This is a genomic window from Curtobacterium sp. Leaf154 (assembly GCF_001424595.1).
Taxonomy (GTDB): domain Bacteria; phylum Actinomycetota; class Actinomycetes; order Actinomycetales; family Microbacteriaceae; genus Curtobacterium; species Curtobacterium poinsettiae.
Map to the genome: position 1 here is coordinate 54,928 of NZ_LMOS01000007.1, position 114,323 is coordinate 169,250.

107 protein-coding genes and 2 pseudogenes (2 of these 109 only partly in view) are annotated in these 114,323 nt (G+C 70.5%); 46 read left to right on the forward strand and 63 right to left on the reverse strand.

Going from position 1 to position 114,323, the window contains the following annotated elements; translation table 11 throughout:
- On the forward strand, window positions 1–312 hold the 3' portion of the coding sequence (locus ASF75_RS14360) for a dihydrofolate reductase family protein (protein WP_056072716.1). It extends 231 nt beyond the left edge of the window; 312 of the gene's 543 nt are visible here — the last part of the coding sequence; its start codon lies beyond the left edge, outside the window; it ends in the stop codon at window positions 310–312.
- A 10-nt stretch (window positions 313–322) separates the two neighbouring features.
- On the forward strand, window positions 323–520 hold the full coding sequence (locus tag ASF75_RS14365; protein WP_042537971.1) for a hypothetical protein: 198 nt from the start codon (window positions 323–325) through the stop codon (window positions 518–520).
- Between the two features lie 109 nt (window positions 521–629).
- On the opposite strand, the gene ASF75_RS14370 is transcribed toward ASF75_RS14365, so the two are convergent.
- Window positions 630–4,199 (reverse strand): bifunctional proline dehydrogenase/L-glutamate gamma-semialdehyde dehydrogenase, encoded by a 3,570-nt coding sequence (locus ASF75_RS14370; RefSeq protein WP_056072470.1) that lies wholly within the window; start codon window positions 4,197–4,199, stop codon window positions 630–632.
- A gap of 128 nt (window positions 4,200–4,327) precedes the next feature.
- Here ASF75_RS14370 and ASF75_RS14375 point away from each other — a divergent pair, with 128 nt between their 5' ends.
- Entirely contained in the window at window positions 4,328–4,807 is a 480-nt protein-coding gene (locus tag ASF75_RS14375) for a MarR family winged helix-turn-helix transcriptional regulator (RefSeq protein WP_056072473.1), read from the forward strand.
- Here the strand turns inward: ASF75_RS14375 and ASF75_RS14380 are convergent.
- Genes ASF75_RS14380 through ASF75_RS14395 form a run of 4 tightly spaced genes read right to left on the reverse strand, consistent with a single transcriptional unit; the run spans window position 4,804 to window position 7,793 of the window.
- Window positions 4,804–5,511: a zf-HC2 domain-containing protein gene (locus ASF75_RS14380; RefSeq protein WP_017887704.1), complete on the reverse strand. Its 708-nt coding sequence runs from the start codon at window positions 5,509–5,511 to the stop codon at window positions 4,804–4,806. The two genes, ASF75_RS14375 and ASF75_RS14380, sit on opposite strands and share 4 nt — an antisense overlap.
- Complete coding sequence (locus ASF75_RS14385; RefSeq protein ID WP_017887705.1) at window positions 5,508–6,023, reverse strand: sigma-70 family RNA polymerase sigma factor; 516 nt, start codon at window positions 6,021–6,023, stop codon at window positions 5,508–5,510. The genes ASF75_RS14380 and ASF75_RS14385 overlap by 4 nt, the downstream gene beginning before the upstream one ends.
- Window positions 6,020–6,709 carry a YceI family protein gene (locus ASF75_RS14390; RefSeq protein WP_017887706.1) on the reverse strand — a complete coding sequence of 230 codons (690 nt, stop codon included), beginning with the start codon at window positions 6,707–6,709 and terminating at the stop codon, window positions 6,020–6,022. The genes ASF75_RS14385 and ASF75_RS14390 overlap by 4 nt, the downstream gene beginning before the upstream one ends.
- A gap of 43 nt (window positions 6,710–6,752) precedes the next feature.
- Window positions 6,753–7,793, reverse strand: a complete 1,041-nt coding sequence (locus ASF75_RS14395) for a TerC family protein (RefSeq protein WP_017887707.1) — start codon at window positions 7,791–7,793, stop codon at window positions 6,753–6,755.
- Between the two features lie 188 nt (window positions 7,794–7,981).
- On the opposite strand from ASF75_RS14395, the gene ASF75_RS14400 reads away from it, so the two are divergent.
- Window positions 7,982–8,653 carry an HAD family hydrolase gene (locus ASF75_RS14400; RefSeq protein WP_056072476.1) on the forward strand — a complete coding sequence of 224 codons (672 nt, stop codon included), beginning with the start codon at window positions 7,982–7,984 and terminating at the stop codon, window positions 8,651–8,653.
- On the opposite strand, the gene ASF75_RS14405 is transcribed toward ASF75_RS14400, so the two are convergent.
- The 3 genes from ASF75_RS14405 to ASF75_RS14415 form a co-directional block, all read right to left on the reverse strand.
- The gene (locus tag ASF75_RS14405; RefSeq protein WP_056072479.1) at window positions 8,642–9,169 is read right to left on the reverse strand and encodes an AAA family ATPase; all 528 of its coding nucleotides are present in this window, start codon (window positions 9,167–9,169) and stop codon (window positions 8,642–8,644) included. The two genes, ASF75_RS14400 and ASF75_RS14405, sit on opposite strands and share 12 nt — an antisense overlap.
- A gap of 65 nt (window positions 9,170–9,234) precedes the next feature.
- Complete coding sequence (locus tag ASF75_RS14410; RefSeq protein ID WP_017887710.1) at window positions 9,235–10,599, reverse strand: hypothetical protein; 1,365 nt, start codon at window positions 10,597–10,599, stop codon at window positions 9,235–9,237.
- Window positions 10,600–10,649: 50 nt separating this feature from the next.
- Entirely contained in the window at window positions 10,650–10,982 is a 333-nt protein-coding gene (locus ASF75_RS14415; RefSeq protein ID WP_020381114.1) for a hypothetical protein, read from the reverse strand.
- A gap of 72 nt (window positions 10,983–11,054) precedes the next feature.
- Between ASF75_RS14415 and ASF75_RS14420 the strand changes: the two genes are divergently transcribed.
- Window positions 11,055–11,912: an NAD-dependent epimerase/dehydratase family protein gene (locus ASF75_RS14420; protein WP_056072482.1), complete on the forward strand. Its 858-nt coding sequence runs from the start codon at window positions 11,055–11,057 to the stop codon at window positions 11,910–11,912.
- 86 nt (window positions 11,913–11,998) lie between these two features.
- Here ASF75_RS14420 and ASF75_RS14425 read toward each other — a convergent pair whose 3' ends face one another.
- Window positions 11,999–12,970 (reverse strand): DNA-3-methyladenine glycosylase family protein, encoded by a 972-nt coding sequence (locus ASF75_RS14425; protein ID WP_200942697.1) that lies wholly within the window; start codon window positions 12,968–12,970, stop codon window positions 11,999–12,001.
- 74 nt (window positions 12,971–13,044) lie between these two features.
- Here ASF75_RS14425 and ASF75_RS14430 point away from each other — a divergent pair, with 74 nt between their 5' ends.
- From ASF75_RS14430 to ASF75_RS14455, 6 genes are all read left to right on the forward strand, one after another.
- Entirely contained in the window at window positions 13,045–14,073 is a 1,029-nt protein-coding gene (locus ASF75_RS14430; RefSeq protein WP_056072721.1) for a 6-phosphofructokinase, read from the forward strand.
- A 263-nt stretch (window positions 14,074–14,336) separates the two neighbouring features.
- Window positions 14,337–15,314: an MDR family oxidoreductase gene (locus ASF75_RS14435; RefSeq protein WP_056072485.1), complete on the forward strand. Its 978-nt coding sequence runs from the start codon at window positions 14,337–14,339 to the stop codon at window positions 15,312–15,314.
- 79 nt (window positions 15,315–15,393) lie between these two features.
- A complete protein-coding gene (locus tag ASF75_RS14440) occupies window positions 15,394–16,062 on the forward strand; it encodes a GntR family transcriptional regulator (RefSeq protein WP_017887715.1) in 669 nt (222 codons plus the stop codon).
- A 3-nt stretch (window positions 16,063–16,065) separates the two neighbouring features.
- On the forward strand, window positions 16,066–17,388 hold the full coding sequence (locus tag ASF75_RS14445; protein ID WP_056072488.1) for a hypothetical protein: 1,323 nt from the start codon (window positions 16,066–16,068) through the stop codon (window positions 17,386–17,388).
- Window positions 17,385–18,182 (forward strand): ABC transporter ATP-binding protein, encoded by a 798-nt coding sequence (locus tag ASF75_RS14450; RefSeq protein ID WP_056072492.1) that lies wholly within the window; start codon window positions 17,385–17,387, stop codon window positions 18,180–18,182. The genes ASF75_RS14445 and ASF75_RS14450 overlap by 4 nt, the downstream gene beginning before the upstream one ends.
- 99 nt (window positions 18,183–18,281) lie before the next feature.
- Window positions 18,282–18,968 carry a hypothetical protein gene (locus ASF75_RS14455; protein WP_056072493.1) on the forward strand — a complete coding sequence of 229 codons (687 nt, stop codon included), beginning with the start codon at window positions 18,282–18,284 and terminating at the stop codon, window positions 18,966–18,968.
- 83 nt (window positions 18,969–19,051) lie between these two features.
- On the opposite strand, the gene hemL is transcribed toward ASF75_RS14455, so the two are convergent.
- The 11 genes from hemL to hemE all read right to left on the reverse strand — a co-directional run bounded on the left by hemL (window position 19,052) and on the right by hemE (window position 28,872).
- Complete coding sequence (gene hemL / locus ASF75_RS14460; RefSeq protein WP_017887719.1) at window positions 19,052–20,383, reverse strand: glutamate-1-semialdehyde 2,1-aminomutase; 1,332 nt, start codon at window positions 20,381–20,383, stop codon at window positions 19,052–19,054.
- Window positions 20,380–21,435 (reverse strand): porphobilinogen synthase, encoded by a 1,056-nt coding sequence (hemB, locus tag ASF75_RS14465; RefSeq protein ID WP_268750876.1) that lies wholly within the window; start codon window positions 21,433–21,435, stop codon window positions 20,380–20,382. Before hemB ends, hemL begins: the two co-directional genes overlap by 4 nt.
- Entirely contained in the window at window positions 21,432–22,013 is a 582-nt protein-coding gene (locus ASF75_RS14470; protein ID WP_235517691.1) for a uroporphyrinogen-III synthase, read from the reverse strand. Before ASF75_RS14470 ends, hemB begins: the two co-directional genes overlap by 4 nt.
- A 258-nt stretch (window positions 22,014–22,271) precedes the next feature.
- Window positions 22,272–23,324, reverse strand: a complete 1,053-nt coding sequence (gene hemC, locus ASF75_RS14475; RefSeq protein ID WP_235517694.1) for a hydroxymethylbilane synthase — start codon at window positions 23,322–23,324, stop codon at window positions 22,272–22,274.
- Entirely contained in the window at window positions 23,321–24,553 is a 1,233-nt protein-coding gene (locus ASF75_RS14480) for a ferrochelatase (protein WP_017887723.1), read from the reverse strand. Before ASF75_RS14480 ends, hemC begins: the two co-directional genes overlap by 4 nt.
- Window positions 24,550–25,302, reverse strand: coding sequence for a hydrogen peroxide-dependent heme synthase (gene hemQ / locus ASF75_RS14485; protein WP_056072514.1), 753 nt, complete (start codon window positions 25,300–25,302; stop codon window positions 24,550–24,552). Before hemQ ends, ASF75_RS14480 begins: the two co-directional genes overlap by 4 nt.
- A gap of 68 nt (window positions 25,303–25,370) precedes the next feature.
- The gene (locus ASF75_RS14490) at window positions 25,371–25,601 is read right to left on the reverse strand and encodes a DUF3618 domain-containing protein (RefSeq protein WP_017887725.1); all 231 of its coding nucleotides are present in this window, start codon (window positions 25,599–25,601) and stop codon (window positions 25,371–25,373) included.
- A 41-nt stretch (window positions 25,602–25,642) separates the two neighbouring features.
- On the reverse strand, window positions 25,643–26,101 hold the full coding sequence (locus tag ASF75_RS14495; protein ID WP_017887726.1) for a phage holin family protein: 459 nt from the start codon (window positions 26,099–26,101) through the stop codon (window positions 25,643–25,645).
- On the reverse strand, window positions 26,098–26,352 hold the full coding sequence (locus ASF75_RS14500) for a hypothetical protein (RefSeq protein WP_017887727.1): 255 nt from the start codon (window positions 26,350–26,352) through the stop codon (window positions 26,098–26,100). Before ASF75_RS14500 ends, ASF75_RS14495 begins: the two co-directional genes overlap by 4 nt.
- Before the next feature lie 100 nt (window positions 26,353–26,452).
- The gene (locus ASF75_RS14505) at window positions 26,453–27,769 is read right to left on the reverse strand and encodes a protoporphyrinogen/coproporphyrinogen oxidase (RefSeq protein WP_082509775.1); all 1,317 of its coding nucleotides are present in this window, start codon (window positions 27,767–27,769) and stop codon (window positions 26,453–26,455) included.
- Window positions 27,766–28,872, reverse strand: a complete 1,107-nt coding sequence (gene hemE / locus ASF75_RS14510) for a uroporphyrinogen decarboxylase (protein ID WP_056072517.1) — start codon at window positions 28,870–28,872, stop codon at window positions 27,766–27,768. The genes ASF75_RS14505 and hemE overlap by 4 nt, the downstream gene beginning before the upstream one ends.
- Window positions 28,873–28,910: 38 nt before the next feature.
- Between hemE and ASF75_RS14515 the strand changes: the two genes are divergently transcribed.
- Both ASF75_RS14515 and ASF75_RS14520 read left to right on the forward strand, forming a co-directional pair.
- Window positions 28,911–30,233 (forward strand): glutamyl-tRNA reductase, encoded by a 1,323-nt coding sequence (locus ASF75_RS14515; protein WP_017887730.1) that lies wholly within the window; start codon window positions 28,911–28,913, stop codon window positions 30,231–30,233.
- 35 nt (window positions 30,234–30,268) lie between these two features.
- Window positions 30,269–30,667, forward strand: coding sequence for an NUDIX hydrolase (locus ASF75_RS14520; RefSeq protein WP_082509777.1), 399 nt, complete (start codon window positions 30,269–30,271; stop codon window positions 30,665–30,667).
- 3 nt (window positions 30,668–30,670) lie between these two features.
- Here the strand turns inward: ASF75_RS14520 and ASF75_RS14525 are convergent, their stop codons facing one another.
- Entirely contained in the window at window positions 30,671–30,946 is a 276-nt protein-coding gene (locus ASF75_RS14525; RefSeq protein WP_017887732.1) for a hypothetical protein, read from the reverse strand.
- A 99-nt stretch (window positions 30,947–31,045) separates the two neighbouring features.
- Here ASF75_RS14525 and ASF75_RS14530 point away from each other — a divergent pair, with 99 nt between their 5' ends.
- The 4 genes from ASF75_RS14530 to ASF75_RS18260 all read left to right on the forward strand — a co-directional run bounded on the left by ASF75_RS14530 (window position 31,046) and on the right by ASF75_RS18260 (window position 35,304).
- A complete protein-coding gene (locus ASF75_RS14530) occupies window positions 31,046–31,723 on the forward strand; it encodes a DUF4232 domain-containing protein (protein ID WP_056072520.1) in 678 nt (225 codons plus the stop codon).
- Between the two features lie 191 nt (window positions 31,724–31,914).
- The gene (locus ASF75_RS14535) at window positions 31,915–33,192 is read left to right on the forward strand and encodes an SGNH/GDSL hydrolase family protein (RefSeq protein ID WP_056072523.1); all 1,278 of its coding nucleotides are present in this window, start codon (window positions 31,915–31,917) and stop codon (window positions 33,190–33,192) included.
- A 291-nt stretch (window positions 33,193–33,483) separates the two neighbouring features.
- Complete coding sequence (locus ASF75_RS14540) at window positions 33,484–33,903, forward strand: GNAT family N-acetyltransferase (protein ID WP_156463902.1); 420 nt, start codon at window positions 33,484–33,486, stop codon at window positions 33,901–33,903.
- Window positions 33,904–33,963: 60 nt separating this feature from the next.
- Window positions 33,964–35,304, forward strand: coding sequence for a hypothetical protein (locus ASF75_RS18260; protein WP_056072526.1), 1,341 nt, complete (start codon window positions 33,964–33,966; stop codon window positions 35,302–35,304).
- Between the two features lie 167 nt (window positions 35,305–35,471).
- Here the strand turns inward: ASF75_RS18260 and ASF75_RS14550 are convergent, their stop codons facing one another.
- Window positions 35,472–36,410, reverse strand: a complete 939-nt coding sequence (locus ASF75_RS14550; RefSeq protein ID WP_017887737.1) for a serine hydrolase — start codon at window positions 36,408–36,410, stop codon at window positions 35,472–35,474.
- Entirely contained in the window at window positions 36,410–38,374 is a 1,965-nt protein-coding gene (locus ASF75_RS14555; RefSeq protein ID WP_042538058.1) for a M13 family metallopeptidase, read from the reverse strand. Before ASF75_RS14555 ends, ASF75_RS14550 begins: the two co-directional genes overlap by 1 nt.
- Window positions 38,375–38,455: 81 nt before the next feature.
- On the opposite strand from ASF75_RS14555, the gene ASF75_RS14560 reads away from it, so the two are divergent.
- A complete protein-coding gene (locus ASF75_RS14560; RefSeq protein ID WP_056072529.1) occupies window positions 38,456–39,793 on the forward strand; it encodes a uracil-xanthine permease family protein in 1,338 nt (445 codons plus the stop codon).
- A 166-nt stretch (window positions 39,794–39,959) separates the two neighbouring features.
- On the opposite strand, the gene ASF75_RS14565 is transcribed toward ASF75_RS14560, so the two are convergent.
- Both ASF75_RS14565 and ASF75_RS14570 read right to left on the reverse strand, forming a co-directional pair.
- The gene (locus ASF75_RS14565) at window positions 39,960–40,724 is read right to left on the reverse strand and encodes a hypothetical protein (protein ID WP_056072532.1); all 765 of its coding nucleotides are present in this window, start codon (window positions 40,722–40,724) and stop codon (window positions 39,960–39,962) included.
- Entirely contained in the window at window positions 40,724–41,299 is a 576-nt protein-coding gene (locus ASF75_RS14570) for an RNA polymerase sigma factor (protein ID WP_056072533.1), read from the reverse strand. The genes ASF75_RS14565 and ASF75_RS14570 overlap by 1 nt, the downstream gene beginning before the upstream one ends.
- Window positions 41,300–41,536: 237 nt before the next feature.
- Here ASF75_RS14570 and ASF75_RS14575 point away from each other — a divergent pair, with 237 nt between their 5' ends.
- The 4 genes from ASF75_RS14575 to ASF75_RS18265 all read left to right on the forward strand — a co-directional run bounded on the left by ASF75_RS14575 (window position 41,537) and on the right by ASF75_RS18265 (window position 44,558).
- On the forward strand, window positions 41,537–42,847 hold the full coding sequence (locus ASF75_RS14575; RefSeq protein ID WP_056072536.1) for an MATE family efflux transporter: 1,311 nt from the start codon (window positions 41,537–41,539) through the stop codon (window positions 42,845–42,847).
- A gap of 68 nt (window positions 42,848–42,915) precedes the next feature.
- Window positions 42,916–44,136, forward strand: a complete 1,221-nt coding sequence (locus ASF75_RS14580) for a lipopolysaccharide biosynthesis protein (protein ID WP_056072539.1) — start codon at window positions 42,916–42,918, stop codon at window positions 44,134–44,136.
- On the forward strand, window positions 44,133–44,375 hold the full coding sequence (locus ASF75_RS14585; RefSeq protein ID WP_056072542.1) for a hypothetical protein: 243 nt from the start codon (window positions 44,133–44,135) through the stop codon (window positions 44,373–44,375). The genes ASF75_RS14580 and ASF75_RS14585 overlap by 4 nt, the downstream gene beginning before the upstream one ends.
- Window positions 44,376–44,429: 54 nt before the next feature.
- Window positions 44,430–44,558, forward strand: a complete 129-nt coding sequence (locus ASF75_RS18265; protein WP_268750877.1) for a hypothetical protein — start codon at window positions 44,430–44,432, stop codon at window positions 44,556–44,558.
- A 93-nt stretch (window positions 44,559–44,651) separates the two neighbouring features.
- Here ASF75_RS18265 and ASF75_RS14590 read toward each other — a convergent pair whose 3' ends face one another.
- Window positions 44,652–46,160 (reverse strand): phospholipid carrier-dependent glycosyltransferase, encoded by a 1,509-nt coding sequence (locus ASF75_RS14590; RefSeq protein ID WP_156463903.1) that lies wholly within the window; start codon window positions 46,158–46,160, stop codon window positions 44,652–44,654.
- A gap of 336 nt (window positions 46,161–46,496) precedes the next feature.
- Between ASF75_RS14590 and ASF75_RS14595 the strand changes: the two genes are divergently transcribed.
- Window positions 46,497–48,143: a hypothetical protein gene (locus tag ASF75_RS14595; protein WP_162243026.1), complete on the forward strand. Its 1,647-nt coding sequence runs from the start codon at window positions 46,497–46,499 to the stop codon at window positions 48,141–48,143.
- Window positions 48,144–48,404: 261 nt separating this feature from the next.
- Here ASF75_RS14595 and ASF75_RS14600 read toward each other — a convergent pair whose 3' ends face one another.
- From ASF75_RS14600 to ASF75_RS14610, 3 genes are all read right to left on the reverse strand, one after another.
- Complete coding sequence (locus ASF75_RS14600) at window positions 48,405–48,788, reverse strand: hypothetical protein (protein WP_235517696.1); 384 nt, start codon at window positions 48,786–48,788, stop codon at window positions 48,405–48,407.
- A gap of 891 nt (window positions 48,789–49,679) precedes the next feature.
- Window positions 49,680–50,555 (reverse strand): hypothetical protein, encoded by an 876-nt coding sequence (locus tag ASF75_RS17770; protein WP_156463906.1) that lies wholly within the window; start codon window positions 50,553–50,555, stop codon window positions 49,680–49,682.
- A gap of 293 nt (window positions 50,556–50,848) precedes the next feature.
- Window positions 50,849–51,982, reverse strand: a complete 1,134-nt coding sequence (locus ASF75_RS14610; protein ID WP_056072559.1) for a substrate-binding domain-containing protein — start codon at window positions 51,980–51,982, stop codon at window positions 50,849–50,851.
- Window positions 51,983–52,087: 105 nt separating this feature from the next.
- Between ASF75_RS14610 and ASF75_RS14615 the strand changes: the two genes are divergently transcribed.
- Window positions 52,088–53,371: an MFS transporter gene (locus tag ASF75_RS14615; protein WP_056072561.1), complete on the forward strand. Its 1,284-nt coding sequence runs from the start codon at window positions 52,088–52,090 to the stop codon at window positions 53,369–53,371.
- Window position 53,372: 1 nt separating this feature from the next.
- Here ASF75_RS14615 and ASF75_RS14620 read toward each other — a convergent pair whose 3' ends face one another.
- The 6 genes from ASF75_RS14620 to ASF75_RS14645 form a co-directional block, all read right to left on the reverse strand.
- Window positions 53,373–54,896, reverse strand: coding sequence for a helix-turn-helix domain-containing protein (locus tag ASF75_RS14620; protein ID WP_056072564.1), 1,524 nt, complete (start codon window positions 54,894–54,896; stop codon window positions 53,373–53,375).
- Complete coding sequence (locus ASF75_RS14625; protein ID WP_056072567.1) at window positions 54,893–55,987, reverse strand: DUF917 domain-containing protein; 1,095 nt, start codon at window positions 55,985–55,987, stop codon at window positions 54,893–54,895. The genes ASF75_RS14620 and ASF75_RS14625 overlap by 4 nt, the downstream gene beginning before the upstream one ends.
- Before the next feature lie 65 nt (window positions 55,988–56,052).
- Window positions 56,053–57,177 (reverse strand): DUF917 domain-containing protein, encoded by a 1,125-nt coding sequence (locus ASF75_RS14630; RefSeq protein WP_056072570.1) that lies wholly within the window; start codon window positions 57,175–57,177, stop codon window positions 56,053–56,055.
- A complete protein-coding gene (locus ASF75_RS14635) occupies window positions 57,174–58,358 on the reverse strand; it encodes a DUF917 domain-containing protein (RefSeq protein WP_235517698.1) in 1,185 nt (394 codons plus the stop codon). The genes ASF75_RS14630 and ASF75_RS14635 overlap by 4 nt, the downstream gene beginning before the upstream one ends.
- On the reverse strand, window positions 58,355–59,911 hold the full coding sequence (locus tag ASF75_RS14640; protein WP_056072573.1) for a hydantoinase/oxoprolinase N-terminal domain-containing protein: 1,557 nt from the start codon (window positions 59,909–59,911) through the stop codon (window positions 58,355–58,357). The genes ASF75_RS14635 and ASF75_RS14640 overlap by 4 nt, the downstream gene beginning before the upstream one ends.
- Window positions 59,912–60,048: 137 nt before the next feature.
- Window positions 60,049–61,413 (reverse strand): purine-cytosine permease family protein, encoded by a 1,365-nt coding sequence (locus ASF75_RS14645; RefSeq protein WP_042538008.1) that lies wholly within the window; start codon window positions 61,411–61,413, stop codon window positions 60,049–60,051.
- 175 nt (window positions 61,414–61,588) lie between these two features.
- Between ASF75_RS14645 and nucS the strand changes: the two genes are divergently transcribed.
- The 4 genes and pseudogenes from nucS to ASF75_RS18170 form a co-directional block, all read left to right on the forward strand.
- Window positions 61,589–62,284, forward strand: coding sequence for an endonuclease NucS (gene nucS / locus ASF75_RS14650; RefSeq protein WP_017887754.1), 696 nt, complete (start codon window positions 61,589–61,591; stop codon window positions 62,282–62,284).
- A gap of 101 nt (window positions 62,285–62,385) precedes the next feature.
- Complete coding sequence (locus tag ASF75_RS14655) at window positions 62,386–63,060, forward strand: HAD hydrolase-like protein (RefSeq protein WP_042538010.1); 675 nt, start codon at window positions 62,386–62,388, stop codon at window positions 63,058–63,060.
- Window positions 63,057–64,334: a CynX/NimT family MFS transporter gene (locus ASF75_RS14660; RefSeq protein WP_056072575.1), complete on the forward strand. Its 1,278-nt coding sequence runs from the start codon at window positions 63,057–63,059 to the stop codon at window positions 64,332–64,334. Before ASF75_RS14655 ends, ASF75_RS14660 begins: the two co-directional genes overlap by 4 nt.
- Window positions 64,335–64,695: 361 nt before the next feature.
- Window positions 64,696–65,241 (forward strand): annotated as a pseudogene (locus ASF75_RS18170) (ArnT family glycosyltransferase); the annotation flags it as partial.
- Between the two features lie 1,401 nt (window positions 65,242–66,642).
- Here the strand turns inward: ASF75_RS18170 and ASF75_RS17440 are convergent.
- Together ASF75_RS17440 and ASF75_RS14675 are read right to left on the reverse strand one after the other, a co-directional pair.
- Window positions 66,643–67,476: an SDR family oxidoreductase gene (locus ASF75_RS17440; protein WP_082046845.1), complete on the reverse strand. Its 834-nt coding sequence runs from the start codon at window positions 67,474–67,476 to the stop codon at window positions 66,643–66,645.
- A gap of 94 nt (window positions 67,477–67,570) precedes the next feature.
- A complete protein-coding gene (locus ASF75_RS14675; RefSeq protein WP_056072584.1) occupies window positions 67,571–68,212 on the reverse strand; it encodes a nucleoside/nucleotide kinase family protein in 642 nt (213 codons plus the stop codon).
- Window positions 68,213–68,266: 54 nt separating this feature from the next.
- Between ASF75_RS14675 and ASF75_RS14680 the strand changes: the two genes are divergently transcribed.
- From ASF75_RS14680 to ASF75_RS14690, 3 genes are all read left to right on the forward strand, one after another.
- Window positions 68,267–68,635: a VOC family protein gene (locus tag ASF75_RS14680; RefSeq protein ID WP_056072734.1), complete on the forward strand. Its 369-nt coding sequence runs from the start codon at window positions 68,267–68,269 to the stop codon at window positions 68,633–68,635.
- A 74-nt stretch (window positions 68,636–68,709) separates the two neighbouring features.
- Window positions 68,710–68,898 (forward strand): hypothetical protein, encoded by a 189-nt coding sequence (locus tag ASF75_RS14685; RefSeq protein WP_017887761.1) that lies wholly within the window; start codon window positions 68,710–68,712, stop codon window positions 68,896–68,898.
- Window positions 68,895–69,611: a hypothetical protein gene (locus tag ASF75_RS14690; RefSeq protein WP_056072586.1), complete on the forward strand. Its 717-nt coding sequence runs from the start codon at window positions 68,895–68,897 to the stop codon at window positions 69,609–69,611. Before ASF75_RS14685 ends, ASF75_RS14690 begins: the two co-directional genes overlap by 4 nt.
- A gap of 9 nt (window positions 69,612–69,620) precedes the next feature.
- Here the strand turns inward: ASF75_RS14690 and ASF75_RS14695 are convergent, their stop codons facing one another.
- From ASF75_RS14695 to ASF75_RS14705, 3 genes are all read right to left on the reverse strand, one after another.
- Window positions 69,621–70,061, reverse strand: a complete 441-nt coding sequence (locus ASF75_RS14695; RefSeq protein WP_056072589.1) for an NUDIX hydrolase — start codon at window positions 70,059–70,061, stop codon at window positions 69,621–69,623.
- Window positions 70,062–70,325: 264 nt separating this feature from the next.
- A complete protein-coding gene (locus ASF75_RS14700; protein ID WP_056072592.1) occupies window positions 70,326–71,648 on the reverse strand; it encodes a carboxylesterase family protein in 1,323 nt (440 codons plus the stop codon).
- Between the two features lie 110 nt (window positions 71,649–71,758).
- On the reverse strand, window positions 71,759–73,057 hold the full coding sequence (locus tag ASF75_RS14705) for an MFS transporter (protein ID WP_017887765.1): 1,299 nt from the start codon (window positions 73,055–73,057) through the stop codon (window positions 71,759–71,761).
- A 250-nt stretch (window positions 73,058–73,307) separates the two neighbouring features.
- Here ASF75_RS14705 and ASF75_RS14710 point away from each other — a divergent pair, with 250 nt between their 5' ends.
- Window positions 73,308–74,108, forward strand: coding sequence for a sugar phosphate isomerase/epimerase family protein (locus tag ASF75_RS14710; RefSeq protein WP_200942698.1), 801 nt, complete (start codon window positions 73,308–73,310; stop codon window positions 74,106–74,108).
- Window positions 74,105–75,220: a Gfo/Idh/MocA family protein gene (locus ASF75_RS14715; protein WP_056072597.1), complete on the forward strand. Its 1,116-nt coding sequence runs from the start codon at window positions 74,105–74,107 to the stop codon at window positions 75,218–75,220. Before ASF75_RS14710 ends, ASF75_RS14715 begins: the two co-directional genes overlap by 4 nt.
- Before the next feature lie 144 nt (window positions 75,221–75,364).
- Here ASF75_RS14715 and glgX read toward each other — a convergent pair whose 3' ends face one another.
- The 4 genes from glgX to ASF75_RS14735 all read right to left on the reverse strand — a co-directional run bounded on the left by glgX (window position 75,365) and on the right by ASF75_RS14735 (window position 78,928).
- A complete protein-coding gene (glgX, locus tag ASF75_RS14720) occupies window positions 75,365–77,383 on the reverse strand; it encodes a glycogen debranching protein GlgX (RefSeq protein WP_056072600.1) in 2,019 nt (672 codons plus the stop codon).
- Between the two features lie 59 nt (window positions 77,384–77,442).
- Entirely contained in the window at window positions 77,443–78,057 is a 615-nt protein-coding gene (locus ASF75_RS14725; protein WP_017887769.1) for a TetR/AcrR family transcriptional regulator, read from the reverse strand.
- Window positions 78,058–78,190: 133 nt separating this feature from the next.
- Window positions 78,191–78,727, reverse strand: coding sequence for a MarR family winged helix-turn-helix transcriptional regulator (locus tag ASF75_RS14730; RefSeq protein WP_056072603.1), 537 nt, complete (start codon window positions 78,725–78,727; stop codon window positions 78,191–78,193).
- Window positions 78,728–78,745: 18 nt separating this feature from the next.
- The gene (locus ASF75_RS14735; protein ID WP_017887771.1) at window positions 78,746–78,928 is read right to left on the reverse strand and encodes a hypothetical protein; all 183 of its coding nucleotides are present in this window, start codon (window positions 78,926–78,928) and stop codon (window positions 78,746–78,748) included.
- Window positions 78,929–79,154: 226 nt separating this feature from the next.
- Between ASF75_RS14735 and ASF75_RS14740 the strand changes: the two genes are divergently transcribed.
- A complete protein-coding gene (locus ASF75_RS14740) occupies window positions 79,155–79,613 on the forward strand; it encodes an Hsp20/alpha crystallin family protein (RefSeq protein WP_056072606.1) in 459 nt (152 codons plus the stop codon).
- A gap of 11 nt (window positions 79,614–79,624) precedes the next feature.
- Window positions 79,625–79,951 carry a hypothetical protein gene (locus ASF75_RS14745; RefSeq protein WP_056072609.1) on the forward strand — a complete coding sequence of 109 codons (327 nt, stop codon included), beginning with the start codon at window positions 79,625–79,627 and terminating at the stop codon, window positions 79,949–79,951.
- Between the two features lie 69 nt (window positions 79,952–80,020).
- Here the strand turns inward: ASF75_RS14745 and ASF75_RS17445 are convergent.
- Window positions 80,021–80,903: pseudogene (locus ASF75_RS17445) on the reverse strand (manganese catalase family protein).
- Window positions 80,904–81,400: 497 nt separating this feature from the next.
- Between ASF75_RS17445 and ASF75_RS14755 the strand changes: the two are divergent.
- From ASF75_RS14755 to ASF75_RS14765, 3 genes are all read left to right on the forward strand, one after another.
- Entirely contained in the window at window positions 81,401–82,087 is a 687-nt protein-coding gene (locus ASF75_RS14755; protein WP_017887776.1) for an SDR family NAD(P)-dependent oxidoreductase, read from the forward strand.
- A gap of 250 nt (window positions 82,088–82,337) precedes the next feature.
- On the forward strand, window positions 82,338–83,549 hold the full coding sequence (locus ASF75_RS14760; protein ID WP_056072616.1) for a sensor histidine kinase: 1,212 nt from the start codon (window positions 82,338–82,340) through the stop codon (window positions 83,547–83,549).
- Complete coding sequence (locus tag ASF75_RS14765; RefSeq protein WP_056072621.1) at window positions 83,546–84,217, forward strand: response regulator; 672 nt, start codon at window positions 83,546–83,548, stop codon at window positions 84,215–84,217. Before ASF75_RS14760 ends, ASF75_RS14765 begins: the two co-directional genes overlap by 4 nt.
- Here the strand turns inward: ASF75_RS14765 and ASF75_RS14770 are convergent.
- The 10 genes from ASF75_RS14770 to ASF75_RS14815 all read right to left on the reverse strand — a co-directional run bounded on the left by ASF75_RS14770 (window position 84,214) and on the right by ASF75_RS14815 (window position 97,549).
- Window positions 84,214–84,972 (reverse strand): triose-phosphate isomerase family protein, encoded by a 759-nt coding sequence (locus ASF75_RS14770; protein ID WP_042538028.1) that lies wholly within the window; start codon window positions 84,970–84,972, stop codon window positions 84,214–84,216. The genes ASF75_RS14765 and ASF75_RS14770 overlap by 4 nt on opposite strands.
- Window positions 84,969–86,675 (reverse strand): dihydroxyacetone kinase family protein, encoded by a 1,707-nt coding sequence (locus ASF75_RS14775; protein WP_056072624.1) that lies wholly within the window; start codon window positions 86,673–86,675, stop codon window positions 84,969–84,971. The genes ASF75_RS14770 and ASF75_RS14775 overlap by 4 nt, the downstream gene beginning before the upstream one ends.
- Window positions 86,672–88,063 (reverse strand): MFS transporter, encoded by a 1,392-nt coding sequence (locus ASF75_RS14780; protein ID WP_017887782.1) that lies wholly within the window; start codon window positions 88,061–88,063, stop codon window positions 86,672–86,674. Before ASF75_RS14780 ends, ASF75_RS14775 begins: the two co-directional genes overlap by 4 nt.
- 156 nt (window positions 88,064–88,219) lie before the next feature.
- Entirely contained in the window at window positions 88,220–88,999 is a 780-nt protein-coding gene (locus ASF75_RS14785) for an SDR family NAD(P)-dependent oxidoreductase (protein ID WP_017887783.1), read from the reverse strand.
- 16 nt (window positions 89,000–89,015) lie between these two features.
- Window positions 89,016–89,969, reverse strand: coding sequence for a 3-hydroxyacyl-CoA dehydrogenase family protein (locus ASF75_RS14790; protein ID WP_056072625.1), 954 nt, complete (start codon window positions 89,967–89,969; stop codon window positions 89,016–89,018).
- The gene (locus ASF75_RS14795; protein WP_056072629.1) at window positions 89,966–90,988 is read right to left on the reverse strand and encodes a sugar phosphate isomerase/epimerase family protein; all 1,023 of its coding nucleotides are present in this window, start codon (window positions 90,986–90,988) and stop codon (window positions 89,966–89,968) included. Before ASF75_RS14795 ends, ASF75_RS14790 begins: the two co-directional genes overlap by 4 nt.
- 93 nt (window positions 90,989–91,081) lie before the next feature.
- Window positions 91,082–91,798, reverse strand: coding sequence for a GntR family transcriptional regulator (locus tag ASF75_RS14800; protein WP_042538033.1), 717 nt, complete (start codon window positions 91,796–91,798; stop codon window positions 91,082–91,084).
- A 350-nt stretch (window positions 91,799–92,148) separates the two neighbouring features.
- On the reverse strand, window positions 92,149–95,628 hold the full coding sequence (locus tag ASF75_RS14805; protein WP_156463907.1) for a hypothetical protein: 3,480 nt from the start codon (window positions 95,626–95,628) through the stop codon (window positions 92,149–92,151).
- A gap of 219 nt (window positions 95,629–95,847) precedes the next feature.
- A complete protein-coding gene (locus ASF75_RS14810) occupies window positions 95,848–96,720 on the reverse strand; it encodes a hypothetical protein (RefSeq protein ID WP_156463908.1) in 873 nt (290 codons plus the stop codon).
- A 205-nt stretch (window positions 96,721–96,925) separates the two neighbouring features.
- Entirely contained in the window at window positions 96,926–97,549 is a 624-nt protein-coding gene (locus tag ASF75_RS14815) for a hypothetical protein (protein ID WP_056072639.1), read from the reverse strand.
- Window positions 97,550–98,068: 519 nt separating this feature from the next.
- Here ASF75_RS14815 and ASF75_RS14820 point away from each other — a divergent pair.
- The 4 genes from ASF75_RS14820 to ASF75_RS14835 all read left to right on the forward strand — a co-directional run bounded on the left by ASF75_RS14820 (window position 98,069) and on the right by ASF75_RS14835 (window position 100,799).
- Window positions 98,069–98,323, forward strand: a complete 255-nt coding sequence (locus ASF75_RS14820) for a hypothetical protein (protein ID WP_056072643.1) — start codon at window positions 98,069–98,071, stop codon at window positions 98,321–98,323.
- An 82-nt stretch (window positions 98,324–98,405) separates the two neighbouring features.
- Entirely contained in the window at window positions 98,406–98,636 is a 231-nt protein-coding gene (locus ASF75_RS14825; RefSeq protein WP_056072646.1) for a DUF2188 domain-containing protein, read from the forward strand.
- Between the two features lie 580 nt (window positions 98,637–99,216).
- The gene (locus ASF75_RS14830) at window positions 99,217–99,441 is read left to right on the forward strand and encodes a hypothetical protein (RefSeq protein ID WP_156463910.1); all 225 of its coding nucleotides are present in this window, start codon (window positions 99,217–99,219) and stop codon (window positions 99,439–99,441) included.
- A gap of 455 nt (window positions 99,442–99,896) precedes the next feature.
- On the forward strand, window positions 99,897–100,799 hold the full coding sequence (locus tag ASF75_RS14835; protein WP_156463911.1) for a hypothetical protein: 903 nt from the start codon (window positions 99,897–99,899) through the stop codon (window positions 100,797–100,799).
- Between the two features lie 285 nt (window positions 100,800–101,084).
- On the opposite strand, the gene ASF75_RS17775 is transcribed toward ASF75_RS14835, so the two are convergent.
- From ASF75_RS17775 to ASF75_RS14845, 3 genes are all read right to left on the reverse strand, one after another.
- Window positions 101,085–101,300, reverse strand: coding sequence for a hypothetical protein (locus ASF75_RS17775; protein WP_140448619.1), 216 nt, complete (start codon window positions 101,298–101,300; stop codon window positions 101,085–101,087).
- Window positions 101,301–101,367: 67 nt separating this feature from the next.
- Entirely contained in the window at window positions 101,368–101,685 is a 318-nt protein-coding gene (locus ASF75_RS14840; protein WP_056072655.1) for a hypothetical protein, read from the reverse strand.
- Between the two features lie 140 nt (window positions 101,686–101,825).
- A complete protein-coding gene (locus tag ASF75_RS14845; RefSeq protein ID WP_056072658.1) occupies window positions 101,826–102,044 on the reverse strand; it encodes a hypothetical protein in 219 nt (72 codons plus the stop codon).
- Between the two features lie 218 nt (window positions 102,045–102,262).
- On the opposite strand from ASF75_RS14845, the gene ASF75_RS17780 reads away from it, so the two are divergent.
- The 3 genes from ASF75_RS17780 to ASF75_RS14855 all read left to right on the forward strand — a co-directional run bounded on the left by ASF75_RS17780 (window position 102,263) and on the right by ASF75_RS14855 (window position 103,189).
- A complete protein-coding gene (locus ASF75_RS17780; RefSeq protein WP_156463912.1) occupies window positions 102,263–102,424 on the forward strand; it encodes a hypothetical protein in 162 nt (53 codons plus the stop codon).
- A gap of 98 nt (window positions 102,425–102,522) precedes the next feature.
- The gene (locus ASF75_RS14850) at window positions 102,523–102,936 is read left to right on the forward strand and encodes a hypothetical protein (protein ID WP_056072661.1); all 414 of its coding nucleotides are present in this window, start codon (window positions 102,523–102,525) and stop codon (window positions 102,934–102,936) included.
- Window positions 102,937–102,961: 25 nt separating this feature from the next.
- Window positions 102,962–103,189, forward strand: coding sequence for a hypothetical protein (locus ASF75_RS14855; protein WP_200942699.1), 228 nt, complete (start codon window positions 102,962–102,964; stop codon window positions 103,187–103,189).
- A 661-nt stretch (window positions 103,190–103,850) separates the two neighbouring features.
- Here the strand turns inward: ASF75_RS14855 and ASF75_RS14860 are convergent.
- Window positions 103,851–108,080, reverse strand: coding sequence for an RHS repeat-associated core domain-containing protein (locus ASF75_RS14860; RefSeq protein WP_162243028.1), 4,230 nt, complete (start codon window positions 108,078–108,080; stop codon window positions 103,851–103,853).
- Window positions 108,081–108,579: 499 nt separating this feature from the next.
- Here ASF75_RS14860 and ASF75_RS14865 point away from each other — a divergent pair, with 499 nt between their 5' ends.
- Complete coding sequence (locus ASF75_RS14865; protein WP_056072670.1) at window positions 108,580–109,434, forward strand: aminoglycoside phosphotransferase family protein; 855 nt, start codon at window positions 108,580–108,582, stop codon at window positions 109,432–109,434.
- A 21-nt stretch (window positions 109,435–109,455) separates the two neighbouring features.
- On the opposite strand, the gene ASF75_RS14870 is transcribed toward ASF75_RS14865, so the two are convergent.
- The 4 genes from ASF75_RS14870 to ASF75_RS14885 form a co-directional block, all read right to left on the reverse strand.
- On the reverse strand, window positions 109,456–110,358 hold the full coding sequence (locus tag ASF75_RS14870) for a GNAT family N-acetyltransferase (RefSeq protein ID WP_071249947.1): 903 nt from the start codon (window positions 110,356–110,358) through the stop codon (window positions 109,456–109,458).
- 177 nt (window positions 110,359–110,535) lie between these two features.
- Window positions 110,536–112,509, reverse strand: coding sequence for a S9 family peptidase (locus ASF75_RS14875; RefSeq protein ID WP_235517700.1), 1,974 nt, complete (start codon window positions 112,507–112,509; stop codon window positions 110,536–110,538).
- A complete protein-coding gene (locus ASF75_RS14880) occupies window positions 112,482–114,287 on the reverse strand; it encodes an N-acetylglutaminylglutamine amidotransferase (protein WP_056072677.1) in 1,806 nt (601 codons plus the stop codon). Before ASF75_RS14880 ends, ASF75_RS14875 begins: the two co-directional genes overlap by 28 nt.
- A protein-coding gene (locus ASF75_RS14885) for a carboxylate--amine ligase/circularly permuted type 2 ATP-grasp protein (RefSeq protein WP_056072679.1) crosses the window boundary here: on the reverse strand, window positions 114,287–114,323 show its final stretch. 2,549 nt of this gene lie beyond the right edge of the window; only the last 37 of its 2,586 coding nucleotides appear in the window; its start codon lies beyond the right edge, outside the window — the gene reads right to left on this strand; it ends in the stop codon at window positions 114,287–114,289. The genes ASF75_RS14880 and ASF75_RS14885 overlap by 1 nt, the downstream gene beginning before the upstream one ends.

The window sequence follows — 114,323 nt, forward strand, 5'->3', positions numbered from 1 at the left end:
GACCTTCCGGTGCCCGACGGCGCCGACGTGCGCTTCGTCTCGGGCGAGGTCGGCGACCACCAGGCCGACCTCGAGCGCGTGGCCGCCGGCCGTGACGTCTGGGTCGTCGGCGGCGGACTGCTCGCGGCGCAGTACCAGCAGGCGGGCATCCTCGACGAGCTGCGGGTCACCGTGATGCCGATCGCACTCGGTGCCGGAGCCCCACTGCTGCCGGTCTCCGCACCGACGCCGGTGTACGAACTCGTCGGCACCACGCAGTTCGACGGCGGGGCGGTCGAGCTCCACTACCGTTCCGCAGCAACCGCGGCGTAGCGTCCGGAGCATGAGCGACAACGAGCAGACCGAGCCCGTCATGGACGGTGCCACCGATGCCACGAACCACGAGAAGCTGCAGGGTCTGATCGAGCAGGTCGACCACGACCACGCCGGTGAAGGCGCCGGCGCGATGGCAGACCACCTGCGGGACCGCATGGCCGAGACCGGCGTCGAGGACGAAGAAGCGGGTGACGCCGAGGACTGATCCCCGGGGCACTTCGTGAGCAGAAGAGGTCGGGTCCCGTCTGGGGATCCGACCTCTTCTGCTCACGAAGTGGAACGTACGAAGCGCAACGCGCGCGAAGCGGAAGTGCCTACACGCGCAGCTCGGAGAAATCGCTGTCGACGTCGCCGAACCGGTGCGCGGTGATCGACACCGACTGCTCGCGCAGGTACGGCAGCATCTCGATCACGCCGGCCTCGACCACGGGGGCGTCGTGGATCGCGACGTCGATGCTCGCGCCCAGTGCTTCTTCGAGAGCCTGGGAGTCGCCGCCGAGCAGCCGGATGCGGGCCCCGGGACCGCCGAACGCCGTGTGTGCCGGGCGGTCCTGCCCCTGTGACAGCACGGCCTCGAGCGCGTCGACGGGCTCGTCGTCCTGACCGCTGGACCAGTCCGCCTGGAACACCGCCCCCGACGACGCGCGGGCGTGGAACTCCTGGTCGGACTCCACCAGGTGGTCGACGACGTCGAGCGGCGACCGGTTCCCCGCCAGCAGCTGGGTGAGGGGGCCGGGCAGCGGCCGAGCCGTGCTCAGCAGGACGTGCGCCCGTGCCGAGGTCGCGGCGACGAGCGTCCGGACGAGGTCCACGGTCGAGGCGTCCTCGGCCTGGCGCACGATGACGGACTGGGGACGGTGACGCAGCACGTTCCGCTGCACCACGAGTCCCGCCAGGTCCTGCGAGCGGAACAGGGTCTCGCGTGCACGGACGTCGCTCAGGGCACCGGCGCGCACACGGTCGAACTCCTCGAACGACAGCCCGCTGCGTGCGGCCTCGATCACCGCGGTCACGCGCGGGGGCAGGCCGTGCAGCTGGATGCTCCGGTGCACCGTGCGGGGCGTGGGCAGCCACCGGCCGAGCGTCGCGACGTACATCGGACCGCCGGCCTTGGTGCCGGTACCGACCGACGAACCCTTCCAGCCGCCGAACGGCTGGCGCCCGACGACGGCACCGGTGGTGCCGCGGTTGACGGAGAGGTTGCCGGCGCGGACACGGGCGAGCCACTCGGACACCTCGTCGACGTCGAGCGAGTGGATGCCCGCCGTCAGCCCGAAGTCGGTGCCGTTCTGGATCGCGATGGCCTGCTCGAGGGTCTCGGCCCGCATGATGCCGAGCACCGGGCCCGAGTACACGGTCTGGTGGAAGTCGCTGCCGGGGCGGACACCGTCGCGGATGCCCGGCGACCAGAGCCGACCGGAGTCGTCGACCGCCTCGGGCTGCACGAGCCAGGACTCCCCCGGGCCGAGCTCGGTCAGACCCTGACGGAGGGCGCCCTGCGGCTCCGTGATGAGCGGGCCGACCTGCGCCGTGGGGTCGTCGGGCCACGCCACCCGGAGCGTGCGGGTGGCGTCGACGAGCTGCCGCTGGAAGCGCTCGCTCTCGCCCACCGACCCGACCAGGATCACCAGCGACGCCGCCGAGCACTGCTGTCCGGCGTGCCCGAAGGCGGACCGCACGATGTCCTGCACCGCCAGGTCCAGGTCGGCGCTCGGCGTGACGACGATGGCGTTCTTGCCGCTCGTCTCGGCGTTGAGCGGCAGCCCGGCGCGCCACCAGCGGAACGAGCGGGCGGTGTCGGACGAGCCGGTCAGGATGATGCGGTCGACCGTGGGGTGGCCGACGAGGTCGCGGCCGAGTTCGTCCTCGGCCAGGTCGACGAGCTGCAGCAGCGAGTGCGGCACCCCGGCGTCCCAGAGCACGTCGGCGAGCACGGCCCCCGAGCGCTTCGCTTCGGGTGCGGACTTGAACACGACACCGCTGCCCGCGGCGAGCGCAGCCAGCACGCCCCCGGCGGGGACCGCGACGGGGGAGCTCCACGGTGACACGACGACGGTCAACCGTGGCGGCACGTACTGCGCGCCCTCGACGTCCCCGAGGCGCCGAGCGCGCTCGGCGTAGTAGTGGGCGGCGTCGACGGCGTCGGTCACCTCGGTGTCGGCCTCGGTGAAGGTCTTGCCGGTCTCGGCGGCCATCACCTCGATCAGGTCGGCGCGGCGGGTCTCGAGTTCGTGTCCGATGAGGTCGAGGAGCTCGGCGCGGTCGGACGGGTCCTGTCGGCCCCAGTTCACGCCGGCCTGGGCGGTCCGGGCCATGATCCGCTCGAGCTTGGAGCGGTCGGCGACCTTCGCCCCACGGATCGTCTGCGCACCGAGCTGCGAGCGCGGCACCCGGCGCAGGACGTCGAGTGCCCAGGCCCGGTTCGCGGCGACGGACGGGTCGGTGTCGGGGGCGTTCCGGAACGCGTCCCGCAGGACCGGTTCACCGAGCGCGCGGTGGCGGTCCTGGGTGCGGTGGCTGGCGGGGACGGGTTCGTCGAGTGCGGCGACGGATGCCAGGAACCGGCTGTGCTCCCGCTCGAACACGCTGGCGTCGTGGTCGATGTCGGACGCGGCGGCGAGGAAGTTCTCGGGGCTGGCGCTCTCCTGCAGGCGGCGCGCCAGGTACGCGATGGCGGAGTCGAACTCGTCGGGCTGGACGACGGGCGTGTAGAGCAGGATCTGCCCGACGTCGGCGCGGACGGCCTGTGCGTGGGTGGACGCCATGCCGAGCAGCATCTCGACGTCGACGGCGTCGGTCACCCCGCGCCGCTGGGCGAGCACCCACGCGGTGGCGAGGTCGAACAGGTTGTGCCCGGCGACCCCGATCCGCACGGCGTCGGTGCGTTCCGGCGTCAGCGCGGCGTCGAGCATCCGGAGGTAGGCGGTGTCGGTCTCGCGCTTGCTGCCCCAGGTGGCGAGGGGCCACCCGTGCACGATCGCGTCGACGTGTTCCATCGCGAGGTTCGCGCCCTTGACGAGCCGCACCGTGATCGGGGCTCCGCCGCGCGACCGGCGTTCCTGCGCCCACTCGGTCAGCGCGTCGAGCGCTCCGGCGGCGTCGGGCAGGTAGGCCTGCAGCACGATGCCGGCCTGCAGGTCGGCGAACTCGTCACGGTCGAGCAGCGTCCGGAACACGGCGAGGGTGACGTCGAGGTCGCGGTACTCCTCGATGTCGAGGTTGATGAACTTGGCGGGGCGTCCGGCGGCCGTCGGCGCCGCGGCCAGGCGGTACAGCGGGACGAGCCGGTCGACGACGCGCTCGACGGTCTGGTCGAAGGCCCACGGCGAGGTCTGCGGCACGACGGCGCTCACCTTGATCGACACGTGGTCGACGTCGTCGCGGGCGAGCAGGTCCATCGTGCCCTGCAGGCGTCGGTCGCTCTCGGCGCTGCCGAGGACGGCTTCGCCGAGCAGGTTCACGTTGAGGCGGGTGCCCGGTCCGCGGAGCTTGGCGAGCGCGGGACCGAGCTTGCTCGTGCTCGCGTCGATCACCAGGTGCCCGGTCATCCGGCGCAGGATCCGGCGCGCGGTGGGGATCACGGCCCACGGCGCCATGGTGGCGAACCCGCCACCCAGCGTCACCGCACCGCGCAGGTACCAGGCGAGGAAGTCGGGGACGTCACGGCTCAGCTGCTCGAGGTTGCGCGCGGCGACCCGGGGGTCTTCGGGGCGGACGACCTTGTCGACGAAACCACGGGTGAAGTCGAGGCCCTGCTCGTCGCGCAGGACCTGGGCCAGACGGGCCGCACCCGGGTCGGGCTTCACCCCGGCGGACGCCGCCAGCCACCGGCGCACGAGCGCGACGGCGTCATCGGTCGTGTCCTGGAGGCGAGCACTCGGCATCCCCCGATCGTATGCCGCACGTCCGACGCGACCTCGGAGCACGCCGTACGTCGGCCAGGAGTCATCCGAGCGGATGAAAGCACCCGTGGCGCGGTCCGATGCCCCGCCCGGTGGATACGCTGGTCGGCATGTCGACGGAGGGCAACGGTGGCCACGACTGGGTCACCTGGGACGCGTACCACGACGCCTGGCGACAGCTCGACCGGGCGCTCGACCGGGCCGTCCAGGCGGGAGCCGGCATCTCGGTCCCCGAGTTCGAGATCCTGATCGGCCTGCACCGCGACCCCGACCACCGTCTGCGCGTCCGGGACATCGCCACGGGGATCGGCTGGGAGAAGTCGCGCGTCAGCCACCAGGTCACGCGGATGGTGGCCCGCGGCCTGGTCGAGCGCGCCGACTGCCCGAGCGACGCGCGCGGCAGCTGGGTGGTCATGACCGCGGACGGTCGGCGAGCGGTGCTCGCCGGCATCCGCGCGCACACCGGTGCGCTGGAGGACCTGTTCTGGAGGCCCGTGGGGACCGACGCCGAGACGCTGCGGTCCGTCAGCGCGCGCGTCCAGGACGCCGTCGGCCCCGACGACGCTGCGGACGAGGCCGACGCCGGCTAGAGCGTGACGACGGCGAGCGCGCCGCGCTCACCGCGCAGCCGCACCTGGACGCTCCTGATGTCGTCGCGCGGGATGTCCGTCGAGGCCGACAGCCCGCGCGCATCCGCACCGGCAGCCGTCCACGAGCCGACGGTCTGCGTCGTGCCGTCGTTCCGGACGACGACGAGGTCGTAGAGGATCGACCCGTCGGGGGACCACGCCTTGCCGCCGTACGAGCACCCCCAGTCGAAGCGGGTGCCCCACTGCTCGCCGCTGACGGCCAGCTTGACGTCGAGGCCCTGCACGCCGCTCATGTCGTACCGGTCGGCTGTGGCCGCAGCGGTCGGCGCGGAGCCGGCCTGCACCGTGGTGCGCTCCCCCGCTGCCCCGACCGCGAGCCCGCCCAGGACGGCGGCGACCACCGCGAGCCCGGCGGTGGCGGCGACCCAGACCCGGCGACGGCGGCGACGGTGTCGGACGCGGTGCGCGACGGAGGCGAGGTCGCTCTCGGAACGGGTGTCGGGCCTCCCGTCCGGTTCCGCGATCTCGATCGCCTGGTCGGCCGGCAGCTTGCCGAGCAGACCCGGCAGACCGACCAGCTCGGCGACGGCGGCCGCACAGCGGTCGCAGTTCTCGATGTGTCGTTCGTACTCCAGGCGCTCGCTCGCCGGGAGCGACCCGAGGACGTACGCCGCATCCCACTCTGCGTACTTGTCGTCGCTCATCGGGTCACTCCTCGTTCCTGCAGTGCGAGCCGGAGGGCTCGCAGCCCGTAGTGCAGCCGCGACTTGGCGGTGCCCTCCGGGATGTCGTGTCGTCGTGCGATCTCCGGCACCGTGTGCCCGAGCCAGTACGCGTCGACCACCACGCGGCGGTGGTCCGGGGTCAACGACGCGAGTGCGTCGGCGACCACGATCCGGTCCAGCACGGCGTCCGTGCTGTCCGACTCGATCCGTTCCACCTGGTGTTCGGTGCCGTGCTCGCGCCGGTTGTGTGCGGAGCGCGCCTCGTCCACGACCAGGTTGCGCGCCACCGTGAACAACCACGCCCGTGCGCTGTCGGGTGCCCGTTCGAGCACGGCCGGGCGCTGCCAGGCGCGGACCATCGCCTCCTGCACGACGTCCTCGACCGTCGAGCCGTCCCGCGTGAGGTGCCGGACGTACCGCGTGAGCGCGTCACCGTGCTCGCGGTACAGCGTCGCGAGCAACTCGTCCGCGGAACGGCTCGTCACGGTCACTTCCCGAGGTCGAGGGAGAACTCGACGGAGCCCTTCCCGTCCACGGTGACGAAGCCGAGCGAGGGGGCCTTCACGCCGTAGTCGGCGAAGGTGATCGGCACGGTGCCGGCGACCTGGACGGTGCCGCCCTTGCCGACCGCGACCTGCGCGTCGGCCGTGACCGGCTTCTCGACGCCGTGCAGCTCCATCGTGCCGGTCAGGGTGACGTCCTGCGTGGAGCCGTCGAGCGCCTTCGTGACGTCGACGGGCTTGGTGAGCTCGAACGTCGCCGTCGGGTACTTGTCGGTCTGCAGTGCGGTGGAGCGGAAGTACTCGTCGCGTGCGGCTTCGGGGGTGCTGATCTTGCCGACCTGCACGGTGACGGACGCCTTGGTGAGCGAGCCGCCGTCGACGACGGCGGTGCCCTTGACGTCCTTCGTGCGACCGACCACGTTCACATCATTCCCCTGCAGGACCTCGTGCACCCGGTACCCGGCGTACGAGCTGCTCTTGCTGGTCCAGGTGCCGTCGGCGTCCTTCGCGTCGAGGGTGCCGGACGAGGACGCCGACAGCGAGGGTGCTGCCGCGGCCTGGCCGTTGACGGTGTTCGCGTAGATGACCGGGCCGGCGATGACGGCTGCTGCCGCCACGACGACGACGCCGGCGGAGATCCCGATGATGACCTTGGTGCGTTTGCGGAGTGCCATACCCAGACAACGAGGGAGCGGAGCGGATCGTTCAAACGGGTTTTCAGTCCGAGGTCCGGGCGGGGTCCTGGTCGGCTCGGTCCTGGTCGATCTCGGCTGCGCCGTCGTCGGTCGCGGGGGTCTCGCCGCGCATGCGCACGAGGCTCGCCAGCGTGGACACGGCCATCGCGGCGACGATCACGAGCAGGGACACCCACGTGTTGATCTCCGGTGCCCACTCGATGTGGTGGCCGCCGTTCAGGAACGGCAGCTCGTTGTCGTGCAGCGCGTGCAGGACGAGCTTCACACCGATGAAGGCCAGGATCACGGCGATGCCGTACTTCAGGTAGACCAGGCGCTCGAGCAGGCCGCCGAGCAGGAAGTAGAGCTGGCGCAGGCCCATCAGGGCGAAGACGTTCGCGGTGAACACGATGAAAGGACTCTCGGTGATGCCGAAGATCGCCGGGATCGAGTCGAGCGCGAACAGCAGGTCGGTGGTGCCGATCGCGATGAGCACGACGAGCAGCGGCGTGAAGTGCCGGACGCCGTCGTGGTGGGTGCGGAACTTCATGCCGTCGAACGTGTCGGTGAGGCGGACCCGGCGGCGCAGCAGCCGGACGATGAAGCTGTCCTTCTGGTCGTCCTCGTCCTCGCCGCGGAGCTGCTGGATCGCCGTCCAGATCAGCCAGGCACCGAAGATGTAGAAGATCCACGAGAAGTTCTCGATGAGCTGCGCGCCGACCAGGATGAAGATCCCGCGGAGCACGAGCGCGATGATGATGCCGAGCAGCAGCACCTCTTGCTGGATCTTCTTCGGCACCGAGAAGCGCGCCATGATGATGACGAACACGAACAGGTTGTCGATGCTCAGGCTGTACTCGGTCAGCCAGCCCGCCAGGAACTGCCCGGCCGAGTCGCCGCCGGCGAAGACCAGCATCAGCACCGCGAAGACCAGCGCCAGCCCGACGTAGACGCCCACCCAGATGCCGGATTCGCGCAGCGTCGGCACGTGCGGACGACGCGCGACGATGAGCAGGTCGGCGAGCAGGATCGCGACCAGGGCGATCATCGAGCCGACTTCGAACACGACGGGGAGCTCGGGCATGCGGAGCCTTCCTTGCTGGTGGTGGGGCGGGCCGCTTCGTGAGTGGCCCGGACCAGTCTCCGGCATGATCCGGGCGGTGGCGAACCCCGGGGCTGCGTGCGGCGGACAGTGCTGTTCACCTCGCGGGGGTCCGCAGCTGTTCACCTCGCAGGGTCCGCACGGACCGGGAGCAGCCCTAGCCTGGGCACGTGGGGACTCCGCGAGCGATCGGCTTCGACCTGGACGGCACGCTGTTCGACCACCACGGGTCGGCTCGGGCAGGCGTGACCCGGTTCCTGCAGGGCTTCGGCGTCGAGGCCACGGAGGCGGTCCTCCGCGACTGGTTCACGGCCGAGGACGAGCAGTTCGAGCGTTGGCGGTCCGGGGCGATCAGCTTCCAGGAACAGCGACGCGCACGGCTCCGCACGGTCCTGCCGCCGCTGGGTGTCGTGGTCCCCGAGGACGACGCCGGCCTGGACGCGGTGTTCGACGACTACTCGGGTGCGTACCGGGAGGCGTGGCGGCTCTTCCCCGAGAGCCTGCCGCTGCTGCACGAGCTGCGCGAGCACGGACACCGCCTCGGGCTCCTGACGAACGGCACGGAGACCCAGCAACGCGACAAGCTCGCACGGACCGGCCTGGCCGACGCGTTCGACGTCGTCTGCACCTCGGAACGCATCGGGTTCCAGAAGCCGGACGTCCGCGCGTTCGGAACCCTGGCGCGGGAGCTCGGCGTGAACCCGGCGGACTGTCTCTTCGTGGGCGACGACCCCGAGCGCGACGTGGTCGGTGCCAGGGCGGCCGGGATGCGGGCGGTGCTGGTCGACCACGGGCAGCCGGAGCGCCCCGGCATCCGGGAGCTCGTGCTGTCAGCGCTCTGACGTCACCGCGTCCGCGACGGCGCGGGCGACCTCGCTGGCCGGGGTGTCGGTCGCGTCGATGACCTCGGCCTCGACGTGCAGCCAGCCGCGCGCCGCATCTGCGTAGGCGTCGACGTACGCGAACCGGAACGTCGACGGGCCCACGATCGGGTCGTGCTGGATCCGGTCGCGGAGCGTCGGCTCGTCGACGTGCAGCACGAAGTGCCGGACCGGGATGCCGTGGGCGGCGAGTCCCGCGGCGATCTCGCGCCAGTAGGCCTCGACCAGGACCGTCATCGGCATGATGAGCGGTCCGCCCACGTAGTCGTGCACCCGGCGGGCGGTCTCGACCACGAGCGGCCGCCACGGGTCCCAGTGCTGGAAGTTGTCACTGGCCGGCAGCCCCGGCGTGACGTCCATCAGCACCTCGCCGACCTTCTCGGCATCGAGGACCCGCGAGCCGGGCAGCAGCGGCTGGAGCAGTCGGCTCGTCGTCGTCTTGCCCGCCCCGTGTGTTCCGTTCAACCAGACGATCACACCAGGACCCTAGCCGCCGACCACCCCGTGGGGCGGTCGGCGGCCGGTTGTCGATCGACGAACGATCAGCGACCGCTGAGGTCGTACGGGCTCATCGTCGAGTCGACCGTCGTCATGTACCCACCCCCGGCGAGAGCCGTGGGCAGCGTGATGGTGCGGAGCACGGACGGCGTCGCGCCGGCGGTGTCGATCTGGGTGATCTTCCCCTCGTCGCCCCGCGTCACGAACACACTGCGGCCGTCGTCGGTCGCCGCGGTGAACCGCACCGACGCCCCGGTGGCCGGCTGTCCGGCGACGGGCCCCTTGCGCAGCGGCGTGAGCGCGACCGAGGTCGTCCGGCCGGAGTAGACGCCGTCGGCCTGCTTGCGCACCAGGACGAGCGAGTCGCCGGTGCCCGACGTCAGCGCGACGGCGGCGAACCGCGCGGTCACGGCGACCCGGGTGAAGGAACCGGTGCCGAGGTCGACGCTGCTGATCCTGCTCGACGACGTCGACGAGGTGGTCAGGTAGGCGGGGACGGCGTTCCACGGGGTCCCCGCGGCCGTGGTGCCGGCCTGGGTGCCGACCACGGTCGTGCCGTCCGGTGCCATGCGGGGCCGGTAGCTCTGCACGCTCGGCTTCGGGTAGGCGACGGACCGGGAGCCCGTGAAGCCGGTCCGTGTCACCCGGACGGTCTGCACGCCGGCGGCCAGGTCGGAGCCGATCACCGTCCCGGTGGCGTTGACGATCGGGCCGTGCGGGTAGGCGCCGAGGGGCGTGGTCGCGACGGGGCGCGGGTGGGTCGCACCCTGCATGATCGCGGACACGGAGTAGGCGTCGAGTCGTCCGCCCGCGGTGACTACCAGGCGCAGGGGGCTGCCGACCAGGAACGTCTCGACCTCTTCGGTGCCGCGCTTGCCCGTCGTGGCGAGCTGCACGGCCGAGGTGTCGATCCGAGCAGTGTGCTCCGTCTTCCGCCGCAGGTCGATCACCGTGACCCGCTGGCGCTCGGAGCCGTCGAAGTCGGACCCGACCGCCAGGTGACGCCGCGCCGTGTCGGTGGACAGCCAGCCGGCGCGCTCCCACCGGCCGTCGCCGTTCGGGATCGCGTAGTGCTGCGCGATGCGGGCCGTACCGCGGGGGCCGATGGCCAGGACGTCGAGCTGCGGCTTCGACTCGTCCATGAACGCGATCTGCCCGTGGCCGAGCTGCACCGAGCCCGCGTGGGTGCCGAACTCGATCCCGCTCAGGGTGGCGGTCCGCCTGCCGGTCACGGCGTCGTTGACGTACACGCGCTTCGCGGTCGGGTCGGCCGTGACGAGCCAGCTGTGGTGGGCGGTCCGGGTCACGGTGGGTGCAGCCGAGGCGGGGACGGCGATCGCGGTGGCGACGAGTGGGACGAGCCCCGCGATGACGAGTGCCGGGAGGAGACGTGGAGGTCGAGCGGACATGGAGCTCCTGAGTGCAGTGCGGATGAGGGTCATCTAGACGATAACCGTTCTCATCTAGGCGAGACGCTCCAGAACTGTACGAAGACGCTCAGCATCCCGACGAAGGGGATGGCACCCACGGCCACCGACAGGGCAGCGAAGCAGATCGCCGGCGTCCTGGCTTCGAGTCCGCGGAGCCGCACCGCAGCGACGAGCGCGCCGACCGCGAACGGGAACGTCCCGAGCACGGCGTACAGCGGCCACGACAACGGCGCCCACGACGCAGCGCTCTCCCCCACGGCTCCGACGGAGACGATCGAGCCGGCGACGACGAGCGCGATCTCGACGAACGGGGGCACGGCGATCGCCACGTCACGCACCACCCGTCGCCGCTGCCGCCCCATGCGCTGACCCTAGTGATCCGTGATGTGCGCGCCTCCCCGCCTTCCACCAACCGGCCGTGCCAGTGTCGAGCCGTGCAGAACTCCACGACAGTCGTCATCGCCGGATGCGGCGACCTCGGGACCGAAGCCGGCCTGCGCTTCGCCGACCAGGGCCACCGCGTGATCGGACTCCGCCGCCGCGCCGAGCTGATCCCCGCTCCTATCACCGGCCGGAGCGTCGACCTGCGCCACGAGGTCCCCGCGATCCCGGCCGACACGAGCGTCGTCGTCGTGGCCTTCGCCGCCGGCAGCCGCGACGTCGACGAGTACCGCGCCACCTACGTCGACGGTCTGCGCAACGTGCTCGACGGCATCGACGCCTCGGACGCCGACCCCCGGGTGCTCGTCGTGTCCTCGACCGCGGTCTACGACGTCGCCGACGGCAGCGAGGTCACCGAGGAGACCCCGGCGCGTGGTGCGACCCCGACCGCCGAGGTCCTGGTCGAGGCCGAGGTCCTGCTGCGCGAACGGGCTCCCGGCGCCGTGCTGGTCCGGCTGTCGGGCGTCTACGGCCCCGGCCGCGAGCGACTCATCGACCAGGTCCGGTCCGGGTCCGCGCGACTGGCGCCGGGCACCTCACCGCACACGAACCGCATCCACCGCGACGACGCTGCCGCCGCACTCGTGCACCTGGCGGCGCTGCCCGACCCGGCACCGCTCTACCTGGGTACCGACGACGAGCCGAGCCGACTGGACGACGTGCTGCGGTTCCTGGCCGACGAGCTCCACGTCGCCGAGCCGTCCACCGGCGAGGGCGACGCACGGCAGGCCGGCGGCGACAAGCGCCTGTCCAACACGCTGCTCCGGTCGACGGGGTGGACACCGCAGTACCCGACGTTCCGCGAGGGCTACCGCGCCGTCCTGGCCGGCGAGGGCACCCGCCACCCCTGACACCCTGCGAGACACCGGTGTTCACGCTCCGAACACGCGCGTGCCGGTGTGCGACGCGCGAACACCGGTGTTCTGCGGACGACCGCTCAGTGGCCGCGGTGGTCCTGGATCGTGATCCGCGGCCCGAACGACGGCTTCCGGAACCCCGAGCCGGCGATCAGGCGCACGATGCGCTCCCGGTGCCCGCGCCAGGGCTCGAGCAGCTCGAGCATCCCGTCGTCGTCGACCGGCGAACCGGTCAGCGCCCACCCGACGAGCGCCGGCACGTGGAAGTCCCCCACGCTCGGTGCGTCCGGGTCGCCGTGGGATCGCTGCGCGGTCTCGGCGGCGGTCCACCGGCCGACCCCGGGGATGGACTGCAGCTTCGTGGACACGGCCTCGCCGCCGCGGCCGTGCGCCAGGGTCCGCTCGAGTGCCGGCGCGAGCTGCACGGCGCGCATCACGGTCGCCGAGCGCCCCGGTTCGATGCCGGCCCGGTGCCACTCCCAGCTCGGGATCCGAGCCCACGTCCGGGCGTCGGGCGGCACCATCATGCCCGCGGGTGCCGGGCCGGGCGCCGGGGTGCCGTGCCGACGGAGCAGGTACCGCCACGCGCCCCACGCCTGACGCGAGGTCACCTTCTGCTCCATGATCGCCGGCACGAGCATCGCGACGACGGTGTTCGTGCGGAGCAGCCGGAGCCCGGGCTGCCGGTGTCGTGCCGCGGCCAGGAACTCGTTGCCGGAGACGTCGAACGACGACCAGTCGTCGCCGCGACCGAGCAGCTCAGGAGCGTGGGAAACGGCCCAGGGCGCTCCGCTCCCCCACGCCGAGACCGCGATGGTGTCGCCGGCCCGCCGGATCGCGACGGAAGCGGGGCCGGAGGGCGTCTGCAGCGCGAGCCACACGACACCGCCGGCCACCTGGAAGGCCGGGTCGCCGGAGCCGCGCTGCAGGGGCCGCAGGGTCGACGCGACGTCCACCGCGCCTCCAGGCCGGTACACCGTGTCGACGCGCGACGCGTCACCGGACGCACCAGCGTCGTCGACGGCAGCGGCGGCGGAAGCGAGCAGGGACACACGGGGATGGTAATGCTGAACCACCGTCAGTCATGATGGGCAGTGATCCCCACCACCCGACGACGGAGTTCACCATGCGCATCGGCATCCTCACCTCCGGAGGCGACTGCCCCGGCCTGAACGCGGTCATCCGCGCGATCGTCCTCAAGGGCATCGCCATCTACGGCCACGACTTCATCGGCTTCCGCGACGGGTGGCGCGGCGTGGTCGACGGCGACATCGTCCCGCTCGGCCGCAAGGACATCCAGGGCATCGCGAAGCAGGGCGGCACCATCCTCGGCACCAGCCGCACGAACCCGTTCGAGGGCCCCAACGGCGGGGTCGAGAACATCGAGCGGATGCTCGAGAAGCACGGCATCGACGCCATCGTCGCGATCGGCGGCGAGGGCACCCTCGCCGCCGCGAAGCGCCTCACCGACGCCGGGCTGAAGATCGTGGGCGTGCCGAAGACCGTCGACAACGACCTGGGTGCGACCGACTACACGTTCGGCTTCGACACCGCCGTCGCCATCGCGACCGAGGCCATGGACCGCCTGCGCACCACGGGCGAGTCGCACTCGCGCTGCATGGTCGCCGAGGTGATGGGCCGGCACGTGGGCTGGATCGCGCTGCACTCCGGCATGGCCGCGGGCGCGCACGCGATCCTCATCCCCGAGCAGAAGACGAGCATGGAACAGATCGCGAAGTGGGTGCGGGCCGCCTACGACCGCGGTCGTGCCCCGCTCGTGGTGGTGGCCGAGGGCTTCGTCCCCGACCACGAGGACACCGCGCACACCGAGCGTGGCCTCGACGCCTTCGGGCGCCCGCGGCTCGGTGGCATCGGCGAGCGCCTCGCGCCGCTCATCGAGGAGATGACGGGCATCGAGACGCGGGCCACGACCCTGGGGCACATCCAGCGCGGCGGCACGCCGACGGCGTACGACCGGGTGCTGTCGACCAGGCTCGGCCTGGCGGCGATCGACTCCGTGGTCGAGGAGCGCTGGGGCCGGATGGTGGCGCTCCGGGGCACCGAGATCGAGCACGTCTCGTTCGAGGAGGCGCTCGGCGAGCTCAAGACGGTGCCGCAGGCGCGCTTCGACGAGGCCGCCATCATGTTCGGCTGAGTGGGCTGGGCTGGGCTGGGCTGGGCTGGGCTGGGCTGGGCTGGGGCTGGGGTTGGGGCTGGGGGCTGTTTCGGGCGCACCTGGTCGAATCGGGCGTACCCCGTCGGTTGTTCCGCCCCGGTACGCCCGATCCCACCAGCCATCGCGCACGTTCTGGGAAAGAGCGGGCAGACCGCCGGGCGCGACCGGCTCGGCGATGACGCGCCAGCGGCATGCCGGGCGCGCCGACCGAGCCTGCGAGGGAGGGGGGTAGCGTCCGGCGCATGACCCGCGCCGTCCTCGTGTCCAGTGCAACCCCGCCCACCGTCACCGACGTCGACCTGCCGGATCCGGCCGAGGGCGAGGTCCTGGTCGACGTCACGTACTCGAGCGTCAACTACAAGGACGGGCTGGCCCTGGCGCGGAACCCCGGTGTCGCTCGGCTCGACCCGCTCGTTCCGGGGATCGACGTCGTGGGCACGGTGTCCGGGCTCGGTCCCGGCGTGCACGAGGTGGCGATCGGCGACCGGGTGGTGCTGAACGGTGCCGGCCTGGGTGAGAGCAGGCACGGGGGCTGGGCGGCGCAGGCGGTCGTGCCGTCCGGATCGCTCGTCGTGCTGCCCGAGACGATCGACGACTCGTTCGCGGCGGCCATCGGCACGGCGGGGTTCACCGCGATGCTCAGCGTGCTGGCGCTCGAGCGCTTCGTCGCGCCGGACGACGGGCCGGTGCTCGTGACCGGCGCGTCCGGCGGGGTCGGCACCGTGGCGATCGCCCTGCTCGCGGCCCGCGGGTACCGGGTGACGGCGTCGACGGGTCGCTCGGCCAACACGGACTCGCTCCGCCGGCTCGGTGCCATCGAGGTCATCGACCGCGGCACACTGTCCGAGCCGGGCAAGCCGATGCAGCGTGCCACGTGGGCCGGAGCGGTGGACAGCGTCGGCGGGGCCACCCTGGCGAACGTGCTGGCCTCGACCCGGTGGGGTGGCGCGGTGACGGCCTGCGGGCTGGCGCAGGACTCCGCGCTGCCGACGACCGTGCTGCCGTTCATCCTGCGGTCGGTCTCGTTGCTCGGCATCAACTCCGTCGACGCCCCACCGGAGCTCCGCCGTCGAGCGTGGGACCGGCTGGCGACCGACCTCGACGCGGCGCTGCTGGCCGACGTCACCCGCACCGTCACGCTCGAGCAGGCGATCACGGTCGGCGCCGAGGTGGTCGCAGGGCGGGTGCACGGTCGCACCGTGGTCGCCGTTGCGGGCTGAATCCCGGCGTTTTTTAGCAAACGTTTGCATATTGGCACGCTAGGATTTCGAGTGTCGATTTCGTCCTCGAGGAGATGACATGCCGGTCCCCAAGTCCACCGTGGAGAGCTCTCCCCGGAAGCTCCTGCGCGACGTCGTCTACGACAAGATGCTCGCGGCGCTCCGTGACGGCACGCTGCAGCACGGCGAGCGCCTGAACGACGACGAGCTGGTCCAGTGGCTGGGTGTGAGTCGCACCCCGATCCGTGAGGCGATCGCGAAGCTCGTCGACATCGGCCTGGTCGAGATGGAGGCGAACCGGTACACCCGCGTCGCCACGCCCACCTTCGACGACTGGGTCACCGCGACCCGCGCGACCGCAGGGTTCTTCGAGCTCAGCCTGCGCTGGGGCGTCCCCGAGTACAGCGACGAGGACGTCGAAGCCCTCACCGCGTTGCTCGACAAGGCCGACCGCATGCGCAAGGTGCGGGACTACGGCTTCAGCGGCGCCCTCACCGAGATCATCGAGTTCGCCGTCGAGCACTCCGGCAACCCCCTGGTGCAGAACGCGGCCGTGGGTGCCATGGAGCGGGTCCGCTTCACGCTCAACCCGACGCCGCCGTTCGAGCAGTACGGGTCCGAGGCGTTCTTCTCGATCCTGCGCGAGGCCCTCACCGAGCGCGACGGTGAAGGGGCCGCCGAGGCCGGTCGAGCCCTCACCCGCAACTTCGAACAGCACATCGAGGCGGTCCGCGCCGACCGCGGCTGACCCGTGGTCGTCGGCGAGTGGGGTGACGCCGACCCCTGGGCGGCGGCGAACGACGACGCCTACGCGTCCCTGCTCGCCCACGTCCGCACCGGCCCGCGTGGACCGGTGCCCGTCGACCTCGACGCACTGGGGTGGGAGTGGGGCACGCCTCGCGGCCGGGTCCGTGCAGCGGCGGCTCGCCTCGAGGACCTCGGCATCCTGTCCCGGCGCCCGGACGGCTCGTGGTGGTACGACGAACTGTCCGACGCCGACCTCTCGGACACGCTCGACTTCTGGGTCGCGCTGGTCGGCCCGGCCCTCCGCGCGACCATCCCGGCGCTCACCCCTGAGCTCCGCGCCGAACTCGACCGCCGGGTCGCGCGGGCTCGCACCACTGCGGCACTCCGGTTGCCGGAGTACCCGACGGCGTTCTCCGCCGCCTGCCAGTTCTGGTTCGAGCACTCCCCGAACACCCTGGTGCGCAGCCTGGGCCTGCGTGCGTTCGAGCGGATGCGGTGGGCCCGGGTCCCGACGCAGCTCTGGTCGGTCCACGAGGTGCACACCTGGTTCGCCACCACGTCCCGCGCGGTGGAGTCCGGTGACCCGGCCGTGGCGACGGCGGCGGCCCAGGTCATGGACGGGCTGTTCGAGGTCCACCGGCGGAACGTCGGGATCCCGCGGACGCACCGCCCGGCGGACGACACCACCGAAGACCGCGTCGGTCCGGTCGGCCGTACCCTGCTGCGAGACGTCCGCTCCGGCGCGTTGGCGGTGGGGTCCACGCATCGGCTCGAGGACCTCGTGACACGGACCGGTGCCACACCCGAGCAGGTGCACGGAGCACTGCGCTGGCTGCACGACCTGGGGCTCGTCGAGGACGACGGCGGCCGGTACCGCGTCGGGCAACCGTCGCTCGCAACCTGGCGCGACACGATGGAGCTGCTCACCGGCGTCTTCACCCACGGCGCCGTCCACGTCCTGCCCGGCCTGCGGGGCCCCGCGCTCGAGGAGTTCCGCGCGCTCGTCGCACGGGCACGCGCGGACGGCCAGGTGCGCGATCACCGGTACACGGAGAGTTCGTTCGCGGTCACACGCTTCCTGTCCGAACAGTCCGGCAACCGCTGGGTGCGTGAGGCCCTGCGCCTCGCGATGGCCCGGCTCGCCTACGCGTTGCCCGAGGCACCCGCGTTCCGGCAGTGGGACGCGGAAGCGCTCTGGCTCACGCTCGACGCGGCCGCCGGCAGCGGCGACGTCGAGACCGCCCGAGCCGCTGCCCGCCGGTTCGTCGACGTCGCACGAGCCCACGTGGACGACGTCACGGCGCGGTGGGGCACGATGGGGTCATGACCGACGAGCGCGACGACGTCCTGATCCACGCCACCGGGGTCCGCGTCACGCGCTCCGGCCGCGACCTGCTGCACGACATCGACCTGACCGTCCGCCGCGGCGAGCACTGGGCGCTGCTCGGACCGAACGGTGCCGGCAAATCCACCCTGCTCGCCGTCCTCGGCGCGACCGGACACCCCACCGCGGGCACGGTCGAGGTCCTCGGTCGCCGACTCGGACGCGTCGACGTCCGCGAACTCCGTCAGCACATCGGCCACGTCGACCCCCGACACCGCATGCTGTCGCCGCTCACCGTCCTCGAGACGGTGCTGACCGGCCTGACCGGCACGACGGACCTCATGATGCGGTGGGAACCCTCGGCCGAACAGGTCGCCCTGGCCGAGCAGCACGTCGCCGACGTGGGGCTCACGGCCCGGCGGGACGCCCGGTGGCCGGTGCTGTCGCAGGGCGAGCGGGGCCGCGCCCTCATCGCCCGGGCCCTGATGTCCGAGCCCCAGCTGCTCCTGCTCGACGAGCCCGCGACCGGGCTGGACGTCGCCGCCCGCGAGCACCTGCTCGAGACCGTCGACGCCCTGCGGCACCGGCACCCGGGCCTCGGCAGCGTCATGGTGACCCACCACCTGGAGGACCTGCCGGCCTCGACGTCGCACGCGATGCTCCTGCGCGACGGCGCCGCGGTGGCCCAGGGCACCTCGGACCAGGTCATCACGTCGTCGGCGGTGTCGCACGCGTTCGACTTCCCGCTCGCGATCCTGCGGGCCGAGGGGCGCTGGGCCGCACGCCGATCCGCCTGACGCGTGCTTGAATGGGCGTTCCGTGTCCGCGGCCCGTGTCGGGGAGGGACCCGGCACCGCACCACGGTGTCACGCCGCTGACCGTCACCAGGGGGAACCATGACGAACACGCCGCCGCCCTTCCCGGGGTCCGAGCCGCAGCCGAACGACGGCCAGCCGAACACCGGCCAGCCGAACGGCCAGCAGTACCCGCAGCAGCCCGCCGGGCCGCCCCAGCCCGACGGCCAGCCGTCCGCGCAGCAGCCGCCGCAGTACCAGCAGCAACCCCCCGTCGGCCAGCAGTACCAGCAGCCGTACGCCCAGCAGCCGTACGCCCAGGCAGCCCCGGCCGGCACCGCACCGTACGCTCCCCCGCCCAAGTCCTCGTCCCGCGGCAAGCGCGTCCTGATCTCGGTGCTCGGCGTCGTCGTCGCCGTCGTGGTGGCGTTCCTCGTCCGCCAGGGCCTGAACGCGGCCTTCAGCGACTCCACCGAGGAGAAGGTCTCGAAGGCGGTCGAGCAGATCCGCGAGCAGAGCGACCTGCCGAAGCAGGTCGACTCCGTCACGACGTGGACCGGGATCGAGGCCGAGGGCGCCGCGATCCACTACGACTACACGGTGTCGGCGAACGTCGACCCGGCCTCGATCACCGAAGGTGCCATCCGCGACGCCGTCGGGCCGAACCTCTGCTCGAACAGCGAGACGAAGAAGCTCCTCGACGAGGACGTCGACATGCGGTACACCTACAAGTTCGAGGGCTCGTCGAAGACCGTCGACACGACCTTCACCAAGGCCGACTGCTCCTGAGTCCCGCGGCCCGTCACGCGGTCGCGGCGGCAACAGCCCCCGCGCCCGTCACGCGGTCGCGGCGGCAACAGCCCCCGCGCCCGTCACGCGGTCGCGGCGGCAGCAGCCCTCGCGGCCGCGGGCAGGGCGTCCAGGATCCGTCCGACGGCGCGGTCGTCGTGGGCGGCGGTGACGAACCACGCCTCGAACACGCTCGGCGGCAGGGTCACCCCGGCGTCGAGCATCGCGTGGAAGAACGGCGCGTAGCGGAACACGTCCTGTGCCCGCACGTCGTCGTAGTTGCGGGGTGCCTGCTCGGTGAACGCGAACGAGAACAGGTTGCCGGCGTGCTGCACGGTGTGGGCGACGCCCGCGGCCGACAGTGCCTCGCTCGTGGCGGTCGCGATGGTCGACGCCGTGCGGTCGAGGTGCTCGTACACCTCGGCCGTCGCGGCGCGGAGCGTGGCGGTACCGGCAGCGACCGCGAGCGGGTTGCCGGAGAGCGTGCCCGCCTGGTACACCGGCCCGAGCGGGGCGAGGAAGTCCATGACCTCGCGCCGACCACCGAGGGCGGCGAGGGGCATGCCACCACCGATGACCTTGCCGAACGTGATGAGGTCGGGCTTCCACCCGGCGCCGTCCGGCACGACCTTGGACGCCTCGAGGCCCCACCAGCCTGCAGCTCCGACCCGGAACCCGGTCAGGACCTCGTCGACGATGAGCAGCGCCCCGTGCGCCTGCGTGATCTGCGCCAGTGCCCGGTTGAAGCCGCGCTCGGGAGCCAGCACGCCCATGTTCGCGGCGGCCGACTCGACGATCACGGCGGCGATCCGCTCGGAGTGCTCGTCGAAGGCCCGGCGGACGGCGTCGAGGTCGTTGTACGGCAGCACGAGGGTCTGCGCGGCGGTCTCGGCGGTGATGCCCGCACTGCCCGGCATGGCCAGGGTCGCGACACCCGAACCGGCCTCGGCCAGCAGGGAGTCCGAGTGGCCGTGGTAGTGCCCGGCGAACTTCACGAGCAGGTCGCGGCCGGTGTACCCGCGGGCCAGTCGGATCGCGGTCATCGTGGCCTCGGTGCCGGTCGACACCATGCGGAGCTTCTCGATGGGGCCGTCGCCGTCCACCGACACCCGCTGCTTCACGAGTTCGGCCAGCTCGGTCTCGCCCGGGGTCGACGCCCCGAACGACAGTCCGCGCGCGGCGGCCTGCTGCACGGCCTCGACCGTGCCGGGGTGGGCGTGCCCGAGGATCGCTGGCCCCCACGACGCGACGAGGTCGACGTACTCGCGACCCTCGGCGTCGGTGACGTAGGCGCCCTTCGCGGACACCAGGAAGCGCGGGGTGCCGCCGACCGACCCGTAGGCGCGGACCGGGGAGTTCACGCCACCGGGGATCGCGTTCTTGGCGCGGCCGAAGAGCTGGTCGTTCGTGGTCATTCGGGGGCCTTCCCGGTCGAGGCGATGCCGGCGACGTCGGCGGTGCTGCCCGAGGTGCGGAGGCCCGCTTCCTCGTTGAGCTTCCGCGCGATGTCGACGGCGAAGTAGGTCAGGATCGCGTCGGCACCGGCGCGCTTGATGCCGACGAGCGACTCCATCGCGGCTGCGTCGCGGTCGATCCAGCCGTTCTGCGCTGCTGCGGTGATCATCGCGTACTCGCCCGAGATCTGGTACGCCCAGACCGGGACCGGCGAGGTCGCCGCGGTCTCGGCGAGCACGTCGAGGTAGCTCATCGCGGGCTTCACCATCACGATGTCGGCACCCTCGTCGACGTCGAGTGCGACCTCGCGCTGGCCCTGACGACCGTTCGCGGCGTCGATCTGGTAGGTCCGACGGTCACCGACGAGCGACGACGACACCGCCTCACGGAAGGGACCGTAGAACGCCGAGGCGTACTTCGCGGCGTAGGCGAGCAGCGCGGTGCCGCTGTGCCCGGCACCGTCGAGGGCGTCACGTGCGGCGGCGATCTGGCCGTCCATCATGCCGCTCATGCAGACGAGCTCGGCACCGGCCTCGGCCTGCGCGACCGCCATGTCGCGGTAGCGCAGCAACGTGGCGTCGTTGTCGACGGAGCCGTCGGCGGCCAGCACGCCGCAGTGCCCGTGGTCGGTGAACTCGTCGAGGCACAGGTCGGACTGCACCACGAGGGCGTCCCCCACCTCTTGCCGAGCCACGCGGATCGCCACGTTGAGGATGCCGTCCGGATCGGTCGCACCGGAGCCGTCGGCGTCCTTCGTGGTCGGCACGGCGAACAGGTTCACGCCACCCACACCGACGGACGCGGCGTCGACCAGCGCACGGCGGAACGAGTCGAGGGAGTGCTGCTGCACACCCGGCATGCTCGAGATGTCCACGGCGTCGGTCGCGCCTTCGCGGATGAACATCGGCAGCACGAGCTCGGCGGGGTGGAGCCGGGTCTCGGCCACGAGTCGTCGCATCGCAGGGGTGGCGCGGAGCCGACGGGGGCGGACCTGGGGGAAGCGTCCAGTCACGGGTGACCTTCCTGGTGGGGGGTGGTGGGGTTCAGTGCCGCGACGACGGCGTCGAGCAGGGCTTCTGCGGACCGGTCGTGTGCGACGGCGTGCACGGGCAGGCCGGCGGCACGTGCGTCGGTTGCGGTCCCGGGGCCGATGCAGGCCACGGTGGTGCGGGGGTCGAGCGGGGTCATCCGGCGGGCGATCTCGCGGGCGACGCTGCCGCTCGTCACGAGCACCGCAGCGGGCGCCGTGTCGAAGGTGATCGGCTCGTCGCCGGTCCCCACGGTACGGTACGCGACCACGTCGTCCACGTCGATGCCGCGGGCACGCAGGCCGTCGACGAGCGTGGGTGCCGCGATCTCGGAGCGGGGGAACAGCACGGTGCCGTCGGTGTCCGGCAGCTCCTGCACCAGTCCGGCGGCGGACGTCTCGGTCGGCACCAGGTCGACGACCCAGCCCGCAGCGCGCGCGGCACGGGCGGTCGGCTCGCCGACCGCGGCGACGCGCACCCCGGCCGGGAGGCCCGCCACGCGTCCCGCCAGGACCGTCACGGCCGTCGCACTGGTCACCACGACCCATGCGTAACCAGCCACGTTGGTTCCGTCACCGACAGAACCGGGTGATCCGGGCCTCCCGGCCGCACCGGAGGCGACCAGTCGCCGGACCGCAGCGTCGAGCGCGGAGGGGTCCGACGGCGGAGCGTCCGTGATGAGGGGGACGACGACGGGGGCGAGCCCACGGGCCCGGGCGGCCGCGGCGACCCGGTCCCCCCACGCACCGCCACGCGGGACGAGGACGACCGGAGGTCGCGCCTCGTCCGTCGCGGTGGTGGAGGGTTCCGTGGTGACCGCCTACTCGGCCGGCGTCGCCAGGCCGGGGCCCGCGGTGTACGGCCCGTCCGTGGTGTCCTCGGCGACGGTCGTCGCCAGGTCGGCGAGCTCCGCAGCACCGTTCTCGAGCAGCTCGGTCGCCACGCGGCCACCGACCGCGAGCGCCTCGTCGAGACGGTCCTGCGCCGAACCGTCGAGCACGGCCGCGTGCGATGCGGTGCGGTACTCGGTGCCGTCGGGGCGGTAGACGGTCGCGGACACGAGCAGGAGCTCGGCGTCCACGACGGCCGTCGCACCGATCGGAGCGGAGCAGCCGGCCTCGAGCTTGGCGAGCACCTCGCGCTCGGCCGTCACCGTGAGGCGGGTCGGGGCGTGCTCGATCTTGCGGAGTGCCGCGAGCAGCCCCCGGTCGGTCTCGTCCGTGCGGATCTCGACCGCGAGCGCACCCTGCCCGGGAGCACTCGGCCAGAAGCCGAGGTCGAGCAGCTCGGTGGCGGCCGACAGGCGGTCGATGCGCCCCAGGCCGGCGGCGGCGAGCACCACGGCGTCCAGGTCGTCGTCCACCCGACCGAGGCGGGTGTCGATGTTGCCGCGGATGTCGACGACGTCCAGGTCGGGCCGTGCGGCACGGAGCTGCGCGGCACGGCGCGGCGAACCGGTACCGACCTTCGCGCGGTCCGGCAGCGTGTCGACGGTCGCACCGTTCCGGGCGACGAGGACGTCGCGGGCGTCCGCACGCTTCGGGACGGCACCGATCGTCAGACCCGGGTACGGGGCGGTCGGCAGGTCCTTCAGCGAGTGCACGAGCACGTCGACCTCGCCGGCGACCAGGGCTTCACGCAGGGCACTGGCGAAGACACCGGTGCCACCGAGCGAGGCCAGGGACGCACGGTTCGTGTCGCCCTCGCTCGTGACGGTGACGAGTTCGACGGGTCGACCGGCCGCCTTCGCAAGGCGGTCGGCGACGTCCTGCGACTGCGCGACCGCGAGCCGGCTGGCACGGGTGCCCAGCCGGATCGGGGCCGGGCGATCGGGGGACGTCGTGTTGGGGTCGTTCACGGGTGCGTCGGTCACGGGGCGACGCCGGCGGCGGCGGGCTTGAACCCCGCTCGCACGTTCTCGCAGCAGCCCGGACGGCACACGTCGTACCAGGGACCGATGTCGGTCATGTGCGGACGCTCGGCCTTCGGCGTGCCGTTGACCCGCTCGAGCACCAGGTCGACGAGACCGGACACGTAGGCCGGGTCGATGCCGGGGGTCTGCGTGCGGAGCGACCAGAAGCCGAGCTCACCGGCGGTCTCGGTGGCTTCCTCGTCGAGGTCCCACATGACCTCCATGTGGTCGCTGACGAAGCCGAGCGGGACGATCAGCACGGCACGCGTCGGGCCGCCCTTGAGGTCCTCGTTCATGTAGTCGTTGATGTCCGGCTCGAGCCACGGCTGCGTCGGGGGGCCGGAACGCGACTGGTAGACGAGCTTCCAGGCGGGCTTCGACGTGCCCTGCAGGTGGGCGTGCTCGGGCTGCTCGAGGAGCTCGGCCCAGGCCTGGTCGAGCACGACCTCGCCCACGGCGAGGTGCTGTGCCTCGTACGCGCCGTGCTCGTCGAACCCGCGGTAGTCGGGGCCGGAGCGGGCGGCGTCGGTCGAGGGGATCGAGTGCGTCGAGAAGAGCACCTGCAGCTCGGTCGCGACGTCCAGGCCATCGTTCTCGGCGATCGCGCGGGCCATGCCGTCGCGGACGCCGTCGATGAACGGGCGGACGAAGCCCGGGTGGTCGAAGAACTGGCGGACCTTGTCGATCTGGATCGTGTCGATCAGACCGGTCTCGTTGAGCACGCGGGCGTAGTCCTCGCGGTACTGCCGGCAGCTCGAGAACGACGAGTACGCGCTCGTGGCGATGGCGACGAGCTTGGTGTAGCCCTTGTCCGCTGCCTCGGTGAAGGCCTCTTCGAGGTAGGGCGCCCAGTTGCGGTTGCCCCAGAGCACCGGCATGTCGATGCCGCGCGACGCCAGCTCGGCCTCGAGCGCGGCCTTGAGCGCACGGTTCTGCGCGTTGATCGGGCTCACACCGCCGAAGTGGCGGTAGTGGTGCGCGACCTCCTCCAGCCGCTCGTCCGGGATCCCGCGGCCGCGGGTGACGTTGCGCAGGAAGGGGATGACGTCGTCCTGGCCCTCGGGACCACCGAAGCCCGCGAGCAGGATCGCGTCGTACGCGGTCGGGGTCTCGACGTGCTCGGGTCCGGACGCTGCCGCTGGGGTCGCGGCGAGGACCTGGCCGTTCGTGATCATGCTGGTGTCGGTCATGACAGCACCTCCGGGAGTTCGGCGGTCGTCACGCGACGACCCGTGAAGAAGGGGACCTCTTCGCGCACGTGCATGCGCGCCTCGGTGTAACGGAGATCGCGCATCAGGTCGACGAGGTCGACCAGGTCCGGGCTCTCGAGCGGCAGGATCCACTCGTAGTCGCTCAGGGCGAAGGTCGCGATGGTGTTCGTGAGCACGCGGCGGTACTTCGCGCCGGCGATGCCGTGGTCGCGGAGCATCTTCGAGCGCTCGTCCTCGGGCAGCAGGTACCACTCGTAGGAGCGGACGAACGGGTACACCGTGATCCACGCCTCGGGGTCCTTGCCGCGCAGGAACGCGGGGGTGTGCCGCTTGTTGAACTCGGCTTCGCGGTGCATGGCCATCACGTGCCACACCGGCTCGGCGTCCTGGAACAGTCCGGTGCGGCGGATCTCGCGCAGCACGGCCTGGATCGCCTGTGCGTCGTCGCCGTGCAGCCAGACCATGACGTCGGCGTCGGCGCGGAAGGCCGAGACGTCGTAGAAGCCACGGATCGTGACCCCGCGCTCGGCGGCGCTGGCGATCACGGCGTCGAGTTCGGCCACGGCGTCGTCGCCGACGCGGTGGATCGGACCGAGGGGCCGGCGGAACACTGCCCACAGAGCGTACGCCGTCAGCAGGTTCGGGTCGATCCCGGAGTCCGGGTGACCGGTCTCGGCGGGTTCGGCGTGGGGGTGGTCGTTCGCGGGCACGGGCGCGTCGGAGCTCATGGATCCATTGTCCTATCGGTTGCCAGGGTGGTGGCCGCCCCGCCTCCGGTGGACCGCGCTCGGGCGGTCTACCGCCGTCGGAGCACCATCACGACGATACCCCCGACCACTGCCACGCCGGCTGCGAGACCGGCCAGGTAGGGGACGGGCTGCTCGTCGAGGCCGCGCTTGAACCTCGACGCGGCGATCCCGATCTGCTTCGGGACGTTGAGCTTGTCCTCGATCGCGTCGAGGGTGTCGAACAACTGGGCGCGGGTCGCGGCGACGCGGGCAGCGAGATCGTCGTGCGGGTCGGTCACGGTTCCTCCGTCGGTGGTGCGGCTGTCGGGGCTGTCGACGCTCAGGAGCGGCTGTCGACGTCCGGCTTGCGGCTGCCGTACTGCGTCGGCGGGGTCGGCTTCTTGCCGAGGCCCTTGACCGCGTTGATGTCGTTCTTGACGCTGTCGATCGTGCGCTTGGGCGTGAGGGGCAGGCCCTTCTTCAGGCGCTTCCAGCCGACCAGGCCGAGGATCGCGGCGATGACGAGCATCACCACGGCCACCACCAGTGCGGCCAGCCACGCCGGCATCACGGTCGCCAGGCCCATCACGGCTGCGGTCAGCAGGACGCCGATCGCGTAGAGCACCACGACGAGCGCACCGACCAGCAGCCCGGCTGCCAGACCGAAGATCTTCGCCTTCGCGAGCATCTCGGCCTTGAGCAGGTCGATCTCGCCCTTGACCAGGCCCTTGACGAGCTTCGGGACGTCACCGACCAGGCCGAACAGCGAACGCGACTTGCGATCGCGGGTGTCCGTCATGAGGTGGTGGTGTCCTTCTTCTGGCCGACCTTGCGGACGGCCTTCTTGGTGGTCTCACCGATGAACTCGGCGACGTCCGGGGTCTTGTCGGCGATGAAGTCTTCAGCGACGTGCACGCCCTTCTGGACGCCGTTGCTGTTCCAGACCTTGCCGCTGACGGTCTTGATCTGCTCGTACCGCGCCCGTCCGGCTCGCGATCCCAGGACGTACCCGAGTGCGGCGCCGGCGACGAACAGGAGCTTTCCGCGCATGTGCGATTCCTCCGTGCATTGGTTGTGCGGTGGTCATGCACCGAACGGAATACGTCCGGCGGTCTCACCAACAGTAGCCCTCAGGGGCTGCGCGGTCCGCTCAGGAACGAAGGAGCTCGTCGGCTGCCTTCCGGGCCGCGCCGATGATGCCCGCCAGGCCGCGTCCGGTCGAGACCTCGCCGATGCCGACGACACCCTCGGCCAGCCCGGCTGCGGTCAGGTCCGGCCCGTACCAGCCGACGCGTGCGGCCCCGCTGACGCGGTCCGCCGTGATCGGCACGCCGAGCAGCGTGGAGGCGTCCTGCAGGGCACGGCTGCCGACGGGGTCGGCCGGGTCGACCGGGAGGCTCGTGGCCACGCCCGCCGTGTCCGTCGCGCTGGTCGCGTAGCTGAGTCGCAGGACGTGGCGTCCGTCCGCCACGTCGGCCAGCCACGGCCACTTCACGGTGGCGTGCGTCAGGGCCTTCGCCGAGACGGCCTGCGCGTCCGGGTGCACGAGCATGCCGGTGCCACGCGGGGCGGCGTCGAGCTCCGGCTGGTCGACGACGAGCGTGACGAGCTGAATGCCCGTCCGGTCGGGTGCAGCCGTGCGCTCCGGGTCGGCGACGGAGGACAGGGTGTGCTGGGCCGGCAGCCGTTCGGTGGTGCCGTCGGCGCGGACGGTCTCCACCGCGTGCGCCTCGATCCGGGTCGCCCGGGTGTGCAGTCGGACGTCGACGCCGTAGGTGGCCATGTCGGCGACGAGTTCGTCCACGAGCCGCACCGTGCCACCGCGGATCCCCTGCACCGGGGTGCCGGCGGCCGCCCGTGCCCGCAGCGACAGGACCGCCCGGGCCAGGGAGCCCTCGCGCAGCAGTGCGGCGCGCAGGCCCGGAGCAACCCGGTCGGGGTCGAGCTGGTCGGGGTGGGTGGAGTGCACGCCTCCGGCGATCGGCACCACCAGGTCGTCGAGCACCCGCTCCCCCATGCGCCGCCGGACGAGTTCGCCGAGCGAGGAGGCCTTGGCGCCCACCGGAGCCGGCAGCAGCGAGTCCATCTGGGCTCGCAGACCGCCCTGCTGTCCGACCACGGCCAGCACGTCGGCCGCCATCGGGGTGCTCGGGATGCCGAGGAGCCCGGTCGCGGGGATCGGCGAGGTCCGGCCGTCGCGGGTCATCAGCCACGCGCCGCGGGGGTCGGGGGCGACGACGTCGTTGCCCAGCCCCAGCTCGGTCGCCAGGCGGCCGACGGCGTCCGTGCGGGTGGCGAACGAGTCCGCCGCCATGTCCAGGTCGATCCCGCCGACGGTGTGCCGACGGATCATGCCCCCGAGCTCGCCCGAGGACTCGACGAGCACCACGTGGGCGCCGCCCTTGGCCAGGTCACGCGCGGTGACGAGCCCGGCGATCCCGCCGCCGACCACGACGACGTCGGTCATGCGCCGGCTCCGTCCCCGAGGGAGTGGACGAGCTCGACCACGCGGGTCAGGACGTCCGGGTCGGTCTCCGGCGGGACCCCGTGGCCCAGGTTCACGACGTGGGCCCGTGCGGCACTGCCCCGACGGACGACGTCGCGGACGTGCGCTTCGAGGACGTCCCACGGCGCCGAGAGCATCGCCGGGTCGATGTTGCCCTGCACGCTGACGCCGGTGCCGACGCGCTGGACCGCCTGGTCGAGGGGCAGGCGCCAGTCGACCCCGATCGCGTCGACGCCGACGGTGTCCGTGCCGAAGGTCGTCATGTCGGCCAGGACCTCGCCGCTGCCGACCCCGAAGTGGATGCGCGGGACCCCGAGCTCGGCGACGTACGACATGGCCCGGGCGGAGTGCGGCGCGACGGACCGGATGTAGTCGGCGCGGGAGAGCGACCCGACCCACGAGTCGAACAGCTGCGCGGCCGAGGCCCCGGCGAGCACCTGGGCCCGCAGGAACATCCCGGACACCTCGGCGGCCCAGGCGAGCAGCCGCGACCAGGTCTCGGGGTCGGCGTGCATGAGCGTGCGGGCGCGGATGTGGTCCTTCGACGGGCCGCCCTCGACCAGGTAGGCGGCCAGGGTGAACGGTGCCCCCGCGAAGCCGATCAGCGGGGTGTCGCCGAGCTGCTCGACCGTTCGGCGGACGGCCTGCTCGATGGGGGCGAGGGCCGCGGGGTCGAGCTGCTCGAGCGCGTCGACGTCCACGGGGGTGCGGATCGGCGACGAGAGCACCGGACCACGACCGGGGACGATCTCGACGTCCACGCCGGCGAGCTTGATCGGCACGACGATGTCGCTGAAGAAGATGCCCGCGTCGACCCCGTGCCGGCGCACCGGCTGCAGGGTGATCTCCGACGCCATCTCCGGGTCGAGGCACGCATCGAGCATGGCTGTGCCGATCCGAAGCTCGCGGTACTCCGGCAGGGACCGTCCGGCCTGCCGCATGAACCACACCGGGAGCGTCTCCGGACGGTCACCCCGCAGGGCCCGTACCAGGCGGGAACCACTCGTCCGCCCTGATGCCAGGGGGTGGGAGTCGGGGAGGGATGTGCTCGTCGCTTCGGTCACCGGATGATTCTCCCATCGAGCGCGTTACCATTGACTACGTGCTCATCTGTCTCACGGCGTCGCATCGCAACGCCAGCTTCGATCTCCTGGAGCGACTGAGCATCGGTGCACCCGCGGCAGCCAGCCGACTCGTCACGGATGCCGGCGTCCTCGACGGTGCAGTGGTCCTCGCGACCTGCAACCGCTTCGAGGCGTACCTGGACATCGCGGGCGACGAGAGCGACTCCGCCGTCTCCGCCACCGTGCAGGCCGTGGCCGCCGCGAGCGACCTCGACGCGACCGAGGTCCTGGACTCCGTCAACGTGCTCGGCGGCAAGGACGTCGTGCAGCACCTGTTCGCCGTGTCGAGCGGTCTCGAGTCCGTCGTCGTCGGCGAGACCGAGATCTCCGGCCAGGTCCGTCGCTCGCTCGAGGACGCCCGGTCGAACGGCACCACCACCTCGGATCTCGAGCGCCTGTTCCAAGAGGCCGCGCACACCTCGCGCGGCGTCAAGACCCGCACCCGCATCGGCGCCGCCGGCCGGTCGCTCGTGCGCCTCGGCCTCGAACTCGCCTCGTCGCGCGTCACCGACTGGGCCCGCACCCGCGTGCTGCTCGTCGGCACCGGCAGCTACGCGGCGACCACCATCGCCGCCCTGCGCGACCGCGGTGCCACGAACATCCAGGTCTTCTCGCCCTCGGGTCGCGCGTCCTGGTTCGCCGCCAAGCACGACCTCGTCGCCACCCGTGACCTGCGCCAGGCTATCGGGGCGAGCGACGTCCTGATCACCTGCACCTCGAGCGAGGTCCCGGTCGTCGCACCGGCCGACCTCGACGACGGGGTCCGCCGCATCGTCATCGACCTCGGGCTCCCCCGCAACGTCGACCCCGCGGCCGCCGGCGTCGACGGCGTCGAGCTGCTCGACCTCGAGACGATCAGCATCCACGCCCCGATCTCCGAGCTGAACGCCGAGTCCGAGGCCCGCGCGATGGTCGACGACGCCGTGTCCCGGTTCCGCGCGCAGGCGATGGAGCAGTCGACGACCCCGGCGCTCGTGGCGTTCCGCAAGCACGTGTTCGACATCCTCGACGACGAGATCGAGCGGGCCAAGCGCCGCGCGGACGCCGACGGCGAGTCCGTCGAGCACACCGAGCGGGCGCTCCGGCACCTGGTCGGCGTCCTGCTGCACCGTCCGTCGGTCCGCGCCCGTGAGCTCGGTCGGGCCGGTCGCGGCGAGGAGTTCGTCGGGGCGATCGACTCCCTGTACGGCGTCCGCCCCGACGCCGAACCGGAGCTGCCGTCGCCCGTCGTCCCGCTGGCCGACCGCACGGCCCTGGACCCGACCACCCCGGGTCGCGACGACCAGGCGGACGCGAGCTGAGCCTCCAGACAGGCGCCCAACCACCCACACTGCGCGTGAGTGCGCTGCTGCTGGTGCGTGACCGACGTGTCCTGATGGTGCGCGCCCGGGCGCGCGACGTGCTCTACCTGCCCGGCGGCAAGGCGGAGCCGCACGAGACCGACGTCGAGGCCGCCGTGCGCGAGGCGCACGAGGAGACCGGTCTGCGGCTGACCGCCGCCGACGTCGAACCGTTCGGCGTCGTGCTCGAGCCCGCCCACGGGCAGGCGCCGGGGACGATGGTCGCGATGACGCTGTTCCTGGTCCGGCCGGGAGGCCCGCTGGACTCCGCCACGCCCGTCGCCTCGGCCGAGGTGGACGAGGTCGAGTGGGTCACCTCCGCCGACGCGGGTCGCTGCCCGCCTGCGGGCGTGGAGACGCTCCGCCGCCTGGTGGCGGCGGAGCTGATCGACTGACCGTCAGGCCTTGTCGGTGTCGGTGTACTCCCCGACCTCGCCGTTCTGTGCCGGCTCGGCCTCGCCGGGGATGTCCGAGTCGACGTACTCGCCATCGGGCCCGGCGCCGTTCGGACGCGCCTCGCCGGGGATGTCGCTCGAGACGAACTCGCCGACGGGCTCCGTCGACTCGACGTGCTCCTCGCCCGGGATCTCGCTGTCGGTGAAGGCTCCGGCGCGGGGCTCGACCCCGTCCGCGCGACCCTCGTCGCCTCGTGCCTGTTCGTGCTTGCCCGTCATGTCCGACCTCCGCTGCTCGGGTTGCTTGCCTCGGAGTGTGCTCGGGGTCCCTGGACGCCGACCGAACCGGATGCGGCGTTCGGTGGTTGCCTGTGCAGCATGCAACGCAGCAGCCGATCCAAGTTCCTGCTCGTCGTGACCGGGCTCGTCGCCGTCGGGACACTGGCGGGGTGTGCCTCGGACGGGCAGCCCGCCGCCACCGAGACGGTCACCGCGCCCGCGCCGTCGCCGTCCGCGTCCGCGCCGGCGTCCGCACCGCAGTCGTCGGACGAGTCCGCCTCGACGGCACCGTCCACCGGTTCCGGGTCGTCCGCCGGTTCCGGTTCTGCTTCCGGTGACCGGTGCGCGGTGTCGTCGCTGGCAGGACGCATCGAGGCCGGCAGCGGTGGTGCCGCCGGCAGCGTCATCGTGCACCTGGTGCTCGAGAACACCGGGTCGACGACCTGCACCGTGCAGGGGTGGCCGGGCGTCTCGTTCGTCGGGGGTGGCACCGGCAAGCAGATCGGTGCGGCCGCGACGCAGGAGAAGAACGCGCCGCACCCGACCGTGACCCTCGCACCCGGCAAGACCGCCGTCGCACCGCTCAAGATCGTCCGGGCCGAGAACTACCCGTCGGGTGACTGCTCGGCGAAGACCCCGGACGGCTTCCGTGTGTACCCGCCCGGGTCGAAGCAGTCCCTGTTCGTGAAGGACACGGACTACAAGGCGTGCGCGTCCGCCGACGCCTCGCTGCTGTCCGTGCAGGCGTTCGTGCCGGAGGGGCAGGCGACGTCGTAGCGGTCGGACGTTCGACGACAGCTGTCGCACGATCCGCTGGCACCGATCCCGGGAGTGGACAGGTCTGTTGCTCACGACGGAACTGACCTATGGTCGTCGTGGGATGGGGGTTCTCTCAGGTTGCCGCAGGTCGGCAGGACCGGAGAGTGCGCTCGTGCCGTGACCACCGCATCGATGCTCTTGGGGGAAACATGACGGATCACAGTTCGAAGAGCGGCCGGGGGATCTCGAGGCGAGGTCTGCTGCAGGGCGCCGCCGTCACGATCGGCGGATCAGCCCTGGCCGGCGCTGCGGCGTCACCGGCGACCGCGGCAGCCACCAAGCCGTTCATCCCGTCGGGACTGACCTACTCCGCGAGCGACCCGCTCGCCGGGTTCTTCCGCAAGGTCGCCGCCGGCACCGCGACCATCGTCACGGCGGGCGACTCGATCACGGAGGCGTTCGGCGCAGCCTCGCCGCAGAAGGGGTACCCGGCGCGGGTGCGGGCACGACTCCGCAACGGTGCTGGGCAGGCACCCGGCGGGTTCGACTACGTCCCCGCCCGCTCGCAGTACGCCACGGTCGACAAGCCGCCGACCACGGTGACCTACGTCTCGTACACCGGGGCGAACGGTGCCGCGATCGACCTCCGCTCCGCCACGTACGCAGGCGCCCGGAGCACGAAGTCCGGACTCGGCCGACGAGCCGTCGCGCTGACCGGCACCGGCACCGGCGTCCGGTCGGCGACGTTCACGCAGCGCTGCACGTCGTTCGTGCTGTCGTGGCGGGCGACGAGCACGCGTGACGCCGTCTCCGTCGCCATCGACGGCACCAAGGTCACCCTGCCCGCGGTCTCCACCGGTGAACAGACCTGGACCAGCCCGAAGTCGGCCTCCGCGGTCCGCACCGTCACGGTGACGTGGCAGAGCGGCGAGCCGTTCCTCGAGGGCTGGCAGCTCTTCGACGGCGACGAGGGCGGTGGGTTCCACGTCCTCGAGGCATCGCAGTCGACCTCGCGCACCGAGGGGTTCTCCCTCGCGTCGTCGGCCGCCAACGGCAACGACACCTGGGCGGATGCGCTCCGTCGGTTCTCGCCCGACCTGATCACGTCGATGTGGGGAACGAACGACTACGGCGTGGTCACCCCCGCGGTGCTGACGCAGCAGACGGTCAACTACCTGGACCTGGTGCACGACCGGAGCCCGGACTCGGCGTTGCTCGTGATCATGCCGTACCAGCTGGGCAAGGCGTCGGCCGCCGAGTGGGCGAAGTACCGCGCCGCACAGCAGCAGGCGGTGACCACGTTCCGGTCCGCGAACCCGGGTGTCGCGATCGGGTTCTTCGACCTCGGTGCCTACGTGCCGCCGTACTTCGGGCAGACCGGCACGACGGGCAACACCTACATGTACGACGGGATCCACCCGAACGACACCGGCTACGACGTCATCGCGGCGATCCTCTACGCCTACCTGACGTCGACACCGGCCTGAGCTGGGGCCCCGTCCGCGTGGTGATCGCGGGCGGGGCGCAGTCCGTGACGAGCGGGAGCCCCGGACCGTGGGCACCGCGAACCGCAGGTACGGACAGTCCAAGGAGCGCCGTCGTGGGGATTCGGGTCGACACGACGGCGCTCACACCACACGTCATCGTGTGCCAGGCGACGCTCGCCCCCGCGCGTCGCCAGCAGCGATGCTCGTCCGGATCCGACCGGGCGTCAAGGAATAGATGAGCACGACTCGCCGGTCGCACCCGTCCCCGTGAGCTCGGGCACGATGGGCTCCGTGCGCACGACGATCAGCGACGAACGCCCGGGGACCGACGAACTGGTGGCGCTGTACGACGCCGTCGGGTGGACCGCGTACACGCAGGACCCCGCAGCCCTCACCGCGGCGATCGTCGGCTCGCACACCGTGCTGACCGCCCGCGACGACGATGGACACCTGCTCGGCCTGCTCCGCACGGTCTCCGACGGCGTGACGATCGTGTACGTGCAGGACGTCCTCGTCGTGCCGTCCGCGCACCGGTCGGGCGTCGGCGGTGCACTCCTCGACGCGGTCCTGCAGCGGTACGCCGACGTTCGCCAGACGGTCCTGCTCACCGACACCGAGGCGGGGCAGCGGGCGTTCTACGAGTCGCGTGGCTTCGTCGAGGCCCACGACGTCGAACCCCAGCCGCTGCGCTCCTTCGTGCTCCTGCGCTGAGCGGGGATGGGTCCCGCGACCGATTCCGTGCGGCACCACGGCGTTCCTAGACTCGGACGCATGGGGGCTCGCGCACGGACACGTTCAGCAGGAGCGCTCGCGACCGCGCTCATCGTCGTGCTCACACTCGCCGCGTGCACGTGGTCACCGCCACCGCCGACCGGATCGGAATCGGCACTCGCGAAGCTCATCACCCGGGTCGAGCGGTTGCCCGGCGTCGACACGGCCGAGGGCGAGGTCCGTCAGGTCGACGCGAAGGACGACCCGCACAACTGGATCACGTCGCTCGAGGTGCGGGCCGACTCGAGCGACCTCGCCGTCGCCGAACGGATCCGGCACACGGCGGCGCGGGGTGTCAGCGGCACGACGCTGTCGGTGACCCTGGACGTGCCTCGCAGCCGCGCGTCGGCACCGGTCGTCCTCGATCCGATGGACCGCGACGTCGTCGACCTGGCCGGACGGCTGCGTGCGGAGCCCTTCGTGCGCAGGCTCTGGGTGACCCCGTCAGGTTCCACGATCTGGCTCGTGCCGGGCGTCAGCTTCACCGACGCCGTCACGCAGGCCCGTCCGATCGTCGGCGACCACCCGGCCTCGCTGGACCGGGGTGACGTTTCGGTGGGGATCACGGCGACGCACCCCGGACGAGCACTCCTGCGCACGATCGACGGGTTTGACGGCGACGGTGACCACCACGTCGAGCGCCTGTCCTACTCACCGGGCACGACCTACGCCGACGCTGCGCAGGCCACCACCGACGCCGCCGCCGCCGAGTCCGCCACAGCCGGGGAGGCCGAACGCCCCTCCCTGTCGGTCTCGGGCGGAGGACTCGGCGCCGTCGCCGACGTCCTCGTCCGGACGAAGGACGAAGCCGCCGATGCACACCGCGCTCCGCGCACCGCGTTCTCCGTCGGCCTCGACGGGACGAGCGGCTGGCTCGGACTCCCCCTCGACGCCAAGAAGCCGCAGGACGCCACTGCCCCGGGCACCCCGACGTCGGGCCCGTCGCCGACCCCCTGGGTGGCCGCCGACGTCAGCGACCGGGCCGCGACGCTCCGGGCGTTCCTCGAGCGCTCCGCCGACGCTGCCGGGGTCCCGGCGACCGTGACCACGGGCACCGAACAGTGCGCGCCACCCGGATCGAGCTGGTCGCCCGACGCGACCGGCACCCGCGCGACGGCGTTCAGCATCGTGCCCGTGTTCCAGATCGTCGACGACGCGCAGGCGCCGTTCGACGCCGTGACCGCGCTGTGGACTTCCGAGGGCTTCGAGGTCAGCGGCCGGGCGATGGGCCGGGACTACTGGTCGTCGTCAACGGATGCGGATCCTGCCACGGCGAGCATCCGGGGCACGGTCGACGGCCTGAGTCTGCGCGCGGAGTCGGTCTGCGTCCCGCGGCCCTGACCCGGCGACACCGCACCCGCCACCGTCCGTAGCGTCCGCGCTCCCCGAGTCTCGGCCCCGCGGACACTGTCGCCGTTGCTGCGCCCGCGATCTGTCCGCCGGACCGAGACTCGGCACGAGTAGCGGCAGCGGCAGCGCGGCAACAGCAGCGGCAGCGGCAAGCGAGCTCAGCGACGAGCCGGGGCGTGCACCGCCTCGAGCACCTCGGTGCCCATGGTCCGCAGCGCCTCGACCACGGCCAACCGCCGCTGCAACGAAGCGTCGTCGAACGTCACCGTCACGGCGTAGCTGACCGACGACCCGGGCCCCCGCAGGATCCCCGCCTCGGCCCGCACGCCGGTGCTCGACCCGGTGACCGCGACGACCTGCAACCCGTGGTCGAGTGCCCGGTGCGCCAGGGGGTCGAGGCCGAAGGAACCGGCGACCAGGTTCAGGTCGCTCGCCAGGGACAGCCAGCCGAGCACCCGGTTCGACACCGCCTCGTCGACGACCTCGCCGAGCGCCAGGCCGCGCATCACCCACGACAGCTCCCCGGTCGGTGCGACGGACGCGTCGGGAGCGTCGTCCGGCCCACGGCGGTCCCGCACGCGGTCGATCAACGCCGTGCGCTCGATGCCCAGGGACTCCGCGCGCTCCCGGACGGCGTCGATGCCCACCGTCGTCAGCAGCGCGTTCATCGCCCAGGCATCGGCGGTGGCCCCGACCAGGGTCGCCAGGTCGGGCACCTGCATGGTCGGCTCCTGCAGGAACTGCCACAGGCCGGCGCCGGTCGCGGTGTCGCGGGCCATCCGCTGCAGCCGGTCACCGTGCAGGCGGCCGTCCTCGAGCTGGGCGGCGACCTCGATGAGCAGCAGGACGCGGCCCAGGCTCGCGACCGGCTGCACCAGGGTGTCGTCGATCCCGAGCAGTGCCTTGCCGCTCGACGTGTCGATCACCGAGGCACTCACCCCGGCGCCCTCAAGCGCGAGCGCACCGAGGGCCTCGGTGGTGGCGGTGAAGCGGTCGTCGGCCCGGCCGCTGTGCCGCCCACGACCGCGGCCGCCACCCGCTGGGCGGTCGTCCGGTCGCCGGCGGCGCGACGACCGGGCCGCGTCCGACTCCGTCATCACCAGATGGCGACGCGCTCGGCGGGGTCGAGGTACATCGCGTCCTGCTCGGTCACGCCGAAGGTGTCGTACCAGACGTCGATGTTGCGGACCACCTGATTGCAGCGGAACTCGTTCGGCGAGTGCGGGTCGATCGACAGCAGACGCGCAGCCTCTTCCGGTCGGATCGCCATCCGCCAGGCCTGTGCCCAGCTCAGGAAGAAGCGCTCGGCGCCGGTCAGTCCGTCGACGACCGGGGGCTCCTGACCGTCGAGCGACAGCAGGTACGCCTTCCACGCGATCGACAGGCCACCGAGGTCACCGATGTTCTCGCCGATCGTCAGGGCACCGTTCACGTGGCTGTCGGGCACCTCGGTCGGCACCAGGGCGTCGTACTGCGCGATGAGGGCCTTCGTGCGCTCCTCGAACGCCGCGCGGTCCGCTTCGGTCCACCAGTTCTCGAGCTTGCCGTCGCCGTCGTACTGCGAGCCCTGGTCGTCGAAGCCGTGACCGATCTCGTGCCCGATGACGGCACCGATCGCGCCGTAGTTCGCGGCGGCGTCGCGGTCCGCGTCGAAGAACGGGAACTGCAGGATCGCGGCCGGGAAGACGATCTCGTTGAAGCCGGGGTTGTAGTACGCGTTGATCGTCTGCGGGGTCATGAACCACTCGTCGCGGTCGATCGGCTTGCCGATCTTGCCGAGCTCGCGGTCGACCTGGAACGAGGCGACGGCGCGGACGTTCGCGACCAGGTCGTCGGACAGGACGGGCAGCGCCGAGTAGTCGCGCCACTTCACCGGGTAGCCGATCTTCGGCGTGAACTTGTCGAGCTTGTCGAGCGCACGGGCACGGGTCTCGTCGGTCATCCAGTCGAGCGCCGTGATGCTCTGCCGGTACGCCTCGACCAGGTTGGCGACGAGGTCGTCCATCTTGGCCTTCGAGGTCTCGTCGAAGTGCTCCTGCACGTAGATGCGGCCGACGGCCTCGCCCATCGCACCCTCGACCAGCGAGACGCCGCGCTTCCAGCGCTCGCGCTGCTTGGGCGCACCGGTGAGTGCGGTGCCGTAGAACGAGAAGTTCGTGGCCGAGAACGCGCTCGTCAGGTACGCGGCGGAACCACGGATGACCTGCCAGCGCAGCCAGTCCTTCCAGACCTCGAGCGGCTGGTCGTTCAGCAGGTCGGCCAGGCCGGTGATGAACGAGGGCTCGCGGACCACGACGGTCTCGAAGGCTCCGGCGGGGGCGTCGATGGCCTGCCACCAGGTCTGCAGGTCGACGCCCTTCGCGAGCGCGGCGACCTCGGCCCACGGCAGCTTGTTGTAGGTCTTCTGGCTGTCACGGGTGGTGACGTTGTCCCAGTGCTTCGACGCCAGCGCCGTCTCGAGTGCGACGACGTGCTCGGTGCGGGCGCCGCCGTCGTCGAACCCGGCGAGCGGGAACATCGCCGCGACGAACTCGCGGTACTTCTCGCGGATGTCGGCGAACCGCTCTTCGCGGTAGTACGACTCGTCGGGCAGGCCGAGGCCGGACTGCTCCAGGAACACGACGTAGGACTCGGGGTCGCCCGGGTCGTTGTCGACGAAGAGCTGCAGGAAGCTCGGCAGGCCGAGGCGCTCGAAGCGGCCGACGGCGGCGATGACCTCGGGCACGGAGTCGATGGCGGTGATCTCGGCGAGCAGGTGCTCGATCGGCGCGGTGCCGAGCTCCTCGAGGCGCGCTTCGTCGGTGAACGAGGTGAAGAGGTCACCGACCTTGCGTTCCTCGGTGCCGGGGGCGGCCTGCTGCGAGCGCTCGATGATGTCGCGCACGGCGATCTCGGCGGCTTCGGCGAGCACCGTGAAGGAGCCGTACCGGGCCTTGTCGTCCGGGATCGGCGTCGCCTCGATCCAAGTCCCGTTCACGTGGCGGTACAGGTCGTCCTGGGGGCGCACCGCGGGGTCGAGTTCGTCAGTGTGGATGCCGGAGGCACGTGCGACGTCGGTCATGCGGTCCACGATAGCCACCGACCCCATGGGGCAGGTCGATCCGGGTCGTCACCGGCACACGGCTGCCGGTACGGTCATCGCATGGGACTTCCGTGGAAGCTGCACGGCGACGGCAAGACCGTCTCCGCGACGACGATCGTGGCACCCGACGAACGGCTCACCTGGCCCCGGACGATCGGCCTCGGTGTGCAGCACGTCGTCGCGATGTTCGGCGCCACGTTCCTGGTGCCCCTGATCACCGGCTTCCCGCCGTCGACGACGCTGCTGTTCAGCGGCATCGGCACGATCCTGTTCCTGCTCATCACGGGCAACCGCCTGCCGAGCTACCTCGGCTCGTCGTTCGCGTTCATCGCCCCGATCGGTGCGGCGACCAAGATCGGCGGCATCCCGCTCGCCCTGTCCGGCATCATCGTCGTCGGTGCGCTGCTCGCGATCGTCGGGCTCGTCGTGCACCTGGCCGGTGCCGGGTGGATCGACCGACTGATGCCCCCGGTGGTCTCCGGCGCGATCGTCGCCCTGATCGGCTTCAACCTGGCACCGTCGGCCCGGGACAACTTCACGGAAGCCCCGGTCATCGCGGTCATCACCCTCGCGACGATCATCCTGGTCACCGTCCTGTTCCGGGGCCTGATCGGCCGCCTGTCGATCGTGATCGGCGTGCTCGTCGGGTACGTCGCGGCGCTCATCGGCGGTCAGGTCGACTTCTCGAAGGTCGGCCACAAGCCGTGGATCGGTCTGCCGGACTTCACCGCTCCCGCGTTCGACCCGTCGCAGCTGCCGATCTACCTGGCGTTCGTTCCGGTCGTGCTGGCGCTGGTCGCCGAGAACGTCGGCCACGTCAAGGGCGTCGGGCAGTTGACCGGCCGTGACCTCACGCCGCTCACCGGTCGCGCGCTCTTCGCCGACGGCATCTCGACCGTCCTGGCCGGCGTCGGTGGCGGCTCCGCCACCACCACCTACGGCGAGAACATCGGCGTCATGGCCGCCACCCGCGTCTTCTCGACCGCCGCCTACTGGGTCGCCGCGATCGCGGCCGTCCTGCTCGGCCTGTCGCCGAGGATCGGCGCCGTCATCTCGTCGGTGCCCGCCGGCGTGCTCGGCGGCGCCACCACCGCGCTCTACGGCCTGATCGGCATCATCGGCATCCGGATCTGGGTCGAGAACCGCGTCGACTTCTCGAAGCCGAAGAACCAGCTGACCGCCGGAATCGCTCTGATCATCGGAATCGCGAACTTCACGTTCACCTTCGGCCAGGCCAGCTTCGGCGGCATCATCGTCGGCACGATCGCCGCGATCGTCGTCTACCACCTGATGGACGTCATCGGCCGGGCCCGCGGCACCGACGAGCCCTCGACCGAGGCCGCCGACCCCGCGCACGCCGCAACCGGCGCCGTCCCCGCGGAACCGCGCGCCGACTGACGCGAGTGGTCGGCCGGCCGTCGCCACGCGCCTGACGACGTGGGACCACCGGACGGGAGGCCCGTGGCGGACACGGCCACGGGCCTCCAGTCCGTCACGTGGTGCGTTGCGGACCGGAACGCCCCCCAGTCGGTCGCTCCGGTCCGCAACGCGCTCCTCGCCCGGTTCAGCGGGGCGCGCTGGGCGACGGGGTCGCGGTCTGCACCGACTCCTGCTCGTCGATGTACCGCTGATCGAGCGGGACCTCATCGGCGACCCCCGGGGTCCACTGCCCGACCACGGTCGTGCCGTCGGACTCGTACACGTCGCCGCCGTCCGGCTCGCTCCACAGGACCCAGCCCTCGCGGCCGTTGTCCGCCCTCCCGGGGACCAGATCCGGGTGACCCGACGCGTTCGGGACCCCGTAGGTCTGGCCCTTGTCGTTGACCGCCCAGTCCGACGTGACCGCGGTGGCGTACTGCAGCGTCGCCGTCCACCGCGTCCCCGCCGACGCTTCGATGCTGAACGTCGTGGTCCCTCGCTCCGGGAGCCGGCCGTCGACGACGCGCATCGTCCCTTCGTCCCGACAACTCAGGCCCGATGCGCCCCTTCCGACGGTGGGGACCCGGACCATGCCGACGTCGTTGCGGCACGTGATGTCGACGATCACGGCACCCGCGGTGTCGGGAGCCTGCCCGATGTCGATCAGTGCGGGGCCGGTGTGCGTCGCAGTGGTCGTGCGCCCGACTGCTGCCGTCGTCGTGGTGCCCGGGAGCCCGGCGACGACCAGGGCGGCGGCGCTGGTCGTCACCGCGATCGCTGCGACGGAGACGATCGAGACGCCGATGCGTGCACGTCGTTGCTGGCGCTGCAGGGCGCTGGGTCGTGTCCCGATGGCGGCCAGCTCCGAGCGGACCGCCGCAGCAGCGTCGGGGTTCATGTCGATGCTCATCAGTAGGTGCCTTCCGGTGCGTTGCGGACACTGGGACGGAGGTCGTGCAGGTCGCGTTGCAGGCGCTGCCGCATCCGGTGCAACCGCACGCGTGCCGCCGGCGGTTTGAGACCGACCGCCTGCGCGGCCTGCCAGACCGGCATCTCCTCGACCCCGGTGAGCACCAGCAGCGCGGCGTCCTGCGGCGCGAGTCCCCGGATCGTCGTCCTGAGGCGTTCGCGGGCCTCGAGGTCTTCGGCGTCCGTGGCTGGAGCGTGGGGATCGTCCCGAGGGAGTGCGTCGAGGAGCTTCCGGTACCGCGCCGCTGCGCGTCGGTGGTTCTGGGTCAGGTTGACCGTCGTGACCAGCAACCACGGAGCGACGGAACCCGCCACCAGAGTGACGCTCTTGCGCTTGCGCCAGAGCTCGTAGAACGCCGCCGCCGTGATGTCCTCGGCGTCGTGCGAGTTCTCCGTCAGGCTCAACGCCCGTCGGTAGATGCGCGGTCGGTGCCGGTCGAACAGCGCGGCGAACGCAGCCCCGTCATCACGGACCGCTCGCGTCCACAGCGGGCCGTCGTCCTGTTCGTCCTTCACACTCTGGAGTGTCCGGTCATGGCTCCAGCGTTACAGACGCCAGCGGATCAGCTCGTCGCGCAACGAGGTCGTGCGGGGCGCAAGCCCGAGGACGTGGGACCACCGGACTGGAGGCCCGTGGCGGACACGGCCACGGGCCTCCAGTCCGTCCCGGGGTCACGCCCACCCCGCCTGGTGACCACGACGGGTCGGCATCGCCGACAGAATGGGTCGGTGCACCGACCGACGCGACCCGCTGTGACCGCTGAGCGGCGCGCGGTCGACCGCGACATCGTGCGGCTGGCGGTGCCGGCGCTCGGAGCGCTCGTGGTCGAGCCGCTGTTCCTGCTGACCGACACCGCGCTCGTCGGGCACCTCGGGGCGACGCCGCTGGCGGCCGTCGGGCTCGCGAGTGCCGTGCTGTCGACGGTGACCGGGCTGCTGGTGTTCCTGGCGTACTCGACGACCCCGGCCGTGGCGCGGGCGCTCGGTGGTGGCGACCGTCGCGGAGCCGTGCATGCAGGCATCGACGGCATGTGGCTCGCGCTCGTGCTGGGGGTGGTGCTGGCGCTGGTCGGGTGGCCGCTCGCCGGGCCGCTCGTCGACCTGTTCGGCACCTCGGCCGAGGTGTCGGCCGCCGCGACCGCTTACCTGACCATCTCCCTGATCGGGCTGCCCGGCATCCTGGTCGTGACTGCCTCGACCGGACTGCTGCGTGGGCTGCAGGACACGAAGACCCCGCTCGTCGTCGCGACCATCGGGTTCGTCGCGAACGGGCTGCTCAACGCCGTCCTGATCTACGGCGCCGGCTGGGGCGTCGAGGGATCCGCCGCCGGCACCGTCATCGTGCAGTGGGCGATGGCCGTCGTCTACGTGCGCATCGCGGTGCGGGCCGCTCGATCGTCGGGGGCACCGCTGCGACCCGGTGCCTCGGGCGTCGCCCGGGCCCTGCGGTCGGGGGCATGGCTGTTCCTGCGGACCGCGTCGCTGCGGATCGCGATGCTCGCGACCGTCGGCGCCGCTGCCGGGCTGGGGACCACCGGGCTGGCGACGACGCAGGTCGGGCTGACCGTCTTCTCGACGCTGGCGTTCGCGCTCGACGCCCTGGCGATCGCCGGGCAGGCGCTCGTCGGGCACGGACTCGGCGGACGTGACCCGGAGCGGGTGCGACTGGTGACGCGACGGCTCGTGCTGCTCGGGATCGCCGGCGGTGTGCTGCTCGGGGTGCTGACCCTGGCCGTGAGCGGTGTCCTCGGGCCGGTGTTCTCGGACTCGCGGGCGGTGCGGGACGCCCTGCCCGTCGTGCTGGTGCTCATCGCCGTCGGGATGCCCGTCGCCGGGTACGTCTTCGTGCTCGACGGGGTGCTGATCGGTGCCGGGGACGCGCGGTACCTGGCCATCGCCGGAGGCGTGAACCTCGTCGTGTACCTGCCGCTGCTCTGGTGGGCCGGCGGCACGCTCGCGGGGCTGTGGGCGGCCTTCGCCCTCGGGTACATCGGGGTCCGGGCGGTGACGCTCGGGGGGCGGGCGCACCGGCGCGGCTGGGTGGAACAGGCGTTGGCGCGGTGAGCGGGTCTTCTCCGGCTGGGCCCGCTTCGACCGCCGGGCCTGATTCTCCTGCGGCTCCGTCGTCTTCGGTGGCTTCGTCCGCCGTGCTCGCCACGGTCGGTATCGGGGTGCAGGGCATCGCGAAGCTGCTCGTGACCGTCGTCGTCGGGCGGGTGTTCGGCACCGAGACCCTCGGGCAGACCACGGCGCTGCTGTCGCTCTCGGTGTTCGTCGCGCTGCTCTGGCCGAACGCCGCCGGCAACACCGCGTCGCGGTTCCTGGCGATCGCGCTGCGAGGTCAGCGGTCCGATGCCGCGGTGAACCGGCTGCTCGGGGTGTCGATGCTGGTGTCGAGCGTGGTGCTCGCCGCGGTCACCGTGCCGGTCGCGCTGGCCTGGGGCAACGGCTCCGGCATGGTGCTCGGCGGTGCCGCGGTCGTCGTCGGCTACGGCCTCTACTGCTACGCCCGCGGCGCGCAGCTCGGCTACGACCGGGCGCCGCGGGTCGCCCTCTGGGACTCCGTGACGAGCGTCCTGGCGCTCGGGCTGCTCGTCGTGGCCTGTGTCGCGCGGCTCGAGCCCTTCGTGCTGCTGCCCTTGGCCATCGGGTACACGGTGTTCGCGATCGCGTGCTGGCCGCGGGGCAACGGCTTCGCGCCTGCTCCACACGAACCCGCCGCCGGGGTGCTCGGGTTCGCGGCGTGGAACGTGCTGGCGGTGGTGACCTCGAACGGGTTGCTGCAGTTGACGATGATCTCGGCGCAGGTGACGTCGTCGGCGCACGACGCCGGTGTCTACGCCGCCGCCTTCACCCTGGCGACGCCGGCGTCGATGCTCGGGCAGGCGTTGGGGCAGGTGCTCGTGCCGGCGTTCGCACACCGGACCGATGGTGGATCGCTGCGCTCCCGTGGAGCCCTGCTGCTCGTCGTCGGGTTCGCTGCGGCATCCGCCGTCGTCTTCGGCCTGATCGCTCTGCTCGCCGGGTGGTTCCTGCCGATCGTCTACCCCGCCGAGGGCGCCGCTGCTGTCGCCGACCTGCGGTACCTGATGGTCGCCGTGTGGGTGTTCACCGTCGGGCTCGTGCCGGCGGCGCTGTTGCTCGCCGCTGGACGCTCACGGCAGGTCGCCCTGGCTTCGGTCGCGGGGTTCGTCGTCGGGGCTGGACTCATGGCAGTACTCGGACCCATCGCAGGTGTCGCTGGTGGGACCACGGGGTTCTTGGTGGGGAGCGCGGTCAACCTGGTCGCGGTGGTGGTGCTCGGGGTGCGCACCAGCGCCGTGCCTCGACGATCCGTCGGGAATGTCGCATGAAGCTCGCACGGAACCACTCACGGACCCCGCTGCTCACGAGCATCGGGATCGTCGCCGCGGTCGCGTTGGCCGGCTGCTCCGGACACAACGTCCCGACCGATGTCGGAGGCGAACCCTCCGACGCCTCGGAGACCGCCGCGAGACAAGCGGCGGTCGAGGGTCTCGAGGAGCACGACGAACACCGCTTCGTGTCGGCGGTGGGACAGGATCAGCGTTCCGGCGCGGTCAGGGCGTGGTAGGTCTGCGAGCCGCTCCTGACACCGGGTGCGAAGGTCACCTCCAACGACGCGGTGGTGACGACAATCGTCGGCGTCTTCGTGCACCCTGCCGACAAGCGGGCGAAGGACTGCTGGGTCACGCTGACGTGGACAGAAGGTCAGGGGTGGAGCATGACGGCTGAACTGTCCGCCGCCGACGACTAGGCCGCACACGCTTCGTGCGCGGGAGCCCGTGGCCGTGGCCGTGGTTCGGCGAGCTCCCTCGACCCCGCCGGTCAGGGGGTCGATGCTGCGCCGCTACGGGACCAGTTCGAGCACGCCGTCACGCTCCCGGATCGAACCGTGCTCGGGGATCCACACCTGGAGCTCGTCGACGGTGAAGTGCTCGAGCTCGTCGTGGTGGGTGCGGAGGAACGACGCCACCCCCGGCTGCATCGGGAACCGCCCATCCATGCCCTGGACGACTGCGGTGACGTCGTCGGCGTCCCGCTCCCAGGTCCCACGGGGCGGTGGGAAGTACGGCTTCCACGCGACGATGTTGTACCCGCCGAACAGGACGGTCCCGTGGTCGACACCGCGGGCGCGCAGCTCCGCGTCGAGCCGCGCGATCCCGGCGACACGAGCCTGCGCCACGGCGGCGCCGAGCCGGACGACGGGGGCGACGGCGAGTGCGAGCACCAGGCCCACGGCGGCCACACGGAACAGCGCCTGCCGCCGGCCGGGATGCCTCGCCGGCCAGCCCGCACGCCCGAAGCCGATCCCGGCGAGGGCGATGAGGAGCGGCATCCACGCGTAGTAGTAGTGCCCGAGCGCGACGTGGGACGACGTCAGGAACACGACCTGGGCGCCCAGGCCGATGGCCAGGTACGCCACCAGGCGGTCCGGACGGAACACGAACGCTGCGACCAGCCCGATGACCAGGACGAGGACCAGCCACCGACTCGTGCCCTGTGCGAAGTACACGAAGTTCGCCCACCACGGGGCCGACTGGAACTCGTGTCCGAGCAGCCTGATCGTGTGTCCCGTCGCGCTGTGCTCCGACTGGAACTGGAGCATGTGCACGAAGCCGCGACCGAACCCCACCGGCGCGTACAGCAGGACGAACGCGACGATGAACGTGCCGGCAGCGATCAGCCCACCGGTCAACAGGTCCGACCACCGGCGGAACAGCATCGGCAACGCGATGATCGCGAGCACGATCACGGCCGGCGTCACCTTCGAGGTCACCGCGAGTGCGAGCAGCAACCCGGACGCGGCAGCCCAGAGCCAGCGCCGGCGGTCGACGCCGTTCACCCACCGCCACGCCGCGTACATCGCCGCCACCGCGAAGAACATCATGACCGGCTCGAGCAGGGCCGTGCGGTCCATCCTCGTCGCCACACCCGAGGCCGGATCCGCCCAGGCGATGCCGTTGGCCCGCGGGGTCAGCCACCAGAGTGCAGCCGTGATCAGTGCCGCCCAGAACCCGACGGACCGCCGGAACCACAGGAAGAAGACCAGTCCGATGCCGAACGAAGCGGTCGCTGCGACGTAGCGCGGGCCGAGCGGTCCAGGCCCGCCGAGGGCGAGCTCGGCGAGCCCGAAGAGGTACTTCGCGGTCGGCGGGTGCTCGAGGTTCCGGATGAAGACGCCGTGGACGTACTCCCACCCGGAGACGACGTACACGTCCTCGTCGACGTCCACACGCTGCCGACCGACGTGCCAGTACGCGAACACCAACGCCACACCGACCACGATCACGAACGTGACGACGCGCAGGAGCTGTTGGCGATCGAGCGATCGTCGAGTGCGATGAGGAGCCGTCACGACCGTCTAGTCTTCCACGCACGCCGACCGCAGCAGCCACGCCACCCGACGGACGGACCCGTTTGCCGACCGGCACGACTGCTCGAGCGGCCGGATCAGCAGAGCCGTCCGCGACGCGTACGACGCCCCACACCGACGCCACCCCCGACACGATTCAGCCGGCCATTCCTTCGGGTGACCGGCCGTTCTCGTTGATGCCGACGAAGCGATTTTCTGTGGAAGCAGCAAGGTTCGCGGTGCGCCGGGAGAACCGGCTACTCTCCAGCCGAGACGACAGTTCACACCGAGGGGCGGTGTGGCTCGTCCGTGAAGTGGGGAAAAGTGAATACTCCGTTCGTGCTGCCGAGATCGAGAACTCTCTGGCGGTCGCTCGTCCTGATCGTCATGGTCGTCGCGCTTGCACTCGCCTCGATCGTGGCGATGTCGCCACCTCGAGCCGAGGCAGCTGGCGCTTGTGGGACGGCTTGCGACGACATCTCTGCCGACCCGGCAACGCTCGCGAAGCAGCTCGGGGGCTTCGTCACAGCGGGTACCTTCACCGCGACCGCGAACGGCGCCGGCGACACCAACGATCTGTACCGAAACGAGATCCTCCCGATCGCGAACGGGAACCCGACGCCGGGCTGCCAGCTCGACACTCGGGTCCTCCAGACACTCGTCATCGTGACCAAGAAGTTCGGATCGTTGCGGGTCAATGACCTGAACCGTCGTTGCCCGACGATGACGCACCCCGTCTCTTGCGCGAGCAACGAGAGCTCCCTGCACTGCATCGACCCGAGTGTCGCGATCGACTTCGGTTCCGTCGGCGGGTCCACTGTTCAGGGTCCTGACGCACGCACGCACGAGTTGCTGGACTTCCTCGACACCTTCGTTCCGAAGGGGACGCAGGCCGGGCAGTCACAGTGCAGGCCCACCTGGTCCTTCACGAACATCACCCGCCAGTTCGTGGACACCTGCAACCACCAGCACGTCGACTTCAGCAACGTGACCAGCCCGCTGTCGATCTCACCGTCGTCGTACTCCAACGGCACCGCCGTGGCGGTGCGTGCGAACACCGGCACACTGTGGACGTGGACCGGCAGCGCCGGCACCCCGGGCTTCGCCGCGAACTCGGGCCGACAGATCCAGGACGGCACCTCCCCCGCACTTGCACGGGACGGCTCGAACGCCGCAGCCGCCTACGTCGACCCCAGCGGGACGCTCTGGACCTGGAAGGGCAAGGCCGGCACGACCGGCACCGCCGCTTCGGCCGGGGTCGGCGTCAAGCCAGGCACCAGCCCGGACATCGTCTCGCTCGGCGATGGAAACTTCGCCGTCGCGTTCCAAGCGAACACCGGGGATCTCTGGACCTGGAAGGGCACCGCTGGCTCAACGGGCTACGCGCAGTCCACCGGACAGGGCATGAAGGACGGCACCAATCCGTCCATCACCACCGTCGGCAGCGGCGTGTCCGTCGCCTACCAGGCCGAAAGCGGAGGCCTCTGGACCTGGTACGGCACGGCCGCGACCACCGGCACCGCCAAGAGCGCAGGCCTCGGGATGAAGGACGGGACAAGCCCGGCGATCACACGGGTCAACGGGTCCACCGTCGCCGTGTCCGCGCAAGCGAACACCGGCAAGCTCTGGGTCTGGAGCGGCACACCGCGGACGACCGGGCTCGCCGTGCAGACCGCTGTCGGCATGAAGGCGGGCACCAGCCCGTCGATCACGCTCGTGGGGTCGGAACTCGCCGTGGCAGCGCAAGCGAACACCGGAGACCTCTGGACCTGGCACGGAGCTCCGGGCGCTGCTGGGTTTGCACACTCGGCGGACGTCGGTATGAAGACCGACACCAGCCCGTCAGCAGTGACCGAGGGCGACCACCTCGCCGTCGCAGTCCAGGCGAACACTGGCTCGCTCTGGACGTGGACCGGCGACGCCGGCACGGACGGCTTCGCTTCCGCCGGCAACGTCGGTATGCGGAACGACCCCGGGATCGGCTAGACCCGAAACACCGGACCGAAGAAACGCCCTGTCTCCACGCACTCGGAGACAGGGCGTTTCCCGTCCAACCGCGCCCCCTCTCGACCTGGTCGGTGAGATCCGCCGCGATCAGGCCGTCCGCGACTTCCAGGCCTGCGGCACCGCCATCGAAGCGTGACTCCGCCGCGCTTCGGACGCTGGCCTGAGCGGCCCCCAAGACGAGCCGGGCGCCGGGTCCATGCAGGTCCCGTCCGCCGTCGGACCGGAGGGGTGGCTCGTCGGTCAGGACGTCGGCGCGACTCCGAAGGCCGAAGGGCTCCTGCCGATGGCGTGCAGCAGCCCGCGGACCTCCCATGTGCCGGACCCGACCTCGATCGCGTGTTCGGCCGGCGTGTCGATGCGGCCAGCGATTGTCCGGTTGTTCGTCCGCGTCACTCCTTCCCAGAGGACGGGTTTCCCGCAGTCCTCCGTGGTGATGACGACCCGCGCATCCTGTCCACCGATGCCACGGTTCGACGATCCGCGGGTGATGCCCTCGGCCGACGTGACGTGGCAGCGGAGCGTGGCCCGGTGGCCGAGGTCGTACGAGCGCAGCGCGGCTGGAGCGATCAGCCCGGCCACGACGATGACGGTGATCACGCCGATCCCGACGACGAAACGGACCACGGCACGAGCCCGTGCGCGAGCCGCGGCCGTCGTCGGTGCGTTCAGCCCGCGATCAGCTCGATGGCCGGCCATGATCATCCTCTCGCCGGGAGGCCCGTCCATGTTGCCGGACCGCTGGCGTCAGAAGCTGTCCCTCTGAGACGTCCGCTCTTGTCACACCGCCTTCGACTCCGAGCACGAGCGACCTATCTCGGCCCGTCATCCCCAAAGCGCGATGGCGTCAGCGCGCATCCAACAGCGTGATCGTCCACAACACTCCGGGCTTTCCCGGAGCGTCCATCTGCCACCGCGAACAACGAACGCAGCACCGAGCCGATATGACGATCTTATGTCCACTGCTCGATTTGGAGGCGACGAGAGCACTCTGAGCTCGCTCGTTAACTCTCGATACTTTCTTGCGAAAGGAGTTAGTTCACTCCGGGACCGCGGGACCGGTCCTCGGAAACAACCACAACGACGCTTCTCGTTGCCCACAAAGATCTCCCAAGCCGAATGGCCGTCACCACTGAGGAAGACGCTACAAGCCAGGCCAAGAGTGAAGCAGTTACGTATCCGGAGTTTACAACTAAGGCCACGATTGCCGTTGCGGTCGCGAACGCATGACTTCGGATACCAGCAAGATAGACCCGAAAGAGGTTCGGCAACTGGCCCGACTCCCGTAGTATTTCCATACTTGGAGACTGAGAGTATCCGAGCACAATGGTTAGCGCCGCTAGAACAAAGCCAAGCAGTGATCCCTGCAAGCCTACTAAGGCACCGTAGACCGACGACGAGTCGGTGCTCAGTGCGTCTCCAATAACGCTTCGTATTCCAGGTGGTAGCACAAACACTCCGAGCGCGGCAACCGCCAGCGGAAACACGTCTAGCACCCAGCAGTCAATCCGCGAGGGCTCAGCTGTTTTCGCTGGATTTTTCACTGTCATGTTTAACGCCAATCCCCGCAGCGGCTTCAATCTGGGATTCGAGCTCGTCGTAGGCCTCGTCAATAGCGTCGAATGCGGAGCCCGGATCAATAGCTCGACTCCTGTCCCCGAGAGTCAGAATTTGCTTCTTGGCCACCAGCTGATCCTGAAGAAGGTCGAGGAGCTCGCTTCGGTCTTCGACCTGATTAAACCCTTTGACCTTGAAGGTTGAGACGTTTTCGTTGAGATCTTTTCGCTTCGCCAGGCGCTTGACGCCTTTCAACATTTTTGCACCAAGCGCGGTTCGCTTGTAAGGCTCTGGACGTAGAGTCAGGCCAATAACTTCGGCTTTCGATGCTGCTTCGATCGCACGGAAAGCTTTACCTAGCCCCTTATTTGCTTCTTCGACAGAAGCTACATAGGAGGGGCGTATGTAAAGATCAAGGACACGAATCTCCGAATGATTCTTCAACTGTGCAGCAGCATCCTGGCGAAGTAGGGCTTCTAGCTCAAAACCATTCTTGCTGGCGATGGCATGCTCCAGGTACATTGGCAATCGCGATGGCCGCGGGCCATAAAAGTTAAACTCGACACCCAAGATATTGTTGGGCAGCACTTTCATGTGCACTGGTTCATGCAGCCCCGCTCCCGCGCCGAGGTTGAGGTCACTAAGTGTGCCGTTCAACTCACTCTGCGGCAAGCTGCTCCGGCGTATGGTAGCAAGGCTGAAGCGGTCGTACGCGGTCACAGATGGCACCCACAGCCCGATGGCGTCCCCGGAAGGTTGAGTCCAGTATCGCCGCGAGGTCGGACCGAACGGCAACTTTGATACTTCTTCTACGGCCGCCGCCAGGTCGATCTTCACTGGCTTACCTGAAGCATCCGCTCCAGCATCCATCCTAAAAAAGTGGATGGATCTGGTGACACTGCGCTTCTTCCCCCGAGGATTCGTCATAGGCGAGATCATGCCACCTGCCGCCGACGAAGACGACCGACACTCCTCCGCGCCACATTCGACTGTCGTACTGGGGTCTACCTCAACGCCACGGCGTCGGAAGCACCGACGCGTGTTGTTCTGGGCTACGTCACATCGCTTCCCGCACAGAAGCGTGCAAGGGTGCAGACCCGCTGCCACACGCAGCCGGGGCGGTGCCTGCGTTAGTCGGTACCCGAAGCGGGCGGCGGCCCCGTCGTGTCCCCCACCCGCAACTCCGAGGTGAACGATGCCGGTTGGGGTTCCGCACCCTCGAGCATCGCCAGGGCTGCACGGGCGGCGGCCTGGCCCTTCTGCACGAAGGGCTGCACCAGGGTGGTCAGGTGCCGGATCGGGGTGCGGTGGAGCAGGCTGTCGTCCACCGTGATGCCGTCGAACCCGACGACGCTGACGTCCTCGGGGACACGGAGTCCGGCGTCGAGTGCGGCCGAGATCACCCCGACGGCGATCAGGTCACTCTGGGCGATGACGGCGGTGGGGCGGGGGCCGTCGGCTGCGAAGAGCTCGGTGCCGGCGAGACGCCCCTCTTCCACCGAGCTGCCGGCGGTCTCGATCGCGACGGCGTCCGAGTAGACCTGGCGCACACCACGCAGTCGTTCGAGCGTCGTGAACGCGATGCCCGAAGTGAACCGGGCGTCGTCGATCGGCCCCCGCCGACGTGCGGCATCGAGCGGCAGCGTCACGACGGTCACGTCCTGGTGGCCGAGCCCCTGCAGGTACTCCGCAGCACGGCGTGAGGCCTCCCGGTTGTCGAGCTGGACGGGGACAGCGCCCTCGATCTCGGCCGCCTCGATCGCGACGACCGGGATCTGCCGACGTCGCAGTACGGCGACGGCCGGGTCGATCCGGACGTTGCACCCGACGAGCACGACGGCGTCCATCGGGGCATCCACCAGCGGGCCGGCGCCCTGCTCGTCGTCGAGCGGACTCCGGACGAGCAGCAGGGACACACCCGCGGCACCGGCGACCTCGGCGATGCCGTCGAGCGTCAGGACGTTGACCGGGTCACGGAAGGCATCGCTCAGGCGCTCGTCCATCACGACACCGATGACGCCGGAACGACCGCGGCGCAGCGAACGGGCGCGGGGGTCGGGGCCGCCGTAACCGAGGTCGGCGGCAGCGGCGAGCACACGGGCCTTGGCGTCCTCGGACACCGGGCCGAGACCGCTGAACGCGAGCGAGGCCGTCGACGGCGCGACACCGGCGGCACGGGCGACCGCGGCGAGCGTCGGGCGCGACGAACGCGTGACGCCGCCGCGGGAAGGCGACGCGCCGGGTCCTGTTGCCGGTTCGTCCATCGCCCGTTAGCGTAGCCGGAACGAGCAGTCGAATCGATTCGACAACCGCAACACCAGCACCAGAACGCGCAGCACCGAGCGCGCCGCAGCACGATGGGAACCACCATGACGACGCCGTCCACCCGCACCGTCCCGACCACCAAGGCCTGGATCATCGCGGTGTTCGTGGTGTTCACCCTGTCCGGGCTCGACATCGCGACGTGGTTGGGGCGGATCCCGAGCGTCCGCGACTCCCTGGGGGCGAGCACGTTCGAGATGGGCCTGCTCGTGCTCGGCATGGCGGTCGGCTCCATCGGCGGTCTGACGTTCGCCGGACACATCGTCGCGAAGCTCGGTGCGAGGCGGGGCGTGCAGGTGGCTGCAGCCTGCCTGGCGCTCGGGATGATCTTCGCCGGGGTCGCGGTCACGCTCGGGTGGGGCTTCGCCGCCATCTGGATCGCGCTCATCGCGTTCGGCTTCGGCAACGGCCTGTGCGACGTGTCGATGAACGTCTCCGGCGCCGCCGCCGAGAAGGCCGGCGGACGCACGATCATGCCGCTGTTCCACGCCGCGTTCAGCCTCGGCACGCTCGCCGGCGCAGGCCTCGGCGCCCTGGCCGAGAAGCTCGAGATCCCGGTCTCGTGGCACTTCATCGTGCTCGTCGTCATCACGAGCGCCGCCATGCTCGTCGCCGTCGCGAAGTTCCAGGACGAGCACCTCGTCGAGCAGCCGGTTTCGACTGACACCAGCCCAGTCGCGACCCCGCTCACCCGCTGGCAGGTCTGGGCACAGCCCTCGACGCTGCTCATCGGCGTGATCGTGCTCGGCATGGCGCTGGCCGAGGGGTCCGCGAACGACTGGCTGCCCCTCGCGATGATCGACGGCCACGGGCTCGACAACGCCGGCGGTGCTGCCGTGCTGACGGTGTTCCTCGCCGCGATGACCGCCGGCCGCGTCGCCGGCAGCCCACTGATCGACAAGTTCGGCCGCGTGCCGGTCCTGCGCATCAGCGCCGCCGTCGCGGTGGTCGGCCTCGGCATGCTCATCTTCATCGACAACGTGCCACTCGCGATCGTGGGCGTCGTGCTCTGGGGCCTCGGTGCCAGCCTCGGCTTCCCGATGGGCATGTCCGCCGCGGCCGACGACCCCCGCACCGCGGCCGCCAAGGTCAGCGCCGTCGCGACGATCGGCTACGTGGCGTTCCTGGCCGGGCCGCCGCTGATCGGGTTCCTCGGTGAGGAGATCGGCCTGCTCGGGGCGCTGCTGATCGTCTTCGTGTTCATCATCGCGGCCGGCCTGGCCTCGGGTGCGGCGCGCGAGACCGGTGCCGCCGCCCGGCCCGCCCGCGGGACCGACAAGACGAGCGGGACCACGAAGCGCGAGACCGAGAAGTCCAGCAACAGGAACTGAATCAGCCGCCGTCCCCGGCCCGCGCCCGCGTCGCCAGGTGCAGGGCGAGGCGGGTCTCGGGGTCGGACAGGTCCACCGCGAGCAACCGCTCCACCCGCGCGATGCGGTCGGACACGGTGTTCCGGTGCACGCCGAGCACCGCGGCGGTCTCGGCGATCGACGACTCCGCGTCCAGGTAGGCGGCGAGCGTCGTCAGGAGCGCCCCGCCACCGCGTTCGAGCGGTGCGAGCAACTGCCGCGACGCCGGCAGGAACGTGTCCGTCTGCGTCCACGCGAGCAGCAGCTGCGCGAGCCCGAGCCGGTCGACGTGCACGAAGTGCCCGGACTCCGGACGGCTGGCAGCCAGGCGGGCGGCGTCGCCGGCCTCGCCGAGTGTCCGGACCAGCCCGGCAGGGCCCGCCTGCAGACTGCCGACACCCACGTTGGTCTCCACGGTGGTGCGGAGCGTGTTCTGCGCGCGCCGCAGCCGACCCGCGATGTCGGCCACTGCCTCCCGGCCGGGTTCGTCGGGTTCCGACAGCCACAGCACCCAGCCGTCCGCCTGTTCGACGACGACCGCGTCGACTCCCTCGGCGCGCACCGCGGCGTCGACCTGCTGGCGGAGCGCGACCAGGTCGACGCCCTGCCGCGCGACCACGCGCGCACCGACGTGCCAGGCGTCCAGCCGCCACCCGGCGGCGATGGTCCGCTGCACGAGCTGCGGGGCGGGCGCCCCGTCGGCAGCACGGAGTTCGTCGAGCATCGCCATCCGGTAGCGGGCGTCGCGCTCGTCGTCGAGCCGGGTGAGCAGCAGCCGATGCCCGACGGCGACGGCGGCGACCTGCAGGGCGCTCGCGACCACCTGCTGTTCGGCGGCGATCGGGACGGACAGACCGACGGCCAGCCAGGCGCGCGGTCCGATGCCGGTGCCGACCGGGATCGCGACGAGCGTCTCGTCGACACCCTCGGCGATCAGCACGTCGCTCGTGCCGGCGCGGCGGACGAGCACGGCGCGGGCTGTGTCGTCGACGGCGGCTCCGCGGAGTGCCAGGCCCGACGCGTCGAGGAACCGCACCGGGTGGCCGAGCGACCGGTCGAGCCGGGCGAACAGGTCGTCGAGTTCGGGGCCGGCGTCGAGCGCGACGCGGGAGGCGTCGAGGGCCGCCCGGGCCGCCGGGCCCATCCCGGTGCCGATTAGTTCGTGCAGGCGGACCGAGGTCGCCCACGGGTCCGGGGTGGCGAGCACGGCGACGCCGAGCCGGTCGGCGAGCGTCGTGGTGCCGGGGCCGAGTTCCAGCGATCCGTCGACGACGAGCAGGGTGGTGCCGGCCGCGGAGGCCCGGCGCAGCAGCACGTCGAAGCGTGCGTCCGCACGGTCGACGGGGGTGAGCAGCACGACGACGTCGTCGCCCTGGGCGAGCGACCGGCCGACCTGGTCGGGGGTCCCCACGACACCGCGGACGCTCCGGACCGCCGTGCTGCCGGGGCCGACGAGCAGGCGGGTGCCTGCTGGCAGGAGCGGCAGCAGGTCGCCGACGGCGTTCACGCGAGCACCTGGCGCACGGCCTCGGGCACGACGTCGGCGTCGATGCCGAACGCCCGCGGTCCCATGTGCGCGGTGCGGTCGGGGTCCGCCCACCACCACGGCGCCGACGGCAGCACGAGCACCGCGAGCTCGTTGCCGACCCGCGTGCGGTCGGTCGCCACCGGCGCGAGCGAGCGCGCGTCGACGACGGTGATGACGCTCGGCGTGCTGGCGACGGGCAGGCCGTCGACCAGGCAGTGCACGTACTCGCTGCCCGCCTCGACCCGGGCGACCGCACCGGTGCCGGCGTCGCGGATGGCCAGGCTGCTGCGCACGAACGCGAGCGCGTCCCCCTCGCGCTGCACGTCGATGACCCGGCCCTGCGCGACGACCCGGCCGCCGATGAGCGCGGCGAGTTCCGCCGCGTCGCGTGCGCCGCCCGCGGCGCGTCCGATCCGGAGGGCGCGCTGCACGCTGCCGACGACGGCCCGCTCGCGCAACAACGCCACGGGGACCGGGCCGATCGCGAAGGCCGCCCAGCCGCCGCTGTGCGAGACGGCCTCGCGCCAGACGGTCTCGACGTCGTGGGGCTGCCGGGCGTCGACGACGATCCGCAGACCGCTCGTGGTGGCTGCCGCGGCCGTGACCGTCGTGGTCGGGCCGACGAAGACCGACAGCTGGTCGATGCGCGGGACCGCGCGGCCGACCAGGTCCGCGTCGACGAGCGGCAGTCCGGCGGCGTGGGCGGTGAGGGCCGCGGCCGGTCCGGTCACGCCGCCGATCTGCGCGGCGACGACGGCGTCGGCACGGACGCCCGTCCAGCGTTCGACCGCCGCGAGCGCGGCCGGCAGCTCCTCGCCGCTCGGCATCTTCTCCTCGAGCACGTTGGTCGACCCGATGATCCCCACGGCCACCACCGAGCCGAGCGCGGGGTCGTCGAGGTCGACGACCGGCACGCTGCGGTCGCCGAGCGCGAATCGGAGCGCGCTGACCATGTGGTCGACACGGCCGCCACCGCCGCACCCGAGCAGGGCGGTGCCGCGTCCGAAGACGGTCGCGTCGTCGGCCTGGAGGCCCGCCACACCGCCGCCCCGCCGCTCACCCTGGTCCATGGGTCCATTCTGCTGCCGTGGTCGCGTCCCGGGGCCGGGCCCCGGGGTCGGCGCGGGACCGTTCGTCAGCCGACCGCCGGGGCGGCCGGGCGGACGTGCTCGTGCAGGTCCTCGACCGGGACGAACGGTTCGTCGAGCCCGAAGCACGACGGCCCGAACACGGCGAGCGCCTCCGGGGTCCGCATCAGGTCGGGCGTCGAGATGCCGATCACCCGGACGCGCTGCCCGAACCGCAGGCGCTCGGTGGTGATCGGCTCGGCGGTCTCGGCGTCGAGGACGCAGATCAGGTCGGGCACGACGGCGACGAGCTGCCCGTCCCGCCGGGCGACCAGGTTCTCGTTCTGGAACCGGAGTTCGAGCTCGGAGCCGTCGGTCCCCTGCACGGTGGCGCGACCGCGGGCGAACCCGTCGACCGTGCGGCGCTCGACGTCGACGACCTTGCCGTCGAACAGCTCGCGCAGGTGCGTGTAGATCGTCGCGCCGAGGGCCTCGGCGAGCGCGTCGATGGGGTCGCGGTGGGCTTCACGGGCGACCCGGATGGCCCGACCGACGGCGAGTGCCAGGGAGAGCGTGCGCGGGACGGCGGTCTCCCGCACCTGGCGGCCGGACATGGCGTACTCGGCGATGTAGGCGACGCCGCCGAGCCGGATGGTGACCCCGCGGGCGAGCCACTCCATCTTCTTGTTGTCCGTGCCGGTCTCGATGATGACGCCGTGACCGTTCTCGTCGCTGATCGCCAGCGGACTGCCGGGGACCCCGTAGACCGAGAACGTCTCCATCTGCAGCTCGGGGAACGCGCGGCCCATGCCGTCCGCGTCGACGACGGGCAGGCCGCCGGTGGCGCCGACGAGCAGCGGGATCATCGAGTTGATGCCGCCGCACTCGATGGGCATCGTCGCGGTCGCCGTCCGGCCCAGGTGGGCTTCGAGCCGACGGAGCGCCCCGAGGGGTTCCGGTCCGGCGGGGATGCGTTCGAGCACGACGGTCGGTGCGCCCATCTGCGCGGTGGGGATGACGAGGGCGTCGTCGGGGACCTCGGACGGGTCGAGGATCGTCACGGGGCCGTGCTGTTCGATCGCGGCACGGACCAGGAGCATCCCGATGGTGGGGTCGCCTCCGCCGCCGGTGCCGAGCAGCGCGGCGCCGCGGGCCAGGTCGGGCAGGTCGTCGACGTCGAGGATCCAGCTCATCGGTGCGCTCCCGTGTTCGTCTCGCCCGCGCTCGTGGTGCCGTCGTGGCGGACCGCGGGGGTGTCGTAGCCGAAGTACCGCGGGCCGGCCAGGCGCAGACCGTCCGGGGAGTGCCAGCGTTCGTCGGCCGGTGCCGTGACGATCCGGATGCGGGCGCCGAAGCGCAGGGCCTCGGTGGTGATCGGTTCGCCGGTCTCGGCGTCCAACGTGATGATGAGGTCGGGAGCCGTGGTGCGGACCTGGCCGGCCACCTCGACCAGCAGGTGCTCGTTCTGGAACCGGAGCACCGCCTCCAGGCCGGTGTCGCTGCCGGAACCAGCGATGCGGGCCGTGCCACGGGCGAACCCGGTGACGGTCTTGCGCTCGATGTCGGCGACCTTGCCCTCGAACACGACCGTGCCGCCGAGCACCTCGGTCACCGCCGTGACGGGGTCGGCGTTCTCGCTGCGGGCGCGGACCAGCGTCTCGCCCAGCCGGACGCTCAGCGACAGGCTGCCGCGGACGAACGACTCCTTCACCTGCGCGCCGGACATGGCGTACTGCGCCGTGATCGCGGAGCAGCCCATCTCGACCGTCGCCGTGCGGGCGAGCCGTTCCGCCCACCGGTTGTCCACCGTGTCGAAGACGACCGTGTTGCCCTTCTCGTCCGCCAGGGCCATCGGTGTCGCGCTGACCCCGGACAGGGTCGGCAGCACCATCTGCACCTCGGGGAACGCACGGCCCATGCCGTCGCCGTCGACCAGGGGCAGGCCGAGCTCGGCCGCGGCGACGATCGGCGTCGTCGAGTTCACGCCGCCGACCTCGATGCAGGCCAGGTGGGTCGGGGTCACGTTGAGGAACGCCGACAGGCTGCGGATGGCCTCGGCGAACTGGCCGGCGGACGGCAGCTTCTCGACCATCACCGTGGGAGCGCCGATCATCGCGACCGAGAGCACCACGGCATCGTCGGGTAGGTCCTCGACCTGGACGATCTCGACCGGGCCGTGGGCGCGGACGGCGGCCTCGGCGAGCAGGCGGCCGATGTAGGGGTCACCACCGCCGCCGGTGCCGAGGATCGCGGCGCCGCGGGCGAGGGCCGAGCAGTCCGCCCCGATGGAGGTGATGGGGACCTCAGCGGACTGCTCGGCGGTCTGGGAGTTGGAGGTGGTCCTGGGCGGGGTCGCGGTCTCGGTGGCGCTCATCGGACCAGCGCCCCGAGTGCCAGGTCGCCGACGGCCTTCGCGCGGATCCGCGTCGCGTTGCCCGGCAGGTACGGGATCGGGACCTCGTCGAAGTCGACGATGTCCACCGAGCCGGGGTCGGCGCCGGCCGCGATGGCACGGTCGACGGCCTCTTGCCGGGCCTCGTCGACCACGGCGGACCGGCGGCCGTCACTGATCGCGTAGACCTTGTCGACCTCGCCGCTGACCTGCGCGATCGCCGCACCGATGGCGTTGGCGACCGAGTAGTGCTCCGGGCGGTGCACGGTCCCGAGTCCGGGCAGGGTGTCCGGCAGCAGTACCGAACCGCCACCGACCGCCACGACGGGCAGCGGGTCGGACGAGGTGCGCATCCGCTCCACGATGTCGGCGACGCGCTCCGCGATGACGTCGAGCGCGCGGGCGGCGACCTCGGCCGGCACCCCGGCGACGAGCGACGGGTCCCCGATCGCGCCACGACCACCGCGGACGGCCACGTCGGTCGCGGTCAGGGTGGTGCCGCCGAAGACCAGGCCCTCCTCGGTCAGGCGGTACCCGACGGAGTCCGGCCCGACGACGCTGCCGTCCTCGCGGATGCGGGAGCCGCCGCCGATGCCGACGGACAGGACGTCCGGCATCCGGAAGTTCGTGCGGATGCCGGCGACGGCGACCTCGCCGGTGGCCTCGCGCGGGAAGCCCGCGGTCAGGACGCCGACGTCGCTCGTCGTGCCGCCGACGTCGACGACCGCGCATGTGTCGAAGCCGGACAGCACCGCGGCGCCGCGCATCGAGTTGGTTGGGCCCGAGGCGAACGTCGCGACCGGGTAGCGACGGGCGTACTCGACGTCCATCAGCGTGCCGTCGTTCTGGCTCAGGAAGAGCGGTGCGTCGATGCCGCTGCCCGTGACCGACCCGGACAGCCCGTCGACGATCCGGTCGGCGAGCTCGCGGAGCGCCGCGTTGATGATCGTCGCGTTCTCGCGCTCGAGCAGGCCGATGCGACCGATCTCGGACGACAGCGAGAACGCCACGTCCGGCCCGAGCTCGGCGGCCATGATCTCCTGCGCGCGCTGCTCGAACTCGTCGTTGATCGGCGAGAACACCGACGAGATCGCGACGGACCGGATGCCCGCGGCGGCGATGGCACCGGCGTGCCGCTTGAGCTCCTCGGGGTCGAGCTCCGAGATGACCCGGCCGTCGAACTCGTGGCCGCCGTGGGCCAGGAACGGCTGCGCGTGCACGGCCGACACCAGGTGCCCGGGCCAGTCCGTGAACGGGGGCAGCGACGCCGTCGCCGGCAGGCCCAGGCGGACCGCGGCGGTCGGGGCGAGGCCGCGTGCCTCGACCAGGGCGTTGATGAAGTGGGTGGTGCCGATCATCACGCCGTCGATGTCCGTGGGGCCGAAGGCGTGCTGTTCGCGCAGGCCCTCGAGCGCGGCGACGATGCCCGAGGTGACGTCGGGGGTGGTGGACCGCTTGACCGCCGCACGGACGGTGCTGCCGTCCATCAGGACGGCGTCCGTGTTGGTGCCGCCGACGTCGATGCCGATGCGCATGGGAGTTCCCTTCGGTGGTGCGGGTGCGGGGTCTTCGTGGGGGTGGAGCCGGTGTGGGGGGGGTGGTGGGGACCGGCCGCGCCGTCGCGCGGATCAGGGGTGCGGCGACGCGACCGGCCGTTCTGGGACCGCCCGGGTCAGGCGGCGGGGGCGGCCGGTGCGGCGGGCGCAGCCTCGGTCCGACTCACACCGACGCCGCGGATCAGCCCGGCCTTGCCGGCGACCACGTAGAGCACGAAGGCGATGACCACGGAGTTGATCGACGGGATGCCGACGGCGACGAAGTACCCGATGAGCGAGGCGACCGCCCAGATGACCAGGGTGGCCGGCACCCAGGTGGGCGAGGTCGCCGGGATGTTCTCGGCGTCGCTCAACTCGCGGCGCCAGCGCTTCACGACGAAGTACTCCGCCACCATGATCCCGGCGATCGGCGGGAAGACGACCCCGAGCACGGACAGGAACGGTGTCAGGGCCCCGAGGAACCCGACCGCGGCGAGCACCGAGCCGACGACGCCCATCACGAGCGTCACGAGCCCGCGGTTCACCTGCTTGCCGAACACCGCGTCGATGAAGTTCGTGACACCGAGGCTCGAGCTGTAGATGTTCCAGTCGTTGATCTTGAACGTGCCGAGCAGGATCACGAGGATGCCGACCCAGCCGACGCTCGACGTGATCACACGGGTGATGTCCGCGGAGCCGACGGCGTGGGCGAGCAGGACACCGGCCAGGCCGATGACGTACTCGCCGAGCGTCACACCGAGCAGCGTCTGCTTCACGACGTCGCCGACCGAGCGGTTGAAGCGGGTCATGTCCGGCGTGATCACCGCACCGACGATGAACCCGCCGGCCACCAGGGTGGTGCCGGCCACGAAGCTCAGCTCCGGACCGGCCGGGGCACGCGCGGCGAGCTCGGCAATCGAGTGCCGGCTCAGCTCGACGATGACCGCCCAGCCGACGAGCACCAGGAACAGCGGCACGGTCACGTTCGCCAGCCACTGCATCGAGTGGAACCCGCGCAGCACGATGGCGGTGACGAGCAGCCCGAACACGAGCGACCACGCCCAGGCGGGCAGGATCGGCAGGATCGAGACGAGCCCGGCAGCCGAGACGCCCGACTGGATGCCGAACCAGCCGATCAGGCTCAGCCCGATCGCCAGTCCGACCAGCGCCGAGCCGGCCTTGCCGAACCCGGTCCAGCGGGCGATGACCGAGGTGTTCAGGCCCTCCTTCACGCCGATGACGCCGACGAGCACCGAGACGATCTCCAGGATCACGGCGCCCAGGGTGATCGCCCAGAAGGCGTCCCAGAAGCTCATGCCGAAGCCGAGCGTCGCACCGAGCAGGAACTGCGACAGGGCCGAGATCTGGCCGAAGCGCTGCACGGCGACCTGGAACCAGCCGTAGCGCGCGGACATCGGGACTCGGCTGAGCGAGTAGTCGTCGACGGCGACCGACTCGGAACGGGGGGTTCGTGGTGCTGACACTGCGGTCTCGCTGGCCATCGTGGCTCCTCGGGGAGGGGTGTCGGCGTGGGCCGATCGGGGTGTCAGCCACGGTAGGACGGCATCGGATTGCGGTACATGTGCAGAACGTCGTTACCGGCATGTGAATCCGTGCGTGCAGCACAGCCAGCGCGCCCGGTCCGGGCGACGACATCGCGCCGGTTAGGCTTCCGGGGTGCGTCTCGTCATCGCCCGGTGCTCCGTCGACTACGCGGGCCGGCTCTCAGCCCACCTGCCGCTCGCGACCCGCCTGCTCATGCTCAAGGCGGACGGCTCCCTGCTCGTGCACTCCGACGGCGGCAGCTACAAGCCGCTGAACTGGATGAGCCCGCCCTGCTCGATCGAGATCACCGAGCCGGACGAGGAGCAGTCGGTCGCCGGCATCACCCAGGTGTGGACGGTGACGCAGAAGAAGACGCAGGACAAGCTCATCGTCTCCCTGTACGAGGTGGTGTCCGACGAGACCCACGACCTTGGCGTCGACCCGGGCCTGGTGAAGGACGGGGTCGAGGCGCACCTGCAGCAGCTCCTGGCCGAGCAGATCGAGCTCCTCGGGGACGGCCACACCCTGGTCCGCCGCGAGTACATGACGGCGATCGGGCCGGTCGACATCCTGGCCCGCGACGACGCAGGGGCGAGCGTCGCGGTCGAGATGAAGCGCAACGCCAACATCGACGCGGTCGAGCAGCTCACCCGGTACCTCGAGCTCATGAACCGCGACCCGCACCTGCGTCCGGTGCAGGGCGTGCTGGCAGCGCAGACGGTGGCACCGCAGGCACGCACCCTCGCCGAGGACCGCGGCATCCGCGTCCTCGTGCTCGACTACGACGCGATGCGCGGCATCGAGGGCGGCCACACCCGCCTGTTCTGAGCCGCGTCGGCCCGTCCGGCCTGGAGGCACGGCGCACCCCCGCCCCGCCGCCGACGGAACCCGGATGGTCGCCGCCACCGCCCGGCTAGGGTGGGCAGGACATGACCAGCCCGTTCTCCGCCATCCTGTTCGACCTCGACGGCACCATCAGCGACTCCGCGCCGGGCATCCTCGAGAGCCTGACGCACACCTTCCGCACCGTCGGCGTCCCGGTGCCGGACCGCGACACCCTGATGTCGTTCGTGGGCCCGCCGATCATGGACACGTTCCGGATCGCGATGGGCATGGACGACGAACTGGCCGACCGCACGCTGGCCGTCTACCGCGAGCACTACTTCTCGCACGGGGCGCTCGACTCGGCGATGTTCCCGGACATCGACGTCGTCCTGCGCACCCTGCACCAGGCGGGGCTGCCGATCTCGACGGCGACGAGCAAGCCGGAGACCCCGGCGACCTACATCCTCGAGCACTACGGGCTCACCGGGGACATCGACATCATCACGGGCGCGAGCGACGACGAGGTCCGGTCGAGCAAGGCCGACGTCGTCGAAGAAGCACTGCGCCGACTCGAGGCCCACGGCTTCGACACCAGCCGCCCGGTGCTGATCGGCGACCGGAAGCACGACGTCGAGGGCGCGACCGTGCACGGCGTCCCGGTCGTCTTCGCCGAGTGGGGCTACGGCTCCCCCGACGAGGCCGAGGGCACCATCGCCACGGCTGCGACCCCGCTCGACCTGCTGCCGATCCTGCTGCCGTCCGCGACGCCGTCCGCATGAACGACGTCGCACGACGGGGCCTGCGCGGCGCCGCCTGGCTGCTGCCCGCTGCCATCGTCCTCATCGCCCTGAACTTCCGCGGCCCGATCGTCGCCACGGCCCCGGTCATCGGTGACGTCCGAGCCGACCTCGGCCTGACCGCGACGATCGCCGGGCTGCTGACGACGATCCCGGTGCTCTGCTTCGCCCTCGCGACGCCGTTCGCCAGCTGGGTCATCGCGAAGGCCGACCCCGAGCGCGCGGTGTCCCTGTCGCTCGTCATCGTGCTCGCCGGCACCGTCGTGCGCTCGATGCCCTCGTCGGCGGCGCTGCTGATCGGCACCGCGGTCATCGGCATCGGCATCACGATCGGCAACGTGGTGATCCCGGTGGTCATCCGGCGGGACACCTCGCCGGAGCGCGTCGGCCTGGTCACCGGCGTCTACACGTCGGCGCTCAACGTCGGGTCGATGATCACGTCGCTCGGCACCGCTCCCCTGGCGGCCCTGTGGGGCTGGCCGGTCGCCATCGCGATCTGGGCGGTCTTCGCGCTCATCGCCGCCGCTGCCTGGACCTACGCGGTCGGTGCACGGGCCGCCTGGCGACGCCCGGGGCCGTCCGACCACGACGGACCACTGCCGATCACCGGTCCGATCGACCAGGTGCTCGACACCGGGGCGATCCGCACCGCGCGCGCCGCCGAGGCCGCACGGGTCGCCGCCGCCGAACCGATCCGGCCGGCACGACGGCTCATCACCTGGGGCCTGACGCTGGCGTTCGGCGGCCAGGCGTTCTCGTACTACGCCCTCACCGCGTGGATCCCGACCCTGCTGCACGACGAGATCGGCTTCTCGAAGGCGTCGTCGGGCGCGAGCTCGTCGGTGTTCCAGATCCTGGCCGTCGTCGGGGCGCTCGGCGTCCCGCTGCTCGCGACCCGGTGGCGTCCGGCGGCGATCATCGCCCTGGTCGGCACCCTGTGGCTGGCGATGCCGCTCGGGCTGCTGTTCGCCCCGCAGCTCTGGTTGCTGTGGTCCGTGCTCGGCGGCGCGGCCCAGGGCGGTGGCATCACCGTGATCTTCATCGTGATCGTGCGGATCGTCTCGAGCGATGCCGACGCCCGCCGGATGTCCGCGTTCGTGCAGGGCGGCGGGTACCTGCTCGGTTCCGCGGGGCCGCTGCTCGCCGGGGCGCTGCACGGTGCGACGGGTACCTGGACCGCACCGCTCCTCGTCGTGCTCGTCGCGGTGCTGACCCTGGGTGTCGTCGGAACGTTCGCCGCGCGACGGGTCTCCTGAGCGTGGAACCGCCCGCCGTCCCGCCCGCCCGCCGCCCGGCGTCCTGACCCCGAACCCGAGCGCCGGCTGAGACCCCGCTCCGGCTCGACCCCCGAGGCGCTGACCGACGGGGGCCGCACCCGCACGACCCCTCAGCGCGCGGACCGGCTTCGCGGCCAGCTGGCGGCACGGTCCCGGCCCATCGTCATCCCGAACGGCCAAGGTCCGGAGAGTGGACATCCGACGACCCGCCCGGTGGCGGGACCAGCCGCTCGCGGCACGGCTCACCCTGCTCGTGATCGCGGGCGGCATGACCGTGCTGCTCGCCTGGAACCTGGGCCGTGGTGGGGACTTCGGCTTCTACCAGGCGTCGGCGCGGTCGATGTCCGAGTCGTGGCCGGCGTTCTTCTCCGGCGCGTTCGACCCCTCGGCGACGGTGACGCTCGACAAGCTCAGCGGCTTCGCCGTGCCGCAGGCGCTGAGCCTCCGGTTGTTCGGGCACTCCACCGCAGCGCTCGCGTTCCCGCAGGTCATCGAGGGGCTCGTCACGCTGTGGGCCTGCTCCCTGGTCGGACTCCGCTGGGCCGGTGTCGGCACGGGCCTCGTCGCCGCCGCGGCAGCCGGGTCGACGCCGATCTTCGTGTCGATGTTCGCGCACCCGATGGAGGACGGCATGGTCACCGCCGCGCTGGCGGTTGCCCTGCTGTGCTGGCAGCACGCGGCACTGACCGGGCGGTGGTGGCCGCTCGTCACCGCGGGCCTGGCGGTCGGCGTCGGGTTCCAGGCGAAGATGGTGCAGGCCTGGTTCGTCCTGCCGGCGCTGCTGCTCGGCACGCTGCTGGCCTCGGCCCGGCACGACGGCCGTCCCTTCCGCTTCGGCACCCGGGTCATCCGCGCCGGAGTGCTCGGGGTCGTCGCGGTCCTGGCATCGGTGTCGTGGGTGACCGCGCTGGCGCTCACGCCGTCGGGTTCGCGGCCGTGGGCGGACGGCTCGACGACCGACAGTCCGCTCGCCATGGTGTTCGGGTACAACGGCATCGACCGGTTCCTGCCCGGCGCGGTGCCCGGGTCCGTCCGGTCGTTCACGGTGCCGTTCGGCCCGCACACCTGGCGCGGTGGTGCGGCCGGGTTCGGCAAGCTGCTCGAACCGCACCTGGCGTCGCAGGTGGCCTGGCTCCTGCCCGCGGCGGTGTTCGGCGTGGTGGTCGCGGCCGTGGTGCTGGTCCGACGGCGAGCGCGGAGGATCACGCCGGCGTCGACACGCACAGCCCACGACACCGCCGGCACCCCCTTCGGGCACGCGTTCGACACCCGTGCCGGAGCCGCCACCCTGGCCGTCCTGGTCGTCTGGCTCGGTACCGCGGCGCTCGTGCTGTCGGTGGCCGCGGTGCCGCACACCGCCTACGTCGCGGCGATCGGCGTCCAGCTCGCCCTGCTCGCGGCCCTCGGGTGGCGCGGTGCGGTCGGCCTGGTCCGGGCGCAGTCCCGGGCACTCCGGGCGCTCCCCGCCGTCCTCGCCGTGGCGCAGCTCGGCTGGGTGGTGTTCCTCGCCCAGGGCACCGCGATGCCACGCGTGCTCGCCGGGCCCGCGATCACCGTCGCGACGGTTGCCGTCGTCGCCAGCGTGGCGGCGCTGTGCTGGCGACCCCGCTGGGAGGCGACCCGCGGGCCGGGCTGGCACCGGGCCTCCCGGACGACCATCGCGCTCGCAGCCGGGCTCGCGCTGGTCGCCGGACCGGCCGCGTTCTCACTGCAGGCGCTCGACGCCACGCGCGACGGCAGCGGCGTCGACGCATCCGTCGGGCCGTGGCCCGCGCGCTGGCCGATCCCGGCCGGCACCCCGGACGTGTTCCACGTGTCGAGCCCGGACCCGTGGGGCGGATCGACCCCGTACCCGCGTGCCCTCAGTCGGCTCGTCGCGACCGCGCGACGCCTGGAGGGGTACCGGCACGACGAACCGCTGTTCCTGACGGACACGTGGCACATCTCCGCGCCCGTGATCGACGCGACCGGGCTGCCGGTGCTGACGGACGGCGGGTTCTCGGGCACCGTGCCCGTCTTCACGACGCACCAGATCCGTCGCAGGATCGCCGACGGCCTGCGGGTGCTCGTCGTCGAGGCCCACGCGCCCCGCACCGACCCGGTCCTGCGTGCCGCGCTGGCCGGCGGCTGCCGAGCACTGTCCCACGGCACCCGGCACGCACGCCTGCCGATGCAGCCGCGCCGGGCGAACGGCATCACCTGGACCGTGTGGCACTGCGGGCTGCCCGGCCCGTCGGTCGGACCCGGAGTGCACCACGGACACCGCAGCCACCGCGGCCACCACGCGTCAGCGGGCGGCGAGCACCTCGCGCAGGGACATCGGCGTGCGTCCCGTGATGCGTTCGACGTCGCCGGACACGTGGGCGAGCGCCCCCTCGGCGATGGCCGTGTAGGTGCTCACCCAGGCGTCGGCCTGCCACGGCTCCGGGTTCCACTGCGCACGTGATGCGTACGCCTCGTCGAGGGTCTCGGGGTGGTAGCTGACCGTGCGGCCGCGGACTTCGGACACGATCGCGGCCGCCTGGGCCAGGGTGATCGCCTCGGGGCCGGTCAACTCGTACGTCTGGTCGCGGTGCGCGTCCGGGTCGTGCAGCACCGCGGTCGCGACGCGGGCCACGTCGGCCCGGGCGACCGCCGCCATGGCGCCGTCGCCGGCCGGGCCGCGGATCACGCCGTCCTCGCCGACCAGGTCCTCGACGAAGTCCAGGTAGAAGCTGTCCCGCAGGAACGTGAACGCCATCCCGCTCTCGCGGATCGCCTGCTCCGTCGCCCAGTGGTCGCGTCCGAGCGTGAAGGTCGCGTCGGGAGCCGCGCCGAGGAACGACGTGTAGACGACGTGCCGCACGCCGGCGTCGGCCGCCGCGGTGACGAACGCCCGGTGCTGGTCGAGGCGGTCCTGGGCCTCGGCGGCGGACACCATGAGCAGCACGTCGACGCCCTGGAGCGCCGTCCGGCTCGCGTCGACGTCGGCGAAGGTCGCGACCGCGACCTCGGTGCCGGGCAGCTCCGGCGCACGCGCGGCGTCGCGCACGAGCATCCGGAACGGCACGCCGTCCGCGGCGAGCGCCGCGCTCACGGCGCCCCCGATGTTGCCGGTGGCTCCGGTGATGGCGATGGTCATGGTCGCTCCTCGTGTCGGTGTCGCGTGGTGGTGGTCCGGGTCACGTGGTGGTCGGGGTGGCCTGGTGGTCGTCGACGGTCACGTCGGTCGGCGGTCACGTCCACACCGTCCTGGAGGCCCGGATCACCGTGGGCGCGACCCTCACGGCGTTCACGCCGTCCACCTCCACCGCCCACGCGCGGGCGGCGTCGTGGTCGCGGCCGTGCCGCATGTGCCGGCCGACCAGGCGGTCGAGCCGCACCCCGTCGTCGACGGCGCAGAACCAGGTCTCGGTGAAGAGCGCGGGCAGCGCCGACCACGGAGCGGTGTCGTCGAGCAGGTAGTTGCCCTCGGACACCACGAGCCGGGTGGCGCGGGGTACCGCGATGCTGCCCGCGACGGGTTCGTCCACGCGGCGGTCGAAGTCCGGTGCCCACACCACGTCTTCGTCGGCGGCGACGAGCCGGCGGACGAGTGCGACGTAGCCGTCGGCGTCGAAGGTGTCCGCCGCGCCCTTGCGGTCGTGCCGGCCGAGGGCGTCGAGCGCCGCGTTCGACAGGTGGAAGCCGTCCATCGGGACCTGCACCGCCGTGCCCGCACCCAGGCGTTCGTCGACGGCGGTGACGATGCGGCGGGCGAGCGTGGACTTGCCGGCACCCGGTGCGCCGGCGATGCCGAGCACGGTGCGGTCGCTGCCCGCGGCCAGCTCGACCGCGCGCTCGACGGCTTGGTCGACGGTCGTGCCGGAGTCGCTCACGGCTTCATCCTCGCAGAGCGCACCGACGCCGGACCGCGGTGGTTCACTTGCCGCATGGTCGATGCGACGACGGCGTTCAGCGGGTACTCGGTGCGCGACGTGCCCGAGGCGAAGGCGTTCTACGAGGACGTCCTGGGGATCGAGGTCACCGAGGACCACGGCATGCTCTTCCTGCAGCTCGGCGGTGGCCACCAGGTGCTCGTCTACCCGAAGGGTTCGGGTCACGAACCGGCGGCCTTCACGGTGCTCAACTTCCCGGTGCCGGACATCGACGCCGCGGTCGACGAGCTCACCGCGAAGGGCGTCGTGTTCCTGCAGTACGAGGGGATGACCGACGACCGGGGTGTGAACCGGCAGGGCGGGCCGCTCATCGCCTGGTTCACCGACCCGTCGGGCAACGTCCTCAGCGTCATCGAAGGGTGAACATGTTGTATTCCGAAAGCTCGCGTCGGCACTGCTGATCGTCCTACTGTCCTCTCACCGACGAGAGGACGGCCATGACGAAGGTGCTGGGACGGCAGTGGACCCGCGAGGAACTCCTGGCGGAGCGGGCGCGGGTCCGCGCGGAGTGGAACCTCGACGATCGGGAGTTCGCCCCGACCGAGCAGTGGCGGGACCTGTTCACGGACGAGTACCTCACGCAGAACTGGCTCGACAGCATCTCCGCCCTGCTGGGTGAGCGATGAACGAGCAGGCCGCGTCGGCGGCGCGGCACCAGGCGACGATCGCGCAAGCGCTCCTGGACGGAGCCCTGCCCGAGCACGGTGCGTCGATCGACTACGCCCTCGACGAGCGCAGCGGAACCTTCATCATGCAGTCAGTCGCCGCGACCGGAAGGGGTACCCCGGTCCGTTTGACCGTGGGCGATGTGCACACCGCGGACCTGGCCCCGTGGATGCGGTTCCGATGGGTCGATCACCTCGATGCTCTCGTGGTCAGCGAGAGCAGGTACGCCGTTCTGCTCGCGGACGAACGGCAACCACTCGTCCGCTTCGAGTTCCAGGAGGCGTTGACGGCCACGCCCCAGTCGCACTGGCACTTGCACGCCGAGCGCGGAGCGTTCAGTTCTCTGCTCGCCCGAGCGCGCGATCACGGCTCGGGCCGACGGGATGCGGCACGGTTGTCCTCGTTGCACTTCCCGCTCGGCGGCCCGCACTTCCGGCCGAGCCTCGCCGACGTGGTCGAGTTCGTCATCGTCGAGTGCGGCGTGGACGCTCTGCCGACGTGGCGGGACGCGGTGCAGGGGTTCCGCAGTCGTTGGCGCCGCGCAGAAGCCGAGGCAACCGCTCGGCAGTTCCCGGCAGAGACCGCGCAGTCGCTCCGCAACCTCGGGTGGGGTGTCCAGCCCCCTGAACCCACCGCGGTCCCACCGCAGTTCGCGGTGCTGCGCGTGGGATGACGCCAGCCGTCAGCGGGACAGGGCACCCGCCCAGCCGAGGGCGATCGGCACGAGCAGGCCGTGGCGGTGGTGCGGGAGCTCGGCGACGGGGATCCACCGCGACTCGTCGGTCGAGCCGTCGAGCTCGTGACGCAGGGCTCCTCCGGTGATCGTCGCCCGGAACACCACCTGCACGGCCTTCATCGGACGGCCGTTGGCGTGGATGCGGCGCTCTGCGGGGACGATGTGGTGCCGGACCCCGAGCAGGGCACCGGCCTGGGCCTCGTACCCTGTCTCCTCGCGGATCTCGCGCACGACGGCCTGCTCGACGGTCTCGTCGAACTCGACCCCGCCGCCCGGCAGCGTCCACGTGCCCGCGTCGGGCTGGCGCAGCTTCGCCAGGAGCACGCGGTCACCGTCCGTGATCACGCCGTAGGCGGCGAGCCGGGTGTCGTAGTCCGTGTACTCCATGGGCCGACCATGCCAGGTGGGTGCACCGACGTCTGCCAGCCGCGCCGGGCCTCCAGGCCGTGGACCGGGGTGGGGCGGACGCTCCACCAGCCCGCCGACCGGTCACGACCCCCCGCGGTCCGCACGCCGGGCGGTCACAGACCGTCGGCCCCGCCGCCCGCAGACGACGGAACGTGACCACGCGACGCACCCCGTGCGGTGTGTCGCGACCACCCCGCGGGCCGGGAGGCGCGAGTCGCCGCCGCCACGGGCCGTGCCCGCGGGTCAGCCGCGGTCGAAGGTCAGGGTCTCGTCGTCGGGCGCACGGACCTCGCCGGTGCGGGCGAAGTCGGCCCAGATCGCCCGGAAGGCCCGGCCGCGGCGCTCGACCTCGGGCCAGTCGCGCTCGGGGACGAAGCGGGTGCCGGCCCAGGCCTCGCGCCCGCCGAGCAGCAGCGGCAGGTCGCTCATGTGCACGGCTCCGGTCGGGGCGCTCGTCACCCCGCGGTGCAGTCGGTACGAGGTCGCGCGGCCACCCGCACGTCGGTGCCGCTCGGTGAACCGTCGGGCATCGCGCCCGTAGATGACGTCGGACAGCGGGCGCACGACCCACCACCGCAGGGCCGACCGCAGCACGCGCGAGCGGGTCACCCGGCGCAGCCCGGGCACGAGCGGCACGTACATGCCGGCCTCGTCCGAGCCGGACCCGATCAGCACGTCGACGTCGGGTGCGACGCGGCTCCACGCGGCGTCCAGGTCGCGCTCGGCGGGCAGCGGGGCGAACCCGTACTGGGTGCCGAAGGGCATGCCGGCGGCCAGACCGTAGGGTGCTGCGGCCCGGGTGCCGAGCGCCTGGCGGTCGAGCAGGTCGTCGAGCGGGGTGTCGGCGTGCACGCTGCCCACCGCCCGGATCATCGCGCGGTTCATCCGCGCACGACGACGGGACAGCCCGAGCGGAGCGCTCTGGATGATCGCTCGGCGGAACAGCCCCTCGGCGCCGGCACTGATCATCAGGTGCGCGGCCGCGTCCCCGCCGGCCGACTGCCCGAAGACGGTGACCAGGTCGGGGTCGCCGCCGAACGAAGCGATGTTCGCGCGCACCCAGCGGAGCGACTCGACCAGGTCGAGGAGCCCGAGGTTCGCCGGGATCGTGTCACCGTCGCCGAGGAACCCGAGGACGCCGAGCCGGAACGTGACCGACACCACGATCACGCGCTGCTCGGTCACCAGGTCGCGGGCGTCGTAGATCGGCAGGTCGCCGCCGCCGATGACGTACGAGCCGCCGTGGATCCAGACCATCACCGGCAGCTGCTCGCCCGGACGGACGTCGGCGGGCAGCGTGATGGAGAGCCGTTGGCAGTGCTCGTCGACCTCGATGCCCTGGATCGGGTTGAGCAGCAGGTCGACGAACTCCTCGTGCGGCTGCGGCGCGACCGGCGACGGGGTGGACGCGTGCAGCTCGCCCTCGAACGGTGGCATCGGCTGCGGCGGGGCGAACCGTTCGGCCTGCGCGTACGGGATCCCGAGCACCCGCACCACGTCCCCGTCGACCGTCCCGATGATGCGGCCGGCGGGGGTGTCGAACGGGGCTGGGGCGGGGGCGAGCATGGGGATCACGCTATCGGGGGCCGCTGACGCAACCAGGCAGACGGACGGGAGGCCCGTGGCGGCGTCGCCACGGGCCTCCAGTCCGTCTTCTGGTCGCGTTGCGACGGGCGCTACCGCACCCGCTTGATGGGGATCACGACGAGTGCGCCGATGAGGGCGATCGCACCGGCGGCCCAGCACATGAGCTCGTAGTTGTCGGCCGCTCCGTCGGACCCGACCTTCAGGAAGAACAGGGCGATCGCCGGAGCGAGCGACTGCGGCAACGCGTTCGCGATGTTGATGACACCGAGGTCCTTGCCGGGCCGGTCGGCGTTCGGCAGCACGTCGACGACGAGCGCCGTGTCGATGGCCGAGTAGATGCCGTAGGCGAAGCCCATGATGATCTCGGCGACGTAGAAGCCGGTGACCGTGTCGGCGTGTGCGAGCGCGACGAGCCCCACCGCGAACATGGCCGTCGACCCACCGACGAACACCTTGCGCCGACCGAGCTTGTCCGAGGCCCAGCCGGACAGCGCCGCGCTGATCAGCAGCGCGATCGTGTAGAGCAGGACACCGAAGGCGACGGCGGCCGTGGCGTCCTTCGGCTTCTCGATGCCGATGTGCTCCTGCATGTAGAGCAGGCGGTACGTCGTGAACATGAACGTCGCCAGGATGATGAGGAAGCGCGACCACCAGGCGAACGCGAAGTCCGGGTTCTTGACCGGGTTCGTCCAGAACGACGCGACGAGGTTCAGGAACGTGAACTTCTTGAGCGTGTAGGTCGGCAGGTCGTCGCGGGCCACCACGGCGTACACGGCCACCAGGATGATCGCCAGGATGCCCGGCGCGATGAACAGCACGGGCAGGTTCGCCACGAAGAAGACCGACAGGTACGTGCCGGCGAGCACGGCGATGTTCTGCGCCAGCGCGATGATGCTCGAGGACCGGCCACGCTGCAGCTGCGGCACGTTGTCGGCGAAGCTCGCGAGCAGGGTGGCGAGGGTGGCGTTCGCGGCGAGCTGGGCGAGCAGCCAGGCCAGCGTCAGGTTGAGGACGTCCGGCGAGTAGGCGATCCAGGCGAGGGCGATCGCGAAGACGACGACACCGCTGAGCAGCCAGGGGCGACGACGGCCCCAGCGCGTGCGGGTGCGGTCGGACAGGGCGCCCGCCAGGGGGTTCATGATGAGCGCACCGAACGCGCCGATCGGCAGCACCGACCCGATGACGTTCGCGGCGTCGTCGCCGACCAGGGCCTGCGCCTTGAGCTGCATGCTCACGTAGACGGGGGCCATGAGCGCGACGAAGAGGCCGAACTGCCCGAGGAACAGGGCGATCTGGTAGCCGATGCCCACCTTCACCGTGCTGACGGGCTGGGTGATGCCCTCTTCCGGGTTGAGCAGTGCCGGGCTGCCGGGTTCGGGTGTGCTCATGACGCCTCCTTGAGTCGATGAAAACCTTGCCTGACAAGGTTTTTCCGACGCGAGCATACATCGACAGGTGTCGTCTGCAACACCGGGCCCCTCACGGGCCGTGACGCGCGGGCCGTCCGGGCCGCGTCACACGGGGCAGCAAAAACTACACACCGGGTGGTTTTTGGGGTAGCGTCGTCATCGATCTCGCCGCGGAGCATCGCTCCTCGACGGGCCGCGACACCCAGACAGGATCGAAGGAGCCTCTGCAATGCCCACCACTTCTGTGCAGCTGTACTCGCTGCGCGACGCCATCGCCGAAGACCTCGACAAGGCCATCGCCCGTGTCGCCGAGATCGGCTACGAGAACGTCGAGCCCTACGCGTTCGTCGAGCGCGCCACCGACCTCGAGCGTGCGTTCGCGGCCACCGGCCTCAAGGCTCCGTCCGGCCACGTCGCCGTGATCGACGCCGAGGACACCGCGCCGATCTGGGACGCCGCCGAGCGCCTCGGCATCCACACCGTCATCGACCCCTTCATCCCGACCGACCGCTGGCAGACCGCCGACGACGTCGCGAAGATCGCCGAGCGCGTCAACGAGCTGACCGCCGAGGCCGCCGGCCGTGGCCTGCAGTTCGGCTACCACAACCACCAGTGGGAGTTCACGAACAAGGTCGACGGCCGCACCGTCTACGACCTGTTCGTGTCGCAGTTGTCGCCGGAGACCGTCCTCGAGGTCGACACCTTCTGGGCGACCGTCGGTGGCGCCGACGCCCCCACCGTGCTCACGGGCCTGGGCGACCGCGTCGTCGCGATCCACGTCAAGGACGGCAAGGTCGACGGTGACATCCGCACCGCGCTGCCCTCGTCCGAGAGCGCCCTGATCGTGCCCGAGGCACTGCAGCGCGCCTTCGAGAACCAGACCCCCGCCGGCCAGGGCGACGTCGACGTGGCCSCCATCCTCGCCGCCGCACCCGAGGCCATCCGCGTGGTCGAGTTCGACGCGTACAAGGGCGACGTCTTCGAGGGCATCACCGAGTCCCTCACCTGGCTCAAGGACAACGACAAGTGAGCCGCGTCGGGATCGGCATCATCGGTGCCGGCAACATCTCCACCCAGTACCTCGAGAACCTGACGAAGTTCGCCGACGTCGAGGTCCGCTTCGTCGCCGACGTGCTGCTCGACCGCGCTGCTGCCCAGGCGGCGGAGTACGGCGTTGCCGCGTCCGGCACGGTCGAGGAACTCCTCGCCCGCGAGGACATCTCGATCGTGATCAACCTGACGATCCCAGCCGCACACGCCGAGGTCGACCAGCAGATCATCGACGCCGGCAAGCACGTCTGGAGCGAGAAGCCGATCGCCACCGACCACGCGTCGGCCGCGGCGGTGCTCGAGTCGGCGAAGGCCAAGGGCCTGCGCGTCGCGACCGCTCCGGACACCGTGCTCGGCGCGGGCATCCAGACGGCGCTCCGTGCCATCGCCCGCGGCGACATCGGTGAGCCGCTCTCCGCGACCACGCTGTTCCACGTCCCCGGACCCGAGGCGTGGCACCCGAACCCGGACTTCCTGTTCGCCACCGGTGCCGGTCCCCTGTTCGACATGGGCCCGTACTACGTGACGACCCTGGTGCACGCGTTCGGCACCGCCTCGCGCGTGCAGGCCGTCTCGTCGAAGTCGCTCGACCGTCGCACGATCGCGTCCGGCCCCCGCGCCGGCGAGACGTTCCCGGTCGAGGTCCCGACGCACCACGCGGCCCTGATCGAGTTCGCCGGCGGGCAGTCCGCCCAGTCGACGTTCTCGTTCCAGCACGCCCTGCCCCGCATGGGCTTCGTCGAGATCAACGGCACGCTCGGCACGATCTCGCTGCCCGACCCGAACACGTTCGAGGGCTCGTCGCAGCTCTGGCGCTACGGGCAGGACGAGCCCGAGACGCTCGAGGCGGTCGGCTCCACCTGGGGCCGTGGCACCGGTGTCGTCGAACTCGCCCGCGCCATCGCCGAGGACCGCCCCGAGCGTGCCTCCGGCGCCGTCGCGCTGCACGTGCTCGACGTCCTGCTCGGCATCCGTGACGCGGCCGAGTCGGGTTCCGCCGTCGACATCACGTCGACCGTGGACGCGATCCCGCCGCTGCCCGAGGACTTCGACCCCGCGGCAGCCGTGCTGACCGCGGGCGCGAACGCCTAGGAGCGCCGCGCGCACCACGAGCACCACTTCGTGAGCAGGAATGGTCGGGTCCCCACCGGGAACCCGACCATTTCTGCTCACCAAGCGAAGCCGCGCGAGCGCCCCGCCCGCGCGAGCGAGCCCGCGCGAGCGCCGCGCCGCGCGTCAGACCAGCGCGGTGAAGGACGCGTCGCGCACGAGCAGCGTCGCCGCGTCGCCCACCACGGCCTGGTCGGGGTCGCTCGACAGCCCGAGCGACCAGTTGCCGCCGCCCGGACGCTCCGGCAGCGTGAACTCCACCGTGGTGCCCGACGCGTTCAGCAGCACGGCCACGGTGTCGTCCCCCTGGTGCAGCACGAGCGTCACGGCCCGGTTGCCCCCGTCCGCCCAGTCGCCGTCCTCGAACCCGGCGGCGTCGGCGCGGAGCACGGCCACCGTCGACTCCGAGTCACCGGGCGCGGTGCGGAACCACTCCGGACGCAGCGCCCGGTGCTGCCGACGGAACGCGATCGCCGCCGTGGTGAAGGCGAGCAGGTCCTGGTCGGCGGCGGCCCAGTCGAACCACGAGATCTCGTCGTCCTGGCAGTACGCGTTGTTGTTGCCGCCCTGCGACCGGGCGAGCTCGTCGCCACCCAGGATCATCGGGACGCCGGCGGAGAGCAGCAGGGTGCCGAGGAAGTTGCGGCGCTGCCGGTCGCGGTAGTCGTTCACCGCGCCGTCGTCGGTCGGGCCCTCGATGCCGCCGTTGAACGAGGTGTTGTCGCTCTCGCCGTCGTTGTTGTCCTCGCCGTTGGCCTCGTTGTGCTTGTCGGCGTACATCGTCAGGTCGGCCAGGGTGAAACCGTCGTGGGCGGTCACGAAGTCGACCGAGCAGAGCGGTGAGCGGCGCGACCCCTCGTAGACGTCCGGGCTGCCCAGGACCCGCTGGACGGCGTCGCCGAGCGCACCCTCGTCACCACGCCAGAAGGCGCGCAGGTCGTCGCGGTACTTGCCGTTCCACTCGGACCAGTCGGCCGGGAACCCGCCCACCTGGTAGCCGGCGGTGTCCCACGGCTCGGCGATCATCTTGACCTCGCGCAGCACGGGGTCCTGATGGATGATGTCGAGGAACGCGGAGTGCTTCTCGGCCTCGCCGTCCTGGCGGGTCAGGGTCGTGGCCAGGTCGAACCGGAAGCCGTCGACGTGCATCTCCTCGACCCAGTAGCGGAGCGAGTCCATGATCAGGCCGAGCGCTGCCGGGTGTCCGACGTTCAGGCTGTTGCCGGTGCCGGTGGTGTCGAAGTAGTTCGCCTCGTCACCCTCGACCAGCCGGTAGTACGACTGGTTGTCGATCCCCTTGAACGACAGCGTCGGGCCCATGTGGTTGCCCTCGGCGGTGTGGTTGTAGACGACGTCCATGATGACCTCGAGTCCCGCGGCGTGCAGGGCCTTGACCATCGACTTGAACTCGGCGACCTGCTGTCCGGCGGTGCCCGAGGACGAGTACTCGTCGTGCGGCGCGAAGAAGCCGATGCTGTTGTAGCCCCAGTAGTTGCGGAGCCCCTTGTCGAGCAACGTCGAGTCCTGCACGAACTGGTGCGTCGGCAGCAGCTCGACCGCGGTGACGCCGAGGTCGGTCAGGTGCTTGATCGCCGCCGGGTGGGCCATGCCGGCGTAGGTGCCGCGGATCTCCTCGGGGACGTCCGGGTGCTGCTTCGTGAAGCCCTTGACGTGCACCTCGTACACGACGGTGTCGGCGAGCGGGGTCCGCAGCAGGCTGTCGCCGTCCCAGTCGAAGGACCGGTCGGCGACGATCGACTTGGGCATCGCGCCGGCCGAGTCGGTGTCGTCGAGCTGCTCGGGGTCGTCCATGTCGTGGCCGAACAGGGCCTGGCCCCACTCGTAGGTGCCGTCGACAGCGGTGGCGTAGGGGTCGAGCAGGAGCTTCGCGCCGTTGTGGCGGAGGCCGTTCGCCGGGTCCCACGCGCCGTGCACGCGGAAGCCGTAGCGGGTGCCGACGGCCACGCCGGGCACGACGTCGTGGAAGGTGTAGCCGGTGCGGTTGCGGAGCTCGGTGCGGTGCTCGGTGCCGTCGTCGTCGAAGGTGCAGAACTCGACGCGCTCGGCGGTGCTCGAGAACAGGGCGACGTTGGCGCCCCCGTCGACGAGCGTGACGCCGAGCGGGGTGCGCGTGGAAGTGGTCATGCTGCCCTTCTACCGGCCGGTCGCTGTGCCACCGGCAGTCTGGCCGTACCCCTGGCCGCTCAGCGCACCGGCGGGACCAGCTGCTCCAGCAACCGCAGCACCCGTTCACCGTCGACGGCGTCGGGGTCGAGCAGCCACTGCACCTGCAGCCCGTCGGACGCCGCGATGCTCAGGCTCGCCAGGTCGACCGGGTCCAGGTCGGTGCGGATCCGTCCGCTCGCCTGGTCCGCCTCGATGAGCACGGCGAGTTCGGCGCGCAGCCGGGCGAAGCGTTCGCGCATGAAGTCGCGCGTGGCCGGGTGGCCTTCCTGCACGGCGTCGGCGGCGAGGGTCGTGTACAGCTGCACCAGCCCCGGGACGGCACGGTTGCGCGACGCGCTCTCGCGCATGTCGCCGATCGCCGACTTCATCCGGTCGGGTGCGCCCTGCTCGCGGACCTCGTGCTCCCGGTAGACGGCGAGCAGCAGTTCGTCGCGGCTCGGGAAGTAGTGGCGGAGTGCCGCGTGCGTGATCCCGAGGGCCTCGGCCACGGAACGGAGTGACGATGCGTCGACCCCCTGTTCCGCGACCATGCGGATCATCTCGTCGAGGATCTGGGTGCGCCGCTCGGCGCCCTTGCGGTACCCGCCGCGGCGCGGCTGGGCCGCGTCGGCGTCGTCCGCGGGGTGGGTCATGCACCCAACTTACCGTTGGAAGGTTTTTACGCCACCGTCGGACGGGAGGCCCGTGGCGGGCGCACCACGGGCCTCCCGTCCGCATCGCGGTCGCGCCGCACCCGTCGGGTCGCGTCAGCCGGGCGCGCTCGCGTCAGTCCTGGTCGTCGACCGTGTACTCGTCGACCGGCGCGGGCGAGCCCGCGGCGAGCGCGTCGACGATCTTCGTGAGCGAGTCGGCGAGGACGGCGTTGTCCGCGTCGGGCAGCTGCTCGAGCACCTGGACGACGGCCTCGTGGAACCGTGCGTACGAGGCGTCGATCTTCTCGGTGGCCTGGTCCGTGGGGGCGAGCACCTGCGCACGGCGGTCCGTGGGGTGCGCCGCGCGGGACAGCAGCCCCTTCTGCACGAGCCCGTCGACGATCTTGGTGACCGACGCGTTCGAGACGGCGAGCATGACGGCCAGGTCCTTCGGGCCCGTCGTGCGGCCGTCCCGGTGCGCCTGCAGCAGGTACCGGACGGCGAGGAACTCGTTCTTCGTCAGGCCGCTGTCGATGCGGGCGGACTCGATCTGCTGGTCCTCGGCGTGCTGCAGGCGGAGCAGCGCGTCGACGGCGGTCTTCGCGGCCCGCGACTCGGGTTCGCGGGTGTAGAGGTGGACGTGCTCTCGACGGACGACGGTCAACGGCATGGGGTCATGCGCTCCTTGCTATACGGCAGGCGTGGTGAAGAAGTCCGCGTAGGACGGCTCGGAGCGACCGGCGAGCAGCGAGGGGTCCTGGATGCGACGCGCGACGTACGCGTCGATGACCGCCGGGTCGGTGAGGCCGACGCGCGTGTGGCTGCTGCCGATCGTCGCGACCCGAGGCATCCCGGAGTACGTGCTGTGCATGTCCTGTCCCGCCCTTCTTGCTTGCCGTGTGTCCCGTTCGGACGGCTGAACTCTTTCACACAGTGAACGGTCAGTTCAACGAACCATTCGCGCTGTGTACGTTTTGCGCGCTGCGTGGTTCTCGACGTCCTCTGAGCGTTCTTTTGGCACTCGCCAGGGTCGAGTGCTAAAACGGTGGCAGTTGAGTCGAGGGGACTCAACGAGAACCACGAAGGAGTTGATTTCGATGACGATGAACTTCGACCCGTTCCGCGAGCTCGACCGACTCGCGGGTTCGCTCCTCGGCACCGCGACCGGCCCGCGCTCGATGCCGATGGACCTGTACCGCACCGGGGACCACTACGTCCTCGACGTCGACCTGCCCGGCATCGACCCGGGCTCCGTCGACATCGACGTGGACGGTTCCGTCCTGACCATCCGCGCCGAGCGCACCCTGGGCGCGCCCGAGGGCTCGCAGTGGCTCACCCGTGAGCGCCAGCCCGGCACGTACGTCCGGCAGCTGACGCTCGGCGACGGCCTCGACGCCGAGCGCATCACCGCCGGGTACGACAACGGCGTGCTCAGCGTCACGATCCCGGTCAAGGAGTCCGCGAAGCCGCGCAAGATCGCCGTCACCGTCGGCGGCGGGTCCGAGCAGCTCGCGGTCGGTTCCGGTGCCGCCGGTTCCGGCACCGCCGCCGAGTGAGGAGCTGAGCGATGACGTCCGTCCTGCTGCACGCGGTGGTCGCGGTCCTCGTCGTCACCGCGGCGCTCGCACTGACGAGCCTGGACCGGCGCACCGCCGTGCTCCTCGGGGCCACCGGCAGCCTGACCGGCACGTTCCTGGCCTGGGTCGCCGCGCCCCGGCTGTTCGAGCAGTCGCTCCTGGCGCCCTGGGTCGCGTCGGTGCTCGGCACAGCCCTGCTGATCGCGGGGTGGAGTGCCGTCCGCGCCTACTCGGGCATCTTCGAGGCGCCGCGTGGCGAAGAACCCGAGACGGGGGCGCTGATGACCGTGGGCGGGTCCGCCCCGTCGGTGCGGTGACCCGCTGACGGACAGGAGGCCCGGTGCACGTCGTGCGCCGGGCCTCCCGTCGTTCCGTGGGTTGCGGGACTACTCCTTGTGCAGCGTGTCCTGCACCAGGCCGGCCGTCTTCTCGACGACGTTCGGCAGCTCGGTGGTGCCGTACAGCCGGACGTCGGGGGTGGGTGGGCGGGGGCATCGGGACCGAGGTCGTGGGGCCGTCGTGGTACGAGTACTCGCCCTTGCCGTCGAACGAGGGGCCGCTCGCCCACGGGCCGTTCTTCGCCTCGGCACCGTCGGAGAAGTTGAGGTACTGGTAGTTGACCTCCTGGTTCTCCTTCGACTGCGGGAAGTTGCTCGGCACGGGGAAGCCCTCGACGCCCTGCTCGCGCAGCTCAGCGGCGGCGGTCGCCCACATGTTCTGGTGCATCGTGTCGCGGGCGATGAGGAAGGACAGCAGGTCCCGCACGCCGTGGTCGTCGGTCATGTGGTAGAGCCGGGCGGCCTGCACACGGCCCTGCATCTCGGCGTTCTCGTTCGCCGTGAAGTCGGCGAGCAGGTTGCCGCTGGCGGTGATGAACGAGCCCTGCCAGGGGTTGCCGTTGCTGTCCACTGGACGGGCGCCCGCACCGGCGACGATGGCGTGCTGGACGTCCGTGCCACCGACGATCGCGGCGACCGTGGGGTCGTCCTGCACCGCGTCCTCGGTGATGCCGAGCGGGGACTTCTCGAGCAGCTGCGCGATCATCGTCGCGAGCATCTCGACGTGGCCCATCTCCTCGGCGCCGATGCCGAACACCATGTCGCGGTACTTGCCGGGGATGTGCATGTTCCACGCCTGGAACTGGTACTGCATGGCGACGGAGATCTCCCCGTACTGGCCACCGAGCACCTCCTGCAGCTTGCGGGCGTAGATCGCGTCGGGCTTGTCGGGCGTTGCCGTGAACTGCAGTTCCTGCTTGTGGAAGTACACGTGGCTCTCCTTCACTCCAGCGGGTGCCCGTCGATCGAGCGGGTCCGTGTGCGATGGTCGGCGCGACCGCCTCAGCGCCGCCTCAAGGAAAGCCAGATCGCGCAGACGGGCGTCAGCGTCCTCTCCCGCGTCGACGCAAGGCGACGACCCCGGCCCACACCGTGCAGCCGGTGAACCCGAGAACGAGCACGGACACGACGGGGATCGCGAACCCATCTCCGATCGACTGCTGTCCGCGGAGCCAAACGACGACGAGGAGCAGTACCAAACACCCTGCGGCGATGATCGTCGCGACATTTCCAGCTGCTCGTGAGCCCACGTCCACCTCGTTCCGTTGCGATACCCACCGCCATGCACACCTGACGGCTTGCTTGTGATTCCTCAAGAGTAAGTTCGTTGGACGAAGATCTGACCACCGGAGCTCCTGCCCCCATCGGGTGGGGGCTCCGGTGCGCGACGGGCGGGCAGACCGCACCGTCCCGGCATAGCGTGGCCGCGTGGACCTCGAACTCAAGAACCGTGTCGCACTCGTCGTCGGAGGCAAGGGGTACATCGGTACCGCCGTCGCCGACCGCCTCCGCACCGAGGGGGCGACCGTCGTCGTCGCTTCCCGCAGCGCCGAGGACTCCGACGGCAGCGTGCCGATCGACACCGCCTCGCAGGAGTCGGTGGACGTTGGCATCGCCGCCGTCCTCGAGCGGCACGGGCGCATCGACGTGCTGGTCGTGACCGCTGCCCCGAGCGCGAGCACCCTCGACCCGGCCCGGAAGTCCGACCCGGAGCAGGTCCTCGACGCGATCGACGGCAAGGCGCTCGGGTTCCTCCGCGTCGCGAACGCCGTGCTCCCCGCCCAGCGCGAGGCCGGGTTCGGTCGCGTGGTCGTGGTGAGCGGGCAGAACGCCTACTTCTCCGGCAACATCACGGCGTCGCTCCGGAACACTGCGGTGAGCGTCATCGCGAAGAACCTGGCCGACGACGTGGCGGGCACCGGGGTCACGGTGAACGTCGTCAACCCCGGGACCGTGACGGACACCCCGTCCGCCGAGGTCCGCCCAGGTGGGCCCGGCGACTCGACACCGCAGCAGATCGCCGACCTCGTCGCGTTCCTGTCGTCGCCGCTGAACGCGGTGTCCGGCGAGTCCGTCTCGATCGCGCACCGGCAGCTGGGATCCGTCGTCGTCTGATCCCCGAGTACCGGGTGATCGCCCCTCGCTTCACCCGCAGGGACGAAGCGCTTCGCCCCTGCGCCCGATGCCCCGGCGACTCCGCGCCACGAGTCTGGTGACATGGAGTCCTCGACGAAGCACACGATCGCCACGCTGCTGCTCTGCGCCGCGATCGTCACCACGACCGTCATCGCCCTCGCCGCCATGACCGCGGGCGCGTGACGTCGGTCCGCGCTGCACGGCGTGGGCGGCATGCGATGATCGAGCCGTGACCGAACGGGGCAGGTTCCTCCGGCCGCTCGCCACCCGGTCGATCGCCGTCGACGTGGCCTGGGCGGCCCTGGCGGCGTTCGTCTTCCTGCTGCCCATCGACCTCGAGCTCGAGCACGCGAGCCTCGCCGCGGTGCTGTCGGCCTCGGTGGCGATCGCCCTGCGCCGCATCTCCCCGTCCGCTGCGATGGCGATGGTCGTCGTCCTCGGGGTGATCCAGGTCGGCGGCGGCGAGCGCCCGTCGCTTGTGGACCTCGCGATGTTCGTCGTGATCGGGACCGCCGCGGTCGTCGGCACCCGCACCGAGGTCGTCGTCTCCGGTGTGCTCGCGGTCGTCGCCGGCGCTGGGGCGACGGTCTACCTGGCGTCGACCGGCTTCCGGTTCCTCGTGCTCATCAACGGTCCCCGCGACCAGGCGTTCCTGGCGATGGCCGCCCCGGTGACCGCGCTGCTCGGTGTCTGGGCGGGCGGGGTCGCCGTCCGCGCCTTCCGCTCCCGCGACCGCGAGTCGGAGCGCCGTGCCGACGCCGAGGCCGCAGCCTCACGTGCCGAGGCCGTCGCCACCGAGGCCGAGGCCACCGCCACCCGCGCGATCGACGTCGCCGAGTCCGAACGCATCCGCGCGGACATCGCCCGCGACGTGCACGACGTCGTCGGCCACTCGCTCGCGGTCATCATCGCGCAGGCCGACTCGGTGCCGTTCCTGGCCGACGAGGCGCGCATCCGAGCGGTCAGTGCCACCATCGCGAGCACCGCCCGGAGCTCCCTGGTCGAGGTCCGACAGGTCCTCGGGCACATCGACGGCTCCGCTGAGGCGACCGGTCCGGGCTCGCTCGAGGAGATCGTGCAGGGCATCCGCGACGCCGGGGTCGACGTCGACCGCACGGTGCGCGGGGTCCCGCTGGCCCTGCGCCCGGACACCGGCACCGCTGCCCGCCGCGTGCTGCAGGAGATGCTCACGAACGCCCTGCGCCACGGCGCCCCCGGCAACCCGGTCGTCGTGCGGGAGACCTGGCGGAACGCCGACCTGGTGCTCGAGGTCGAGAACGTCGCCGGTGACGGCACCACCGCCGGCTCGGGCCGCGGGATCGACGGCATGGACTCGCGCCTCGGCGCCCTCGGTGGGTCGTTCGACGCCGCCGTGCTGGACGACGTGTTCACGGCACGCGCCCGCATCCCGTTCGACGTCCAAGGGGGACCCGTCCGATGACCGAACCGATCAGGATCCTGCTCACCGATGACCAGGCGCTGTTCCGCGCCGGGCTCCGGGTGGTGCTCGATGCCCAGGACGACATGCGTGTGGTCGGTGAGGCCTCCGACGGGGCCGAAGCGCTCGCGCTCATCCCCGAGGTGCGGCCCGACGTGGTGCTGCTCGACATGCGGATGGCCGGGATGGACGGCGTGGAGACCGTCCGGCAGCTCTACTCCGGCGCCGTCCCGGGTCCGCTGCCGCGCGTCGTCGTGCTCACCACCTTCGGGCTCGACCCGGCGGCGGCGACCGCGATCCGGCTCGGCGCCAGCGGGTTCCTACTCAAGGACACCACGCCGCCGTTCCTGTTCGCCGCTGTGCGGGCCGTGCACGAGGGCAGCTCGGTCATCGCACCGAACGACCTCGCGCAGCTGTTCGGCACCGACGTCGCTCGGGCCCCCGCACCCCAGCCGCCGGAGTTCGCGACTCTGACCGAGCGGGAGCGCGTCGTGTTCGGGTGGGCGTCCCGCGGCCTGTCGAACGCCGAGATCGCCACGAAGGAGTACGTCACCGAGTCGACGGTGAAGACCCAGATCTCGAGCATCCTGGGCAAGTTGTCACTGCGCGACCGGGTGCAGCTCGTCGTCTACGCACACGACCACGGGCTGGCGGGCACCCGCGAGGACTAGTCCGCGGCGACCTCGTCGAGGATCGCCTCGACCGCTGCCGGGTCGTGGGCGAAGCGTCCGAGGAACAGCCCGCCGATCCGGCCCTGCCCCCGCGTGAGCAGGCCGGGTCCGGCGCTGCCCCCGTAGAGCACGGTGCTGCCGTGCAGCTCCGGCCGGGTGGCGAGGTGCTGCTCGATCCCGGCGAGCACCGCCACGATGTGGTCGTCCGGTGCGGGTACCGGGGCGCCGATCGCCCACACCGGTTCGTAGGCGACGGTCAGGGGTCCGGCGCGCCCGTCCGCGACGGCGGTCGACACGGCCCGGTCGAGCTGCGCGGTCACCGCCGCCACGGCCTCGGTCGGATCGGAGGCCCGGTCCGGCTCCCCGACGCAGACCAGCGGACGCAGGTGGTTCCGGAACGCCGCGTGCACCTTCCCCGCGATCGTCGCGTCGTCCTCGTGGAACAGGGAACGCCGTTCGGCGTGCCCGATCTCGACCAGGTCGACACCGATCTCCCGCAGTTCGGCGCCGGAGACCTCGCCGGTGAACGCGCCCGCGTCGGCCCACGACAGGTCCTGCGCGGCGAGCTGCACACCGGTGCCGGTGAGCAGCTCACGCACCGGGACGAGGGCCGGGAACGTCGGCGCCACGAAGAGCGACGCCGCACCCGAGCGCACCGCGGGGTGTCGCCGGGCGATGTCGGCGACCTCGGCCGCCCACGACAGCGTCCGGGCGTGCGAGAAGTACGTCTTCAGCGACACCCCGACGGTGATCACGGGGCGACCGTCTCCACGACGAGGGCGAAGGACAGCGCACCGGGGTCCGCGGTGCCGACGGCCTGGTCGGCGTGCGTCCGCGCCCGGCCCATCCTCGGCACCAGGGACTCGGTGGCGTCCGCTGCCTGACGGGCGGCACGGGCCGCGTCACCCCAGGCCTCGGCGAGCGCCGCCCCGGCGTCGAGCCGGGTGCGGAGCACCTCGTCGAACGGCACCAGCGCGTCCACCATCGTCTTGTCACCGACGGTGGCGCCGAACGCGAGCACGGCCTCGGTGGCCGCGCGGACCCCCTGCGCGACGGTGGCACCCGACGGACGCGAGTCGTCCCCGACCACGCGACCCAGTGCCTCCAGGGCGGCACCCCAGATCGCACCGGACGTGCCGCCGGCCTTGTCGGACCAGGCGTCCGCGGCGACCAGCAGGACGGTGCCGGCACCGGCACCGCGGCTGACCGCGTCGGCGGCCGCGACGTCGGCGGCGTGCGATCCGCGCTGCATCCCGATGCCGTGGTCGCCGTCACCGGCCACGGCGTCGATGCGCCCGAGTTCGTCGGCGTGCTCGTCGAGGACGGCGCGGACCGCGGCGAACCCGGCGGCGACCTGCTCGGCGACCGCACGGGACTCGTCGGTCGCCTGGCCGATGCCGACGCCCTCGGCGTCCGCCGCCACGGTGGACGGGTCGACGCGCTGTTCGGCGACGGCACCGCCCTTGCGGTAGGCGGGGGTGTCCGCGGGTGCTGCCCAGAGTTCCTCGAGCTCGTCGTCGAGCCAGAACAGCGTCAGGGAGACTCCGGCCATGTCGAAGCTCGTGACGAGTTCGCCGACCTCGGGCTCCACGATGACGACCCCGGCGTCCGCCAGGCGCCGCTGCACCGAGCGGTAGACGACGAAGAGCTCCTCGTACTTGACCGAGCCCAGACCGTTCAGGATCGGGACCACCCGCTGGCCCTCGAGTGCCACGCCGTCGGGCAGTTCGTCGAGCAGCCGGCACACCAGCAGCTCGGCCAGCCCGTCCGCGGTGGGCACGTCCGTCTCGTCGATGCCACGCTCGCCGTGGATGCCCATGCCGACCGCCATCCGGCCCTCGGGGACCGTGAACAGGGGTTCTTCGGCACCCGGCAGCGAGCACCCGGAGAACGCGACGCCGAAGCTGCGCGTCCGGTCGTTCGCCCGCTCGGCGACGGCGGTGACCGTGTCGAGGTCGTCCCCGCGCTCGGCGGCGGCGCCGGCGACCTTGAAGACGCAGAGGTCGCCCGCGATGCCGCGGCGCTTCGCGCGGTCGTCGGCCGGGGCGCTCGTCACGTCGTCGGTGACGCGGACCGTCCGGACCGGGATGCCGTCGGCCTCGAGCGTGCGGGCAGCGGCGTCGAAGTTCAGGACGTCTCCGGCGTAGTTGCCGTAGCTGAGCAGCACCCCACCCCCGTGTTCCGCGGCCTTCGCGACGCCGGTGACCTGCTGGGCGCTGGGGCTGGCGAACAGGTTGCCCATCGCGGCACCCGCGGCCAAGCCGTGTCCGACCAGTCCGCCGAACGCGGGGTAGTGCCCCGAGCCGCCGCCGATCACGACGGCGACCGTGCCGTCGGGGCTCGTGGTGGCGCGGGCGACGCCGCCGTGCACCTTCCGCACCCACCGTTCGTTCGCGGCGACGAAGCCGTCGGTCGCCTCGTCGGCGAAGTCCGCCGGGTCGTTGAACAGTCGGGTCATCGCTTGCTGCCCTTCGGGTCGGTGGTGCGGACGTGCGAGGTGTCGAGCAGCTCGTCGGCCTTGGCCCCGCGGAAGAACTTGGTGCAGAAGATCATCACCGCGGCGACGAACGCCAGGACACCGAGCGAGACGATGCCGAACGCACCGCTGTCGGTGGGCACCACCTCGTTGATCGCGGTGCGCATGATCGGGGCGACGAACCCGCCGAGGTTGCCGAGCGAGTTGATCAGGCCGATGCCCGCGGCGGCTGCGGCACCGGTCAGGAACGCCGTCGGGTACGCCCAGGTGATCGGGCCGACGGACAGGAAGCTCGCGACGGCCAGCGTGATGAACAGGATGCCGAGCACCGGCTGCCCGTTCGCCCCCGCCCACGCCGAGCCGAGGATCGACAGGCCGGTCGTGACGTAGAACAGGGTGCCCCAGCGCCGGCGTCGGCCGACGGAGTCCGCCCGCGACCCGATCAGGTAGCAGGCGACGAGCCCGACGAGCCACGGGATCGCGGTCACGAGCCCGACCTGCCAGCCGACGTCCTGCCCGAGCAGCGAGGACACCTGCTGCGGCAGGTAGAACGTCGTGCCGTACACGGCGACCTGCAGGCAGAAGTAGATGATCGTGAAGTACCAGACGCGCCCGCTCGCCATCGCGCGCCAGATGCCCTTCGGGCCGTCCTCGGTGCGAGCGGTGTCCTCGCGCTCCATGGCCGCGGTGAGCGACGCCTTCTCGCCCGGTTCGAGCCACTTCGCCTGCTGTGGACTGTTCGTCAGGAACACCAGGGCCGCGACACCGGCCAGCACCGCGAGGATGCCCTCGCCGGCGAACATGACCTGCCAGCCGTGGAACGGGGTGACCTGGTCGCCGACGCTGATCAGGCCACCGGACAACGGGGCGCCGATCATCTGCGAGAACGGCTGCGCCAGGTAGAAGATCGCGAACATGCGCACGCGCACCTTGTTCGGGAACCACTCGGACAGGTACATGATCACGCCCGGGAACAACCCGGCCTCGGTCACACCCAGGATGAACCGCAGGATGATGAACATCGTGTCGTTCGTCGTGAAGGCGAACAGTGCGGCGACGATGCCCCACGTGACGGCGATCCGGGCGAGCCAGAAGCGCGCACCGAACCGCTTGAGCAACAGGTTCGACGGGATCTCGAAGATCGCGTAGCCGATGAAGAAGATGCCGGCGCCCAGGGCGAAGGCGGCGTCGGAGATACCGCGGTCGACGCGCAGGGCCTCTTCGGCGAAGCCGACGTTCGTGCGGTCGAGGAACGCGACGAAGTACAGGATGACGAGCATCGGCATGAGGTGCTTCGTCGCCTTGCCGATGGCGGACTTCAGGCCGGGGTCGTTCGTCGACCCGAGCGCGGGGGCAGGGGGTAGTGACACGGGATCGCTCCTTTGCGAGCACGGTGCGGTCGTTCTGGCGTCCGGCGGTCGGGCCTGTCGGCTGGTCGGCCTGTCGGCCTGTCGGCCTGTCGGCCTGTCGGACGGGAGGCACGGATCGCGTCGCCCGGTCGGCGCGCGTTCCGTGGGCGGCTGGCCCTAGTGCATGTACAGGCCGCCGTCGACGTTGAGCGTCTGGCCCGTGACGAACCCGGCGTCCTCGCTGATCAGGTACGCGATGGCGGCAGCGATGTCCCGCGGGGTGCCGATGCGCGGAAGCACGCCGTCGGCGGCCATCTCGGCCTTCCGCTCCTCGGACAGGGTGCCGCCCATGATGTCGGTGTCGATCGGACCGGGGGCGATCGCGTTGACCGTGACGCCGCGTGGGCCGAGCTCGCGTGCCAGACCACGGGTGAGGCCGATCACGCCGGCCTTCGCCACCGTGTACGGGGTCTTGCTGAAGGTGCCGCCGCCGCGCTGGGCGGAGACCGACGACAGGTTCACGATGCGCCCGTAGCCGGACCGCACCATCGACTCCGCCGCCCGCAGGCTGGCGAAGTGCACGCCGTCGAGGTTGATCGACAGCACACGGTGCCACTCCCCCTCGGGCAGGTCGAGGTAGGCGTGCGCGGACGAGACCCCGGCCAGGTTCACGAGCGCGGTGATCGGCCGGAGTTCGGCCTCGATCGTGTCGAAGGCCGCACGGACGGCGGACTCGTCGGCGACGTTCGCACCGACACCGACGGCCCGCACGCCGTGCTGTTCGCGGATCTCGGCGGCGACCTGCTCGCTCGCCGTCTGGTCGAGGTCGACGATCCCGACGTCCCATCCGGCCTCGGCCAGGTGGTGGGCGGTGGCGCGGCCGATGCCCCGCGGTGAGGCGGCCCCGGTGAGGACGACGGTGCGGGTCTGTTCGGTCTGGGGGTTCTGCGTGCTCATGGTTCGTGCTCCGGGCTCAGTGGATCGGTGCCGGGCCGAGCTCGTCGAGGAGCTTCTGCATCGCGACGTACGCCTTGTTCCGGTAGGCGACGAGCTCGGGCGTGCGGTCGGCCGGCACCTCGAGGTACCCGGCGCCCGACTTCGTGCCGAGCTCACCGGCGTCGACGTGCTGCTGCAGCGACGGCGGAGTGGCGAAGCGCTCGGGCCAGCGGGTCTGCAGCGACTCGAAGCAGAAGGCGTAGACGTCGAGCCCGGCCATGTCGGCGATCGCGAACGGGCCGAAGAACGGCAGGCGGAACCCGAACGTGGTCCGCACGATGGTGTCGATGTCGTCGGGGCTCGCGATGCCCTCGTCGGCGATCTTCGTGGCCTCCTCGAACAGCGCGTACTGCAGGCGGTTCAGGACGAACCCGGTCGAGTCCTTCACCCGTGCCGACTGCTTGCCGGTCGCGGCGACGACGGTCTCGCCGACCTCGATCGCGTGCTCGTTGGTGGTCGGGTGCGGGATGAGCTCGACGCCGGGGATGAACGGAGCCGGGTTCGAGAAGTGCACCCCGAGGAACCGCTCCGGGCCCACGACCGCCTCGGCCAGCGACTCGATCAGGATCGTCGAGGTGTTCGAGCCGATCACTGCGTCGGGGCGGGCGGCCTCGCTGATGCGGCGGAGCGTCGCGTGCTTGATCTCGAGCTTCTCGGGCACGGCCTCCTCGATGAAGTCGGCGTCGGCGACGGCGGCCTCGATCGACTCGGCGGCGCTCAGGTGTGCGCGGACCCGTTCGACGGCGTCCTCGGGGAACAGCCCGTCGGCGACGAACTGTGCGGTCTCGCCGAGCAGCCGCTCCAGGTTCTGCTGGGCGATCTCGGCCGAGACGTCGGCGATCCGGACGGTGTGGCCGGCGAGGGCGAGGACCTGGGCGATCCCGCCGCCCATGTAGCCGGACCCGACGACGGCGATGTCGAGGGTGCTCATCGGATTGCTCCTTCGGTGCTGGTTGCTGCAGTCGGGGTCGCCGTCGCGTCGAGCTTCGTCGTCGCGAGGACGGATCGGATGTACTGCTGGTTGGTGGCGCAGACGCCGAGGCTGTCCCCGCCGTACTGCTCGGTCATGACGATCCCGCGGAACCCGTCGGCGACGGCGTCGCGCAGGACCTGGCGGTAGTTGATGAGGCCCGTCTCCATGGTGCTCGGCGCACTCGTCGCCCAGCTGCCGTCGCCGGCCTCGTCACGCGTGTAGTTCTTCACGTGCAGGTAGTTCGTGTACGGCATGGTCTTCGAGAAGAGCTCCCGCCAGTCCTCGACCGGACGGTGCAGGCGGATCAGGTTCGCGACGTCCGCGTTCAGCCCGACGTTGTCGAGCCCGATCTCCTCGACCAGGCGGACCGCGCTGTCGGCAGTGCCGAGGTACGTGTCCTCGTACAGCTCGAGCGCCATCGGCAGCCCGACGCTCGCAGCGTGCTCGCCGAGCTCCCGCAGTCGCTTGACCGCAGCGTTCCAGACCTCGGGGTCGTCGGGGTCCTTCGGGCCCGTCGCCGTCCAGAACCAGAGCGCCCGCTTCTGGGCGTCGGTGAACGGCTGGTGCAGGCCCGTCGAGAACACCTGCATGCCCCACTCGGCCGCCGCGTCGATGGTGCGGTGGGCGTACGCGAGGTTCTCGTCCTCGTGCCCGGGCTGGATGACGCTCTTGCGCTGCAGGTGCACCGACGGGATCCCGATGCCGTGCGACTTCGCGACGGCGAACAGCTCGTCGCGGCGCGAGGCTTCGAGGTCTGCGGGACGGATGTGGCTGTCAGCGAGTTCGGCGAGCGAGAAGCCGACGGCCTCGATCTGCCCGAACACCTCGTCCCACACCTCGGCGGGGGCGTCGTGGAAGGCCGTCCCGTCGCGGGTGACCTGCGCGAACCCGTGCAGGCACGCGGCGATCGGCCAGGTCTCCGACGTCCAGGTGGTGGGGTCCCAATCCTGGTCGACCCAGTCCTGTGGAGTGGTCACGGAATGCTCCTTTGCATGTCGTGGTGGTTCAGCGATGAACCTCTTTCCTATAGGAAAGATACTCGCACGACGCCGGAACGCAACCCCTCCGCCTCAGCTCGTGTGGGACGCGTCCGCGCGCGAACGCAACCGGACGGCGTCGATGTGGAGCCGCATCGCGGCGACGGCCGACGTCGGGTCCGCAGCGAGCGCCTCCAGGATGGCCCGGTGTTCCTGGACCGCACGATCCGTGTCGTCCCCGCCACCCTCGACGATCTGCCGCATGCGGTGCACGCGCGTCGTGATGATCTCGGACATCTCCTCGAGGAACGGGTTCCGTGTCGCGTCGAAGATCAGCTGGTGGAACTGCCAGTCGCTGCGGAAGAAGCGGGCCATCAGCTCTTCCGGCGCGTGCGCAGCACCGACGGAGGCGACCTCGGCGGCCACCGCAGCCTGCTCGTCGAGCGCTGCTGCCAGTCGCTCGCGCAGGCCGCCGACGTCGCCGCGGGCCGCGAGCTCGACCGCGCCGCTCTCGACGATCAGCCGGGCGTCGAACAGTGCCTCGAGCTGGTCACCGGCCAGGGGCGGGGAGACCCGGTAGCCCTTGTTCGCTTCACGGGTGACGAGGCCGGTGCGTTCGAGTTGCACCAGGGCTTCGCGGACCGGGGTCGGCGAGACCCCCAGCGAGCGAGCGAGGCCGTCGATCGACAGCCGCATGCCCGGTTCGACGTCGTGGCCCATCAGGACCTCGAGCACCCGGTCGTAGACGCGGTCACGCAGGCCGAGCTGCGTGATGCGCTCCGTCCCGAAGCCGGGCATGGTCGTGGACATGGGTCGATTCTAGAGAATCCATGAAACGAGGATCTTGTGCGACCGGCTCCTTCCGGCTGCGCCATGACGGCCGTCACCTGCTTCGACGTCGCCCCGCCCTCGCGCTCATGTCGCCGATGGGCTTGCTCGATTGCCGCTCCCCGCGCGCCGATATGGCGCTCTTATGTCAACTCACCTCGGCGCAGTACTAGGAGCGGTGTTGCAACCGATGGCTCACGAAGCGCTCTAAGTAAGGCAACATACTGAATCCCGGCTCCCATGTACTGTGCGTACTGTGCGGTGTTCATCGGTGGCGCCCACGATGTCAGGCCAGCGAAGGTAACCCGATCAGATAACCGTCATCCGGGTAATTACACCGCGCGTGGCCCTTCTAGATCGTCAAAAGCCAGCACGGTTTCGTGACCGTTCTTGGTGGCGACGGCCGTGGAGCGCCGGCTTGTGACGACGACTTCTTCCACCACCCAGCCTGTAGTGGAGAGGGCGAACAGGTGGAGATGCTCTCGGATCCAATCTGCCCGCCGGTGACTTTTCGGGACCGCTTCGTTGCGAAGCTTCTTCATCTCGCGGTTCATCTCAACCGGTGTGCGAGCCGTCTCGAAGTCCTTGGCTTCGACAACGATTATCCTCTGTTGCGCTTCGTCGACGACGAGGACGTCGATGTCTCCGAGGTTCGAGCCGTCGGATGCGCGCAACTGCTTGTTCGCCCAGCTCGTTACGCGCTCATGGACGCTGGAGTACCCGAGATCGCGGTACCTCGCGGCCACACGACGCTCGAATTGATCGTTGCTTGCCTGGCGAACCGAGCCCAGCACGGCTGTCATCTCACTTGACCGCCCCTTGAGCCGCCCGGTGCGGTATAGCGTCACAAGGTCACCAACCGAGCTCAATAGCCTGGTCGGCGACCACAGCAGCAAAGCGCCCGGACCAACGACGACTGGCTGGCGGAGGTAAGAACGAGACCGCCCATATCGCCAGGGGCGAGTTTCGGGGCCCAGCGTGAACTCGAGCAATGGTTTCAGGCTAAACAAGTCGAGGAGCGTTGCAGCGCGTTCGTCACGCCAGCCGGTCCGCGCGACTATCGCTGCAATGGCTTCGTCACGAACCGCAGTGACTACTGCCCGACCCTCTTCCTCATGCGCTATGTCCTCATATAGTGCGATTAGCCCGATCTGCATCTCGTGCACCGTGAAACCGAATTCGGCAGTGAAAGCCCGGTCCTCCTTAACGGTGAACTTCCAATCGCTGACGTCCTCGTCCCGATCTGGTTCTCCTCTCAGCTGCCGAGCGATCAGAACCTCGCTGTGTTCGACGAGCCCCGTCGCCCACCGGTCGTCCCGGGACAATCCGAGACGACCAGATTCAAGCCGACTGACCCGCACGTCCGATAATTCAAAAAAACTTGCATCCGAGTGCATGCCTTTCGACACAAGCTCTACCGCCAACGCACACAGGCGGTCGTACTGATCGTCATTTGGAATAGCGCTTCCACCAGACCCGATCGCCGACACGAACTCGACAAGGAATCGGACCCCAAGGGAGGCTTCTGCCCGCTTGTTCGCCTCCAGTCGGAGTTTTTCGGGCGGATAGTGCTCGGACCCGTAACACGCGATTCGAGTCGAGCGGCGCATCCGCTCGACCCTGGTCGACACCTCCAGTCCGGCAGCATGTCCAATCAGCCGCTTAAGTAGAACGCTCACGTCGTACCGTCCGACTAGCTCGGTCAGTCGGTGGTAAAGAACGGCGACTGCCTCGTTCAGAACCTCGGTGGTCCGTCCGGCGTCGATGTCCCCTACAGGATAGCTGTCGGTCTCGAACAGCTGTTCTCCAAGTTCGTCCAGCACCTCTGAAATGAGTGAGTCGGGAACGGTACGCCCCAGGGCGGCGATGCGAAGGTCGTGGAGCTCGGGGATGGGATTCGTGCCAACGAGGAACATTCGCTTGTCGCCAAGAGGCGCGATTTCGTCGACAATTCGGGCAAGCTCGAGCTCCTCGCCGATGACTGGCTGAATGATCTCGGACACCATCACCGCCACGAGAGCGCGATCGAACTCGTTGAGGCTGGGCGGCTCGGCAAGAGCGACTGCGAGCCGTACGCGGAGGTGGAACTGATTCTCGCTGACCTGCTCCACTTCAAAGGGGTCTCCGAAGTTGCCCGTATCGACGGTGAGCAGCACGCGCAGCTCCCGAGCGTGGATCCGCTGGCCCAGCGCTTCGACAAGCTGCCACATCCAGTACGCCACTCCCTCGAGCAGTTCGCCGACCGGCACATCGTTGCCGACCGTTCGCGCCCTGATCCAAACGAACAACCCCTCGATCTCGATCGAGAGCGCAGGCACGCGTTCGAAAAGGAAGTAGATCGGTGCGTAATCAGTTCCAGAGAGGCTCACCGATCGGATCGAGCCGCTTTGCATCGGGACGAGGTGTTCATCGAGCTTCACGCGCTCGGCGATCCGGTAATTCAACGCATGCTGGCCGTCGATCATCAGCATCGACGGGAGCGCCTCGTCGGAAAGGTAAAAGCTATCGTGGTGGTCGTCGTACACGCCGTACACACCAAGGAGGCTTTCGGCGAAGATCCGCGTGCTCGCTTCCAACTTCTTGGCGGCGCGAGCGAATCGAACGAGCTCCCACGGATGGTCGTTCCACTTCAGCCTGAAAAGTGTGACTAAGTCTGCCGCTTCCAATGCAAGCCAGTGAACGCCGTCCGCGCCAGAGGTAAACATCGCCTGACCGCGAGTGGTCGACGCCATGCAATAGATGACGACGGGCGGCGCCTCGGGATCAGCCAGCGCCAGTGCCGAGACCCGGGAACCGGGATCGGCTGTAATCCACATTCCGAACGGCTCGTCGGGTTCGAAGTCTTCGAGCGGATCAACGGCGACAACGATGTGGATCGCTTGTCCTTGCAGGTCGCCAGAGATGACGCTCACGCCGAGGTTCGGGTGCGACGCAGGGCTGGTGAATGCGATCGGACTCGCCATGACTAGATCGTGTACGTACGCGGTCACATACTTCTCGTGCGCCGAGGCGAGTTCAGCTGTGCAGCCCATCTCAACGGCCATGGTCTGCAACTGCACCGCGAGAGCACCAGCAAGCTCTCCGGGGCACAGCACGATGAGGTCTGAACCCGTGACCAGCAAGGGCTTGATTGCGACTACCTCGGAAACATGACTCGGATAGACGTCTGACTGCTTGCCCGGGCGTGAAGCGAGCGGGAGCAACGTGGTGAGCACCTCGTCGCCGAGTTGGGACAGTGGAAACTGGACCGCTCTCTCAAGAGCCCGTAGCCGCGCCGCACCAGGAACTGAGGCGCGCCCACGGATGGTGGCCACCGGCGGACGGGTACGGGCGACCCCTGCACGAGCGCAAACCGCTTCAGATAGATGAGCGACGGCGAAAATTAGGTCTGCGGCAGGCTCGAGGAAGCCGACTGGAAGGTCCTTGCCCGCGACCGTCAGTATCGCCTGAGCGAGGAACTCCATCTTCATCGATGCCGAGGTTCCGGACCCCGCGATAAACCGGAAGGGGCGTCCTTGCAGATTAGCCTCGCTACAAAACAAGTCGGTGATCTCGAACTCGCCGGTTCCCTCGGGGTCCTGCAACGCCGTCTGCTTCAATAGCGTCCGCAAATTCGACGCGCTCACGGTCGCGCCCTTTGCGCGCTCGGGAAGCCCGACTGCAATAGAAGCGAGTACGTGGAGTTTCAATGCGGACCCCTGATTCTCGGGCAGGAGTTGGAGCGCTCCGACTGCTGAAGCGAGCCCGGGACCATCGAGATCAGTCCATGGCGAATTCAGATCGGTCACGCCCCATTTGAATCCGCTGTCCATGACGATCACTTTACGTGCTGCCAACGACGCCCATCACTACGTCTGGGCTGCTGCTCTGGGCTATGCCCCATCGCCACACCTCGTGGGAAGCAGAGTCTCGTGGCTCTGGAGTGCCGAATCGGTCCTCTGCGACAGATACGCGCGAGGGTCTAGACCTGGTGCGCCAGATGCGGAGATCACTGTTCACAGTCGGGTGCACGGGGATCCGACTTCGAGGAGCTAGCTGTCGATATCGGGTGCTCTCTCCTGCTTCGGCTCGTTAGCTGCTTGCTCGAGGTCGGTGTCGAGCGCTCGGGCGTCGTCCCAGACTGCTGCGAGTCGAGCTAGGGCTGCGTCGACCGCCGCATCCGTCGCGCCGAACTCGGAGTACGTCTCCTGCAACGACAGTGCGTCGAACCGTGACGGCTGCCTCGCGCTCGCACCGAGCACCTCTGCGATCGGACCGGCCACGGCTGCTGCTCGTCTCGTGGGGATGATGCTCGTCATCGACCTTCCGGACAAGGTGACCCCGGTACGGGCCCAGCCGTGGACGTCTAACGGCAACAGCAGTTGCTCTGCCCTGCGCCACTGCCCGGGGAGTGACTGTTCGCAGTCATGCTGGTCGATGTTGCCCTTGGTGGGGTCGAGCATGCCGATGACGTCGCCTCTGAATCCGGTCCAGGCCGGGCCCACGATCCGCAGCCACCGGGGCACCGCGCAGGCCGCACACGCTGCCGGGTCGTCGGTGGAGGGGATGACCGTGTCGCGGATCCGCACGATGCTCGTCACTGCGACATCGTCCGCCGTGACAGCTTGCGCCTGCTGGCGGGTCAGGCGCAGCACGCCGAGGAGGACGATGAGGAACGCGTCGCGCCGGCCGCGGAGTCCAACCGGGTACCGGTACTTCGGGATCGCCGCCAGCACCTCTCCGACCGCGGCACGGTCGGGAGCTTCTGGTCGCGGCCACACCCGCGCCGGCACCGTGGGCATCGGATCTGCCAGGCCTGCGGCGAGGTGGTGTGCGCGGATCGCACGGCGGCGGAGCCGCTGCGTCGACGCAGCTCCAGGGAACCGGGTCAGGAACTGCTCGACCGTGGACGGCGCCGCGGGCAACGGCTCGTGCCCGGTGGCGCTGCACCACGCTATGAACCTGCCCCAATGCGCGTCGAGCAGGATCTCTGTGTCGGGCTGAGGTTTGGGTGAGGTTTGCGGGGTCATAGCCGCATCCGGGTGACGGCGTTGCGGACCAGGGGCGCGTATTCGCGGTCGTAGATCTGCAGCGTGGCGGCGTTGGTGTGGTGGGTCTGGTTCACGATCTCTACATCCGTCGCACCGGCGTTGCGGGCCTCGGTGACGAACCCGGCACGAAGGGAGTGCCCAGACCAGCCCTCCTCCCCGAGCCCGGCCGCGTGCGCGCGGCGAGCGACGGCTTCCCAACGGTGGTGGGGCTGATGCCGGTGTTCCGGAACAGGCCCCACTTCGACACGGCGCGGAAGAACGGCATCGCCGGCGGCAGCCGATCCGGGCCGAAACCGTCCGCGCAGACGTGCACGGCAAGGGTGGCGCCGGTGAGCGCCGCGAACAGGCCGGCTTCGCCTCGTGCGTCCTGCGCGGCCATGAGCCGTGAGAGCCGCACGAACGAGCACGGGGCGCAGGTGACCGGGTTCGCGCCCTGCTGCAGCACCTTGATGCGGCCGACACCGTCCTGGTCCGTCTTCGACCGCCGCACTCGCGCGTAGACACCCTCCCCGTCAACGAGGCGGAGATCTCCGACCGTCAGGGCGGTGAGTTCGGACTCGCGGAACGCGCCGACGAACCCGAACAGCAGCAGCGCCTGATCGCGTGTGCCGAGTGCGCCGCTCTGGAGGTCGGCGATATCGATCTGCAGCAGAGTCGTCTGCAGCGCCTTCAACGTCATCGGCTTCGCCCGCCGCACCGGCACGGACCGGGTGCGTCGGATGCCCTTGAGGACGTCGCGGACGATCGGGGTGGTGCCGGGTGGTGTGTGGCCGCGGCGGGCGTGTTCCCAGTCGATCGCGGCGACGTAACGACTGATCGTGCCGGGTGCGTACCGCTGGGCCCCGTCGGGAAGGACGCCCCAGAGGCATCACGCGTACGGAAGACCACGCTCGCCCGAGATCCCTCCGGTGCCGGGCTGCATCCCGTTCCGCTCGAGCGCATGTAGCGAAACTCGCCTCCCCCGCCCGGCACGCGACGCTGATTGCGGCACTGCCATCTGCAACACAAACAGCGAGCCCTCGCCCGTCACGGGGACGTCGGACGAGCGACGTCTCAGAAACGGTCGTTTGTGACAGCCTCATCGCCAATCCAGTTGAGCGCACGGCTCGGTTTGTCGGTCGCGCCTGGAGGTGGCCACTCACCGCGGGTTCTCACCGGATGCTCGAGCAGGTACCTGGTTGTCGGCGCCCATCGGTGCCGTCCCCGCAACGAGAGGGGCGACATGACCGACAGCGACATGGTGTTCGGGCTTGCGTGCGAGGGCTGCGGCTTCGATCAATCCGTGATCTGGTTCGAACCGATCGACGATGATCCCGCCGGCGGCACATCGTGTTCGGAGTGCGGCACCGTGTACGGGCCTGACGGCACCCGTGGCCGCGCACGCTCGGAGGCGCGGCGCGCAGCGGGCGTTGAGCCGCCTCGCTCCTTCTCTGGGATCCAGAGCTACCAGCCGGCCCGACGACTAGTCCCGGCCTGACCGATCTGTAACCCCGACACGCCCTGTGTCATATGTGGGTGTCGGAGTGCGGGGTTACCTTGTCCGTGACGAGGGAGGTGACATGAGTAGCAACAGGAACGTGGTGCCCAACGCGAACGGCGGTTGGGACGTGCGAGGCGGCGGAAGCCGAGCCTCCGCACACACCGACACCCAGGCTGAGGCGATCGACCGCGCGCGGACGATCATCAGCAACCAGGGTGGTGGTGAACTCTCCATCCACAACCGGGAGGGCCAGGTGCGCGCGAAGGACACGATCGCGCCGGGCAACGACCCGGAGAACGTGAAGGGCTGACCCGAGCATCCTTTCGCGTAGGGGCCCGGTCATCGTTGGTGGCCGGGCCTCACCCATGCCGTGCCGTTTGCTTCCAGTGCTCACTGTCACATACGTGCAAAAGTTGAAACAGTTGGGCGGTACGCTGATCGCATCAGCGGGGCAGACGTGTCGCTGGCGTCGCACATCTAGCCCAACCTCGAGTCGCGTTCTGACGCGGGCGTCCCCACCGTCGCGAGACCGCGGATCAAACGCTAACTTCACCCGGTCCGTGTGCTCGCAGAGTGTTCAGCGGCACGGTATGCTGACTCACACGTCATTAGTGCGCGCAAAAAGCCAGTCCATCGGACTGGCTTTCTTCATGTCTGGCCGTAGGCTGGACCTGCTCGCGATGACTCTGCCCTCATCGCAGCTCAACCAGGCCGGTCCCCCACCAGGACCGGCCTTTTTCATGCCCTGACGCCGGATCACACAGCAGCGCTCCTGCTCCGCACATAGGGGTATCGCACGCCCGCCGGGCGTCCGCGCCGGCTTCCGGCGCTCTAGACCCCCGTCCACCACTGGGCGGGCTGGCCGCAAGGCCAACACCGAAGGAGGCATCATGCCCATCACCTCAGCAACTCAGGTGGACATGCTGACGGCCTCCGGCGTCTCCCCCCTCGTCAGCTTCGCCGCTGCCGTCATCCTCGGCCTCGTCGCCAGCAAGCCCTTCTGGGGCTTCCTGGGACACGTCGTCGACGTCATCGACGAGCACCTGCTGGCCAGGAACCCCGAGCGAGCACGGCGCGTAGCGAAGCTGCGCCGCGCCCGCCTCGGGAAGAAGTAGACGCCGGTTTAAAGCGCCGCCCCTCATTCGGTAAGGAGAGCTCTGCCTTCTGTCGTCTCGTATGGGGTACCAATTACCGGACACCCAGGGGCATCTGGCGTCGAGGTGCGTGCTGTTCGCCCAACAGAAGTAGCCCCTGACCTCGTTGCCGCGGCAACTTCAGTCAGGGGCTAGTCCTGTACGACAGAGCCAGGGGACACGACGTCGGTCCCGGCTGCTTCTCGGTCGCTTTGGGTCCTGTTTCCCTACGCGTTCCGGCTGCCGTGGTACGAGCCTAGCAGAAGCCGTCGGCTTGCGCAACACTACCCCTCGCTAGCATAGCAGGGTCGGCCGAAAATCACCAGAAATAATTGCTTGTGTACCGCCATACCCATGGTTTGCGTGATGCCTCGGTGGTCGCTCGCGTGGTGTAGTATGGGATCACTCCATCGTAATCTCCTGAAAGGTGCCCCTTCGTGGAATCAGTCGACGTCTCTCGGGACCGCGCGGCCCAGCTCGCTGGTCGTGTGGGACGCAAGAGCGTGGCTGTTCGGTCGTCCTTCATCGTGTCGATGGACCCGGAGACGCCGCCACCGATGACGCTGATGATGCGTGGCGGTCGGGGCGGTGAAGTGAAGTTGAAGCTGATGCTCTCGATGCTGTGGATCGCAGTCAAGGAGCCGTACGACGTCACGCAGTCGGCTCGGGTGTGGGCCGAACTCATTGGGCTTGACGAGCCCGAGACGCGGGGCGCAGCGCGCGTTAACGCCGCGGTGCGACGTCTTGTCGAAGGTGACTTTCTGGAGGTCGAGAAGCGGCCGGGGCAGTCCTCGCGCTTGATCCTTCGGGAGGAGACCGGCCGTGGCGCGCCGTACACGCATCCTGGGAGCCACTGGGAGAAGCACGAGGGTATGCCGCTGCCGAAAAACGCCCCTCGATACACGCAGCTCCCAACTGGGGTCTGGACGGAGGGGTGGATCGCGACGCTCGACGCACCGGCGATCGCGATGCTGCTTGTCTTGCTCGAACAGACTCGAGGTAAGAACTACGACGGCCTGTGGTTCTCCCCATCCGTCGCCGCCAAGCGGTACGGCCTGAGCGAGGCCACCCGCCGCAAGGGCATCGACGAGCTGAACAGGTTCGGCATCATCGCCGTCGACCGTGTTGCGGTTGGCCGTGGAACGCTGTCAGAAATCCGTCGACGTAACACCTACTCGATCGACCTCGCGCGGCTTAGCGAGCGACCAGAGGAAAAGGCAAAGCGACTGTTCATCTCCCAACCAGACTCGCGCCCACGCAAGCCCGATGCTTTCGACATCATTACGAAGCTCAACGAAGCACAGAAGGCGTCAGCCGCGGCCACGGACGCCACGGTCTAGGCCCTCGGGCCAAATTCCGAGCGCGACCATGGCGCGCCGTTTCGTTCGCGCCCTTCTGCGCCGGCCTACGGTCGCCGCATGTCTACCCCCACAGAGCACTGCACGCGTTGCGGTTCGGTCCCGCTGGACCGGACCGTCCGAGTGGCGACATACGGTGACCACGGCTCTATTGAGCGTCTTGCCTACGCGTGATCCAACCCGCATTGCGAGCACGCTGATGAGCGTGCCAACGGCATGGGGTGGGCGCAGTAGCGTCCGCTCCTGGGTGTCTCGATAGCCGATCGGCTACCGGTCGCGCTGCTTGTCGCTTCGTCGTCGCCACTCCCCGCCGGCGTAGGCGAGCGTGTACAGCCCGACGATGGTGAGGGGCGAGATAGCCAGGAAGACCAACATCGAGTCGACGAGGAACAACAGCAGCGCGGCGACGCCGAGAAGAACGACCCCGACGAGCACGAGCGTCCAAAGCGGTAGACGTCGGCCCAGCCACTCGCGATTCGTCATGATGGTGAAGCTACCCGTGGCACAACTCGACCGACGTCCCGATGGGCGATCGGCTACCGGTCGTGAGTCACTCCAGGAGCGATTGCACCGCGTTCCAGAGGTCCATCTGCTTCCCGCTGGAGAAGAGCGCTCCAGCCTTCTTGAATCGGTAGGTCGTAGCGCCCGACATGCCCGCCCCGAGTAGACGCACATGACCCACCAGGCGGCCATCCTCTGCGCTGGACACATCCCAGTCCGACGGTGAGCCAACAGGAGGGCCCTGACACACGACGAGGTACCTGTGGCCAGCGTCCGTCTCAACCTCGAACTGTTGCACATGGTCCAGGTCCGCATCGCGGCCCTGCTGCTCGCCATGGACGGTCACCAGCCGGATGTTCGCCTGCATACCGGAAGGATCCCACCAATCCCCATGCGCGCCCGGTCAACGATCGGTCAGCGGGCGCGGGTGAACTGCTGCGCGCTCCGCCGGAGCTCCGAACGCAAGGCGGTCGTCGAGACGCGACCGAGACTCGCCATCCGGCGGAGTCACCCGTCGAGCATGAACGCCCAGCCGATAACGAGGAACCCCGCGATGATCAGAGTCGCGAGTCCCGTCCAGAACCAGGGCGCCCCCGGTCGCCTGGTCATTTGACCTCGTCCGAACCCGTACTCGCGGACCGTCACCACAACCGAACGGAAGAGCAGTCCCGCTCCGATGAGTCCGACGAGCACAAAGGCAGACCAGATCCACCAGGAGAACGTCATGAGTCGAGCATGCCCCACTCGTGACCGCTCCGCGTTGTGACCGGTGACCGATCGTCTATCGGACGCACGGCTCTGCCGCCCCTCCGCGGATAGAGGGTGCGCGGGTCCCCCGATGGCCTGTGGGAGCGCGACCGGCGTATCAGTCTGTGGTTCGGTTCGCGAGCCCCGTACAACAGAGAGGTGGGCACAGTGCCTACCTCGCAGAGAGGCAGCAACCCATGGAGAAGAAGAAGGTCTACATGTTCAGCGTGGAGACGACGGGGACGCCGCGCCCGCCGCGCTGGCCGGCAGCATCGAGCCAGCTCGTCGCGGTCGCCGGCATCGTGACGACGCTGGCTGGTATCGCCGTCACCGCGGCCGTGCCGCTGTTCATGCACTGACCCGCGGCGCACTCGGCTGTGCGGCCTGTGGAGAGGCGTGCTCTCCGCAGGCCGCACAGCCGAGTGCACACCATGTGGCAGCGTGCGACCCTCAGGGCATGACCGATTACATCTGGAACGAACCCTCGATCGAGTTTCCCGACTGGCAGGGCAAACTGCAGCTCGATCAGCGCAAGACCGGGCCGCTGCTGAACGATCTGATCGGGCTCGACTTCGATCGCTGGCTCATCGTCGGACTGCATGTCACCGGCGGGGAACGGAAGCCGAAGCTGCACGTCCTCGCGGTCGACAAGGAGATCTTGCCGCCTCCTGCCGAGGCTCCCGTACTTCAGCGACTGGCGGCAGCTCACGGGGGTGAAGTACCGGTGACCGACTTCGAGATTCACGACGCAGACCCGTATGCGGTCCTGCAAGCGATGACTCACTGGCTGGACCTCCGGATTCGGCATCGCAGCATCGTCGACGTGCCGATTCGAGTCACCTCCTTGGGCGACGTACCCGAGCAAGGGTAGGGACGGCATGGGAATCTTGGACTCCGTGGCCAAGGCGCTCGGCAGTCTCCGCCCCTACAGCGACGACGAACTGGAACAGAGGCGCGAGGCGATACGGCTGCGCAATATCGCAGGCAATGACCGATACGACGAGCTGCGGCGTTACGACGCAGAGATGACGCGACCGTCGAACGAGGCGTACGACCGAGAGCACCCCGACCCGCCGACGACGCGACACCGCGAGCACGGCTGGTACCTGCCGAACGACGACTGACTCGCAGCCGCTGTTGAACGATCGTCCCCCGGATCGCGGGTTCAACCGCGGCCGAGTGATCGGTTGTCGGAGGAATCGAGGAGGATCGCTACACGGGTGAAACGCTCCGCGCGCGACTGCACCGTTCGATCGGGGGAGCAGCCGCGACGGCTGGCGCCCTCGCGTAGATCTGACCGTGGCGCTCGGCACGGGCGCGTCGGATCGCGGACTGTTGCCGGCGCCATCGTGTTCCTAGGGCTACGGTCGCGCGCAGGGGTCGCACCAGCTCCTGTGCGGACCGGAGTCGAGACGAAGCTCCTCCGGTCCGTTCCACACCCCAGTGGGGTCGCGCAGACCGTGCGGTGAACGACCGGCTACCGGACAGCCCAAGCCTTGATCGCTTCGGCGATGGTCGCACCGTCCTCACCCGGCGACCGCTGGACCAGTAGTGGAGGTCTCAACCGATGGAGCGGTCGCTCGCACCAACTACTGCGAATCGTCCGGTGTTAATTTGAGCACAACCAAGATGGGCGGCAAAACGGCTACTACGAAAGCGCCAAGAATGATCAGCGCAAACACTATGTCAACCTGTTGCAGTCCGACAATTAGTCCAATAACGAGGACACCCACAAGAGCAGGCGAAATCGCGACAATGCGATCGCGTTTCGGGTTGGATTGTTTTTTACTCACTATAACCTCCAGCAAGGGACGCGCCGAGCACGAAACCGGCACCGAATATTGCACCCAACGCAGTGCCGATTGCAGCCCCCGGTCCTGCACCTGGCCCACACCCAATTGCGATGGTGGCGATGCAACCGACCGCAGCCCCGATCCCCGTTCCGACGCCTGTTGCAAGAAGGAAGTCCGCTCCCGCCAGCCTCCAATTATAGAGGCCAGTCGGATCACTGCCGTTGATCGGATCGGCACCCGCAAAGGCGTAGCGGTTGGCGTTCGTTGAGCTGAGGGGTGCATCGAGGGTGTCGCGTTCGATCCATGCCCCAGTGATGCTGGACTGCCAACGGTAGCCGAACTTGGTGAGCCCGGTGTCGGTGTTGCTCGAGCGGAGCCCGACCTTGAACCCGTAGGGGTTCTGCTGCCACTGCGCACTGTCGCCGCCAACGGTCACGGTTTCAACGCCGTAGGGGTCGTAGGAGACGGTGTACGCGGTCTTCCCGGTGTCGGCGATCGCGGCGGCCGGGCTGCCGCTGCCGTCGATGACCCACATGCTCGTGGTGCCGTCGGTGGTCTGCAGGTCCAGCGGCTGCCCGTTCCCCGGGTCGCTGATGACCGACGCAGTCCCGGTGCCCGCGATGGTGCGGCTGGTGATCACGGGGACACCGTTGGAGTCGGACGTGCCATACGTGTAGTCGTACTCGGTTCCCCCGTCGGTGGCCTGCGAGAGCAGCTTGTTCATGTTGCCGCCGGCGTACTCGTAACGGGTGGTGACGCCGTCCTTCGTGGAGGACGTCATCTGCTGCGCCCCGTTGTAGGTGAACGTCTGCCCGGGCGCCTTCACCAAGTTGCCGACACCGTCGTACGCGTAGCCGTCAGAGGTGATCTGCCCGACGGTGTTGTAGGTCAGCGTCTGCGAGCTGGTGACGTCGCCGCCGCGCTTGGCGGTGAGCCGGTTCCCGGCCGCGTCGTAGGTGTACGCCCACGTGATGTTCGTCGCACCGCCGGCCTGCGCGGCCTTGGTGAGGCGACTGTTCGAGTCGTACGTGTACGTGGTGGTCTGCTGGGTGATGTTGTCCTTGACCCACTGGATCTTGTCCGTGGCGTTCGCACTGTTCGTCGCCGAGCAGTCGCCCCCGGCGTCGATCCCGGTGATGTAGCAGTACGTCAGGCTCACGACGGGCTTGGACGGGTCGTCGGCGTTCACGGCGCGAACACCGGTGACGTGGTCGGACACGCCGTAGGTGATCGTCTGGTGCGCCTGCCACGACGTCGGGTCCTTGGTCGGATCCGTGTTCTCGACAGCGCCGAGCCAGGCGTCGGTGCGGCGGCCGTGGTCGTCGTTCTTGTAGACCTGCTTCGCCGTACCGCCGTTCGCGGTCGGGTAGGTGGTGCGGGTCAGGACATTGGCGACGTCGTAGTCGTGCGTGACGGTGCCGTGGGCGTCGGTGACCTTGGCCGTGTTGCCGGCGAGGTCGTAGCCGTAGGACACGGTGCCACCGCCGGCGGTGTTCACGGTCGAGGTGAGCCGGTTCCGCTGGTCGTAGGTGTTGGTGATGGTGCCGGTCGCGGATTGCTCGGTGAGCTGATTGCCGTTCCCGTCGTAGGTGTTCGTCACCGTTGCGGTGCCGTCATCGAACGAAGTCGTCAGCAGCCGGTCGTCGTTGTCGTACGAGTACGTCGTGACGCCGCCGTCACCGTCGGTGTGGTTCTTCACACGGCCGAAGTCGTCGTAGGAGTACTTCTGTTCCCCGACCGTGTTGGCCGGCGCCGTGATGGCGAGCAGCTGGTCGTGGGTGTCGTACGAATACGTCGTCTTCCGATCACCGTCGCCGGGAGCCGTCGCGGACTTCACCGCACCCCACGCATACGGGTCGGTGCCCTTCTTGTTGTACTCGAGCTCTGCCTTCGCCGCCTCCGGACCGGAGCCGCCCGTGGCGGTCGACGTTCGGTTGCCGGGGCCGTCGTAGCCGTAGTTGGTCTCATTACCCGAGCTGTCGGTGACCTTTGACGGCAGGTAGGCAGCCGATCCGGAACCGTACGTCGCCGAGTTCTTCGTGCCCGCGCCGGACTCCGACTGCGTCAGCGACTGCTCGTTGTTCGCCCCGTAGGTGTTCTTCGACGTCGATGCGCTTGCGCCCGCGCCGACACTCGAGTTCTCGACGCCGTTGTTCGTGGACTTGTAGGAGCGGGACTGTTCCCGCTTCGCGGCGTCGACGACGTTCGTGACGAGATCGTTCCCGTCGAGGGTGTAGTTGGTGTACTTCGTGTCCGCCACAGCGACCGACTGATCGGACCGCGGGTCAGCAACCAGCGTGGTGGTGTCGTCCTTGAACGAGAATCGCGTCACAGCGGTCCCCGGCGAGCCGGCAGTGGTGTTGCGCTGTTCGACCTTCGTGACCCGGTCGGACGAGTCGTACGTGAACGCCGTCACGCCACCCTCGGGCGCCGTGATCGAGGTCAGGTTTCCGCTGGTGTACGCGAACGTGGTCTTCTTGCCGAGCGCGTCCGTGTACGTGGTGATGTCGCCGGTGCTGTTCTTCGTCCACGACACGCTCCGCGAGCTCGAGCCACTGGTCTGCGAGAACGTCTGCACACCGTTGGCGTACGACGAGTTCGCCGTCCGGGCCCCGGTGACACCCGCGGTCGAGACGAGGGACTTCAGGGTGAAGCCCGGCTCGTCGGAGTTGAAGCTGATCTGGTTCTTGTTCCGGTCCACGATCGAGGTGGGCTGACCCGCGAGGTTGAAGTGCGTCGTCGAGTTCGACGTCCACCCCTTCAACGTGTACTCGTGCGTCGTGCTGTTGTCGACGCGGGTCAGGGTCTGCTGCAGACCAGCCGGGCTGGTGAAAGCGCCCTGCGCCCCGGACGGACGGAACTGCCACGTCGTCCCGACGGCGTCCGTGTAGATGACACCGTCGGCGTTCGCGGTGAGGTCCCCAGCGCCGGCGAGGGCGTACTGCCACCGGTTCGCGTCCATCGTGTTGGTGTCACCGACGGTGGTGCTGCGCGAGTTGTACGCGGCGCCGATCGTGGTGTTCTCGGTCACTCCCGGCAGGCTCATCGCAGTCGTGCTGACCAGAAGGTTGCCGGTGCCGACGTCGACGGACGCGTTGGTCTGGTCCGTGATCGGGAACGGGAGTGTCGTCGCCGAGGTTCGTTTGCCGGTCCGGTTCGTCTCACCCGGGCCGCCGGGCAGCGAGTTGTACGCACCCTGCAGGTCCACGAGGTAGTCCATCGCCCCCTTGCCCATGTTCTTGATGCGGATCTTCCCGTTCGCCCCCACCGGAGCGACCACGGTGTTCGACACCTTCGAGGTCTTGTCACTGCTGATCGCCGACGAGGTCGGCTCAGCCGCACCATCGGCCCACATCTTCGCGTACGAGTCCGCACCGCTGTCGTTGACCGCAGTGAACGTCACCGCGGCAGCCGACAAGCCGCCCTCAACGGTCGGGGCGCCCTGGACGCCACCGACCTGCACCGTGAACGAGGCACCCGAAGCGATGCTCGCGGTCTTGCGGGTGTCGATGAGGCGACCGTTCAACGGGGTGAAACCACCGCCCGGGTTCGACTTGAGGAAGTAGCCCTGGATGTCGACGACGAGGTCGATCTTCCCGCCCTCCGCGGCGGTGTCGATGCTGAACTTCCCGTCGGCGTTCAACGCGACCTGCGCGTTCATCGCCGTCTCGAGGTCCTCATTCGAGTTGTAGTTGAGGACGCCGGTGCTCCGGGTCTCACCGGTGGGCGTCGGACGGACGTAGCCGGCCTTGCCCGATCGGTTGATGACGATGATGTTCACCGCGACCGCCGCGGCACCCTCGGGGATGCCGTTCGAGCCCGTCGCCTGGATCGTGCGCTGCGAACCCGCGGGGATCTGCCCCTGCGCGCCACCGATCCCGCCACGAGAGTCGAGCACGCGCGACGGGGACATCGCCACGAACCCACCGGCCGAGACACCGTTCTTCGTCGACGTGTAGTAGCCGGTGATGTCGATGATGACCTTCGACTGCGCCGTCTCGGTCCGCACCTGGATCGTGCCGTCGTCCGCGACCGCGAGCAGCCCGGTGTTCGACCGGTTCCCACCGACACCGGAGTTGTAGATCATCAGCAGCGTCGTCGTGTCGGCATCGTCGGCACGCATCTGCAGCTGCCCCGACCCCTTCGGGTCAGCGACCGTGACCATCATCGTCACGGCGCCGATCCCCGACGACGGGAGCCCGGCGGCTCCGGCGATCTTCACCGTGCGGAACGTCCCTGCCGACGTCGCACCTTCCAGCACGCGGGCGTTCGAAGGCATCGGCACGTACTGCCCGCCCGTCCCGGTCACCACAGCCTGTGCCGATGTCGGCTGCGACACCACCACCAACAACGAACCCAGCAGGGCGACCAACGCCACCACCGCCAGCATCACTCCACGAACACGACCGGACCACGACGCAGCGAACACGCTCAAGAAACCCCTCTTGCGGCTGCTGCAGCTCACCAGTCCCTGCGACGGTGCTGTGCAGCCACACAGCACGTTACGGAGCTTCGCTCACGCATGCTCCCCCACATCGGGGGGTCGATAGTTGCATGATGGAACCGATAAGACCGGCCCAGAAACACCGGGGTTCCGCGCCCCCACGGCGCCGGACTCGGAACGGTGATCTTCACGGGTACTGCAACGATCCGCGCGATCCGGACACCGGACGCGGGCTGCAGCCTCCCGAGCTGTCGGAGCAGGACGGTAACGTGCCGCCATGCACTGGGGGGACACCGGACTCGATGACGACCAGATCGCGTTCGTGCAGGAGACGCTCCACGATGCCGTCGTCGTGGCCGATGACTCGTGGGGGCTCCTCGACACCAGGGTCCTGCACATCCGCGCTGGCGACGACGGCTTCACCGTGAAGGCCTCCGGCCCGACCAACACGCACTTCCCCCGCGAGCTCGAAGCGCACCGCACCGCCACCGCCGCGCTCCGAGCGAGCGGGGACACCGGTGCCCTCGTCGCGGCGAACGAGGAGCACCGCGTCCTCGTGCTCGAACGCGTCCCCGGGCACCTCGCCCTCGGGACCCCGGACGAGCACGATCCAGACGTCCACCGTCAGGCCGGATCACTGCTCCGACGACTGCACGACCAGGACACCCGCCAGGACCCGACGTTCCTGCAGCATGAGCAGGCGAAGGCACTGGCCGCCCTCGACGCACCGCACCGGATCCCCGACGACGTGGTCGCCCGCGCACGAGCGGCACTGCGCGCGCTCCCGAACGACACCTCGACGCAGTCCCTCGTCCCGACCCACGGCGACTTCCACCCGCGCAACTGGATCGTCGACGGCGGCCGACTGCGCGTCATCGACTTCGGCCGGTTCGGCTGGCGCCCCGCGTCCTTCGACCTCACCCGCCTCGCGGTGCTGCACTGGCAGCACGATCCCAGGCTCGAAGCGGCGTTCTTCGACGGGTACGGCGACGATCCGCGCACTCCGGACGCGTGGCGCTGGCTCCAACTCCGCGAAGCAGTGGGGACGGCGACCTGGGCCTACGCGGTCGGCGACGAGGGCTTCGAAGCCCAGGGCCACGACATGCTCCAGGGCGCCCTCGCCGCGTTCTGACCCGTCAGACCGGAACGCAGCTCACGGCACCCGCACGAACCGCGGCGCCCCACGGTCCCGCAGTCGGAAGCCGAGGTGCTGGTAGAGCCCGATCGCACCGGTGTTCCCGGCGGCCGCGTGCATCAGCGGGGTCTCGCCCCGCTCGCGGATCCCGTGCGCGACGGCGAGCACGAGCCGCCGCCCGAACCCCTGCCCCCGGTACGCCTCGTCCGTGCACACCGCGCTGATCTCGGTCCACCCCGGCGGGTGCAGGCGCTCCCCCGCCATCGCGACGAGCCGTCCGTCCCGCCGGATGCCCAGGTAGGTGCCGAGCTCGATCGTCCGCGGCAGGAACGGCCCGGGCTTCGTCCGCTCGACCAGGGCGGTCATCTCCGGCACGTCGTCGGGCGTCAGCACGACGGCCTCGAGGTCCGGTGCACCCTCGATCGCCTCACCGGTCAGCTGCACGCCGCCGGCACCCTCGACGAGCTCCCACCCCTCGGGCAGGACGGCAGCCGCACCGACGCCGAGCATCCCGCCCGACCCGAGCAGCGCCCGGACGTCCTCCCAGTCCTGCGCGGTCGGCTGTGCGGGGATCCCCGTCCACACCGACACATCGGTCTGGTAGCGGACGACGTCGCCGCGCCGCTCGGCGAACCGCGCGTGGTGGCTGTTCAGCGCGGCCATGGCGGGCGCGTCGAGCACCCGCGTCGGGGTGCCGTCGTCGGCGATCGTCAGGTCGAGGGTCCGGAGCGCCTCGCCCCGGGAGTCTCCGCCGCGGAACCCGAGGTCCTCGATCCGCCGACGATCGCCGTCCGCCCACCCGGCGGTGTCCGCGACCACGCCCGAGGCGTACTGGTTCGTGGCACGGTGGACGACCTGCTCGACGTCCGCTGCCGAGGCCACGAGGACCTCTCCGGGTCGCGTCAGGTCAGTGGTCGTCATCCCACCATTGTCCGCCCGCGGCGAGCGCCGCCGGCGCATCGTTGCACCCGGTGACGGCACGGTGCGAAGTTGACCACCCGGTGCGAGGAAACAAGCTCGCACCGAGCGTGCAACCTCGCACCACGAAGAACCCGCGCGCGCACCAGACCAGCACCGAGCACCCCGCCCCGCCAGGCCTCACCCCAGCCGCGCCGCCACGAACTCCACCATCCGCCTCACGAGCAGCGCCTGCGACGCCGCCCGCCGGTACTCGTGCCCCTCACCCTCGAGCTCCAGGTACTCCACGTCGTGCGCCCGCTCCCGCAGCGCCGCGACCACCTGGTGCGCCTCACCGATCGGCACGTTCGTGTCGAGCTCCCCGTGCACGACGAGCAACGGCGCCGTGACGTCGTCGATCGCCCGCATCGGCGACAGGGCCGCGAGCAGGGCTTCGTCCTCGACGGGGTGGCCGTACTTCGTGGCGGCAGCGGCCGCGATCCACGGTTCGGTGTCCCGGTAGAAGGTCGCGAAGTCGCTCATCCCGCACACCGCGACCCCGGCCGCGAACACGTCGGGCGTGAACGCCAGGGACGCCAAGGTCGCGTACCCGCCGTACGAGCGCCCCTCGACGGCGACCCGGGAGCGATCGGCGTACCCGTTGGTCACCAGGAACCGCGCGCAGTCGACGACGTCGGCGAGCGCGTTCCACCGCAGCGCCAGGTCGTCGGCGTGCACGAACTCGTGACCGTACCCGGAGGACCCGCGGATGTTCGGCGCGAACACGGTCACCCCGGCGGCGGCGAGCGCCTGGTGCTGCGGCGAGAACGTGGGGCGTTCCTGCGACTCCGGTCCGCCGTGCAGGTGGACGAGCGCTGCGCGCGGGCCGGGAGGCACGGCAGCAGCAGCACGAGCGCCGACGGCCGACGACGTGGCCGGCTCCACGGCCCGGTACAGCCAGCCGGTCAGGTCCAGTCCGTCACGGGCGGCGAACCGCTCGAGCGTCGGCTCGACCAGCTGCACGTCCGGCAGCGCGGGGACGTCGGTGACCCGGCTCCAGGTCAGCGCGTTCGTGTCGAGCCGCCAGAGTTCGCGCGGTCGGGTCGGCCCCTCGATCGCGAGCAGCACGCTCCGGCCGTCGCGGCTGAGCACCGGGTCGGTGACGACGTACCCGGGCAGGTCCGGCACGGGGGTGCGCGAGGCGTCGTGCGTGTTGATGAGGTCGAGTTCACTGCGACCGTCGACGTTCCAGACGAGCAGCAGGGTGCGGCCGGCGTCGTCGGCGTCCAGGTACTCGAGCTCGGCGTCGTCGCGCTCGACGATCCGCCGGGGTGTGCCGCGCCAGCCGTGCGGCCCGACCGGCTGCGCGACGAGTCCGCGGCGGGGCAGTCCGGCCTCGGTGGCGACGTAGGCGACGAGCGGGCTCGTCTCGCTCGCGGGCGAGGGCCGCAGGAACGCGATCTCGGCGGACCCGTCGGGGTCGTCGGCGAACAGGGCGTGGCTCTCGTCGGTCAGCCGGTCGACGACGACCACGAACTCCTGGCCGCGCTGCCCGTCGCTCAGCACGACGAGCCGTTCCTCCACTGACAGGTCGAGGATGTGGATGAGCTCCCCCACGGCCAGGTCGTCGCGGTCCCCGGTGACCGGGTCGACCAGGTACGCACGGGCCGGCTGCTCGGGCTCGGTCGAGGGCAGCGTGATGACGACCCGGTGCCCGCTGCGGCTCCACGGCCCGAGTTCGGCGTGCTGGTACCGCGAGCCGGCGATCTGCGCGGCGTCGGTGCCGTCCGGCCGCACCACCCAGACCTGCTGCTTCACGCCGCCGTCGGTCGCGATGGCGACGGCGAGCCACTCCCCGTCGGACGACCAGGACACCCGGATCACCGGGTCGTCCGAGAGCGCGATCCGCACCGGTTCCGGCAGCTCGCGGTCGACGACGACGTCCTGCACGAAGACCTCGGGGGTGCCGTGCCGGTCGCTCACGAACGCCACCCGCCGGGCGTTCCGGGTCATGGTCGGTCCCCACGACCCCCAGGCGGCGGTGAGCTGTGCACCCAGGTCGGCCGCGGCCGTGGTGGTGACCGACGGCTCGACGGTGGCCGACGACGCGACGCCCTGCGCGCCTCCAGTCCGGACGGCACCCACGGTCACCGCACCCCCTGCTGCTGCAGCCACATCTCGATCAGGCCGAGCTGCCAGAGCGCGTTCGCGCCGATCGCGGTCCTGGTGCTGTTCGGGTCCTGCAGCATCCGCTCGACGGTGGCGGGGTCGAAGAGCCCGCGCTCCCGCGCCTCGGGTGCGTGCAGCGCGTCGCGGACGCGCTCCAGGTACGGGCCCTCGAGCTGCCGGATGGCGGGGACCGGGAACGAGCCCTTGCTGCGGTCGATGACGGCGTCGGGCACGATCCCGCGCGAGGCGCGCTTCATCACGCCCTTGCCGCCGTCGGTGAGCTTCATCGACGGCGGGATCACGGCGGCGAGCTCGACGAACTCGTGGTCCAGGAACGGCACGCGGGCCTCGAGCCCCCACGCCATCGTCATGTTGTCGACCCGCTTCACCGGGTCGTCGACGAGCATGATCGTCGTGTCGCTGCGGAGCGCGGCATCCACGCTCGTCTCCGCGCCCGGCCGTGCGAACTGGCGGTCCACGAACGCCGACGGGGTGTCGTCGTCGCTCTTCCACCGCTCCCCGAGCAGGCCCTGCAGCGCCGGCCACCGGCGGTCCATGAACACGGAGCGGTAGGCCTCGGCGGCGTGGTCGCGCGGCACGTCGGCGAGCGGCGGGTACCAGTCGTAGCCGGCGAGCACCTCGTCGGCGCCCTGGCCGGACTGCACCACCTTGACGTGCTGCGAGACCTCCTGCGACAGCAGGTAGAAGGCGACGCAGTCGTGGCTGACCATGGGCTCGCTCATGGCGGCGACCGCACCGTCGATGCCGTCGAGCAGCCGCGACGAGGGGATGTGGATGCGGTGGTGGTCGGTGCCGAAGTGCCGGGCGACCTGGTCGGAGTACTCGAACTCGTCGCCGGATTCACCACCGGCCGCCTCGAACCCGATGCTGAACGTGGCGAGGTCCTGCTGCCCGGCCTCGGCGAGCAGCCCCACGACGAGCGAGGAGTCGATCCCGCCGGAGAGCAGCACCCCGACGGGGACATCAGCCACCATCCGGCGCTCCACGGCGGTGCGGAGCGAGCCGATGAACGCCTGCTCCCAGTCGCGCTCGGACCAGTCGGCCCTGGCGGGGTCGCGCTCGAAGCGGGGCTCCCAGTAGACGGTGTCGTGCGCGGTGCCGTCGGGCTCGATCACCCGGACGGTCGCGGGCGGGAGCTTGCCGACGCCGGACAGGATCGTGCGGGGCGCAGGGACGATGGAGTGGAAGCTCATGTACGAGGCGAAGGCGACGGGGTCGATGGACGTGTCGACGTCCGACCCGCCGTCCGTTCCGCCGTCTCCAGCCAGGATCGCGGGCAGGGAGCTCGCGAACCGGAGCCCGCCCGGGACGGGCGCGACGTAGAGCGGCTTGATCCCGAGCCGGTCCCGCGCCAGCACCAGCCGGCCGCTGGCGTGCTCCCAGATGGCGATGGCGAACATCCCGATCAGGTGGTCGACGAACGCGGTGCCCCACTCGGCGTACGCCAGGGCGATGACCTCGGTGTCCGACGTCGACGCGAACCGGTGCCCCTTGCCGTGCAGCTCGTCGCGGAGCTGCCGGTAGTTGTAGACCATCCCGTTGTAGGCGATCGTCAGCCCCGCCTCGACCAGCACCATCGGCTGCGCGCCCGCGGTGGACAGGTCGACGATGGACAGCCGTCGGTGCCCGAGCGCGACCGGGCCGCGAGCCCACAGGCCGTCACCGTCCGGGCCGCGGTGCGTCATGCAGCCGGTCATCCGGGCGACCGCGCCGACGTCCGGCGCTCGGCCGTCGAACCGGATCTCACCCGCGAGTCCACACATCAGCGCTCTCCCTCGGTGTCCGCCACAGCGGAGTCC

Bases quoted from the DNA above. Each gene is read 5' to 3' on its own strand.
- ASF75_RS14380 (WP_017887704.1), bottom strand. From the start codon at position 5,511: ATGAGCGACGACAAGTACGCAGAGTGGGATGCGGCGTACGTCCTCGGG.
- ASF75_RS17780 (WP_156463912.1), top strand. From the start codon at position 102,263: ATGGAGAAGAAGAAGGTCTACATGTTCAGCGTGGAGACGACGGGGACG.
- ASF75_RS14655 (WP_042538010.1), top strand. From the start codon at position 62,386: ATGACCAGCCCGTTCTCCGCCATCCTGTTCGACCTCGACGGCACCATC.
- ASF75_RS14550 (WP_017887737.1), bottom strand. From the start codon at position 36,410: ATGACGGAGTCGGACGCGGCCCGGTCGTCGCGCCGCCGGCGACCGGAC.
- ASF75_RS14390 (WP_017887706.1), bottom strand. From the start codon at position 6,709: ATGGCACTCCGCAAACGCACCAAGGTCATCATCGGGATCTCCGCCGGC.
- hemQ (WP_056072514.1), bottom strand. From the start codon at position 25,302: ATGAGCTCCGACGCGCCCGTGCCCGCGAACGACCACCCCCACGCCGAA.
- glgX (WP_056072600.1), bottom strand. From the start codon at position 77,383: ATGACCACTTCCACGCGCACCCCGCTCGGCGTCACGCTCGTCGACGGG.
- ASF75_RS14695 (WP_056072589.1), bottom strand. From the start codon at position 70,061: ATGGAGTACACGGACTACGACACCCGGCTCGCCGCCTACGGCGTGATC.
- ASF75_RS14870 (WP_071249947.1), bottom strand. From the start codon at position 110,358: ATGACGACCACTGACCTGACGCGACCCGGAGAGGTCCTCGTGGCCTCG.
- ASF75_RS14850 (WP_056072661.1), top strand. From the start codon at position 102,523: ATGACCGATTACATCTGGAACGAACCCTCGATCGAGTTTCCCGACTGG.
- ASF75_RS14700 (WP_056072592.1), bottom strand. From the start codon at position 71,648: ATGCTCGCCCCCGCCCCAGCCCCGTTCGACACCCCCGCCGGCCGCATC.
- ASF75_RS14615 (WP_056072561.1), top strand. From the start codon at position 52,088: ATGACGACGCCGTCCACCCGCACCGTCCCGACCACCAAGGCCTGGATC.
- ASF75_RS14775 (WP_056072624.1), bottom strand. From the start codon at position 86,675: ATGACCCGACTGTTCAACGACCCGGCGGACTTCGCCGACGAGGCGACC.
- ASF75_RS14740 (WP_056072606.1), top strand. From the start codon at position 79,155: ATGACGATGAACTTCGACCCGTTCCGCGAGCTCGACCGACTCGCGGGT.
- ASF75_RS14725 (WP_017887769.1), bottom strand. From the start codon at position 78,057: ATGACCCACCCCGCGGACGACGCCGACGCGGCCCAGCCGCGCCGCGGC.
- ASF75_RS18260 (WP_056072526.1), top strand. From the start codon at position 33,964: ATGGGGGCTCGCGCACGGACACGTTCAGCAGGAGCGCTCGCGACCGCG.
- ASF75_RS14505 (WP_082509775.1), bottom strand. From the start codon at position 27,769: ATGACCGACGTCGTCGTGGTCGGCGGCGGGATCGCCGGGCTCGTCACC.
- ASF75_RS14435 (WP_056072485.1), top strand. From the start codon at position 14,337: ATGACCCGCGCCGTCCTCGTGTCCAGTGCAACCCCGCCCACCGTCACC.
- ASF75_RS14705 (WP_017887765.1), bottom strand. From the start codon at position 73,057: ATGAGCACACCCGAACCCGGCAGCCCGGCACTGCTCAACCCGGAAGAG.
- ASF75_RS14455 (WP_056072493.1), top strand. From the start codon at position 18,282: ATGACGAACACGCCGCCGCCCTTCCCGGGGTCCGAGCCGCAGCCGAAC.
- ASF75_RS14800 (WP_042538033.1), bottom strand. From the start codon at position 91,798: ATGTCCACGACCATGCCCGGCTTCGGGACGGAGCGCATCACGCAGCTC.
- ASF75_RS14440 (WP_017887715.1), top strand. From the start codon at position 15,394: ATGCCGGTCCCCAAGTCCACCGTGGAGAGCTCTCCCCGGAAGCTCCTG.
- ASF75_RS14560 (WP_056072529.1), top strand. From the start codon at position 38,456: ATGGGACTTCCGTGGAAGCTGCACGGCGACGGCAAGACCGTCTCCGCG.
- ASF75_RS14480 (WP_017887723.1), bottom strand. From the start codon at position 24,553: ATGACCGACACCAGCATGATCACGAACGGCCAGGTCCTCGCCGCGACC.
- ASF75_RS14585 (WP_056072542.1), top strand. From the start codon at position 44,133: ATGAAGCTCGCACGGAACCACTCACGGACCCCGCTGCTCACGAGCATC.
- ASF75_RS14765 (WP_056072621.1), top strand. From the start codon at position 83,546: ATGACCGAACCGATCAGGATCCTGCTCACCGATGACCAGGCGCTGTTC.
- ASF75_RS14450 (WP_056072492.1), top strand. From the start codon at position 17,385: ATGACCGACGAGCGCGACGACGTCCTGATCCACGCCACCGGGGTCCGC.
- ASF75_RS14880 (WP_056072677.1), bottom strand. From the start codon at position 114,287: ATGTGTGGACTCGCGGGTGAGATCCGGTTCGACGGCCGAGCGCCGGAC.
- ASF75_RS14535 (WP_056072523.1), top strand. From the start codon at position 31,915: ATGACGGATCACAGTTCGAAGAGCGGCCGGGGGATCTCGAGGCGAGGT.
- ASF75_RS14430 (WP_056072721.1), top strand. From the start codon at position 13,045: ATGCGCATCGGCATCCTCACCTCCGGAGGCGACTGCCCCGGCCTGAAC.
- ASF75_RS14690 (WP_056072586.1), top strand. From the start codon at position 68,895: ATGAACGAGCAGGCCGCGTCGGCGGCGCGGCACCAGGCGACGATCGCG.
- ASF75_RS14410 (WP_017887710.1), bottom strand. From the start codon at position 10,599: ATGTCCGCTCGACCTCCACGTCTCCTCCCGGCACTCGTCATCGCGGGG.
- ASF75_RS14785 (WP_017887783.1), bottom strand. From the start codon at position 88,999: ATGAGCACGCAGAACCCCCAGACCGAACAGACCCGCACCGTCGTCCTC.
- ASF75_RS14685 (WP_017887761.1), top strand. From the start codon at position 68,710: ATGACGAAGGTGCTGGGACGGCAGTGGACCCGCGAGGAACTCCTGGCG.
- ASF75_RS14365 (WP_042537971.1), top strand. From the start codon at position 323: ATGAGCGACAACGAGCAGACCGAGCCCGTCATGGACGGTGCCACCGAT.
- ASF75_RS14805 (WP_156463907.1), bottom strand. From the start codon at position 95,628: ATGGACAGCGGATTCAAATGGGGCGTGACCGATCTGAATTCGCCATGG.
- ASF75_RS14640 (WP_056072573.1), bottom strand. From the start codon at position 59,911: ATGCGCATCGGCATCGACGTCGGCGGCACCAACACGGACGCCGTCCTG.
- ASF75_RS14370 (WP_056072470.1), bottom strand. From the start codon at position 4,199: ATGCCGAGTGCTCGCCTCCAGGACACGACCGATGACGCCGTCGCGCTC.
- ASF75_RS14525 (WP_017887732.1), bottom strand. From the start codon at position 30,946: ATGACGGGCAAGCACGAACAGGCACGAGGCGACGAGGGTCGCGCGGAC.
- ASF75_RS14820 (WP_056072643.1), top strand. From the start codon at position 98,069: ATGACCGACAGCGACATGGTGTTCGGGCTTGCGTGCGAGGGCTGCGGC.
- ASF75_RS14645 (WP_042538008.1), bottom strand. From the start codon at position 61,413: ATGGCCAGCGAGACCGCAGTGTCAGCACCACGAACCCCCCGTTCCGAG.
- ASF75_RS14375 (WP_056072473.1), top strand. From the start codon at position 4,328: ATGTCGACGGAGGGCAACGGTGGCCACGACTGGGTCACCTGGGACGCG.
- ASF75_RS14790 (WP_056072625.1), bottom strand. From the start codon at position 89,969: ATGAGCACCCTCGACATCGCCGTCGTCGGGTCCGGCTACATGGGCGGC.
- ASF75_RS14735 (WP_017887771.1), bottom strand. From the start codon at position 78,928: ATGCACAGCACGTACTCCGGGATGCCTCGGGTCGCGACGATCGGCAGC.
- ASF75_RS14495 (WP_017887726.1), bottom strand. From the start codon at position 26,101: ATGACGGACACCCGCGATCGCAAGTCGCGTTCGCTGTTCGGCCTGGTC.
- ASF75_RS14840 (WP_056072655.1), bottom strand. From the start codon at position 101,685: ATGCAGGCGAACATCCGGCTGGTGACCGTCCATGGCGAGCAGCAGGGC.
- ASF75_RS14680 (WP_056072734.1), top strand. From the start codon at position 68,267: ATGGTCGATGCGACGACGGCGTTCAGCGGGTACTCGGTGCGCGACGTG.
- ASF75_RS14415 (WP_020381114.1), bottom strand. From the start codon at position 10,982: ATGGGGCGGCAGCGGCGACGGGTGGTGCGTGACGTGGCGATCGCCGTG.
- ASF75_RS14745 (WP_056072609.1), top strand. From the start codon at position 79,625: ATGACGTCCGTCCTGCTGCACGCGGTGGTCGCGGTCCTCGTCGTCACC.
- hemL (WP_017887719.1), bottom strand. From the start codon at position 20,383: ATGACCACGAACGACCAGCTCTTCGGCCGCGCCAAGAACGCGATCCCC.
- ASF75_RS14625 (WP_056072567.1), bottom strand. From the start codon at position 55,987: ATGGACCAGGGTGAGCGGCGGGGCGGCGGTGTGGCGGGCCTCCAGGCC.
- ASF75_RS14610 (WP_056072559.1), bottom strand. From the start codon at position 51,982: ATGGACGAACCGGCAACAGGACCCGGCGCGTCGCCTTCCCGCGGCGGC.
- ASF75_RS17775 (WP_140448619.1), bottom strand. From the start codon at position 101,300: ATGACGAATCGCGAGTGGCTGGGCCGACGTCTACCGCTTTGGACGCTC.
- ASF75_RS14530 (WP_056072520.1), top strand. From the start codon at position 31,046: ATGCAACGCAGCAGCCGATCCAAGTTCCTGCTCGTCGTGACCGGGCTC.
- ASF75_RS14500 (WP_017887727.1), bottom strand. From the start codon at position 26,352: ATGCGCGGAAAGCTCCTGTTCGTCGCCGGCGCCGCACTCGGGTACGTC.
- ASF75_RS14825 (WP_056072646.1), top strand. From the start codon at position 98,406: ATGAGTAGCAACAGGAACGTGGTGCCCAACGCGAACGGCGGTTGGGAC.
- ASF75_RS14660 (WP_056072575.1), top strand. From the start codon at position 63,057: ATGAACGACGTCGCACGACGGGGCCTGCGCGGCGCCGCCTGGCTGCTG.
- ASF75_RS14565 (WP_056072532.1), bottom strand. From the start codon at position 40,724: ATGAGCATCGACATGAACCCCGACGCTGCTGCGGCGGTCCGCTCGGAG.
- ASF75_RS14830 (WP_156463910.1), top strand. From the start codon at position 99,217: ATGCCCATCACCTCAGCAACTCAGGTGGACATGCTGACGGCCTCCGGC.
- ASF75_RS14635 (WP_235517698.1), bottom strand. From the start codon at position 58,358: ATGAGCGCCACCGAGACCGCGACCCCGCCCAGGACCACCTCCAACTCC.
- ASF75_RS14395 (WP_017887707.1), bottom strand. From the start codon at position 7,793: ATGCCCGAGCTCCCCGTCGTGTTCGAAGTCGGCTCGATGATCGCCCTG.
- ASF75_RS14630 (WP_056072570.1), bottom strand. From the start codon at position 57,177: ATGAGCTGGATCCTCGACGTCGACGACCTGCCCGACCTGGCCCGCGGC.
- ASF75_RS14730 (WP_056072603.1), bottom strand. From the start codon at position 78,727: ATGCCGTTGACCGTCGTCCGTCGAGAGCACGTCCACCTCTACACCCGC.
- ASF75_RS14555 (WP_042538058.1), bottom strand. From the start codon at position 38,374: ATGACCGACGTCGCACGTGCCTCCGGCATCCACACTGACGAACTCGAC.
- ASF75_RS14865 (WP_056072670.1), top strand. From the start codon at position 108,580: ATGCACTGGGGGGACACCGGACTCGATGACGACCAGATCGCGTTCGTG.
- ASF75_RS14845 (WP_056072658.1), bottom strand. From the start codon at position 102,044: ATGACGTTCTCCTGGTGGATCTGGTCTGCCTTTGTGCTCGTCGGACTC.
- ASF75_RS17440 (WP_082046845.1), bottom strand. From the start codon at position 67,476: ATGACCATCGCCATCACCGGAGCCACCGGCAACATCGGGGGCGCCGTG.